123 protein-coding genes, 5 pseudogenes and 2 riboswitches (1 of these 130 running past the window's edge) are annotated in these 115,343 nt (G+C 35.4%); of the genes and pseudogenes, 117 read left to right on the top strand and 11 right to left on the bottom strand.

Annotation, left to right across the window (positions count from 1 at the left end; all coding sequences use genetic code 11):
- From comGB to gcvPB, 10 genes are all read left to right on the top strand, one after another.
- On the top strand, positions 1-635 hold the 3' portion of the coding sequence (comGB, locus tag ACVWXS_RS10205) for a competence type IV pilus assembly protein ComGB (RefSeq protein WP_456958106.1). The gene continues 439 nt to the left of window position 1, outside the view; 635 of the gene's 1,074 nt are visible here — the last part of the coding sequence; its start codon lies beyond the left edge, outside the window; it ends in the stop codon at positions 633-635.
- A 10-nt stretch (positions 636-645) separates the two neighbouring features.
- Complete coding sequence (gene comGC, locus ACVWXS_RS10200; protein WP_068983518.1) at positions 646-984, top strand: competence type IV pilus major pilin ComGC; 339 nt, start codon at positions 646-648, stop codon at positions 982-984.
- Positions 984-1,424: a competence type IV pilus minor pilin ComGD gene (gene comGD / locus ACVWXS_RS10195; RefSeq protein WP_368636820.1), complete on the top strand. Its 441-nt coding sequence runs from the start codon at positions 984-986 to the stop codon at positions 1,422-1,424. Before comGC ends, comGD begins: the two co-directional genes overlap by 1 nt.
- Entirely contained in the window at positions 1,417-1,734 is a 318-nt protein-coding gene (locus ACVWXS_RS10190; RefSeq protein ID WP_374966038.1) for a hypothetical protein, read from the top strand. Before comGD ends, ACVWXS_RS10190 begins: the two co-directional genes overlap by 8 nt.
- Positions 1,727-2,152: a competence type IV pilus minor pilin ComGF gene (gene comGF / locus ACVWXS_RS10185; RefSeq protein ID WP_456958144.1), complete on the top strand. Its 426-nt coding sequence runs from the start codon at positions 1,727-1,729 to the stop codon at positions 2,150-2,152. The genes ACVWXS_RS10190 and comGF overlap by 8 nt, the downstream gene beginning before the upstream one ends.
- A complete protein-coding gene (locus ACVWXS_RS10180; protein WP_068983514.1) occupies positions 2,130-2,330 on the top strand; it encodes a hypothetical protein in 201 nt (66 codons plus the stop codon). The genes comGF and ACVWXS_RS10180 overlap by 23 nt, the downstream gene beginning before the upstream one ends.
- Before the next feature lie 19 nt (positions 2,331-2,349).
- Positions 2,350-2,865: a shikimate kinase gene (locus ACVWXS_RS10175; protein ID WP_456958103.1), complete on the top strand. Its 516-nt coding sequence runs from the start codon at positions 2,350-2,352 to the stop codon at positions 2,863-2,865.
- Positions 2,866-3,009: 144 nt separating this feature from the next.
- A riboswitch (glycine riboswitch) is annotated at positions 3,010-3,102 on the top strand.
- A gap of 260 nt (positions 3,103-3,362) precedes the next feature.
- Complete coding sequence (gcvT, locus tag ACVWXS_RS10170) at positions 3,363-4,466, top strand: glycine cleavage system aminomethyltransferase GcvT (protein WP_423471098.1); 1,104 nt, start codon at positions 3,363-3,365, stop codon at positions 4,464-4,466.
- 25 nt (positions 4,467-4,491) lie between these two features.
- Entirely contained in the window at positions 4,492-5,838 is a 1,347-nt protein-coding gene (gene gcvPA / locus ACVWXS_RS10165; RefSeq protein WP_456958100.1) for an aminomethyl-transferring glycine dehydrogenase subunit GcvPA, read from the top strand.
- Positions 5,831-7,294, top strand: coding sequence for an aminomethyl-transferring glycine dehydrogenase subunit GcvPB (gcvPB, locus tag ACVWXS_RS10160; RefSeq protein WP_402991124.1), 1,464 nt, complete (start codon positions 5,831-5,833; stop codon positions 7,292-7,294). The genes gcvPA and gcvPB overlap by 8 nt, the downstream gene beginning before the upstream one ends.
- Before the next feature lie 61 nt (positions 7,295-7,355).
- On the opposite strand, the gene ACVWXS_RS10155 is transcribed toward gcvPB, so the two are convergent.
- Complete coding sequence (locus tag ACVWXS_RS10155; RefSeq protein ID WP_456958098.1) at positions 7,356-8,108, bottom strand: hypothetical protein; 753 nt, start codon at positions 8,106-8,108, stop codon at positions 7,356-7,358.
- Between the two features lie 233 nt (positions 8,109-8,341).
- Between ACVWXS_RS10155 and ACVWXS_RS10150 the strand changes: the two genes are divergently transcribed.
- From ACVWXS_RS10150 to ACVWXS_RS09850, 61 genes are all read left to right on the top strand, one after another.
- Positions 8,342-9,265, top strand: coding sequence for a serine/threonine protein kinase (locus tag ACVWXS_RS10150; protein WP_456958096.1), 924 nt, complete (start codon positions 8,342-8,344; stop codon positions 9,263-9,265).
- Positions 9,266-9,709: 444 nt separating this feature from the next.
- Entirely contained in the window at positions 9,710-11,878 is a 2,169-nt protein-coding gene (locus ACVWXS_RS10145; RefSeq protein WP_427520073.1) for a transcriptional regulator, read from the top strand.
- 223 nt (positions 11,879-12,101) lie between these two features.
- A complete protein-coding gene (locus ACVWXS_RS10140; RefSeq protein WP_368636830.1) occupies positions 12,102-12,527 on the top strand; it encodes a membrane-associated protease 1 in 426 nt (141 codons plus the stop codon).
- A gap of 92 nt (positions 12,528-12,619) precedes the next feature.
- Positions 12,620-13,054, top strand: a complete 435-nt coding sequence (locus tag ACVWXS_RS10135) for a J domain-containing protein (RefSeq protein WP_368636831.1) — start codon at positions 12,620-12,622, stop codon at positions 13,052-13,054.
- Between the two features lie 36 nt (positions 13,055-13,090).
- A complete protein-coding gene (locus tag ACVWXS_RS10130) occupies positions 13,091-13,666 on the top strand; it encodes an FHA domain-containing protein (RefSeq protein WP_423489757.1) in 576 nt (191 codons plus the stop codon).
- A 40-nt stretch (positions 13,667-13,706) separates the two neighbouring features.
- Positions 13,707-14,231: an FHA domain-containing protein gene (locus tag ACVWXS_RS10125; protein ID WP_223556189.1), complete on the top strand. Its 525-nt coding sequence runs from the start codon at positions 13,707-13,709 to the stop codon at positions 14,229-14,231.
- Between the two features lie 6 nt (positions 14,232-14,237).
- A complete protein-coding gene (locus ACVWXS_RS10120) occupies positions 14,238-15,074 on the top strand; it encodes a PP2C family protein-serine/threonine phosphatase (RefSeq protein WP_423471112.1) in 837 nt (278 codons plus the stop codon).
- A 51-nt stretch (positions 15,075-15,125) separates the two neighbouring features.
- A complete protein-coding gene (locus ACVWXS_RS10115; protein ID WP_402991325.1) occupies positions 15,126-16,772 on the top strand; it encodes a serine/threonine protein phosphatase in 1,647 nt (548 codons plus the stop codon).
- A 1-nt stretch (position 16,773) separates the two neighbouring features.
- Positions 16,774-18,051 (top strand): normocyte-binding protein, encoded by a 1,278-nt coding sequence (locus ACVWXS_RS10110; protein WP_456958091.1) that lies wholly within the window; start codon positions 16,774-16,776, stop codon positions 18,049-18,051.
- On the top strand, positions 18,042-18,737 hold the full coding sequence (locus ACVWXS_RS10105; RefSeq protein ID WP_456958089.1) for an iron-dependent peroxidase: 696 nt from the start codon (positions 18,042-18,044) through the stop codon (positions 18,735-18,737). The genes ACVWXS_RS10110 and ACVWXS_RS10105 overlap by 10 nt, the downstream gene beginning before the upstream one ends.
- A gap of 24 nt (positions 18,738-18,761) precedes the next feature.
- Entirely contained in the window at positions 18,762-21,410 is a 2,649-nt protein-coding gene (locus ACVWXS_RS10100; protein ID WP_456958087.1) for a molecular chaperone, read from the top strand.
- A gap of 56 nt (positions 21,411-21,466) precedes the next feature.
- Positions 21,467-22,240 (top strand): DNA and RNA helicase, encoded by a 774-nt coding sequence (locus ACVWXS_RS10095; RefSeq protein WP_456958085.1) that lies wholly within the window; start codon positions 21,467-21,469, stop codon positions 22,238-22,240.
- A gap of 290 nt (positions 22,241-22,530) precedes the next feature.
- Complete coding sequence (locus ACVWXS_RS10090; RefSeq protein WP_456958083.1) at positions 22,531-23,172, top strand: hypothetical protein; 642 nt, start codon at positions 22,531-22,533, stop codon at positions 23,170-23,172.
- Complete coding sequence (locus ACVWXS_RS10085; protein ID WP_456958081.1) at positions 23,172-24,695, top strand: phage baseplate assembly protein V; 1,524 nt, start codon at positions 23,172-23,174, stop codon at positions 24,693-24,695. Before ACVWXS_RS10090 ends, ACVWXS_RS10085 begins: the two co-directional genes overlap by 1 nt.
- 15 nt (positions 24,696-24,710) lie before the next feature.
- Positions 24,711-25,808: a pentapeptide repeat-containing protein gene (locus tag ACVWXS_RS10080; RefSeq protein WP_456958079.1), complete on the top strand. Its 1,098-nt coding sequence runs from the start codon at positions 24,711-24,713 to the stop codon at positions 25,806-25,808.
- Positions 25,809-25,847: 39 nt separating this feature from the next.
- Complete coding sequence (locus ACVWXS_RS10075; protein WP_456958077.1) at positions 25,848-26,345, top strand: hypothetical protein; 498 nt, start codon at positions 25,848-25,850, stop codon at positions 26,343-26,345.
- Between the two features lie 77 nt (positions 26,346-26,422).
- The gene (locus ACVWXS_RS10070; RefSeq protein WP_134020098.1) at positions 26,423-26,821 is read left to right on the top strand and encodes a DUF4280 domain-containing protein; all 399 of its coding nucleotides are present in this window, start codon (positions 26,423-26,425) and stop codon (positions 26,819-26,821) included.
- A 30-nt stretch (positions 26,822-26,851) separates the two neighbouring features.
- Entirely contained in the window at positions 26,852-32,365 is a 5,514-nt protein-coding gene (locus ACVWXS_RS10065; protein WP_456958075.1) for an RHS repeat-associated core domain-containing protein, read from the top strand.
- Between the two features lie 20 nt (positions 32,366-32,385).
- Positions 32,386-32,922 (top strand): hypothetical protein, encoded by a 537-nt coding sequence (locus ACVWXS_RS10060; protein WP_456958073.1) that lies wholly within the window; start codon positions 32,386-32,388, stop codon positions 32,920-32,922.
- A 329-nt stretch (positions 32,923-33,251) separates the two neighbouring features.
- Positions 33,252-34,871 (top strand): RHS repeat domain-containing protein, encoded by a 1,620-nt coding sequence (locus ACVWXS_RS10055; protein ID WP_456958071.1) that lies wholly within the window; start codon positions 33,252-33,254, stop codon positions 34,869-34,871.
- A 23-nt stretch (positions 34,872-34,894) separates the two neighbouring features.
- Positions 34,895-35,509, top strand: coding sequence for an Imm43 family immunity protein (locus ACVWXS_RS10050; RefSeq protein WP_456958069.1), 615 nt, complete (start codon positions 34,895-34,897; stop codon positions 35,507-35,509).
- A 380-nt stretch (positions 35,510-35,889) separates the two neighbouring features.
- Positions 35,890-36,357: a hypothetical protein gene (locus tag ACVWXS_RS10045; RefSeq protein WP_456958067.1), complete on the top strand. Its 468-nt coding sequence runs from the start codon at positions 35,890-35,892 to the stop codon at positions 36,355-36,357.
- Positions 36,358-36,809: 452 nt separating this feature from the next.
- Positions 36,810-38,135: an RHS repeat domain-containing protein gene (locus tag ACVWXS_RS10040; protein WP_456958065.1), complete on the top strand. Its 1,326-nt coding sequence runs from the start codon at positions 36,810-36,812 to the stop codon at positions 38,133-38,135.
- Between the two features lie 85 nt (positions 38,136-38,220).
- Entirely contained in the window at positions 38,221-38,736 is a 516-nt protein-coding gene (locus ACVWXS_RS10035) for an Imm26 family immunity protein (RefSeq protein ID WP_456958063.1), read from the top strand.
- A 678-nt stretch (positions 38,737-39,414) separates the two neighbouring features.
- Complete coding sequence (locus ACVWXS_RS10030; protein WP_456958061.1) at positions 39,415-39,768, top strand: hypothetical protein; 354 nt, start codon at positions 39,415-39,417, stop codon at positions 39,766-39,768.
- 23 nt (positions 39,769-39,791) lie between these two features.
- Positions 39,792-40,652: an RHS repeat-associated core domain-containing protein gene (locus ACVWXS_RS10025; protein WP_456958059.1), complete on the top strand. Its 861-nt coding sequence runs from the start codon at positions 39,792-39,794 to the stop codon at positions 40,650-40,652.
- 26 nt (positions 40,653-40,678) lie between these two features.
- Positions 40,679-41,335 (top strand): hypothetical protein, encoded by a 657-nt coding sequence (locus ACVWXS_RS10020; RefSeq protein WP_456958057.1) that lies wholly within the window; start codon positions 40,679-40,681, stop codon positions 41,333-41,335.
- Between the two features lie 551 nt (positions 41,336-41,886).
- Entirely contained in the window at positions 41,887-42,492 is a 606-nt protein-coding gene (locus ACVWXS_RS10015) for a hypothetical protein (protein WP_456958055.1), read from the top strand.
- A gap of 515 nt (positions 42,493-43,007) precedes the next feature.
- Entirely contained in the window at positions 43,008-43,442 is a 435-nt protein-coding gene (locus ACVWXS_RS10010; RefSeq protein ID WP_456958053.1) for an RHS repeat domain-containing protein, read from the top strand.
- Positions 43,443-43,624: 182 nt separating this feature from the next.
- The gene (locus tag ACVWXS_RS10005) at positions 43,625-43,825 is read left to right on the top strand and encodes a hypothetical protein (protein ID WP_456958051.1); all 201 of its coding nucleotides are present in this window, start codon (positions 43,625-43,627) and stop codon (positions 43,823-43,825) included.
- A complete protein-coding gene (locus ACVWXS_RS10000; RefSeq protein ID WP_456958049.1) occupies positions 43,813-44,454 on the top strand; it encodes a hypothetical protein in 642 nt (213 codons plus the stop codon). Before ACVWXS_RS10005 ends, ACVWXS_RS10000 begins: the two co-directional genes overlap by 13 nt.
- Positions 44,455-44,693: 239 nt before the next feature.
- A complete protein-coding gene (locus ACVWXS_RS09995) occupies positions 44,694-44,906 on the top strand; it encodes a hypothetical protein (RefSeq protein ID WP_456958047.1) in 213 nt (70 codons plus the stop codon).
- Positions 44,907-44,993: 87 nt separating this feature from the next.
- Entirely contained in the window at positions 44,994-45,434 is a 441-nt protein-coding gene (locus ACVWXS_RS09990) for an immunity 22 family protein (RefSeq protein WP_456958045.1), read from the top strand.
- A gap of 281 nt (positions 45,435-45,715) precedes the next feature.
- Complete coding sequence (locus ACVWXS_RS09985) at positions 45,716-46,045, top strand: hypothetical protein (protein ID WP_456958043.1); 330 nt, start codon at positions 45,716-45,718, stop codon at positions 46,043-46,045.
- 409 nt (positions 46,046-46,454) lie between these two features.
- Entirely contained in the window at positions 46,455-46,664 is a 210-nt protein-coding gene (locus ACVWXS_RS09980; RefSeq protein ID WP_456958041.1) for a hypothetical protein, read from the top strand.
- Complete coding sequence (locus ACVWXS_RS09975) at positions 46,658-47,146, top strand: CPCC family cysteine-rich protein (protein ID WP_456958040.1); 489 nt, start codon at positions 46,658-46,660, stop codon at positions 47,144-47,146. The genes ACVWXS_RS09980 and ACVWXS_RS09975 overlap by 7 nt, the downstream gene beginning before the upstream one ends.
- A 115-nt stretch (positions 47,147-47,261) precedes the next feature.
- Positions 47,262-47,648, top strand: a complete 387-nt coding sequence (locus tag ACVWXS_RS09970) for a hypothetical protein (RefSeq protein ID WP_456958038.1) — start codon at positions 47,262-47,264, stop codon at positions 47,646-47,648.
- Positions 47,649-47,711: 63 nt separating this feature from the next.
- Complete coding sequence (locus ACVWXS_RS09965) at positions 47,712-48,200, top strand: NADAR family protein (protein WP_456958036.1); 489 nt, start codon at positions 47,712-47,714, stop codon at positions 48,198-48,200.
- 251 nt (positions 48,201-48,451) lie between these two features.
- Positions 48,452-48,628: a hypothetical protein gene (locus ACVWXS_RS09960; protein WP_456958034.1), complete on the top strand. Its 177-nt coding sequence runs from the start codon at positions 48,452-48,454 to the stop codon at positions 48,626-48,628.
- Positions 48,629-48,633: 5 nt separating this feature from the next.
- Positions 48,634-48,939 (top strand): hypothetical protein, encoded by a 306-nt coding sequence (locus ACVWXS_RS09955; protein ID WP_456958032.1) that lies wholly within the window; start codon positions 48,634-48,636, stop codon positions 48,937-48,939.
- 204 nt (positions 48,940-49,143) lie between these two features.
- A complete protein-coding gene (locus ACVWXS_RS09950) occupies positions 49,144-49,944 on the top strand; it encodes an SMI1/KNR4 family protein (RefSeq protein WP_456958030.1) in 801 nt (266 codons plus the stop codon).
- A 310-nt stretch (positions 49,945-50,254) separates the two neighbouring features.
- Positions 50,255-50,377: a hypothetical protein gene (locus ACVWXS_RS09945; protein ID WP_456958028.1), complete on the top strand. Its 123-nt coding sequence runs from the start codon at positions 50,255-50,257 to the stop codon at positions 50,375-50,377.
- A gap of 318 nt (positions 50,378-50,695) precedes the next feature.
- Positions 50,696-51,151: an SUKH-3 domain-containing protein gene (locus tag ACVWXS_RS09940; RefSeq protein WP_456958026.1), complete on the top strand. Its 456-nt coding sequence runs from the start codon at positions 50,696-50,698 to the stop codon at positions 51,149-51,151.
- A gap of 380 nt (positions 51,152-51,531) precedes the next feature.
- Positions 51,532-52,101, top strand: coding sequence for a pentapeptide repeat-containing protein (locus ACVWXS_RS09935; protein ID WP_456958024.1), 570 nt, complete (start codon positions 51,532-51,534; stop codon positions 52,099-52,101).
- A gap of 146 nt (positions 52,102-52,247) precedes the next feature.
- Positions 52,248-52,754: a hypothetical protein gene (locus ACVWXS_RS09930; RefSeq protein WP_456958022.1), complete on the top strand. Its 507-nt coding sequence runs from the start codon at positions 52,248-52,250 to the stop codon at positions 52,752-52,754.
- 52 nt (positions 52,755-52,806) lie between these two features.
- On the top strand, positions 52,807-53,064 hold the full coding sequence (locus tag ACVWXS_RS09925) for a hypothetical protein (RefSeq protein ID WP_456958020.1): 258 nt from the start codon (positions 52,807-52,809) through the stop codon (positions 53,062-53,064).
- Between the two features lie 129 nt (positions 53,065-53,193).
- A complete protein-coding gene (locus ACVWXS_RS09920) occupies positions 53,194-53,598 on the top strand; it encodes a hypothetical protein (RefSeq protein ID WP_456958018.1) in 405 nt (134 codons plus the stop codon).
- A 223-nt stretch (positions 53,599-53,821) separates the two neighbouring features.
- Entirely contained in the window at positions 53,822-53,947 is a 126-nt protein-coding gene (locus ACVWXS_RS09915) for a hypothetical protein (RefSeq protein ID WP_456958016.1), read from the top strand.
- Positions 53,916-54,497 carry a hypothetical protein gene (locus tag ACVWXS_RS09910; protein ID WP_456958014.1) on the top strand — a complete coding sequence of 194 codons (582 nt, stop codon included), beginning with the start codon at positions 53,916-53,918 and terminating at the stop codon, positions 54,495-54,497. Before ACVWXS_RS09915 ends, ACVWXS_RS09910 begins: the two co-directional genes overlap by 32 nt.
- Positions 54,498-54,647: 150 nt before the next feature.
- Entirely contained in the window at positions 54,648-54,779 is a 132-nt protein-coding gene (locus ACVWXS_RS09905; protein ID WP_456958012.1) for a hypothetical protein, read from the top strand.
- A 129-nt stretch (positions 54,780-54,908) separates the two neighbouring features.
- The gene (locus ACVWXS_RS09900) at positions 54,909-55,601 is read left to right on the top strand and encodes an Imm3 family immunity protein (RefSeq protein ID WP_456958010.1); all 693 of its coding nucleotides are present in this window, start codon (positions 54,909-54,911) and stop codon (positions 55,599-55,601) included.
- 466 nt (positions 55,602-56,067) lie between these two features.
- Entirely contained in the window at positions 56,068-56,334 is a 267-nt protein-coding gene (locus tag ACVWXS_RS09895; protein ID WP_456958008.1) for a hypothetical protein, read from the top strand.
- Positions 56,335-56,459: 125 nt separating this feature from the next.
- Positions 56,460-56,873: a hypothetical protein gene (locus ACVWXS_RS09890; protein ID WP_456958006.1), complete on the top strand. Its 414-nt coding sequence runs from the start codon at positions 56,460-56,462 to the stop codon at positions 56,871-56,873.
- A 383-nt stretch (positions 56,874-57,256) separates the two neighbouring features.
- On the top strand, positions 57,257-57,883 hold the full coding sequence (locus ACVWXS_RS09885) for a pentapeptide repeat-containing protein (protein WP_456958004.1): 627 nt from the start codon (positions 57,257-57,259) through the stop codon (positions 57,881-57,883).
- A gap of 44 nt (positions 57,884-57,927) precedes the next feature.
- Entirely contained in the window at positions 57,928-58,902 is a 975-nt protein-coding gene (locus tag ACVWXS_RS09880; protein ID WP_456958002.1) for a hypothetical protein, read from the top strand.
- A 21-nt stretch (positions 58,903-58,923) separates the two neighbouring features.
- A complete protein-coding gene (locus ACVWXS_RS09875; RefSeq protein ID WP_456958000.1) occupies positions 58,924-59,244 on the top strand; it encodes a hypothetical protein in 321 nt (106 codons plus the stop codon).
- A 49-nt stretch (positions 59,245-59,293) separates the two neighbouring features.
- Positions 59,294-59,458: an HNH endonuclease gene (locus tag ACVWXS_RS09870; protein ID WP_456958142.1), complete on the top strand. Its 165-nt coding sequence runs from the start codon at positions 59,294-59,296 to the stop codon at positions 59,456-59,458.
- Positions 59,427-59,867: an SMI1/KNR4 family protein gene (locus tag ACVWXS_RS09865; RefSeq protein ID WP_456957998.1), complete on the top strand. Its 441-nt coding sequence runs from the start codon at positions 59,427-59,429 to the stop codon at positions 59,865-59,867. The genes ACVWXS_RS09870 and ACVWXS_RS09865 overlap by 32 nt, the downstream gene beginning before the upstream one ends.
- A gap of 286 nt (positions 59,868-60,153) precedes the next feature.
- On the top strand, positions 60,154-61,128 hold the full coding sequence (locus ACVWXS_RS09860; RefSeq protein ID WP_456957996.1) for a hypothetical protein: 975 nt from the start codon (positions 60,154-60,156) through the stop codon (positions 61,126-61,128).
- A gap of 21 nt (positions 61,129-61,149) precedes the next feature.
- Positions 61,150-61,605, top strand: a complete 456-nt coding sequence (locus tag ACVWXS_RS09855; RefSeq protein ID WP_456957994.1) for a DUF6630 family protein — start codon at positions 61,150-61,152, stop codon at positions 61,603-61,605.
- 565 nt (positions 61,606-62,170) lie between these two features.
- On the top strand, positions 62,171-63,862 hold the full coding sequence (locus tag ACVWXS_RS09850) for a transglutaminase domain-containing protein (RefSeq protein WP_456957992.1): 1,692 nt from the start codon (positions 62,171-62,173) through the stop codon (positions 63,860-63,862).
- Between the two features lie 159 nt (positions 63,863-64,021).
- Here the strand turns inward: ACVWXS_RS09850 and ACVWXS_RS09845 are convergent, their stop codons facing one another.
- The gene (locus ACVWXS_RS09845; protein WP_456957990.1) at positions 64,022-65,290 is read right to left on the bottom strand and encodes a DUF418 domain-containing protein; all 1,269 of its coding nucleotides are present in this window, start codon (positions 65,288-65,290) and stop codon (positions 64,022-64,024) included.
- A 290-nt stretch (positions 65,291-65,580) separates the two neighbouring features.
- On the opposite strand from ACVWXS_RS09845, the gene ACVWXS_RS09840 reads away from it, so the two are divergent.
- From ACVWXS_RS09840 to ACVWXS_RS09785, 12 genes and pseudogenes are all read left to right on the top strand, one after another.
- On the top strand, positions 65,581-65,727 hold the full coding sequence (locus tag ACVWXS_RS09840; RefSeq protein ID WP_456957988.1) for a hypothetical protein: 147 nt from the start codon (positions 65,581-65,583) through the stop codon (positions 65,725-65,727).
- 5 nt (positions 65,728-65,732) lie between these two features.
- The gene (locus ACVWXS_RS09835; RefSeq protein WP_456957986.1) at positions 65,733-66,170 is read left to right on the top strand and encodes an SMI1/KNR4 family protein; all 438 of its coding nucleotides are present in this window, start codon (positions 65,733-65,735) and stop codon (positions 66,168-66,170) included.
- Between the two features lie 123 nt (positions 66,171-66,293).
- The gene (locus ACVWXS_RS09830) at positions 66,294-67,442 is read left to right on the top strand and encodes a suppressor of fused domain protein (RefSeq protein WP_456957984.1); all 1,149 of its coding nucleotides are present in this window, start codon (positions 66,294-66,296) and stop codon (positions 67,440-67,442) included.
- A 539-nt stretch (positions 67,443-67,981) separates the two neighbouring features.
- The gene (locus tag ACVWXS_RS09825) at positions 67,982-68,419 is read left to right on the top strand and encodes a hypothetical protein (RefSeq protein ID WP_456957982.1); all 438 of its coding nucleotides are present in this window, start codon (positions 67,982-67,984) and stop codon (positions 68,417-68,419) included.
- On the top strand, positions 68,406-68,717 hold the full coding sequence (locus tag ACVWXS_RS09820; RefSeq protein WP_456957980.1) for a hypothetical protein: 312 nt from the start codon (positions 68,406-68,408) through the stop codon (positions 68,715-68,717). Before ACVWXS_RS09825 ends, ACVWXS_RS09820 begins: the two co-directional genes overlap by 14 nt.
- A gap of 314 nt (positions 68,718-69,031) precedes the next feature.
- Positions 69,032-69,580: pseudogene (locus ACVWXS_RS09815) on the top strand (RNA 2'-phosphotransferase).
- Positions 69,581-69,635: 55 nt separating this feature from the next.
- On the top strand, positions 69,636-70,286 hold the full coding sequence (locus tag ACVWXS_RS09810) for an SMI1/KNR4 family protein (protein ID WP_456957978.1): 651 nt from the start codon (positions 69,636-69,638) through the stop codon (positions 70,284-70,286).
- Between the two features lie 329 nt (positions 70,287-70,615).
- Positions 70,616-70,777, top strand: a complete 162-nt coding sequence (comX, locus tag ACVWXS_RS09805) for a competence pheromone ComX (protein WP_456957976.1) — start codon at positions 70,616-70,618, stop codon at positions 70,775-70,777.
- The gene (locus ACVWXS_RS09800) at positions 70,765-73,098 is read left to right on the top strand and encodes a sensor histidine kinase (RefSeq protein ID WP_456957974.1); all 2,334 of its coding nucleotides are present in this window, start codon (positions 70,765-70,767) and stop codon (positions 73,096-73,098) included. Before comX ends, ACVWXS_RS09800 begins: the two co-directional genes overlap by 13 nt.
- 144 nt (positions 73,099-73,242) lie before the next feature.
- A complete protein-coding gene (locus ACVWXS_RS09795; protein WP_456957972.1) occupies positions 73,243-73,935 on the top strand; it encodes an endonuclease V in 693 nt (230 codons plus the stop codon).
- A 35-nt stretch (positions 73,936-73,970) separates the two neighbouring features.
- On the top strand, positions 73,971-74,510 hold the full coding sequence (locus ACVWXS_RS09790) for an SMI1/KNR4 family protein (protein WP_456957970.1): 540 nt from the start codon (positions 73,971-73,973) through the stop codon (positions 74,508-74,510).
- 18 nt (positions 74,511-74,528) lie between these two features.
- Positions 74,529-76,067 carry an SMI1/KNR4 family protein gene (locus ACVWXS_RS09785; protein ID WP_456957967.1) on the top strand — a complete coding sequence of 513 codons (1,539 nt, stop codon included), beginning with the start codon at positions 74,529-74,531 and terminating at the stop codon, positions 76,065-76,067.
- A gap of 58 nt (positions 76,068-76,125) precedes the next feature.
- Here the strand turns inward: ACVWXS_RS09785 and ACVWXS_RS09780 are convergent, their stop codons facing one another.
- From ACVWXS_RS09780 to ACVWXS_RS09770, 3 genes are read right to left on the bottom strand one after another with little or no spacing between them, the layout of a single operon-like run.
- Entirely contained in the window at positions 76,126-77,424 is a 1,299-nt protein-coding gene (locus ACVWXS_RS09780; protein WP_456957965.1) for an AAA family ATPase, read from the bottom strand.
- A complete protein-coding gene (locus ACVWXS_RS09775) occupies positions 77,417-78,310 on the bottom strand; it encodes a tetratricopeptide repeat protein (protein WP_456957963.1) in 894 nt (297 codons plus the stop codon). Before ACVWXS_RS09775 ends, ACVWXS_RS09780 begins: the two co-directional genes overlap by 8 nt.
- A 19-nt stretch (positions 78,311-78,329) precedes the next feature.
- Positions 78,330-78,779 carry a hypothetical protein gene (locus ACVWXS_RS09770; RefSeq protein WP_456957961.1) on the bottom strand — a complete coding sequence of 150 codons (450 nt, stop codon included), beginning with the start codon at positions 78,777-78,779 and terminating at the stop codon, positions 78,330-78,332.
- A 334-nt stretch (positions 78,780-79,113) separates the two neighbouring features.
- Here ACVWXS_RS09770 and ACVWXS_RS09765 point away from each other — a divergent pair, with 334 nt between their 5' ends.
- Both ACVWXS_RS09765 and ACVWXS_RS09760 read left to right on the top strand, forming a co-directional pair.
- On the top strand, positions 79,114-81,969 hold the full coding sequence (locus ACVWXS_RS09765; protein ID WP_456957959.1) for a hypothetical protein: 2,856 nt from the start codon (positions 79,114-79,116) through the stop codon (positions 81,967-81,969).
- 299 nt (positions 81,970-82,268) lie between these two features.
- Entirely contained in the window at positions 82,269-83,237 is a 969-nt protein-coding gene (locus tag ACVWXS_RS09760) for a glutaminase (RefSeq protein ID WP_456957957.1), read from the top strand.
- Positions 83,238-83,634: 397 nt separating this feature from the next.
- Here the strand turns inward: ACVWXS_RS09760 and ACVWXS_RS09755 are convergent, their stop codons facing one another.
- Entirely contained in the window at positions 83,635-84,975 is a 1,341-nt protein-coding gene (locus ACVWXS_RS09755) for an amino acid permease (RefSeq protein ID WP_402988694.1), read from the bottom strand.
- 161 nt (positions 84,976-85,136) lie between these two features.
- Positions 85,137-85,213: riboswitch (glycine riboswitch) on the bottom strand.
- A gap of 595 nt (positions 85,214-85,808) precedes the next feature.
- Positions 85,809-86,195, bottom strand: coding sequence for a rhodanese-like domain-containing protein (locus ACVWXS_RS09750; RefSeq protein WP_456957955.1), 387 nt, complete (start codon positions 86,193-86,195; stop codon positions 85,809-85,811).
- Positions 86,196-86,457: 262 nt separating this feature from the next.
- Here ACVWXS_RS09750 and ACVWXS_RS09745 point away from each other — a divergent pair, with 262 nt between their 5' ends.
- The 5 genes and pseudogenes from ACVWXS_RS09745 (at position 86,458) to ACVWXS_RS09725 (ending at position 92,629) form a co-directional block, all read left to right on the top strand.
- Entirely contained in the window at positions 86,458-87,288 is an 831-nt protein-coding gene (locus ACVWXS_RS09745) for a lipoate--protein ligase family protein (protein ID WP_374966131.1), read from the top strand.
- Between the two features lie 196 nt (positions 87,289-87,484).
- Positions 87,485-88,273, top strand: a pseudogene (locus ACVWXS_RS09740) (ribonucleotide reductase N-terminal alpha domain-containing protein); the annotation flags it as partial.
- A 208-nt stretch (positions 88,274-88,481) separates the two neighbouring features.
- Positions 88,482-89,333: an LAGLIDADG family homing endonuclease gene (locus tag ACVWXS_RS09735; RefSeq protein ID WP_427520025.1), complete on the top strand. Its 852-nt coding sequence runs from the start codon at positions 88,482-88,484 to the stop codon at positions 89,331-89,333.
- A gap of 77 nt (positions 89,334-89,410) precedes the next feature.
- Positions 89,411-91,192 (top strand): annotated as a pseudogene (locus ACVWXS_RS09730) (vitamin B12-dependent ribonucleotide reductase); the annotation flags it as partial.
- A gap of 501 nt (positions 91,193-91,693) precedes the next feature.
- Complete coding sequence (locus ACVWXS_RS09725) at positions 91,694-92,629, top strand: alpha/beta hydrolase fold domain-containing protein (RefSeq protein WP_456957952.1); 936 nt, start codon at positions 91,694-91,696, stop codon at positions 92,627-92,629.
- A 246-nt stretch (positions 92,630-92,875) separates the two neighbouring features.
- Here the strand turns inward: ACVWXS_RS09725 and ACVWXS_RS09720 are convergent, their stop codons facing one another.
- Complete coding sequence (locus tag ACVWXS_RS09720) at positions 92,876-93,055, bottom strand: hypothetical protein (RefSeq protein WP_456957950.1); 180 nt, start codon at positions 93,053-93,055, stop codon at positions 92,876-92,878.
- Between the two features lie 325 nt (positions 93,056-93,380).
- Here ACVWXS_RS09720 and ACVWXS_RS09715 point away from each other — a divergent pair, with 325 nt between their 5' ends.
- The 4 genes from ACVWXS_RS09715 to ACVWXS_RS09700 are packed head-to-tail and all read left to right on the top strand — an operon-like array spanning position 93,381 to position 95,742.
- Complete coding sequence (locus ACVWXS_RS09715; protein WP_456957948.1) at positions 93,381-93,821, top strand: LytTR family DNA-binding domain-containing protein; 441 nt, start codon at positions 93,381-93,383, stop codon at positions 93,819-93,821.
- Between the two features lie 10 nt (positions 93,822-93,831).
- Positions 93,832-94,299 (top strand): DUF3021 domain-containing protein, encoded by a 468-nt coding sequence (locus tag ACVWXS_RS09710; protein ID WP_456957946.1) that lies wholly within the window; start codon positions 93,832-93,834, stop codon positions 94,297-94,299.
- A complete protein-coding gene (locus ACVWXS_RS09705; protein ID WP_456957944.1) occupies positions 94,289-95,014 on the top strand; it encodes an ABC transporter ATP-binding protein in 726 nt (241 codons plus the stop codon). The genes ACVWXS_RS09710 and ACVWXS_RS09705 overlap by 11 nt, the downstream gene beginning before the upstream one ends.
- Positions 95,011-95,742: an ABC transporter permease gene (locus tag ACVWXS_RS09700; protein ID WP_456957942.1), complete on the top strand. Its 732-nt coding sequence runs from the start codon at positions 95,011-95,013 to the stop codon at positions 95,740-95,742. The genes ACVWXS_RS09705 and ACVWXS_RS09700 overlap by 4 nt, the downstream gene beginning before the upstream one ends.
- Positions 95,743-95,862: 120 nt before the next feature.
- On the opposite strand, the gene ACVWXS_RS09695 is transcribed toward ACVWXS_RS09700, so the two are convergent.
- The gene (locus tag ACVWXS_RS09695) at positions 95,863-96,795 is read right to left on the bottom strand and encodes a DUF1385 domain-containing protein (protein ID WP_456957940.1); all 933 of its coding nucleotides are present in this window, start codon (positions 96,793-96,795) and stop codon (positions 95,863-95,865) included.
- 169 nt (positions 96,796-96,964) lie between these two features.
- Between ACVWXS_RS09695 and ACVWXS_RS09690 the strand changes: the two genes are divergently transcribed.
- The 15 genes from ACVWXS_RS09690 (at position 96,965) to ACVWXS_RS09620 (ending at position 108,436) form a co-directional block, all read left to right on the top strand.
- Positions 96,965-97,384 (top strand): hypothetical protein, encoded by a 420-nt coding sequence (locus ACVWXS_RS09690; RefSeq protein ID WP_368636795.1) that lies wholly within the window; start codon positions 96,965-96,967, stop codon positions 97,382-97,384.
- 66 nt (positions 97,385-97,450) lie between these two features.
- On the top strand, positions 97,451-97,885 hold the full coding sequence (gene aroQ, locus ACVWXS_RS09685; RefSeq protein WP_368636646.1) for a type II 3-dehydroquinate dehydratase: 435 nt from the start codon (positions 97,451-97,453) through the stop codon (positions 97,883-97,885).
- A 2-nt stretch (positions 97,886-97,887) separates the two neighbouring features.
- Positions 97,888-98,949: a M24 family metallopeptidase gene (locus ACVWXS_RS09680; RefSeq protein WP_456957938.1), complete on the top strand. Its 1,062-nt coding sequence runs from the start codon at positions 97,888-97,890 to the stop codon at positions 98,947-98,949.
- Positions 98,950-98,966: 17 nt separating this feature from the next.
- Positions 98,967-99,524 (top strand): elongation factor P, encoded by a 558-nt coding sequence (gene efp / locus ACVWXS_RS09675; protein ID WP_068984780.1) that lies wholly within the window; start codon positions 98,967-98,969, stop codon positions 99,522-99,524.
- Positions 99,525-99,734: 210 nt separating this feature from the next.
- On the top strand, positions 99,735-100,742 hold the full coding sequence (locus tag ACVWXS_RS09670; RefSeq protein ID WP_456957936.1) for an NAD(P)H-dependent flavin oxidoreductase: 1,008 nt from the start codon (positions 99,735-99,737) through the stop codon (positions 100,740-100,742).
- A 334-nt stretch (positions 100,743-101,076) separates the two neighbouring features.
- Positions 101,077-101,286 carry a hypothetical protein gene (locus tag ACVWXS_RS09665; RefSeq protein WP_008179863.1) on the top strand — a complete coding sequence of 70 codons (210 nt, stop codon included), beginning with the start codon at positions 101,077-101,079 and terminating at the stop codon, positions 101,284-101,286.
- Positions 101,287-101,291: 5 nt separating this feature from the next.
- Positions 101,292-101,669, top strand: a complete 378-nt coding sequence (locus ACVWXS_RS09660) for a hypothetical protein (protein ID WP_368636649.1) — start codon at positions 101,292-101,294, stop codon at positions 101,667-101,669.
- Positions 101,670-101,681: 12 nt separating this feature from the next.
- Positions 101,682-102,593, top strand: coding sequence for a stage III sporulation protein AE (locus tag ACVWXS_RS09655; protein WP_456957934.1), 912 nt, complete (start codon positions 101,682-101,684; stop codon positions 102,591-102,593).
- 1 nt (position 102,594) lies between these two features.
- The gene (locus tag ACVWXS_RS09650; protein WP_368636651.1) at positions 102,595-102,738 is read left to right on the top strand and encodes a hypothetical protein; all 144 of its coding nucleotides are present in this window, start codon (positions 102,595-102,597) and stop codon (positions 102,736-102,738) included.
- Between the two features lie 122 nt (positions 102,739-102,860).
- Positions 102,861-103,220, top strand: coding sequence for a hypothetical protein (locus tag ACVWXS_RS09645; RefSeq protein ID WP_456957931.1), 360 nt, complete (start codon positions 102,861-102,863; stop codon positions 103,218-103,220).
- Positions 103,221-103,781, top strand: coding sequence for a SpoIIIAH-like family protein (locus tag ACVWXS_RS09640; protein ID WP_456957929.1), 561 nt, complete (start codon positions 103,221-103,223; stop codon positions 103,779-103,781).
- 199 nt (positions 103,782-103,980) lie between these two features.
- On the top strand, positions 103,981-104,487 hold the full coding sequence (gene accB, locus ACVWXS_RS09635; RefSeq protein WP_402988725.1) for an acetyl-CoA carboxylase biotin carboxyl carrier protein: 507 nt from the start codon (positions 103,981-103,983) through the stop codon (positions 104,485-104,487).
- A gap of 12 nt (positions 104,488-104,499) precedes the next feature.
- On the top strand, positions 104,500-105,858 hold the full coding sequence (accC, locus tag ACVWXS_RS09630) for an acetyl-CoA carboxylase biotin carboxylase subunit (protein ID WP_374966141.1): 1,359 nt from the start codon (positions 104,500-104,502) through the stop codon (positions 105,856-105,858).
- Between the two features lie 168 nt (positions 105,859-106,026).
- A complete protein-coding gene (locus ACVWXS_RS09625; RefSeq protein ID WP_456957927.1) occupies positions 106,027-107,070 on the top strand; it encodes a tyrosine-type recombinase/integrase in 1,044 nt (347 codons plus the stop codon).
- A 718-nt stretch (positions 107,071-107,788) separates the two neighbouring features.
- Positions 107,789-108,436: a hypothetical protein gene (locus tag ACVWXS_RS09620; protein WP_456957925.1), complete on the top strand. Its 648-nt coding sequence runs from the start codon at positions 107,789-107,791 to the stop codon at positions 108,434-108,436.
- Positions 108,437-108,461: 25 nt separating this feature from the next.
- Here ACVWXS_RS09620 and ACVWXS_RS09615 read toward each other — a convergent pair whose 3' ends face one another.
- The gene (locus ACVWXS_RS09615; protein ID WP_456957923.1) at positions 108,462-108,683 is read right to left on the bottom strand and encodes a helix-turn-helix domain-containing protein; all 222 of its coding nucleotides are present in this window, start codon (positions 108,681-108,683) and stop codon (positions 108,462-108,464) included.
- 150 nt (positions 108,684-108,833) lie between these two features.
- On the opposite strand from ACVWXS_RS09615, the gene ACVWXS_RS09610 reads away from it, so the two are divergent.
- Together ACVWXS_RS09610 and ACVWXS_RS09605 are read left to right on the top strand one after the other, a co-directional pair.
- On the top strand, positions 108,834-109,307 hold the full coding sequence (locus ACVWXS_RS09610) for a hypothetical protein (protein WP_456957921.1): 474 nt from the start codon (positions 108,834-108,836) through the stop codon (positions 109,305-109,307).
- Positions 109,304-109,513 carry a hypothetical protein gene (locus ACVWXS_RS09605; RefSeq protein WP_456957919.1) on the top strand — a complete coding sequence of 70 codons (210 nt, stop codon included), beginning with the start codon at positions 109,304-109,306 and terminating at the stop codon, positions 109,511-109,513. Before ACVWXS_RS09610 ends, ACVWXS_RS09605 begins: the two co-directional genes overlap by 4 nt.
- Positions 109,514-109,651: 138 nt before the next feature.
- Here the strand turns inward: ACVWXS_RS09605 and ACVWXS_RS09600 are convergent, their stop codons facing one another.
- The gene (locus ACVWXS_RS09600) at positions 109,652-110,128 is read right to left on the bottom strand and encodes a hypothetical protein (RefSeq protein WP_456957917.1); all 477 of its coding nucleotides are present in this window, start codon (positions 110,126-110,128) and stop codon (positions 109,652-109,654) included.
- A gap of 321 nt (positions 110,129-110,449) precedes the next feature.
- Between ACVWXS_RS09600 and ACVWXS_RS09595 the strand changes: the two genes are divergently transcribed.
- From ACVWXS_RS09595 to ACVWXS_RS09570, 6 genes and pseudogenes are all read left to right on the top strand, one after another.
- Complete coding sequence (locus ACVWXS_RS09595) at positions 110,450-110,578, top strand: hypothetical protein (RefSeq protein ID WP_456957915.1); 129 nt, start codon at positions 110,450-110,452, stop codon at positions 110,576-110,578.
- A gap of 299 nt (positions 110,579-110,877) precedes the next feature.
- A complete protein-coding gene (locus tag ACVWXS_RS09590; RefSeq protein ID WP_456957913.1) occupies positions 110,878-111,453 on the top strand; it encodes a recombinase family protein in 576 nt (191 codons plus the stop codon).
- Positions 111,454-111,874: 421 nt separating this feature from the next.
- A complete protein-coding gene (locus tag ACVWXS_RS09585; protein WP_456957911.1) occupies positions 111,875-112,189 on the top strand; it encodes a hypothetical protein in 315 nt (104 codons plus the stop codon).
- Positions 112,190-112,341: 152 nt separating this feature from the next.
- A pseudogene (locus ACVWXS_RS09580) lies at positions 112,342-112,449 on the top strand (hypothetical protein); the annotation flags it as partial.
- 385 nt (positions 112,450-112,834) lie between these two features.
- Positions 112,835-113,392, top strand: coding sequence for a hypothetical protein (locus ACVWXS_RS09575; RefSeq protein WP_456957909.1), 558 nt, complete (start codon positions 112,835-112,837; stop codon positions 113,390-113,392).
- 1,235 nt (positions 113,393-114,627) lie between these two features.
- Positions 114,628-114,735 (top strand): annotated as a pseudogene (locus ACVWXS_RS09570) (hypothetical protein); the annotation flags it as partial.
- Positions 114,736-115,343: the final 608 nt, after the last annotated feature.

Genomic DNA, 115,343 nt, shown 5'->3' with positions numbered 1-115,343 from the left:
TTCCTAATATAGAAAAAATGGTGGCAAGTCGAACTACCGGCACAGGGGAGACAAGCGTTGCTTTGTCAAAAATACTGTTACATTTTCCTGATGCTCTAATTGTCGTAGTGTTAGCAGTAATTTGTAGCATTTTGATATTTCAGCTTTATCTCAAACGACAACCAATTGCTCACCGGCTAATTATGATTCTAAAAACCCCATTTATTCGGATTTGGGTACGAATATCTTTGACGAGACAATTTGCTGCGTATTTAGGAAGTCTGCTACAAAGTGGATTTTCTTTACAGGCAAGTCTACAAATTTTAGAGGAGCAGCGACTTCAACCATTTCTCCAATATCTGGCTCGATGTATAAAGGAGCGTGTTGTTTTTGGTGATACGTTAACACAAGCTGTAAATTTGATGACAGTTTGGCAGAAGGATTTCTCGACATTTGTTGAGCATGGAGAAAAGAGTGGCTATTTAGGGAAAGAGCTTGTATTGTATAGCGAATTATTGACAGAAAAGCAGGAGCAGCTATTGCATAAAATCCTTGCGTTTGTGCAGCCGAGCTTTTTTATCATTATTGCAATGTGCATAGTTGCCGCGTATGTCAGTTTATTATTACCAATATATCACATGATTGAATTAGTATAGGAGGATAATAATGAAACGTATAAAGCAGCAAGCCGGATTTACTTTGATCGAAATGCTAATAGTCTTGTTGATTATATCAATATTAATATTAATCACAATTCCAAACGTTACGAAACATTTTGCTACGATCGATGAGAAGGGCTGTAAGGCGTATATTAGCATGGTGCAGGGGCAGGTAGAGGCGTATCGAGTAGATTTTATGGTTTATCCAACAATTGAAGATTTAGTAGCAAAAGGCTATTTAAAGAAAAATGAAACGACCTGTCCTAATAAGGAAGAGATTATGATCACTAATGAAGGGGAAGTACGATTAGCAAAGACCTCTGCTGAAACAGGTTCTGGTGGATAATGGTTGTTATAAAAAGTGAGCGCGGCTTTACGTTTGTTGAAATGCTAATGGTATTGTTTATCGTTATGTGTTTGTCAGTAATTGTCGTAAAGTATTCGTTAAAAGTAGCGGAAAATCGGGAGCTTGAACAGTTTTTTTCACAAATTCAATTAGATATTCAATATATACAAACCTATAGTATGCATCAAAGAGAATATATTTCGATGAAGTTTGAGAGTTCATCAAAAAGATATATCATAAAAAAAGATTTTTATACCGAATTATATGCACGCCCTTTTCCGAAAGGGGTTGAATTCATTCCTGATTCGAGTTCGGTTCACACGATAATATTCAACTACTATGGGAACGTCATGACTCCAGGGTCTATTTATTTTAATACACCCCAGGGCATTAAAAAGGTTGTGATTACGTTAGGGCGAGGGAGATCAAGAGTTGAATGAATCTGGTTATTCATTTGTAGAAACGATTCTATCAGTGGTCATTGTCATGTTTTTATGCACGACATTAATACCGATTAGCTACACTATGAAAACAACTCTTTACAATAAGAAGCTAGAGGTTATAGCAGCTGAAACGGCCTATGAGGGCTTAAAGCACTATCGCTATTTACGGCAAGCGGAAGGCTCTAATACAATCGAAAATGTAGAATATAATTGGGCTTTTGATGGGCAGGGGATATGTGTAAGCTTTCAAAATGCACGAGAATTACGTAAAAAATGCATCCAGCTGACAGGTGAAGTCGATGAATGAGCGGGGCTATACATTATTAGAAGCGTTGTTCCAATTAGTTGTTTTTGTGCTTATTGCTCATCTTGTTGTTTTCATAATGCTTTGGTTCGCAGAAATGAAAACAACGGTACTTTCTGATGAACAATCGAAGTGGGAGCTATTTGCTTATGATTTGAATATGTATTTAGAGGATATTTCATCATTTACGATTCGAAAAGATCGAAAGAGAATAACTTTTCAAACGGCAGATACCATTCATAATATTGATTGTTATAGCAATCTAATTCGTGATCAAGTAAAGGGTGGTCATGTGCCAATGTTAATTGGTATAAATAAATGCCAGTTCAAATATGAAAAAAATATGTTAACGGTATCTGTTGAATTTCCAAGCGGTATCCAAAAGGAGCGGACCTTCTATGTACCAATTATTGAAAAATGACAGAGGGGCTATTTTTTTAATCGCAATTGCATTATTATTTTTTGTAACTACTTTTGTTCTTACGTATTATACGTCTTATGAAATTCAGTTTCGAACATATGAAGGGCTAGAAAAGATGAATGTTCGAGCTACGATAAATTTATTGGGACAAATTTTGTCAGACAGTGTAGAATCGTAGTTATAAGAAGGTGATTCGAATGCGAAAAATATATTTAGTTGGCTTTATGGGCTGCGGGAAAAGTGCGTTAGGAAGACGTTTAAGCTATTTTCTAAAGATGCCATATTATGATATGGATCGTGAAATAGTTAGACAGCAGGGTATGACAATCCCACAAATATTTGAAGAATACGGAGAAGCACGGTTTCGAGAAATAGAAACAGAATTTTTGGAAAATTTTAGAGATGAAGCTTGTATTATTTCAACAGGTGGTGGGGTTGCAGTCAATGCTGAAAATCGAAAAATAATGAGACGCAGCGGACTCGTGTTTTTTTTAGATGCGACATTCGAAGATATTTACAAACGAATACAGCATGATCCAAATAGACCAATCGTACAGAGTTCAACAAAAGAGGAGCTAGAGAATCTGTATCATTACAGAAGAAAGTTCTATCGTGAGGCAGGACATATACAGGTGTTAACAGAGAGTAGGACAATCCGTCAAATTCTTGAGTATTTAGTATTCCAAGTTAAAAGGTTGAAAGGCGAACGATAATATTTTAAATTAAATTTAATGTTCGTGTTTTATTATAATTTAAAAAATGTTTGCCTTTTCAATGCAATTAATGTTAGGATATAGACAAATAAGTAACTAAAAGTTCATTGAATACTAAATAGTACCAAGATTAATCTTGGGCGGATGATTGTGCGGGGAGAGAACGTTGTAGACGTCACCGAAGGAGCAAGTAGCAAAGGTTATGAATCTCTCAGGTAAAAGGACTCGTACAAGACGCAACTCTGGAGAGAGCTGTATTACAACAGCCACCGAAGGAGAAAGCCGGCTGATTGGCATTGTAACAATGCGAGCCAGTCTGGTGTAACTTTCAGGTGCAAGGACAGAGAATCCCGAAAAGGGGTTCGTCTGTCTTTTTTTATGTCAAAATGTTTTGTTTAAGCGTTCAAAATGAATTGGCAGAACATTCATTGTACTAATACAAAAACAGACGAACTACTACCAGTAAAAATGTAACTAACAATAAGGGGGCAAAAAGAATGACGAACGAATTACAACGTACACCTCTATTTGACGCATACGCAAAGTATGGTGGTAAAACAATTGACTTCGGTGGATGGGAATTACCAGTACAATTTTCTTCTATTAAGGAAGAGCATGATGCAGTACGTAATCGTGCAGGTTTATTTGATGTATCACATATGGGTGAAATTTTAGTAACTGGTCCTGATTCTCTAAATTTTTTACAAAATCTTTTGACAAATGATATTTCGAAGATTGCTGTAGGCCAAGCGCAATACAATGCAATGTGCTATGAAGATGGTGGTGTTGTCGATGACTTATTAACATATAAATTAGCCGATCAGCATTATTTATTATGCGTCAATGCTGCAAATATCGAAAAAGATTATGATTGGATGATGGAAAATCAACATCAATTTGATGTCACAATCGACAATCAATCTTCTGCTTATGCACAAATTGCCCTTCAAGGTCCATTAGCAGAAGAGGTACTTCAATCATTAACAGCTACTGATGTAAGTGCCATTAAATACTTCCGTTTCCAAGCAGATGTTGAAGTTGCTGGTCATAAAGCATTAGTCTCTCGTAGTGGTTACACAGGAGAAGATGGTTTTGAATTATACGGCTCTCCAGAAGATATTAAAGCGTTATGGGATAAAATCTTAGAAGCTGGAAAAGACAAAGGCGTTGTGCCAGCAGGTTTAGGATGCCGTGATACACTTCGTTTTGAAGCGGGTCTTCCATTATATGGGCAAGAGCTATCAGCGACAATTTCACCTCTTGAGGCGGGTATTGGCTTTGCTGTGAAATTAAATAAAGAAGACTTTCTTGGTCATGATGCATTAGTGACACAAAAAGAGAATGGACTGTCACGTAAAATTGTGGGCATTGAAATGATCGATAAAGGAATTCCTCGACATGGCTATAAAGTATTTAAGGACGGTAAGGAAATCGGTGAAGTGACAACAGGTACTCAACTTCCTTCTTCTAAACGTAATGTTGGTAACGCATTAATTGACAGCCAATTCGCAACTATCGGAACTGAATTAGAAATCGAAATTCGTGGTAAGCACTTAAAGGTAGTGACAGTAGAAACACCGTTTTACAAGCGTTCAAAATAATATTTGAAAAGAGGGAGCTACATTTATGAAACATCGTTATTTACCTATGACGGAGCAAGATAAACAAGAAATGTTAGACGTAATTGGTGTATCTTCAGTTGATGAGTTATTTGAGGATATTCCAGAAAAAGTACGTTTTAAAGGCCTATATGATATTAAAGATGCAAAATCAGAGTCAGCTTTATTAAAAGAATTATCGGCACTTGCTGCGAAAAATAAGGATACAAATGCTAACGTATCGTTTTTAGGTGCAGGCGTATACAATCACTATAAGCCAATTATCGTGGACCATGTTATTTCTCGTTCAGAGTTCTACACAGCGTATACTCCGTATCAACCAGAAATTTCGCAAGGGGAATTACAAGCAATTTTTGAATTCCAAACGATGATTGCTGAGCTTACAGGTATGGATCTAGCAAACTCTTCTATGTATGATGGGGGAACAGCACTAGCTGAGGCAGGCATGCTTGCAGCTGGACATACACGCCGTAAGAAAATTTTAGTATCTGAAACGGTTCACCCTGAGTATCGAGATGTCGTTGCTACATATGCATACGGCCAAACTATTGAAATTGTTACAGTTCCTCATAAAGATGGTGTGACAGATGTAGAAGCTTTAAAAGAACTAATCGATGATAATACAGCAGCTGTGATTACACAATATCCAAACTTCTTCGGTCAAATAGAGGACCTGCAAGTAATTGGCGATATTACACATGAGGCAAAAAGTTTATTTGTCGTATCTTCAAACCCGCTTGCACTAGGTATTTTAACACCTCCTGGTAAGCTAGGTGCTGATATTTGTGTAGGAGATGCACAGGTCTTTGGTATTGCTGAAGCATTCGGTGGTCCACACTGTGGTTACTTTGCCGTAACAACTAAGCTTATGCGTAAAGTTCCAGGCCGTCTTATTGGTGAAACAGTGGACGGAGAAGGTCGTCGTGGTTATGTATTAACATTACAAGCACGTGAACAGCATATCCGTCGTGATAAAGCAACTTCTAATATTTGTTCTAACCAAGCGCTTCTTGCACTTGCAGCATCTGTAGCAATGACTGCTCTAGGTAAACAAGGTGTTCGTGAAATGGCTACCCAAAATATTGCGAAAACACGCTATGCTAAAAATGCTTTTGAAGCGGCAGGCTTTACAGTTGCATTCCAAGGTGCACACTTTAACGAAATCGTTGTGAAAACAAATAAATGTGTGAAAGAAATCAATAAAGGCTTAATTGAAAAAGGTATCATCGGTGGATATCCTTTAGGTCAAACATATGACTCTCTTAAAAATCACGTTCTAATCGCAGTAACAGAATTACGCACGAAGGAAGAAATTGATGCACTTGTTGCAGAAATGGGGGCTCTTAATGCATAACGAAAATCAATCACTCATTTTTGAAATTTCCAAAGAAGGTCGCGTAGGCTATAGCTTAGAAGCACTTGATGTACCAGAGGTTGATCTAGCAGATTTACTTCCTGCGAACTTAGTACGTGCGGAAGCGGCAGAATTACCAGAGGTTTCTGAGCTTGATATTATGCGTCACTATACAGCACTTTCTCGTCGAAACCACGGTGTAGACTCTGGTTTCTACCCACTTGGCTCTTGTACGATGAAATATAATCCGAAAATTAACGAGGCTGTTGCACGACTTTCAGGCTTTGCTAATGTTCACCCATTACAGGATGAATCAACGACTCAAGGCGCAATGGAGCTTCTTTACGAACTACAAACGTCATTAGTTGAAATTACAGGTATGGATGAAGTGACATTACAACCTGCAGCAGGTGCGCATGGCGAATGGACTGCATTAATGATGATCCGTGCATTCCATGAAGCGAATGGTGAAGGTCACCGTAATAAAGTGATTGTTCCTGACTCTGCTCACGGTACAAACCCAGCATCGGCAACAGTTGCAGGCTTTGAAACTATCACTGTAAAATCAGATGAAAATGGTTTAGTAGATATTGAAGATTTACGTAAAGTAGTTGGTTCTGACACAGCGGCATTAATGCTGACAAATCCAAATACACTTGGTCTATTTGAAGAAAACATTATCGAAATGGCAGAGCTAATTCACTCTGTTGGCGGTAAAGTATACTATGATGGAGCAAACTTAAACGCAGTTATGAGTAAAGCTCGTCCTGGTGATATGGGCTTTGACTGCGTACACTTAAATCTACACAAAACATTTACTGGTCCTCACGGTGGCGGTGGCCCAGGTTCAGGTCCAGTTGGTGTAAAAGCGGATTTAATTCCATTCCTTCCAAAACCAGTTTTAGTAAGAACAGAAGAAGGAACATACCACTTCGATTACGAACGTCCACAATCAATCGGACGTGTTAAACCTTATTATGGTAACTTTGGTATCAACGTACGTGCATATACGTATATCCGTACAATGGGTCCAGATGGCTTAAAAGCTGTAACAGAATACGCAGTACTAAACGCGAACTATATGATGCGTCGCCTAGAGCCATTCTATGATCTACCATATAACCGTCATTGTAAGCATGAATTTGTATTATCAGGTCGTCGTCAAAAGAAACTTGGCGTTCGTACTTTAGATATTGCAAAACGTCTGTTGGACTTTGGCTACCATCCACCAACAACTTACTTCCCATTAAATGTGGAAGAGGCGTTAATGATTGAGCCAACAGAAACAGAATCTAAAGAAACGTTAGATGCATTCTGTGATGTGATGATTCAAATTGCAAAAGAAGCAGAAGAAAATCCATCAATCGTTCAAGAAGCACCACATACAACAGTCGTGTCTCGCCTAGACGAAACACGCGCTGCTCGTACACCAGTGCTACGCTATCAAAAAGCATAATTAATAGAATTAAGACGTCCGATAAGTATTTTAGTACTTATTGGACGTCTTTTTTTTATTTTTAAAAGGGAGAGAGGCTGATAGCAAAAGTAAGGCGACGGAAAGAAGGCAGAGCGACGGAAAGAAAGAGCAGAGTGACGGAAAGAAAAGGCGGAGAGACGGAAAGAAAGGGCAAAGCGACGGAAAGAAAGCAGAGCGACGGAAAGAAAGAGCAGAGCGACGGAAAGAAAGAGCAAAGCGACGGAAAGAAAGGGCAGAGTGACGGATAGAAAGCAGAGCGACGGAAAGAAAGAGCAGAGTGACGGAAAGAAAAGGCGGAGAGACGGAAAGAAAGGGCAAAGCGACGGATAGAAAGCAAAGCGACGGAAAGAAAGAGCAGAGCGACGGAAAGAAAAGGCGGAGTGACGGAAAGTAAGAGCAGAGCGACGGAAAGAAAAGGCGGAGTGACGGAAAGAAAGGGCAAAGCGACGGAAAGAAAAGGCGGAGCGACGGAAAGAAAGAGCAGAGCGACGGAAAGAAAGAGCAGAGCGACGGAAAGAAAGAGCAGAGCGACGGAAAGAAGGCAGAGCGACGGAAAGAAAGAGCAGAGCGACGGAAAGAAAATGCGGAGTGACGGAAAGAAAGAGCAAAGCGACGGATAGAAAGCAAAGCGACGGAAAGAAAGGGCAGAGTGACGGATAGAAAGCAGAGCGACGGAAAGAAAGAGCAGAGCGACGGAAAGAAAGAGCAAAGCGACGGAAAGAAAAGGCAGAGCGACGGAAAGAAAGAGCAGAGTGACGGAAAGAAAGAGCAGAGCGACGAATAGAACGTTCATAAATAAAGAGTAGGAGTCACCGGATTACTTCAGGAGGTTTCGCATTGTGTCAATCCCAGTATCTAATGTAGAACCGAACTGTTAAAAGATCACTATTTAATATAAAAGTATATATTGATATAATTACATTAATTTGTATTTTAATTAAAATAATTACATATATTTTTACTTATTTTGTCACGAATTGTACATGATTTACGACGAAATATCATGAAAGGGATGGTAGATTGAAGATGCAAACGATCCAAGTTGAGTTGAGTTTACCGACAAACAGTGTTTTAAATGATACATATAAAATTCAAAAAGTTATGGCTACTAGTAAATTATCCATCGTCTATATTGCCGAAAATAACAATGGTGGGGACAAGGTAATTATTAAAGAGTTTTTTCCACACGATATCGCTTTACGGGATTTAGATAATAAGACTGTAGTTAACCGTTTACCTTCAACGAAGCAGAAATTTAAAGAATTAAAAGAGATTTTTCAGAATGAAGCGCTCATTATGCAGCAAATCGATCATCGCAATATCGTCAAATATATCGAATATTTTGAGGAGAATGAATCGATTTATATAGTAATGGATTATTATGAAGGGATGTTATTAGATCAGTATTTAAATAAGTTTCAAATTCATGAAAGAGATCATTTATATGCGGATATATTTCTCCCTTTAATGAAAGCTTTGTGCTATTTACATAAAAAAGGCATACTCCATCGTGACATTAAACCAAGTAATATTATGATAGATTCAGAGGGTAATCCATATTTACTAGATTTTGGTTCAGCGATTTTTTATAAAACTGCTGAAAATTATCAAATTTTTACAAGTTCGGGCTATTCTCCTCTTGAACAATATTCCTATAAATCAGAGCAGGGTGTTTATACAGATATCTATAGTTTAGCTGCAACATTTTATTTTTCACTAACAAATGTAATTCCAATGGATATATCCCAGCGACTAATCGAGGATAGGATTGAGAATGTCAGATATTATAATAAAAAAGTGAGTATTCTGTTGTCACAAACCATTATGTGGGGGTTATCTGTGCATGCGAAAAGAAGATGCCCTTCACTTAAATATATGGAGTTGATAATTTCTTTGGAACATAATATCAACAGGATAAGGACCTATTTAAAGGTAAATAATTCTAAATGACCAATTATTTCACAAATTTGATGCTATATTATCATTTTACAAAAATAAATAAGTACTTACCGAACAGCTTATGGACTAGAATTAACAACGCCATAAGCTGTTTTTATAATAAAAAATAAAGATTTAAGAATATTTTTTGTATAAAATATCATAAAATTAACTTCATCTAATTTTTACTAAACATGAAACAATATTCTTGTTTTACAGAATATTCTATTGCAAATATTGACAGTAAAATTAGATATTGTATATAGTTACTTTGTGATACATATTATCATCGGTGATGTGGTGTTAAATAGTAGTGAATCATGTATGTTTATTAATCTGCTGAATAATAACTGAAGATTCACTTTTTAAATTTAATTAACCAACTCACTAATGATTATGCTTACTCGAAATTCGTTATAAAAGGAGGGATGGCTGTATAATCATACGGCCGACTGAATGGAGATTATTAGTCAAACAAACAGAACCATGCTCTTTGAGGAAATTAATCCGGAAAAAATGGATTTAATCACGCTTGTTGGAGATGTCAAAGGGATTGACAGTCTTAGTGATGAAAAGATTAAAGAAATCAATCAATATCTACTTGTCAAAAGCTTCGACGAATTTTTAGATAAGTTTTCTCCAACGGTTTACTCATTCTACAATGCTGCTAACCAAAAGGTAATGTATACACTTAAAAAACCTGAGGGAATTCAAGACGACTGTATTTCTGAAATAGCCATTGATCAAAATAATGATTTTTTAAAGATGCTATTCACCCTCATTGATACGAAAAGAAGTCAGGGCATTGCGAATGTAGATTTTAAATTTGAAAATCTGCTCGATATGATATCTCCTAAAAAGGTTATGGACGACATTCGACAAGTCCGAAAAGAAATCCATTACCTATATGGTGAATATGACAAATTAGATGACGGCGATCCAAAAAAATTGGATACAGGGGACAAGCTAAACCTGATGTTTGAAGTAGCAAGTAGAAATTACAACAATGTCATGGCGATGCTTCCATTAGCGATCGAAGATATTAAAACAAGATTATTGTTGGGCGTTAATCAGGATGAAGATGAGTCCGAAAAATTACAAATTGGCACACTTTCTATTGGTGACAATGGTGAATTAAAAATCATCGAGGCACCACAAAATAATAGCTCTGAACTGATGGTTATTGAAGAAAATAGTAACTATGGTTTAAGCACAGTTTTTGAAGAGGACTACGAGGCGATTACAGAATCACCATCCTCTTATGTCAAAGATTTAGTCGTAAGAACGTTCTCTCCATTGCCAGCTGTGAAGGCTGAATTTGATGTAGAAACTGAGGTACAAAACTACAATACCTACTTAGAATTCTATAAGAATGCTAAGGATGAATTTGTAAAAACAGTGAAGCCATTAGTGGAAAAACTATTAGGCGTAAAAATGTACTTTGATCAGTATGCGACTAAAAACAAAGGTATGCAGCCATCGTTACTTGTAACAAACACGAAGTTAGATATGCTCGTTAAAAGTAATAACGTACCACGATTACGTACGTATTTAAACACTGTTAACTCCAAAAATGACTTTACAGATACAGTTTGGTACGGGATTGTCCCTGCCCTAGAACTAGAGGCATCTGGAAAAATGAAAGTTAGCAGATCTAGATTTAAAGGGAACGATAAAGTTGCTAAGCAAGAAGGAAATACAATGGAATCGTTATCTATTCTTCTAGATACAGTGAAAGATTATAAGATTCAAATCTTCTTCAACTTCATGGCAGAAGAAGAAACAACATTCAATGGCATTGCAACAGCAGGTATTGATCGACTGATCGATAAATGCTCAGTGCTTGTTCGAAAAGACTATAGTGAGTTCGCAATACCATGTCTACCGAACTTCACCATTATTCCAAAAGATAAATCAGGTGTAATCATTGATACAAGAATGCAAACAACAGAAAATGGTGCGCGACTGTCTAAAGAAAAAGAGGATATCTTAAAGCTTTGGATAGAGGGCGTCTATGTTGGTGCAAGTTATGTAGCTGCAGGTATCGTCTCAGCTTATCAATGTCCAGAATATTTGAAAGAATCATTCAGAAGTGTTCAGAGAAATTACCCTGGTGTGCGATTCGATATTGAAGCCGGAGATAACTCACTTAGAGCCGTTACAACAATGGCAAAAGAAATCTCAGGGTTTACTAATAATATTAAAGATGCTATTAACAGCAGAAGCTTTGGCTTTGTATTCTCTTCAGAAAATGCTCAGCTTCAAGATAAGGATATTAAACGTATTACCGTGTATAAAGCAAGAAGCTTAGCGATGGAAGAAGATGGGTTTGATTCAATCTACAAAACACAAGTTAGTACGTATATTGAGAGAATTCTACGATTCCAATCAGGTGACTTTAAGCACGAAAATATCGTTCGATTCTTTAGTAATAATCCAAGTAGTCAAAAAAGCAAGTGGCTTAATGATAAAGGCTTTGTAAACTCCATTATTCATGATGGAGACGATATCGGCTTCTTTATCGATGAAAAAACAAGCCTATGCCAAATTGACCTAGTGTTCAACGGTAATGTGAAGAACCTAGAAGTTATGATTACAAAGGCATCAAGCGCTGTTAAGGCCTAACAAGTTTAAACATACAATGATCAACTTTTTAAGTAGGATGTTTAAGATTTATTCATAAATCTTTTAACATAAATATGAATCTACCATAAATTGCAAGATGAAATGAATACATATTTCTCAATGCTTTATGCATTTGCATTAGGCTTGAGAAATTGAAAACATTATAAATTTCATCTACAGCAGTTTAACGAGTCGATTCTACAAATTTTAGGAGGTAATAAGAATGGGTTTTGTATTAAAAGTAGAAGGATCAGAAGCAATTGAACTAGGGTTAGATAGCATTATATCTGTTGAGTATGATACAGATACTCCAAATGACTCTAACGCACGTTCTACAGATGTAGGAGCAACATTAAAAATTAGAGGTAAAATCCTTACTGCAACTGATGGTGACAATTCTGATGATACGATGAAATTAGGATTATGGTCATTAGTACCAGCTGAAAAGGCTGACTGCTACCGTAAAGTAACATTAGAAGTTATTTCTGCTGATCAAGTAGTAAGAAAAATTCATTTCCCAAATGCCTTTGTTGTTGACTACACAGAAAAATTTGGTGACACAGAAGGTATCGGTGAATTCTACTTATACGTTAAGCAAAAGAAAGACAAAACAGACTTGGCGAAAATCGAAGGCGGCTACGCTGTCTAAGATTGCTGCTTGATAGACATTCCACATTATCTAAGGGGCTTTTATAGCTCCTTAGATAATTTTGAATAATCCTAATACTGGGGATGAAAAACATGAAAACACATTATGAAACTTTAGGTGTTAGTAGAGACGCCACATACGATCAAATAAAACTCGCTTATCGAAAGCTATCAAAAAAACATCATCCAGATGTGAGCGGTGGAAACAAAGAATCTGAAAAGATTTTTTTAGAAGTGACAGAGGCATACAAAGTACTGAAGGATCAGGCTTCAAGAGAGGCATACGACGCGCGACTAGATGGAGTGGGTCAAAGTTGGAGTAGAGGACAGACAAATGAAAAACAATCTTCACGCCAACAGTCTACTGAAAAAAAGCCAGATTTTAATATGGACAATATTGAAAAGAACTTTGAGCATTTTTTTGGCTTTAATCCTAAAACAAAGGAAACGTCATCAACCCTTAACAAGAATACAAAGAAGAATCCGATAGATACAACGGATTTATTTGAACGATTTTTTAACAAGTAATATAAAGCCATAGCAAGTATGAAGGAGTGTGATATCATGTATGACCAAAATTCAATGGATGTATACAGTGAAAACACAAATAAACAAATGATTATAAAAATTATCGATATCATTATTGTTACAATTGCCTTCTTTTTTATTCTATATGTATTTGTCATGAATCAGGATGCTCTGTTGAAAACGATTATTGGAACAGTAATGGTCATACTCGCTATTATTTTTGGCTCTATTAAATATGAAAAAAGAGTAACAAAAAACGATGTGACCATAGCGGACATTCAAAAGCTAGTTCTCCTTAATGATCGGGGAGTGGAAATCGAGGAATGGGCGATAGATGACCAATCTTCATTATTAATTGGAAAAAGTTCAACTGACAATAAGGCAGACATCGACTTAAGTGGTACAGAATATGAATCACTCATCAATTATGAGCATGCCGTATTAAATTGTGTATCTGGAGTATGGTACATAGAGGACATTGATTCTGTCAATGGTGTTGGTATTAAAAAAGCTCATAAGCGCGTTAAAAATAGGTTAAAGCACGAGAGTCCTTACCCAATAGGTAATGGAGATACGATATACATAGCAAATACACGAATTTTAGTGAAATAGAGAAAAATAAAATTCGTAACATAGACGGGGGATAGCGAAAATGAGTTTGATTAGATGTACAAATGGTCACATGTTTAGTTCAAGAAGACATAGAAATGTTTGTCCGTATTGCAATGTAATGGTGGAACAGGAGCAAAGATCAAGCGGTCAGCAAACAACAGTAGATGTTGATGATAAGACAATGCCATATCTCGGAGAAATGGATGGAATCGATCCGGTAACGGGATGGTTAGTTTGTATAGAAGGACCTCAGATGGGGCGAGACTATCGAATTTTATCGGAAAAGAACTTTATAGGTAGAGCTGAAGATATGCATATTCGTATTGTTGGAGATAATTCAATTTCTAAGCGTAACCATGCTGTCATCGTTTATGATCCTAAAAAAAGGAATTTCTATTTACTTCCTGGAGATGCATCGGGATTAGCCTATCTTAACAATGAAGCAATTTATACACCAACAGAGTTAGCGGCATATGATGTAATCCAATTAGGTGGAAGTATGTTTCTTTTCATTCCTTTATGTGGCGTTCACTTTGAATGGGAAAACAACCAGAGCGAGGAATGATGATAAATGGGACTGGAACTACTGCCGTACATAATTGCGCTAGTATTTATTATTGTACTCATTACATTGCTAATGATTAGAAGCATGCTAACGCAAAAAAATGAAACAAGCAGGATTGAAATTGGGAATGGTCAAACAATTGGTAGACGTGATGAGCAGGATGACTATTTCTCTACATCTGAAACGAATTATGGAACAATTGCAGTTCTAGCAGATGGCATCAGTGGATTAGCAAACGGTAGGATGGCAAGTACGGTTGCTGTCACGACATTTATACAAGAATTCAAAAAGCTAAGTGGCCTAAGTAATCTGGAGAAATTTTTTAAGGAAACGGCTTTAGCGAGTAACCATATGATTCTCGAAAATTTAAATGGCTCTAATGGTGGTACTACATTAGTGGCGGTCGTTATTGATGACAATGGATTCCTTCATTGGGGAGCCGTTGGAGATAGTGTCATAACAATTTTTCGAAACGGAGAATTTATCGCGATTAATCAAAAGCATATTTTTGAATCCGTGTTAACAGAGCGTTATATAGCTGGTGAAATATCGCAGCTTGAAGTGCAGGAAAACCCTTTAAAAAAGAGACTTATAAATTATTTAGGATATGAAGGTTTTAAAAATCTAGATATAGGAAAAAGCCCGATTCAGCTTCATAGAGGGGACAAGGTATGTCTATTTAGTGATGGCGTCTACGATACCATAACAGAGGTTGAAATGGAAAAAATTCTCTCTCAGCATGCGCCAACCTATGATATTGCGCAAAATATCATTAAAGCAGTTGAACAAAAACGCTTGAAAAATCAAGATAATGCAACAATCATTATCCTAGAAAAAACATAATCATCTTTTTATCGGTCAGAGCTCTTACTACTAATATTGAGGAGGGGAATCATGAGAAAGGAAAATAGCAACTTTAAAACTAGCTTTTTATCCGAAGCGGGCTCGTTTTTGCAAAATAAAGATTACTTTGCCTATACGGAGCTGGACGATGTAGCCTGCTGGGTAGCTGTGAAGGGGTTAGATTCAGATCAGGAAATAAGTAGTGCAGAGCTTGCTGTGAAGGCGATTTTAGAGAAATTTATGGAAAAGCCATCCATGTCCAGAAGAAGCATAAAAAAATATATAAGATATGCGCAGAACATCCTTCAGAATCAGAGCCTACGAGTAAGATTAAAAGCTAGTATCGTTATAGTCGTATCAGATTACTCAAAAATGATTGTTGCAGTAGCAGGAAACTCGAGACTGTATCATTTCCGGAATGGTACTTTATCGTTTAAAAGCACCGATCAAAGCTTGGCACAGGAGCTAGTGAGTAATAGGGAACGTTCGCTAGATATTAGTCAGCATGAAGAAAGGACCAATCTGCTAAATTATCTTGGCAAACCAAATGATTTTCAGCCTTTTGTCTCTAAGAAAATGAAGTTAATGGATGGCGATGTATTAGTGCTTTGTACAGCCGGCTTTTGGGAAGATGTCGGTGAAATTGAGATGGCAGACGCGCTGGAAGATGTAAAAGAGCCAGAGCAATATACTGATTTATTGGAAGAGGTACTTTTAAGCAGGCAAAGAAAGGTTGTTAATAATTACACAATCGCTGCTATATTTGTTAACAAGGTTTACCAGGAAACAAACAAGAAAAAAATGAAATACATCAAAATGATTGCAGCTGCATTAATCGTCACTTTAATCGTAGGTGGAGGCGCAATTTATTATCAAGCAAAGCAAGGGAAAAAGATGGCTGAATTAACCGTAGAAATGAAAGACCATGAAAAGAGCGGAAACCTTTATTTTCAAGATGGAAATTATGAAAAGGCGCTTCTTGAATATAGCCAGGGTAGAAATGCAGCAAAGAAATTGCACGATCCAATACATAGGAATTTGCTAGCTAAAAAGTTAAGAATTACTGAGTTGATCATTAACGGGGATAAATCAGCAGAAGCAGGAAAATTTGATGATGCGCTTAAGCAATATGAAAAGGCTAAAAAGGAAGGCAAGCTCATTGATGATTTTGGAAAAGAAGCAACTGAACAAAAGATCGCTAATATGGATACCATTGTACAAATTGCTGAAGCAGTAAAAGATGGAGATTTTCGATTTGAGGCTGAGGATTACAATGGAGCTCTTGAAAGCTATCAAAAGGCAAGAAAAAAAGCGCTTCCGATTGCCTATGCTGGCGAACCTCAAATAAAGACGAAAATAGAAGAGACCGAGGCTAAAATAGCCGAATTGAAAAAGACCCAGAAGGAATTAAAGGCTGAAGGCTTAGAAAAAAGCGGGGATCAAAGCTATGCACGCCAAGAGTACGGAAAAGCAATTGAATATTATACACTTGCACAGGAAATTTATCAGGAGACAGAGCTACTATCAAAGGTTTTAGGTTTAGAGCGAAAGGTTATGAACGCCAATGATAAATTAAATCCTGTTCCTCAAGGACCAGCTGCTGGTAAAGCAGTACCTGAGGAAGAAATTCCACCTATGGATGAAGGGACAGCTGCCAATCAGCCATCTGATTCTGAGTTGATGAAAGAGGGAAAATAAATTGATTAAAGAGCTCATGTTTGAACGGTTACGTAAAATAGAGGATCTAGAACAACGTCAGCTTCTAAAGGATATTGTCAGTGGCGTTTTTGTAAATTTAATCGACTATCAGGATGAAATGAACAAAAGACTTGAGGAGCGCATATTCAACGAAATAGATGATGTAGAGGACAGGTTTGACATTTATGTGACGCTTAGTTCTAAGGAAGATATTGATCCCATTCATGAATGCTTATTCCCGATGCGGCCAGCTGATTTAGAAAGTAAACCTATCAAAATAAAAAAACTGCTTGAATCGTATAAAAAAAATGAACCGTCCGTACTGTTCACATTATTTTTAGAGTGTGATTCCATGCAAATTCGACAGTTACTTGCTGAGCAGCGACGCTTCAGTGGAAAGTTAGTAACGACAGAAGGACAAGTAGAGATTAAGGTCAGTCTTACAAGAAACACCAACTATTTGCAGGAAATCGACAGGCTATATCCAATCTTCCAAATAAATGGATTACCATGGAGGACAATCAATCATCCATTCGCTCATAAATTTTTTGATGTGAATTTGGTGGATTGTCCTTCTTTAAACGAGGATGCTGAAATCACTGAAATAATCATTGATTTAGAGGAGTATGAGCCGAAAAAACGACTGAATATGGTGCCGCTTTGGAACATTGAACGGCATACGCTGAAAAATATTGGATTTCCCGTCCCGGCTGTTGATAAGGTGAATTTTGAGCATGTCCTTTCCATACGAAAAATCGGAAACCAGCATGGCTATCTTGTCGAAGCTGATGAGCAAAATGTTCGCTACGTTAAACGTTCAGACAATGAATTGACAGTTGTTTCGCCGCAAGATAAATCAGGGGTTTGGGAGCTCATAAAAATTGTGAAAATGGAAGATGAGAAGGTCGGGAAATTAAATTACGAGCTTGTATCGAATCGACGACTAGAGCATTTTATGCACAAATTTGCTAATACGTATGCGGCTAGTGTTAAAACAAAGGGCGAAATTACTCGTATGATTAATTCCTTCGAGGTAGCCACTAGACTTGAGCTTGTTGAAGTTGACATCTTGGACTCGTTTTCAGGAACAAGCTTTAGTCACTCTGTGAACCCTTTCTTAACGGAAATGATAGGAGAAAGTGATCATAAAAAAACAATGCTACTAAAGTTTAAGGCGAAAGAGGAAAGAAACTTTATTTCAAATGATATTTTAAGCTTCCTCGTATCGGAAGTGCAACGACATTTTTTTGAATATAAATGTGAAGGTGTTTGGCTATGAACTATATTTGGGATTTGCTTATTAAAGCTGAAGATGAAGGTCTTTCTAAAAAGGATATTTATTTTAACCTTGCCAAAACCTATTCGCCCTATATGGAACTTAGTCCACAACTATTAAACGCGCAGTATGTTGAACAGCATGTTGAAGTAAATCCTTATTATCGCTATTTTGAGATTTTTAACAATCTTTTCCATCCTGACAATACTACAAATATAGAGTTTAGGGACTATCTTTTTGACATCGCCTTGCATTTCTTAGCTGAAATCGATCGTATGCAAGGCATGAATAAAAGAGAGTTCTTTATTCGCTTTATTCTTAAAGAAATCGAAGCAAATGTCTTTGGCCATTTGGTACGTGACAATATTCATGCTTTTACGAAAAAGGAGCAAGAAATAGTTGTCCTGAATATGCTAAGGCTTTATCAGACAGGGGAAGAAATCTACTTATTAAAGGATACGCTGAAAAGGCTCTTTAAGCATTGCATAATTTATGTGAAATCGGAGGAGCGGGATGAGCTGCTTTTATACATACCTCAGAAGCAGACAGAACAAAATCAGCGAAAGGTACAGCTTGTACAAGAAATTTTTCTGCCAATTGGCTTTCATATAGAGGTTTATTGGCAATATCACTTCGGTATTATGGATGCAGAGGAAACAATGAAGCTAGATCGAATAGTTCTTTACTGAACAGGGCAGAGGAGGGATTTTTGAATGACGACTAAATATTCATATAAGCTATATGCCAATAAGCGTTATACAGAAAAGAAATATATGACCTATACACGGGTAGAATTAATGGAAATGACAACCTTCCAGCTTAGAAATATTTGTTATAAGGAAAAACTTGTGACAGGGCTTATTAATACACTGACAAGAGACGAGTTAATCGACAAGATTTTAAGATATCGTGGTGCTGAAGAAAATCCTCTTATTAAAGAAAGCAAGGATGGGGGCTTTGATAGAGTTGAAGCAGCCATGCAAAAATATTTAAAAACACCTATGTCTGACAATGGTGATATTAAAATTCCTGCCAAAATGAGCTTATATAGTGGGATGAAGATGGATAAACCCGATCAGTATTTCGTAGAAACAGGCGGTTTTCTTGTTGAATCCAATGTACTGCTAGTAAATGAGCAATTGGAGCTGTGCGGTATTTTGAATGTCCTAAAAGACGACCAAGTCCCAAATCAGTACTTCTTTGCTGCTGATGAAGCGATTGGGATCCGGAAAACAAAAAATAAAAACTATTGCTTTATTTTTTTAAGAAAGCAAGATTCTGAGTATATCTATAAGACTTACTATCAGGAGACCCCACTTCCGCCTACAAATCTTCACTACTATAAGGTGCCAATACCAGATTTAGAGATTAAACAGCTAGAAACAACCAATGCCATTCTTGCTATTGATTTTGGAACAACAAATACAACAGCTGGTGTCTATTTAGAGAGTGATTATGTCGCTTCCCCTTGCAGTCATGATTTATTAAATGAAAGAATTCAGCTAAATAGCATCAATTTTGTCCAATTTCCAGACCCGCTCCATCAAAATGAATGGATCGAAGTAGTGCCGACCGTCATGACAGTAGCAGATTGCTCGGATTCAGAACAAGTAAGCTATCACTTCGGCTATGAAGCGTTAAAAATGATGAAAAAAAATAGCTATACATCATTGGCGACGAAATTCCAAGGCATTAAACGTTGGGTTAGTAATTATGCCAAATTGGAAGAGGTTATGGATGCCAACGGAAATACGGCGCTGGTGCCACGAAGCCAAATTTTAAGAGAGTTTTTGCTTTATATTATTCGAATGGCGGAGCATCAATTTAAATGTCGCTTCAAGCATTTGCATATTTCCAGTCCCGTTAAGCTGAAAACGCAATTTTTAGATATGTTTCATGCGATTTTACCTGAATACCAAATCGAAACGAAGCATGCCCTCGATGAAGGCATGGCGGTTCTTTATAATACGATCGCCAATCAAATAGAGAATAATAGCTTTCTGGATGGCAAGCTATATAAAGCACTCGTGATCGATTGTGGAGGTGGAACTACAGACCTTTCCTCCTGTAAGTTTCGAATAGAGGATGGGCGTATTTCATACAAAATTGATATTCATACAACCTATGAAAATGGCGATACGAATTTTGGTGGCAACAATATTACATATCGTATTTTTCAATTTATGAAAATTGTCTTTGCGAATTACTATAGTCGAGGGAAAAATGCTTATGATATCGACGCATTAATTGATATTCCTGGTAAGGATATTTATCGATATGTAGACGATTACGGCACAGAAGCAGTGTACGAGCAATTCGAAAAAGCCTTTTTAGATGCCGAGTACATCATCCCTACGCGCTTTAAGGAGTATGAAAATCGAACGCGTGATGAATACCTACGTGTCCGCAATAATTATTATTTCTTATGGGAAATGGCAGAGGAAATGAAGAAGGAATTTTTCCGAAAAACGGGCATTTTAAGAAGTCGTTTTTATTCGGATAGTGATATGCAGCAGGATAGTGATTTAAATGTCACAGCTGTAGACCGCTGGTGCCTTTCCATGCTAGAGAACAATCAATTTAAGGAAGTTTATGATTATCCAAATGTCTTCTTCAACATTAAGGAAATCAATCATCTTATTAAGGCTGATATTTATGATATTGTGCGAGAGTTTTTAGAGGAGTTTTATGAGAGTGGAATTCTAGGAGAATATTCCATTATCAAACTAACTGGACAATCTTGTAAAATCGATGCGTTCCGCGAGGCATTAAAGGAATTTGTACCAGGACGCAGCATTGAATTTAGACAAAAGGCTGAAAATGTCGGCAAAGTACCTGAACTAAAGCTTGCCTGCCTAAGAGGAGCTCTTCGTTATTTAAATGCGAAAAAGATTGGCATGATCGAAACGGAAGTGACGAATCATGCACCAGTAGTACCTTATACGGTTAGCGCCTTTACACATAATCGTCAGGAAAAATTACTCATCAGTAGTTTAGAGAGGCTGAATCAAATTCACGGTACAATTTCTCGTCCGTGGGGTGTAACAGAGGTTGAATTCTTCCTAACTGGTAGTGATGATAACTTATCGTATAAATACACTTACTTTAATCGTCAAGAGGATTTTGTGCCTGTCCTTTATGAGAATATCGCGGCGTATTATCAAGATAAAATTCCACAAGACGAGACAGATTCCATCGTTAACGGAGAAGTAAAGTTCTTTGTCTTCGCAGGAGAAGATCATTGGGGCTTCCATGTCGTACCGGTAACAAGAAAAGACGAACAGCTGTTTATTGGAAGGAAGGAATTCTTTGCTTTTGAAACAGATTTGTCTGAGCTAGACTTCTTTGATGGATTAAAGTAAAGCCTCCAGCGGATGTCAGTGAAAAAAGAGAAAAGAGAAAAGAGGTGGGTGACAGCTTGTTTGCCAATCAATATCCACATTTTCAAAAGGGCCGAATTTTAAAGCGAGAAATGCTGGAAAATTTGCGAGATTACCCAAGAGAATTTTTAGATTTATATTTCCAAGATTATTCAAATGGCATTATTACTGGTGCCAATATTATCGTAGCAGATACAAGCCTCATTATAGCGAAAGGCATTATCAAGCATAACGGAAAGCTCTATATGTTACATAGTAGCTATGAGCTTCCTTATGAGGCAACAGGAAGCGAAACGATTCTAAAAGTACGGTTTGCTGAAGAAGTGAATGAATTAGATTTTAGAAACCATACAACAGAAATAGTCCTAGATGATTCATTAGAACTTGCAAATAATGAGCTAGAGTTGGCGCGCTTTAAATTAAAATCGGGTGCAAAACTGCGCTCGGAGTATATTGATTTTTCCGATATTGCGACTGAATACAATACGGTTAATTATCTTCACAGTCAGTATGCAGGTTTTCAAAAAAGCACATACCATCCAATCATTTTGCGCTATTTTGCACGAGAGTTGTTAAAAAATCGCTCAGCGAATCCGTATGATATAGCTTTTGCTTTAGAGTGCATAAATCAGGAGCGGGTTCAACGAGATGCGATTGATTTTTATATTTGCAATCGGCTAGAGCTAGACTACCAAACATTTTCGAATAGTCAAATTCATAAATACTTGAACCGTATTTTATTGGAATCAAAGCGCGGTGGTCGTATGACAGGGCATAGCCAAGGGCGACCAAAGCGTATGATTGTTGACTAGCTGATGGCCTGCAGATGAAGAATGTTCATGAACGGACTACGTGAATTAGCTCAGCAGGAAGCGGATTAATAAGAAGGATATACACCGTATGAGGAGCCTTCCAAGGACTTTGTCAATATAGATGAGCAGAATATGTCGGTCATTGATTCAGCTTGTCATGGAAGGAAAGATTCCGTTCCGAATGCCGAAGCTATTTTCGAACATGACAGCTGAGTTAACCTTTAATAGGAAAGTGAAAAAATACAAGGTCATGAGATAGAAAGACTAATCGAAACAAAGGAGCGAAAAAAATGAATTTCATGGATGAAGAAGTTATTGAGATGACGAAACATGCAAGGCAGAAGAAACGAATGGAGAACATCGAAAACCAATTATTACATACTGATATTGTGAAAGCGATTAAAGAAGGTCAACTCATGATTGAAGATGAAACGATTGAGTTTAAAGAAATGAGTTTTTATGAGGATCAAATCCGGATGTGCATGCCTGCGACATTTGACGTGATGGCGCCTGAATTAATGGATATTAAATATCCGTCCAGTCGTAGACCCGATTATATTTACACAAGCGAAAGTACGTCCATCAATGTCACGCTAAAAATCATGGAACAACAAGTAAAAGAAGAGGAATTAGAAGACTTCACAGAGGCTATGAGGAACATCCTTCAAAAAACGCAGCCGACTACAAAAATGCTGGATACCGGCATGAATGAAGTTAACGGTTTACAAATTGGTTACTTTGATTTCATTTCGCCAGCACTAGATAACAAGATTTATAATTTAATGTTTTTGTTTATTGTAGGCGAGAATGTGACGATGGGCTCGGTCAATTGTTTGAAAAAAGAGATGGATATTTGGAAGCACATTGCTTACGGCATGATGGAATCTATCTCGGTTGAAAACAAATTATTAGATGGGGAAGGTGTTGTTTAATGAAAAAGGAAACTGCCTTAACGTATAAAGATATAATCGTGATGCCCTATAATATTCGCGTCAATCAAATCGAAATTACGCAACAAATGAATGAGCATGCTACATTGCATTTAACGGGCGTGATTCCAGATGAACTCGAAGATTCCTATGTATATATGACAGATGCAGAAACGGCTATTGAAGTATTGCAAATCGGCAGTGGTGGACAAACTATTCCTATTTTTAACGGGCTTGCGTTAGATGTACAAGTGAAATCGGTTTTGGGCACCTATTATTTGGAGGTTAAAGCAGTTTCGCATACGTATGTGTTAGATGTGAAGAAGAAAAACCAAACTTATCAAAATGCGAGTATGCCCTATAGTGAATTAATAGATGCATGTATTGCCGATCAAAAAGGTGCAGATTTCATGGATTATGCAACTAAAGGCGCAAGCATTGGTCGTTTCACGATGCAGTATATAGAGACAGATTGGGAGTTTCTTAAACGAATGGCATCACGATTCCATACAGGCCTAGTGCCAGATACGGTTCATCCGGCCGCAAAGTTTTACTTCGGTGTACCGTTTCAAGCTGGAGGCACGCAGAAAATGGAGGCCATTAATTATCGAGTTAAAAAGGCGATTGGCAATTTCCTTGTGTCCAGTAAAAATCATCTCGACGGTATTACTGATAGTGATTACATGTACTATGAAGTAGAATCGTTCCAACCATTCAAAATAGGCAATGAAGTGACGTTCCAATCAAAGAAATTGTATGTCTATAAAATCTACTCAACTTTAAAAGATGGCTTGTTCAAGCATATCTATACGTTAACACCTCAGAACGGCTTCAGTGTCCACACTACTTATAATCAAGCTATTATTGGCGCCTCCATTCAAGGAAAAGTAATTGATGTTGCGGGGGACAAAATTCGTATTCATGTCGATTTCGACGAGGGTCAAGAAAAAGATACAGCGTATTGGTTTCCGTATTCAACGATCTATGCATCAGAAGATAATACAGGCTGGTACTTCATGCCGGAGCTATCTGATAACGTCAGAATCTATTTCCCAGGCAATCGTGAGGATGAAGGGATTGCGATTAGTTCCGTATCAAAAGCACCACCACAATCTGGTTCGATGTTAGCAGCGACGAATCCGCCTAGTCCAAGCGGTGGTGGAAGTGCTAGTGGCGGCGGTGGCGGATCACGACCTGCACCACCAGAGGATAGCCGCCAAGACCCAGCGCGGATGGCTGATCCAGATGTCAAAACACTTAGAACGAAGCACGGTAAACAAATTCTACTTGCACCGGATCGAATTGTCATATCTGGTGGAGGATTAATGATTTCGCTTATGGATGATAATGGGATCTCCATCATAAGTGATAAAAATATTACCTTACAAGCAACAGATAAAGTCGCCATCAATGCGAAGCAAATTATGATTAATGCGACCGAGAAAATAGAGATGACTTGTAAAGACAGTTCAATCAAGATGGAAGACAAAATGGAGATCAAAGGAACAGAAGTACGAGCAAATTAGTGAGGATGTGAACGCATGAAACGAGAAGAAGCATTACAGCATTTTATGGATGAATGCGTGTCAGTTCATATCAGCCGATTACAAGAGAAGGTTGATCGACAGTTTCGTCAAGAGAAGGAAATCTTACTAAAACCAATCATTCACTCGCTTGAACAGCTGTTTGCAAATATTAGAGATCAGCAAGAGCAAGAAAGGTTAGCGCCAGTTGCCTTTATTCATTTTTCATTGCTGCGAACATCATTACTAGATAACAAGTGTACGTATTTGCTTGAAGCGTATGGAGAAAAATGGTACTTCGACTGGAGAGAATGCACGGCACAGTATGAAGCGGATTGGATTAGTGAGGCGATTATAGATTTACACAAAACGCTTGAAAAAGAAAGAAAGCCATATCTCTCCATCCAAGCAGCTGACGTTCGAGGAATTATTCAACAGACAGTGATTCTGTTTCACCAGTATATCATTCAATTGGTACGCTATCTCTTCCGTTATCAAAAAGACAGCGTACCTGAAATAGACTTTCAACGAGCTGCGTGTTTACGATTTCGTGTCGGTGAATATAAAGGATTTAGTGAAGATGTTGCGATCATCGACGAACGAGAACGGGTGGAAGAAAATCTTGTCTCATGGTTAGAGAAAAACGAGATGGACAAATCGTATACGTTTGAAAACTTCTCGAGCCTACCATTACAACAAAAACACTTCAACGAAATGGACTTTTCCTATGCAAACTTCAATGGCAGTGACTTAGAAGGGGCTTCATTAAAACAAAGTGTTTGTGTCGGGACTAGTTTTGTAGATTGTAGCTTAGCGAATGTTGATTTTTCATATGCAGCCATTCAAGATGCTGATTTTCGAAATGCCAATTTAGCAGGCGCTAATTTTACGCATGCACAAGGAAAAACGCTAATGCTTCCCGATGACGAAGTTGCCTGTTACCTAGGCACTGATTTCAGTCATGCAAATTTGGAAAATGCAAAATTTGAGTTTGCGCAGATTGCAGGCGCTAATTTTACAGGTGCCAATTTAAAAGGAGCTACCTTCTTTAAACGCGATCAAGAGAAGTGTCTATTTAGCCCACACCAGATAAAAGACATTCATTGGATTCATTAACGTTGAAATTAATAGAAATGATAGTTACAGGAGGAAAAGATGGAGTATTTTATTCTTCGACAAGATCAAAGCATTACAAATCCAATCATTCCTTTCAAGACAGACCTCGATGATAACTTTATCTGTTCATCTGTGTTCGGGGAAGTAATAGAAAAAGAGAATGCGATATACCTGGATTATTTAGAGAAGCCTCGTAGAATCGTGTCAGATGATTTAAAAGGGTTATTGGTGAAATATGAGGATAACTTAGAATTTACCGCCATTGTCTTTACGGATGTGAAGAAAGGAACACAGCGTGTGCATTGGCTTATGGACATAGTAGCGAAGAACTGTATTTCCGATGAGACAGCTTATTATCCAGACGGGCAAATAAAAGAGCTCGTAATTGACCCGAAGAAGGTGGAACTAGATTGTATTTTTCAAGTCGACGGCAAAAAGGAATCGTTCACCATCGTCAATCTAGATGTGGCCGAAAGTATGCTGCGACGACCATATCTCGGGATTCAGTTGCAGCGAGTAAAACTACAAGGACGATAGATCATTCTAATAAATCATTCCAAAACACTGTCGTAATTTGAAACAGTGTTCAATCGATACGAAAGGAAGGATATTTAATGGCTCAAGTTGTAGAAAGTTTGGAAACAGAAGGTTCGGAACAGGAGCAATTTAGTTATGTCGTACATGGCGCCATCATTTCCTGTGAGCATGGTAGCCACCTCAATTATTTAAATTTGCCGCAAGATCATGGCGTTTATATTAAAGAGAAAGCAGTCATGAATGTAGGGGATCGAAACCCTGATAACATCCCAACCTTTGGTGTTTGTTTACAGTTGCAAAAGCCATGTACACCAACATGTTCCATTGATTGGATGGAAGGAATGGAAACTGTCAACATCGAGGGGAAGCAAGCATTATTAAGCCGCTGCCATACCCAATGCTCAGCAGGTGGAGGCAAAATCGAAATTATTCACGACGGTCAAGAGGAAGTAGAAATACCGAAACAAGGTTTTTAAAAGACGAGGTTGATTGAAAGGAGGTAAGTAATGAAATCGCTAGAAGAAAAGGAAGTACACATGGTTAGTACGTATGAGGATCTTGTGCTCGAATGGCCTTATCCACTTATTCATTTAGATAAACTAACTATCAAACATAAGGCCAATGATCATGCAAGATTGTACTTTACGGGAATGATTGCTGAAGAGCAAGCGCAAAAGTATATCCAGCGGGTCAATCATACAGATGAAGTGGTTGTGAAATTCGGACGAGACAGTGCCATATTGTTCTCAGGAAGAATTGAAAATGCAGAGTTGCAGGCATCCCAAGGGGTACACTATGTCTCCGTTGAGGCTGTATCATTTACAGCAAATATGGATATTGCGAAGCGCTCACGTTCTTTTCAAGATGCCAATATGACTTATGTGGAGTTAATAAATAACATCGTGAAAGCCTATCCTAACGGGGATTACATTGACCAAGCTTCTAATGGTCAAGCCATTGGTAGTATCGCGATTCAATACTTAGAAACAGATTGGGAATTTATTAAAAGAATGGCCTCCCGTTTGCACGCCGTTGTTTTTCCAGATTTAAAAGGAAAGGGTGCTAGGTTCTGGCTTGGTACACCTCAAAGTAGAAAAAGCATAACGATCGACCATCTGCCTTCTATAGTACGAATGGATGTCGATGCGTACCGGTTGATTACTGAAAACGATGGCACGGATGTGAGTGAAGCCGATTATACATTTTGTGAGTTTGAAAGCACGGAACCCCATGAGCTGGGCACGTTGGTGCAATTCAAGGGAAGCTCCTATATCGTAACGGCTAGGGAAACCCATCTTGATGAAGGTGTGTTGAAGTTTCAATATACTGCCCAACCAGAGAAAAGTATTCGTCAGCGGTTAGTACGCAATTTAGACCTCATTGGTGCAGCGTTTACAGGAAAGATCATTGATGTCACGCAAAACACCGTTAAAATTCATTTAGATATCGATAAAAACCAGGATCAAGCAAAAGCACATTGGTTTGCTTATTCAGCAGATGCCAATGGTGTGATGTATTTAATGCCTCAAATAGGTGCACGTGCACAATTGCATTTTCCAAGTGCAGTCGAAGAAGAAGCCATCGTTATCAGCTCGGTGCGTGTGAATCCAGCCACACCAGAGGGCGGGCAAAAGCAGGCGAAGAAAATGGCGGATACTACTGTTAAATCATTGGCGACCAATGTTGGGAAAGATGTGACATTAGGCGTTGGTGATATTTCCTTTAGTGCAGTAGATGGTGTCTTGGACTTAAAGATGGATGATGGAGATGGCGTAACATTTCAAAGTAACAGTACCATCATGCTAGCGGCGGATGAAACACTCGAAATTAGTGGAATGAAAGAGCTAGCCGTAGAGGCAGAAGAATGGATTGCGATATCCGCGAAGGAACAAAGTCATGTGATTATGGCCGCTGATACACAATTAATTAGTACGCTCATTGATCAAGAAGGTATAGAGAAGCAAAGTCAGCCACCGAAATTAAATGAAGAAGCAATCGAAGCTACGACGAAAGTTGACTTAATCTTCCCGCAAAAGGCAGAAGAGAGGAAAGAGAAGAAAGGCTTCTTTAGTAAATTAGTAGATGGCGTAAGTGCAGCATTGGATGTTGCTGGATTTATTCCTGTCATCGGTACATTTGCAGATATAGCGAATGCAGGAATCAGCTTGGCAAGAGGGAATTACATGGATGCAGCCATGAACTTAGTAGGTGCGATCCCAGTAGTTGGTGATGCCGCCAAGGGAGCCTACAAGGTCAAAAAAGGGGCAAAACTCTTAGATAAAGCTGCTGATGCCGCAAAAGGTGCTGATAAGACAATAGATGCTTCAAAAGCTGTAGCAAAAGGGATGAAGGCAGCTTATCCGAAAGTATCTAAAACCTTAGATGCAGTAAAGGGACTAGCGGAACTAGCTAACAAAGCAACTAAGGCCGTGAAGACGGCCGCAGATAAAGTCATTTCATCGATGGATGAATTGCTCGCTGCATCGAAGGCAGTAGAAGGTATGAAAGCTATGGCCAAAGCTGGGCTAACAAAATTTAATCATGGGGTATTAAAGAAATTTAATTGTACACAAGGGCTAAGTAAAAAATTCTGTAAAAGAGGTTTTGAACCCGTTGATTTAATTACAGGACGTATGATTTATGAAGGTGTCGACTTTGAACTACCTGGACCTATCCCCCTTTCATGGGAACGCGCTTGGTACAGTGATAGTAGTCGCATTGGCTTGACAGGTCATGGTATGCACTTTACATACGATCTAGCCTTAGAGATTTTTGAAGAAGATGACCTGATTGGAATAGTTGTGACGGATGGTCGCGCAGTAGGGTTTCCAATTTTACCAATAAACTTGCCGTATTTTAACAAACGGGAAAGAATGACTTTAACAAATACAGGTGAGGAGTATCATTTGTTTGAACATGATATACGATTGATTTATGTATTTGAACAAACAACAGAGACGAAATACCGATTAAAAGAAGTAAGAAATGAGCAAGCCCATCATATTCAATTTGCCTATAACTTTAAAGGGTTCCTATCTCAAGTAACCGACAGTATTGGTAGAGTGCTCGAGGTTACGACGAATGAGGCAGGCAGAATGACAGAAGTCGCCCTACGTCACCAGATGAGTCGTGAAGTTTTGGTACGTTATGTTTACAATAATGGACAGGATTTAATCGAAATTCAAGATGCGTTAGGGCAAAGTACGCATATAAAATATAACAATCACTTAATGATGCAAAAAATAGACCGCAATAAAAATAGCTTCTTCTGGCGCTATGACGGCCCAACTACAGGTGCACGAGTAATCAAAACATGGGGAGATGGCAATGTCCTTGCAGGAGAGATTTCCTATCATGAGGGCTATAACGAAATTACGAATAGCTTAGGTCATAAGAGTTATTATTATTTTAACGAAGATAATCTCTGTACGAAAATAGTTCACCCAGATGGTAGTGAAGTCAGCTATGAATATAATGAGGACTTTGAATTACTCCAAACAGTAGATGAAGATGATCGTGTAACGGTATCTAGCTATGATGAATGGGCAAATCCAGTGACGATTACTCTTGCAGATGGTAGTACCTTATCTTCACAGTACGATGAGAAGGATAGGCTGATTCAGGCAGTTAACGCAGAGGGCGGAAGTCGTCAGTGGATTTATAATGAAGATAGTACATTGCAGGCAAATGTTTTAGAAGATGGTACTAAAACGGAATTCTCCTATAACGAGCATCATTTAATCGAAACGGTAACGAATGCGCAAGGCCATATGGTAAGCTTAGCTTATGATGCTGATCTGAACCTGAGTCAAGTAACCTTGCCAGACGGGACGAGTTCGACCTGGACATATGACCGTCGTGGTAACTGCACAACAACGACAAATCCGCTAGGGGCAACAGAGAAATTCCGTTACGATAACTTGAATCGTCTTGTAAGAGCAAATCTTTCAGATGGTAACGACGTTCAATTAAAGTACAATGCCTATGATGAGGTAGTTTTCGCGAAAGATAACCATACGCAAGTAGCCTTTGATTACACCATTCTTGGCAGCTTAATATCTCGAGAACAAGGTGGAAAGAAAGTTAAATTCACTTATGATACAGAAGAGCAGTTAAATGCTGTTATCAATGAAAAAGGCGAAGCGTATCAGTTTGAACGTGATGCGAAAGGGAATATCATCAAGGAAATTGGCTTTGATGAGATAGAAAGAACGTATGAGCGAAGTCTGGCAGGATTGGTTCAAAGAATTCAACGTCCAGGTGATCGTTGGACAACATACCAGCATGATGATCTAGGAAATGTCATTCGAGCTGATTATTATGATGACACTTGGGAAACGTTTGGCTATGATAAAAATGGCTTGTTATCGGAGACTGAAAATGAGCATGTGACCGTAAAGCTAGAGCGAGACCCATCTGGCCAAATAATCAAGGAATGGCAGAATGACCATTGGATTGCGAGTAGCTATGATGAATTAGGCAACCGTTCACAGATTACGAGTAGCTTAGGTGCAAAAATCGATATCGCTCGTAATGAAATGGGCAATGTGTCACAAATTACAGCCTCTCGCTCAGAGCAAGAACAGTGGACAGCTGCGATGCAGTACAATGAACTTGGTCAAGAGATTGAGCGAATCTTACCGGGAGATGTCATCAGCAAATGGCAGTATGATGTAACAGGTAGACCAACACACCACCGAATAAATAGTCAAAACCGCGATACACGAAGACGCACGTATAATTGGGATGTCAATCATCGCTTACGAAGCATGGTAAATGAGTTAACGGGTGTAAAAGTTACCTATGGTTACGATGAATTCAGTAACCTTGTCTGGTCCAATCAAGGCGGTCAATTTGACTTCTTACACCGCAGTGTCGATGATGTTGGGAATTTGTATGAAACAAAAGAAAAGACAGATCGTGTCTATGGCGCTGGAAGCAGATTACTTGAAACGAAAGAGGCAACATTCTCTTATGATGAGGAAGAAAATCTGGTTCTAAAAGTCGAAAAGAATGGTGATACGTGGCAGTACGGGTACTATGGCAATGGCATGATGTCTAAGGTCATCAAACCAGACAAGGCAGAAGTTACTTTCAAGTATGACTCGCTAGGTAGACGAATAGAGAAGTGTTCTGAAGATAAGACAACAAGTTTCGTTTGGGATGGGAATACTATCCTACATGAGTATTTCTCGCATAATAATTCAGAAATATTTGAAAATGCAGATGAGTATTCATCACAGAACGACTCAGAAATACCAGATAATCTAGTCACATGGGTGTTTAATGATGGGTTCGTACCTTCAGCTAAAATTACAAATGAAGGCAACTATAGTATTATTAGTGATTATCTAGGAACGCCTGTTGAAGCCTTTGATGAAGAAGGTAATAAGGTTTGGTCAGCTGAGCTTGATATCTACGGTAGAGTGAATGAATTTACAGGTGAGAAAAACTTTATTCCATTCCGTTATCAAGGACAGTATGAAGATGTTGAGACAGGATTATATTACAACAGATTCCGATACTACTCTCCAAGTGAGGGAATGTATACACAGCCAGACCCGATTGGTTTATCTGGTGGCATTAAACTTTATAGTTATGTACATGATCCAAATATTTGGATTGATCCATTTGGATTAGCTAAACGAGGACCTAAGACAGATGGTAAAGGACCACATAATGAAATGATAAAGGCTTGGGGCGATGAAGTCGAGGCAAATGGTGGTACAGTTCTAAATGGTGGAGGAAGAAGACAGGAAACGCTTATTGAAACGCCAGGAGGTAATAAACAAGGTAGACGACCAGATATAATTTATAGAGATGCTGATGGTAATAAAAAGTGGGGTAATGTCGGGAAAACAAAAAAAGATGGATCACCTATTAAAAGAGAACAGCAAGCACTTGACGATTTAAACAATGTACGAAGAAAAAATAATGTAGCTGACCCCGTGGAGTTTAGATCCTATAATCACCCAGAACATAATAATAAACCCTCTAGTACACTTTGTAAGAAAAAATAATTTATAGGAGATTATATAAAATGGAATTAGATATAATAGCTAGACGAAGTTTTATAGTTCATCTTATTAACGATTTTTTGTCAAAAAATGATTTGATCTTTTTTGAAGATATTAATTATCATAAGGAAGGTCTAAAATTTGGTGAATTGTTAAGTGAAAATGATTATTTAAATAAGGATATGGCTATTGAAATTGGTACAAAAGAAAATTTTGATAAAAAGATTAGATCTTTAAATACTAGACCATATATTGAAGATAAGGATGATTTTATTTATATTCTTAATTCTCACGATAAGGATGATTTAAAAGTCAGTGAAACAAGTTTTATCTGGCAACCAAGTAAAAGTGAGTCGGTAAAACAAATAGGGAAATTATTAAAAAAACATATTTCTAGTCATTGTAATATTGGCATGGAAGTAGTAGATGCTCAAGATGTTGGATATAACAAACGTCTTCAAAAATTTTATTGGCCCGAAGAGGTATTAAGCTATAGTGAAAAACTATTTTACCCGATAGCTGTACAAGTTGTTCCGATAATCAAAGATTCTCAAAAATAAAGATGGTTTAAACTATGCGGTGAAAAGGTTTAGCTTGTGAAAGTAACAGGGTCTTACAATAATAAATTCTATATTGGTTACTTGATGGTAAAGTGATATAAAAAAACATATGTAATGAGGAGCATATACCTTTTCTTACATATGTTTTTTCATTTATTACTTACTCTTAAAAACCAAAATGATAATGTTACCACAAATTCAATAAAAGACTATTTTTAATGACGTATAAACTAATAAATATCAGATTCCTATGATTCAGGTTAACTCATTCTTGGGAAACGTTTGGCTATGACAAAAATGGTTCGCTAATTGAGACTGAAAATGAGCATGTGGCCGTAAAGCTAGAGCGAGACCCATCTGGACAAGTGATCAAGGAATGGCAGAATGACCATTGGATTGCGAGTAGTTATGATGAATTAGGCAATCGTTCACAGATTACAAGTAGCTTAGGTGCAAAAATCGATGTTGCTCATAATGAAATGGGCAATGTGTCGCAAATCACGGCTTCTCGCTCAGAGCAAGCCCATTGGACAGCAACGGTGCAGTACAATGAACTGGGGCAAGAGATTGAAAGAATCTTACCAGGAGATGTCATTAGTAAATGGCAGTATGATACGACGGGTAGACCAACACACCACCGTATAAGTAGTCAAAATCGTGACACACGAAGACACGTATATAATTGGGACGTCAATCATCGCTTACGAAGCATGGTAAACGAGTTAACCGGTGTAAAAGTTACCTATGGTTACGATGAATTCAGTAATCTCGTCTGGTCCAATCAAGGCGGTCAATTTGATTTCTTACACCGCAGTGTTGATGATGTCGGGAATTTGTATGAAACAAAAGAAAAGACAGATCGTGTCTATGGTGCCGGAAGTAGGTTGCTTGAAACGAGAGAGGCAACATTTTCTTATGATGATGAAGGGAATCTGATTCAGAAACTTGAGAAGAACGGTGATACTTGGAAGTATGAGTACTATGGCAATGGGATGATGTCGAAGGTCATCAAACCAGATAATACAGAAGTTACTTTCAAGTATGACTCACTAGGCAGACGAATAGAGAAGAGTTCTGACGAGAAGACAATGAGATTCGTATGGGATGGGAATACAATCCTACATGAGTATTTTTCAGAGAATGATTCAACTGGATTAGAAAATGATAATCTAGTCACATGGGTATTTAATGATGGGTTCATCCCTTCAGCTAAAATTACGAGTGAAGGTAATTTTAGCATTATTAGTGATTATCTCGGAACTCCTGTCGAAGCCTTTGATGATGAAGGGAAAAAGGTTTGGTCAGCTGATCTTGATATCTATGGACGAGTGATGGAGTTAACTGGAGTACAGGATTTCATTCCATTTAGGTATCAGGGGCAGTATGAGGACATGGAGATCGGATTATATTACAACAGATTCCGATACTACGACCCAGAACAAGGGAATTATACTCAAATTGATCCGATTGGACTTGCTGGTGGAAATCCAACTTTATATGCATATGTAAATGATCCAAATAGATGGAATGATATATTTGGATTAAGCAAAGGTTCTACAGCACTAGATAAATCATTAGGAGGAGTAAAAAGAGATGGAAAGGAAGCTCATCATCTTATACCGGAACTAACATGGGATTATTATGCTGATTTTCTAAGTAGCATTGGGATTCCTAGAGAAATGAGAGATCATTTTACAAATGGATTATTAATGTCGGATAGCCCTGCAAATGCAAAAAATCATGGGCAAAAACTTTACCATAGATCAAGACATCGTAACTATACAAAAATGGTGGAGGAAAAGTTATATAAAATAGAACAAATGTTTAAAAATGATGATATAGATGCAAAACAAGCAAAACAATTTACTGAATCTCTACAAAGAAGTCTAAGAAAGAAAATTATTTCTGGAAAAATAAAAACTAAATCACCATGTGGTAGATTATCTTAAATGAAGGGAATGGGGTTCTTAAAATGGAAAATACTTTTGCAATTTTTGAAAAAGAGGACAAATTTTGTCCGACTTTACTAGAGGGTATGTTGCATACAGAATTCTTTGAAAAAAATCCATTTGAAGCAAGAGATTCTGATGCAGGGGAATGGAGAACCACAAAAAATATTATGACAGATTTACCTGAAGAATTATGGTTTGTTTCAAAAGATAGAAATTATAATTTTGATTTGCGATGGAAGCGTGATGGATTTTTTGTATCGCTAGAATTTCTAAACCTGTTACGGAAATTTGGAATTAATAGTTTTCAATATACTAAATTGCATATGGTAAACAGGAATAATGAAAGTATATCTTCAAGGGAATATTATTATGTGCGATTTTATAATAGGTTAGAAGATGTAATAGATATGGAAAAGTCAAATATTGAATTTTATAAGCAAGATGGACGTATAAAAAAAATATGGGATTTACAACTGAAAAAATCAAATATTCTCCCAGATGTTTTTCTAATAAATAATACAAAGCTTTTAAATATAATAATTTGTTCAGAAGAATTTAAAAATGAAGCTGAAAAACTTAAATTGAATGGTATTACCTTTGTTCCTTCAAATGAGGCTAATGTTTATAAACCTTAATATTGTAGCGATTATTATCCAGAAACAGAGATTTAAAAAATAAGAAACTATAAGTAATATTGTTTTTCTAGTTAATACCAGGGATGGTTGTATTCATCTTAGTTAGTTGGGTGTTTAAGATATGAAATAAAACATTAAAAGAGTAGCATGAATCTTAGAAATCGGATTTTATTGCTACTCCTTTTTTGTGAAGGAAATTTATTTAATAAATGTTTTTCAAAAATAAACATTACATGGTATCCTTTACAATCTATTAATTCGGATGCAACTTAGTGGAAACCGGGAATCAATAATGTTGCTATGTTAAAAAGACTTGATTAATTACAAATAAAGTTAAAAGGGAAAATAAAATCTGGAAAAGTCCTAAGGGGGAAAGAATTATGCAAGAAAATTGGTTAGTTCATGAGGATAATCTTAAGGTTCGTACATTAAAAAATGAAGAAATCGATGAAATAAAACGCTTATCTATTTTGAGTCAGGGAATTTTAGAAATAGTAGATACTGAGGATTATTTAATGTCACTCGACAAAATTAAACTAGCGTTGTCTCATTATAGAGATAATAAATTAATAGACGAAGAAGTTGAAGAAATAGCATTTGAAATTGGTTCATTATATGGATCCATTGTAGAAAAAAAATACGGTTGGAAGTGGAGGCATATAGAGAAAAATGATAATAGGGGCTATTGTGTAGTCTCTGAGGATGAAAAGTATTGTTGTCCTGTGCATAACTATATCTATACCATTTTGACTGATACAGAGAAAAGTAACAATGTTAAGTTATTGTTTAATATGTTGGAAGTTATTCATAAGGAGAAGGTGAGTGGCTTATATAATTTTATTAGTTAAGAACTTATTATTATACTATTAGTATTTATTTTAACTTTCAAAACATATGTAAAGGAGAATTCAAAAGATCTCCTTTACATATGTTTTTTGTTAGGAATGGATTTGTTTTTTGTGTAATTATTATCCCTTTTCGTCTAGATCATGACTTTTTTGACACGAGAACCCAAAACAGCAAGTAGTTTTAATCTTAAATGGTCTATAGCTAACTAACTATTCGACATGAGACATTGAAATGATATGATGTCGCTCGTAATGAAATGGTAAATGTGTTGCAAATCATAGCTTCTCGCTCAAATCAAAATAATTGGACAGCACCAATGTAGTACTATTAACTCGGCCAAGAGATTGAGAGAATCTTACCAGGAGATGTCATCAGCAAATGGCAGTATGATGTCACAGGTAGACCGACACACCATCGAATAAATAGTCAAAACCGTGACACACGAAGACACGTGTATAATTGGGACGTCAATCATCGATTACGAAGCATGGTAAACGAGTTAACGGGAATACGAGTTTCCTATGGTTACGATGAATTCAGTAACCTCGTCTGGTCCAATCAAGGCGGTCAATTTGACTTCTTACACCGCAGTGTCGATGATGTTGGGAATTTGTATGAAACGAAAGAAAAGACAGATCGTGTCTATGGTGCCGGAAGTAGATTGCTTGAAACGAGAGATGCAAAATTTTCTTATGATGAAGAAGGAAATTTGGTTCAAAAAGTCGAAAAGAATGGTGATACGTGGAAGTATGAGTACTATGGCAATGGGATGATGTCAAAGGTCATCAAACCAGATAATACAGAAGTTACTTTCAAGTATGACTCGCTAGGTAGACGAATAGAGAAGTGTTCTGACGAAAAGACAATGAAATTCGTATGGGATGGGAATACAAGCCTACATGAGTATTTCTTGCATGATAATTCAGATATATTTGAAAATATAGATGAGTATTCATCACAGAATAAATCTGAAATACCAGACAATCTAGTTACATGGGTATTTAACGATGGGTTCGTACCTTCTGCTAAAATCACGAATGAAGGTAATTACAGTATTGTTAGTGACTATCTAGGAACGCCTGTTGAAGCCTATGATGAAGAAGGTAATAGGGTTTGGTCAGCTGACCTTGATATCTATGGACGAGTGAATGAGTTTACTGGTGAGCGGGACTTCATTCCGTTTAGGTATCAGGGACAGTATGAAGACATGGAAATCGGATTATATTACAACAGATTCCGTTACTACTCTCCGAGTGAGGGAATGTATATTCAGTCAGATCCGATTGGATTGAATGGTGGCATACGTCTTTATAGTTATGTCAGAGATACTAATGTCTATATTGATATTCTTGGTCTAAAAGGTACTTTTAGTGTGTATCATTTGTATGATGTCGTGGGAGGGAAAAGAGCTGATAATCCATATTATGTAGGTATTACAGAAGACATAGATCAAAGAAGACAGGATCATATAGACACTGGAAGATTAACTAAAGATGGAAAGACAGCTTTGGTAGAATATAAAAATGGATTAACTGAACCACAGGCAAGAGGAATTGAGCAGGCTCATATTCAGCACTACGATACTCAGACAGGTATAAGGAAAGGAACTGTAATGCCTGATGGCTCTATTCATGATGGTGCACTCAGTCAAAGTAATAGGGGGAATAAAAATAATTCCTTTTTAGAAAACAATACAAGAGACAGGAATAGACAAGCGGAAATGGTCAGATCACGTAATAAAGAACTTGCTAAACTAAAGGGAGGTTGTCTAGGTTAGTAAATTAGAAGAGATGAATTGTATGAAATTTGTGTTTATTAATATAAAAAGGCTACAAAATCATGCTTAAAAGGGAGTATAAACGATGAAAACACCTAAAAATAAGTTTCAAGTGGGAGATATTTTTAGTATAAAATTAGAAGATGGTGAGTATGCATTTGGACGCTGTATTTCTCAAATAAGTTTAGGGCATATAGTAGAAATTTTCGATTATTTTTCAGAAGAAAATATTTTCGATACAACTATTACTGATGAAAGGCTTTTCGAGCCAGTTCCTATAGATAGCTGGGGATTATTCGGTAAAAGAAAGAAAGAAGGTATTTGGAAGGTAATTGGTCATGAGGATTCTTTTATACCTGAAAATGTTGATTATTTGCGCTATTGGGGTATGGCTGCTGAAAAGGTTACAGATACGAAACTATTGGGTGTTTTTGATGATGATTGCGGAACTATAGAATATTCTATAGTTAATGGTGATGAACATAGAATTCAATCCAAAGGATTACATTTTAAAATTAAAGGTAGAGAGAATGAAGTTTTTTTACTTAGAAGTCCGTGGGGAGATATACAGGTTAAGGAAGAAATCGAAAAATATAGGTAAAACAATGATGTCGAATTAGTTGATTAACAGTGAGTGGAAAAATATAATGTCAGTAAATTGGTAAACTGATGTTGAATAATTTTCTTTAAACTAGATAATGGTTAGTTTTTAAAATACTCATGTTTCAACTTTTTTGGAATAGAGGTTTGCTATTTCATTTAAATATATAGTGAAAATGAATCCTCTATCAGGAATTTATTTCTATATTGAGAATGGAATATTTTATTTCTTAATATTAAAATTCTTTAAGGTGAATTATTGATTCAAGGGGTCTGCACACCAGTTTACATTAATTTTCATTTCTAAAGAGGTATCACGAGATATACTTTGTCATAGGGTTCTAAAAGAATGTTAAGCACTTAGTTAAATCGAGGATGGATTTTTTGTAATGAGTTATTACAACCTTCAAATGATTTAAAGTATAAAAAACGGCAATAAACCCTAAAGGGTTTTATTGCTGTTTTTTAATACTTTATTGGTATAGAAACTGTGTACACTAGAACCAGGAATTTTATTATGTAACAAGTAATGATTTTTTCAGTTACTTGATTCAAATAAAGCAAAGAATTGAGCGGAAGTATGTTCGAATGTGAAAAATGGTTTGTTAAATCGAGATCGAAAATGAGCATGTGACGAAGCCTATGATGTAATTGGGACGTCAATCATCGCTTACGAAGCATGGTCAACGAGTTAACAGGTGTAAAAGTTACCTATGGTTACGATGAATTCAGTAACCTCGTCTGGTCTAATCAAGGCGGTCAATTCGACTTCTTACACCGCAGTGTTGATGATGTCAGGAATTTGTATGAAACGAAAGAAAAGACAGATCGTGTCTATGGTGCTGGAAGTAGATTGCTTGAAACGAGAGAGGCAACATTCTCTTATGATGATGAAGGTAATCTGATTCAGAAGGTTGAGAAGAATGGTGATACGTGGAAGTACGAGTATAACGGCAATGGCATGATGTCGAAGGTCATCAAACCAGACTACACAGAAGTTACTTTCAAGTATGACTCGTTAGTAGACGGATAGAGAAGTGTTCTGACGAGAAAATTATGAGATTCGTATGGGATGGGAATACAATCCTACATGAGTATTTCACGCAGAATGATTCAGATAAATTAGAAAATCTAGTTGAGAGTTCTCCACAGAATAAATCTGAAATACCAGACAATATAGTTACATGGGTGTTTAATGATGGCTTAGTACCTTCAGCTAAATTTACGAATAAAGGTAATTTCAGCATTATTAGTGATTATCTTGGAACACCTGTAGAAGTGTATAATGAAGAAGGTAATACGGTTTGGTCAGCTGAACTTGATATTTACGGCAGGGTAAAAGAATTTACAGGTGAAAAAGATTTTATTCCATTTAGGTATCAAGGTCAGTATGAAGATGTTGAAACAGGATTGTATTATAACCGATTCCGCTACTATGACCCAGAACAAGGGCAATACACACAACAAGACCCGATTGGACTTGAGGGTGGAAATCCGACGTTGTATGGGTATGTATTTGACCCGAATATCACAGTAGATATTTTTGGGTTATCATTAATTAGATATAAACCTCACGATAGTCTGACTGCTGTGTCTGGAGTAAGAGAAACTGCTATAAATCGAGCTTGGAAACTAGAAAAAGATTTAATTAATCTTACTGGAAGTGGAACAAGAAACTGGACACAAGCAGAAATAGATCTAATTAAAAACACGCCTAACAGTAAATTAGCTACTGTAATGAGTACAAAAGCAGGATATACTGGACACCATATTAACAGCGTTGAAAATGGAGCGCTTGGCCGTAAATGGAAAGGTGACCCTAGGAATATAGATTTTTTACAAAATCACAACCATCCTAATGGAAATGAGCATGTAAATTCAAAACGGGGGCATCGAGGAGCAGTATATCAAATGTAAATCATAAACGAGAGGATTGAGTTTTTGTGAAACAACTAGAGAATTCAGTATTGAAATTTATACAGGCAATGAATCAATATCCAAAAGAGGAGTCCCCGTTAGAAAAAAATGAAAAAAATGGTGAAGTACTTTATAGGTCAGAATTAGTAAAACTACAGGTAGATGAAAAAATTTATCTTTCTCCTGAGTTAAATTTCTTTTATGAACACTGTGAAATAATTCGTTATATTCGTCCTGATGGATATCAATTAGATTGTACATTTATAGATTTAGGGAGTAACCTCCTTTCTCTTTATTCACCAGATAAATTGGGTCGTAGGCAAGAAGGATTTCGATGGATTGGAACCGAAAAAAAAGAGAATCCAAATTGGGATTCAAATTGGCTTGTAGTTGCAGATAAGGATGATGATCCAATTGTAGTTGTAACAAACCAAGAAAATTCACCTGTTATGGCAAGTTATGAAACTAGCGCATTATTTCCAATTGCAGATTCTTTTTCAGCTTTTCTAGATTCTCTTTCGGTGACATTAGAAATAATACATGAAAAATTTAAGGGAGAGATAATGGATGAAGAAACTTTCGAAGTCTACGATGATTTTATTGTGACCTTAAAATCTTCTTTGAGTAAAACTTTGAAAAAAGAAGAATATGCTGAAAATTTTATTGATTACTTATATGGTTAATAAATTTAAAATTGTTCAACTTACATGGTAATAGAGTTTTGAAACATATGTAGAGAATGATATGCTTCCCTTTAGATAGACAGGTTAAAAAACAAAATTCTGACTAAAGGGGAGTGTTTTTTTTGTTAGAAAAAAACTACTTTTATCTCGTGTACATATTCCGTTAATGGAAGAATGAGGATGCTTCTTACGACTAAAAGATAGAAGGATATATTTATTCTGGGCATTTTGATAACCTTATTTTATTTCATATGTTTATTGCTGATAATCATGCGGATAATTTGAATTGATAATCAATTAGGAGAAATTGAAAAAATGGATTATGGAAGCTTATGACGAACAAGGAAAACATATTCGGTCAGCTGGCTGAGCAAATACTTCTCATCAACAAGATGGATTACATGGGAAAAAATACAAAGAGGAAATTTTTAATAGATTGGATGGAAAGAATAAAAAAGATTTAAAAAGGAACTGAACAAGATAAAGAAAGAACTGTACAAAGGAAGGACATGGGAAACAAGAACAACTAAAAAATTAGGGAAGTGTACAAGATGATAGAAAAAGATTACGAGATGATTGTAAAAATTTTTGAGGAATATAGTTCCTCATATAATGTGTTGCATCATCAAGTTGAAGACATTGGAAATGGAACCGTTATTTGGAGCAATTCTTATCTGGAATTATACCCATATCAATATGAATTAGATCAATTACCAAAACCGAAAATTTATAAAAAGGAACCGAAATCTAAGGAAGGAATTGTAGTGAATAAGTTGAAAAACAATGAACTGTATTTTTCTTATGACGCTGAAAATAAGGGGTGGGGGAGTTCTTTCATAATAAATGAAACTGAAAAGAAAATCTGTCTTAGATTTCGTAGTAATAGGGCTGGTGAAATGGTTTTAAGCCAAGTACATTGTATAATATATGAAGGACCTGTGATAGAAAAAATATTATTCTACAAAAGGGACGATGATAGGAACAAAGAAACGTTTATGGTTGACAGATATTCTTATAATGACAATTTGACTGCTCATACTATTATTAGAGATGGTTTCTTTGAAGAAAAAATAAGAATTTTATCCACAAGGACATTTAGATTTGAGTATGAAAATGGAGATGTACGTATTTACTCGAAACAATTGAAAAAAATCTAAAAGTTGTTGAAGATCTATTGTATACCTCTAGAAAGTCAAAAAAAAATTAAACAGCGACATCAGAGACAAGTAATGCGAAACTAAAATAGGGAAATTAAGATTAGAGTATCAGGAATTGTAATTAGAGGATGCAGTACGATGTGACAGGAAAACTGTTCGTCATCAAGCGAAAAGTAACTATACACTATTAAATGTAGAAAATGTTTATTTAACATATTGTATTTTATAGTCGAAAGTAAATATAAGGGGTTTAATTTCGAAAGAGGAAGCAAAAGATATACTACATCTAATTGTTTTAAATGATGTTGGCATGAAACAATTACTCAAATTAATAAAACATGTATGGGCTTGAAAAGGAATGGGTTTAGATGTGGAGAATATTGAACATCCACTTATTAAAGACTTGTTTCCAGTAATAGAGGTTGATACAGATCCTGTATTTTTAAAGGTTATAAGAGGAGCATAAATTCTTTGGGAATTATGCTCCTCTTTTTTTACTAATATTATTTGCCTTTTTGGTAATATTTTCTTGTAAAGCGATTACGAAGCATGGTAAACGAGTTAACAGGTGCACATGGGTATTTAACGATAGGTTCGTACCTTCAGCTAAAATTACGAATGAAGGTATTTACAGCATTATTAGTGATTATCTAGGAACGCCTGTTGAAGCCTATGGTGAACAAGGTAATAGGGTTTGGTCAGCTGAGCTTGATATCTACGGTAGAGTGAATGAATTTACAGGTGAGAAAGACTTTATTCCATTCCGTTATCAAGGGCAGTATGAAGAGGTAGAAATAGGATTTTATTATAATAGATTCCGATACTACGACCCGGAACAAGGGAATTATACCCAAATAGATCCGATTGGACTTGCTGGTGGGAATCCAACACTGTATGGATATGTAAGAAATACAAATAATTCATTTGATCCATTTGGCTTGTGGTCATAGTATCAGTTAAAAGATGATCTGGGAAATATAGTTTATCATGGTATTACCGATAGGCCAATACAAGTGAGACTTATAGAACATGCTAATGGTTATGGAAGTACTACAAAAAAATATTTAGTCAAGTAAGTTATTTAGATGCTCTTCCAGACAGAATTGCAACAAGAAATCTTGAAGGGTCAGCATTGTATCATGCATTCCAAGCGGATGCTAATTTATATAATGCTCCAAGACCTGTTTCAGAAGGATTTTATCATCAATATAATGGTCCTGAAAAAATAGCTAAAGGTAGGACTTTTTTAACTCAGGCAGAAATAGAAAGTCAAATGAAGAAAGCGAAAACGGTAAATGTTGATAGTGGAGGTAAAATAAAATGTCCAACATAAAAAAATTAGAAGCAGTGACAAAAGCACTTGAAGATTTGTGCAATTCGACTCCAGAAAATCCATTATCATTAATTAAGACTATTGAAAAAGCAACTAGATTAGAGACTGGATCACCAATTTCGGAATTTTTATCTAATCCAGATTTTATACAAAAATTAATTAATGTTGGGTATCGATATGAATCAGATGAAAAGGTTGTAGAACAGGTACTATGGTCATTAGGTCAAATTTCTGATAGAGTTTTTTGGTCTATGCGCCAGCTTTATGATGAATTTGAAGCGGATACTCAAAATATTTATAATTTCTTTCTACAATTTGTAAATCATAAAAATAATAAAATTAGACTTGCAGTAGCGGCAGGACTTTTTAAATTACCTCAATTCGAGGAATATTCAAATAAATGGAACTATATTATCTCAATGGCAAGCATTCCTCCCAAAATAAAGTCTATGAGATTATTTAGGTGGGTTGTAAAAGGCAATATAAAAAATATACCGAATGAATTTAAATATCCTATTTGCAAAATATTAAAAGAGTATCTTTATGAGACAAATTTAGATATTGATACTCAAAAACTCTATAAAGAAATAATTATTCAGTTAGATGATAATTTTTTAGAGGATGTCTAAATTTGCAAAAAATCTTTACCTTTTCAAAGAATTTTTTAAAAAGGCAATAAATCCTTGATTCAGGGTTTGTTGCCCTTTTTAATACTTTATTACTGAACTTCTAATATAGAAAGCGTGTATACACAACAAGAACCAGGAATCAAACCAAAAAACAGTACAAAGAAGTATTAAGATCATATGTTCATGAAAGGGTTTTGGCTTTAAAAAGTAGGCTTTTAATTGAAACTGAAAATGAGCATGTGACCGTAAAGCTGGAGCGAGACCCATCTGGACAAGTGATCAAGGAGTGGCAAAATGACCATTGGATTGCGAGTAGCTATGATGAATTAGGCAATCGTTCACAAATTACGAGTAGCTTAGGTGCAAAAATCGATGGAGATGGTAATATTATATCAGGTAAACATCACAGTAGTAGTGCAAGTAAGAGATTCCATGACATGTTAATTAAATAGTTAAAGAGTACTATAAAGAAGGAAGAAGCACTTGGAATAATCAATAATAATCATGATAATTAAACGAAGATGAGGTGTAAATAATAAATGAATTATGGAGAACAAAACACATCTAAAGTGCATATTTGGGTAGGAAATAATTTTGAGAAGGATTATGAGGAGTATTTTGAATTAGACTATAGAGAAGATGTAGAAATAGGAGATTTAGATTATAAAATCTGTGTTTTTTGTAAAGATATAGGGAAAGTATTTTACGATGAGGACTGGATTGGATATACCCAGCACTCACAAGAGATAGACTTAGATATTCTGATAAACCAAGATGAATTATCAGTTACGGAAGAAACTATAACAAAAATTAGAGAGAGTTGTATAAAGAAGGGCGTTGAAAAAGCGAATGCAGTGTTTTGGTATTATGATGGTGATATCATGATAAAAGATAAAGAAAAGCTTTATAATAAGCTAACTTATATCGGAATGTTTGATGCTATTTGGTATTTAAGTAATAATAAACCAAAAATAATCTAATATAATTGGATTATACGATAAGTGGGAAATAGTATGACGGATTTCTACATTAACCACCTTTCGGTAGAATAGCTAATATAGATATTCTACGAAAGGTGGTTTTATTTTGGATATCATACCAGTTAAACTTGGAGACACTAGTTCAAATCGCGGGGATTGAACACAAAATAAACAGCATCAGCGGTATAACAACTCATCACAACACCGTAATCCGATTATTTGTAAGATTAGAATGAATAGTGAACAAGATAGACCATGCTTAAGTCGGATATAGAGGTTCTTTGGCTACTGGTAGGAAAGGTCCTCATAAAGGAAATCTTCCGTTTGATCCAACGGACTTAGACATTGACGCTTTTATTGTAAGTGATGAATTTTCTTCAAAGTTCCGTTCTTCCGGAAAATGGAGATCTGGAGCTAAAATAAGAGAAATTAGACAAATGCAACAAGAAATTGTTAAAGCACTCAAAGGCTCATTGGATGGTTTAAGGAAGGAAGATATTTCAAAAATAAGAATCGGTTTTGAGCCTGCATCCGATGATGATAGTTGCTTACTGGTGATTGATCAGGAAGCAATTGATTTAGAAAGTGCTATTGAACAAATTTTGAGATAACACTTAAAACCTATAGAGGCACATTTAAAGTGTACCCTTTGTAAAAGACATTAAAAAATGGGCAACTTATTTAAACTGTATCTTATAAGATAGACATTTTGAAACAGAAGTATCTCAAAACGAATCGCAATCCTTATAAAATATTCAATTGAGTGTTGACATTCCAGTAAATTATTTTTAAAACCTTGAGGAGCCATGCTTTTCAAGATTTTTTCTTGAACCGAAGAAATAAAATATACTAATATACTCTATAAATTATAAATAATGAAAGAAAAAGAAGTAGTTTAATAAAGTTATAAATGGATGACTTTTTTAGCTATTAAGATTACAACATAGGGTATAGATAATGCTTATGATTTAAGTAAAGCAAATATATCTAAATGGAATAAAGGAAGTTACGATTCAGCTGGTGACTCTGCAAGCTAAAGTTGGAAACCAACTTATAAAAGTTAATCCAGCTACTAATCGAGTATTTGCGGGACATGCTAAAGATGGAAAGATTCTTTCGTTTTATAAAGCACTTCCTGAATTCGTTGTAGAGGATCCTTTTACAGATGCAGTTAATTACGCGCTTGAAAAAACAAAACTATCAAAGTCAGAGGTTAAGTACAAATGTTAATATTTAGTAGGGAACTTGCGTTAACAAGTTACGCGATATACAAAATCTCTTCTTTATCCAAAAACGAAATCGATAATATCCTTTGTTCCGATTATTTGGATGAGGAAGGTGAAACAAAAGAATATGATAGTGTTTACTCTCCAAATGTTCAAAACTTTTTAGTTGGCCATTTTACTACTACTATTCTTGTTGGAATATCAAATAACTTTTTAAAAAAATTTCTTGAAGATTGTTTTAAAGACGATGTAAATATAATTGGAGATGAGGAAGTTTTATATAAATGTCCATGCTGTGGGTATCTTACTCTTTCAACTCGAGGCGAATATGAAGTGTGCCTCGTCTGTATGTGGGAGGATGATGGCGGATCGGAAAATGATATCGAGCGTATTAGTTCTGTAAATCATTCTTCAATTAAAGACTATAGAGATAAGCACCGAATGCTTCTTGAGCCAGAAAATATCCCATATAAAAAAGGTGACTAAATCAATTGTAATTGTATTATAGAGAACGCTCGACTTTCGATCCTCAAAAGCGAGAACTACATTTGTAGTTTGTGGTTATTTTTGCTTTTTAGTCTAAAGGGAGGTTTCGATAAAGGTGAAGACAAAATACCTAGATATTGTATTACTAGAAGATTTACCTTTTGTAGATTTAGTAAAAAAAATAGAAAAAGTTTTTAACGTTTCATTACCCTATGAAAATAAAAAAGGACGATATATAGCAGAAGGCCAAAAAGGCAGATATAAAATAGAACTTATTGATAGATTTGATGATCTTAGTGAACTTTTGTGTGATGAGCATCATGTACTTTCTCTTAGTATACATTTTGAAGAAGAGTTTAATTACATTGTGATAGAAAATGAAATAAAGAAGCTATTAAAAAATTATGATATTAAATGGAAATTCGGAATTTGGAAAGATCCAAGTGAACCAATAGATAAGAATAGAAGGGAATATTACCTTAAAAATAGGCTTTTACTTTAATATTTATTCAATTTAGGTGATTAAAAAAGATTTTCAATTAAGTTCAAAAAAGGAGCATTAATTATGAAAGAAGCTAAAGTCTTTGTATTTTTCTGGGGAAAGCAAGATGTATTTTCTAACTTTTATTACTCACCATTTAAGCATCAAGGACAACTTTTTAAATGGAGTGAACAAGCTGTAATGTATCGTAAAGCTAAATTGTTTGGTGCTGATAAAATTGCACTACAAATTATAAGAGCGCAAACACCAGACGAATGTAAGAAGCTAGGACGCAGCAGACAAATTCCATTTGATAATAAAGTTTGGGAAGAAAATCGAGAAAAAGTATATTATGAAGTACTAGTTGATAAATTCTCAAATCCAAAATTAAAATCAATACTTATAAATACAGGAAGTAAAACGTTAGTAGAAGCTAGCCCATTCGATAAAATATGGGGAATAGGTATCGACTGTAATCATCCAGATGCTACAAATCCTTCTAAATGGCGAGGATTAAATTTGCTAGGTAAAGTTCTTGAAAAAGTTAGAAAGACTATAATTGAAACGGAATAAACTTTATGTATAAAGAAGTCTACAAAGATGATTGACCTTGATTGGCTTTATGCCTTTCAAGTTTTTTTCTTAACTCAAAGAAGTTTGTGGTTAAAAAGTAATCTGATATTTGATTTAAAAATTCCTAAGGCTGGACCATCAAGGAGTACTATGTAAATAGTGGTCTAGGAAGAAAAGTGTGAGAATTAGGCGAGATGACATTTTACATGCAAGAGGTAGTTTTGTATGGAATAGTGACTAAATAAACGATAATGACAAAGCTCGTGGCGGATATTTCAACACATGAAAAAGCTGTAGCTAACCGAATAGGAGATGTAAAAGCTAATTTTTCAGCATCATCAAAAGAAGTGCTAGTTGTAGGGCATGTACCTTCTAATAAATTATCGTATGTTAATGAAAAGGTAGATATCTGTAAAAAGAGAGGGTGAGTATTTTGAGAACAGATAGAGCTCTAGAAACAGTATATAAATCTATACTAGGTGAAGATTCACTCATTATAAAACTAAGAAATAGACAAGGGTTGGATGATGAGCAATTTTCTCAACTAAAAGATGCGATGAATATTTTGATAGACTCATACAAAGATAATGAGGAAATACCAAAACGTTTAGCTTTATGTTTTGTTGACATTAGTGTGCGTTTTTCTTTTAATGAAAATTGGTATAACGAAAAAGAAAGAGATAGGCTAGAAGATGCTGCAAATGAACTATCTTATCTTGCCGAGCAATTGTTTGCATAGAAATTGAAAAAAAACTGAAATTCACCTTAAACTCTACAATTTAGGGTGAATTTCGGAACCGATGCCAACAGAAAATCTATATACAATAGAGGGTAGTAATACTTCAGGTACTTGTGTATCCATATGCAGAAAATTCAAACCAAATGAATCCATGTTTAACATATAGTAATCAAAAAAATATAGAGGAGTACATGAAACATACAAATGCCAATAAAAAGCAATCAAATTCCAGCCATAGGAGATTGTACAGAACTTTTTGAACGATTATCAAAATATATATCCAGATTTGATGAGAAATGGGTAGATGAAATAGAACCCGCAAAAAAAGAGGACATAGATACGCTAAAAAATCTAACACAAATTAATAAATATAATTATCATTTTCCTAAAGAATATGAGATTTATTTAAATTATATGGGGCAGAATGATAAGGGTCTACTAAAAACTCAACTTCCAGGGTATGCTTCAATTTCTGAGATAATTGAATCTTATGAAGGGATACATGAGGAACAACCAGACACTTTAAGTGATAAATATATTCATTTTTTTCAAACTGAATTATTTTATGGTCAACTATCATTTGATTTTACCCAAACTGATAATCCTCAGATTGTTATGACTAATGAGGATAGCCAGTTTGTACGTTATTTTGCAGATAACTTCGAAAAATTCTTATTTCAATGTGCGTTTAGTAAATACGAAAGATTAAATTATGATAAGTGTATAACCTTTGCTGGATCACCTAACATGCTTAAAGAAGTAATAAAGAGACACAATGAATCGGATGTTTTTGGCATAATTGAAAAATTTTCGAAAACATATGATTTTCAAAGAGCATGGTTTAGTGATCTGACCCATCACATAGGTTTTAAAGACGGCATTAGCTTTTACATTGAAAGTGGAGTTAATTCTTTGTGTGGGTTTGTAGCAGGTGATTTAGATAAACAAATCGACAATATTGGCGAAACTTTACTAGCTGAATTAAATGTTAATAAAAAGAATTAAAGTTTTGAACGAGCGTATATGCAAATTTTTGTCCTAATGTTGGCGTGTCAACGCTGATTTTAGAAATAATTTCATGAATTACTACTATGCTTGGAGTAGACAACCGTTCTGTATAATAGTAAGCAGTAAATGCAGAATAATGCGTTACTACAACATATTGAAACATCAACTGATTCAACATCGTTATTAGGATGATCTTCTCATTTAAACTACAACGCCACAATGCGAGCTAACCGCCATGTTGTGGTTTCTCTTTTTACCTACCATTTTATTAATCCGGATGGAAGTGTGTCCTATCAGGGGGGGAGGAGTGCATAAGGGTTTTGAAGAAAGTTATGATGAAGTATACACTCAAGGTGATTTTATTAAATTAAGTGATACTTTTTCAGAGTATCTAATAAAAAAATACAATGGTGAACTTCCACGCTATTAAGGATCTATTTGTTGTTTGTAAAATAGTTTGTGAGATTATCAAAAACTTGTCTTAAATCAAACATCAAAGCCTATTCGTACTTATAAGGAGGGCTAAGCTTTTTTGATTTGTAGAGAGAAGAAATCTTATTTTTATTTATTAGTATATATTTTATGAAATTCTTCTTAATGAAAATTATTCGGAAAATACATATATTATAGTTCCGATGTTGATGAAAAGACTTAAATTGTACAAATAGAATCATGGAATTTAGTCGTGAGTTCCTTAAAAATATCATGGGCTATGCACTCTTTGAAGATTTCATTGGAGGAAAGTTAAATGGGAAAATTATCAGAGAAAACAAAAAGCATAATAGAAGCAGCTGGATGGTACAGTGGTCGGAGTGTAGATATAGATTCAACAGTTGAATATTTAGAAAAGAAAGGTTACGAAGTCTTTGATTGTGCCAAAGATGTTCTAAAGGAATTTGGTGGACTAACATATGTTTACCTAGCTGATGATACTGAGGGAAGCTTTATTATAACACCATATGAAGCTTTAGGTGATGCAGCAAGATTACATTTTAAAAGATATGAGGTAATATTAGGCAAAAAATTAGTTGTAATTGGTACTGCATATGGCGATAATACGATTATGTTTATGGATGAAGTCGGAAAAGTATATGGTTTTCACGATGATTATTACATTTGGAAATTAGGAGATAACATATATGATGCAGTGAATAACTTATGTGAATGTAAAGAATTAAAGCTTATTCATGAAACAACAGATTAGACCACTAGTTTCAATTTTTAGTTATTCCATTTTTCCAATAGTACATTTTATTTAAAAAACAAAATTACTTCTCAAAGAAAAATGTGCCTTTTTGAATGCACGAAATTGAACAAGTAAGATAATTGAAAATCATGTAAAGGTAGTGGTTACACAGTACAGAATTGGTTTTTCATTTTATAAAAGCAAAAAATCTGCCTTGCAATATAAGCCTATTTTCAAACAACACATATAGACACGCCTAAGAAGCCTGATACAAAGCTCAATTATATGATAAAAATACTGGAGGAAGCACAAGAGAAGAGTTATCTGGTATCCATAAAAAGGACGATTAAAATAATGAATGAAAAAAGAATAATACATTTATTTGAATTGCATCAATTATGGCTGAGTCAATAGGGGATAAGGGAGAAAAGTTAGTACTTGACGAAACAAAATTAGAAAGTCTGAACTTGTCCAATTTCTTCTTTAAGGAGGCTAGATTAATAGGATGTTCATTTGACAGCATGAATTTGGAAAAAGGAAATTTTATTTTAACTTGGCTTTATTCTTCAACTTTTAAGAATGCTTGTTTACAGGGAGCAAAATTCTATAAAGGATATGTTTCATATGCGGACTTTACTTATTCTGGTCTTAGAAATTCAAAATTTACAGATTGCGAGAGTACTAAGACGATTTTTTTTGGTTCAGATCTATCAGATTCACAATTAAATACATGTTATTTTGATTATGTGGATTTTAGAAATTCAAATTTAAAAAATGCAAATATTGAAAATATTGAAAATATTGAAGGTTCTTTTTTTGAGAATGTTTTAGTGAAAGGTGCAAATTTCAAAGGTGTTTTGGGCCTTGAAAATGCTGAAATTTTAAGTATAAATATAGGAACAACAGAGGAACCAATAAACTTAAGAGAAGATAAAGCTAAAAGATGGATCATAGAAAATTGTATGTAAGTAAGATAAATTATACTACGAACATATTAACTAAAACAGATTAGAATGGAAGACGTACATTCCGTTACTTTGAAGCTTTTGGGTGTCAAGTTTTTAAAAGTTGTCTGGCTCTATTTGCATAGTTTTTTATAAGTGAGGTATAGATTATGGGGGATTTACTAAATATTGCTTTAGAACGCTTATCAACAATTCAATTCGAGAATATCGATGATAAAATAAAAGAATCTCACCATGTATTAATTAGAGAGTATCTTAGAAGAGTTAATGTATTTTTGGATCATTTGGAAATTGATGTAGGTAAGTATCCTATAATCAGTATTTCTAAGGCTCTTGGAAAGTCTTTTAATAGTAACATTTTTAAGATTTGTCCAGAACTTAATAATATTAATAACCTTTATATAAAAGCAATTTGTTATTGTTATTTAGATATTTCCCAACAAGCAGATGAGGGAGTAGATGAAGCGATTGATTATATAGACTTATATGAACCAATGATTAAATTTTTTGAAAGAGGTGGTGCTTTTTGGATACGGCAAGGTGAATTGATTGTAGGGAAGTCAGCTTATCCTCTTAGATATTGGAGGAATTTGGATGTTCAGATGAATGATATAAGTGATGATTCGCTATCTGAAATAGATAATAGAGGTAACTAGTCAATAATTAACCTTAGGAGATAATCACATTGAAGATGGGATGACTTATACGATGGTTGTCACTACATCAAACAATTACTATTGGTATAAGGATAAAGAAGGTTTAGATTATATTCCTGCAAGTCCGCCTGATATCATCGTAAGAACATTGACCAAAGAGAATATTTGGAAAGCGATTGAAACGTTTACTGAAGAAAATACATATTGGTTAAAATTGTATTATCTAGCAGGGGGAAGAGAAGGGATATTTGAACAAAATAATATGGATAAGATGATTGAACGAATAAAAAAAGATGTTGAAGAAATTTAGGATATATAGACTAGTAGTAGTTTTAATTAAACCATTCTTTAGCAGATTTAGTTTTAGTGAAAGTAATACTTGTTTGTTATATATTCAAAAGGGCTACAGTAACTCTATAGAGTTAAGGAGGTGTGTGCTATGAATGATAATATTGATTATGAAAGTATCAAAGATTCAGTTGTATATAGTTTTGAGGAATATGTAGAAGATCATGGATTTACAGCACCTCACTCTGCAGCAAAAGTATTTGAAGAAGATTGGAGAGAGCTAAACTATAATGTTTTTACAAAGACGGCGTACTATATTTGTGTTGCAATTGAGTGTATTAAACTAAAAGAAATACCAGATTTTATATATGGAAAATTAGATTTTTATATCAATAGTATAGAATTTAAAGGTGATGCTAATAAAAAAGATATAGAACGATTATTGCAGGATATAAATAATTGTAGGCAGTTAATGGAAAGTAATGATTACAAGGTTATAGAATCAAACTTTAGCGCAAAAGCACGAATTGAATATCTACTTAGTTTGAAGCCATAATTCATACGATTTTAGTGAACTATATTGAGATATCTGCATACATAATAAAAATCGATTATTATACATAGTCATAAGAACAGTTCTAAAAAATCTGAGCTGCTTCTTTCTTTGAGAATGACAAAAATAAAGAATTTTAAATATAGATTTAGAGATATAAATCTATATTTAAAATTACATCGGTAGACGTAGGATGTAGTCATGACAGTTATGAGGGGGTTACAAGATGAGTGCTTCAATTTTTTATACAGCAAAACGCAAACAAAAACTGACGAATGCTGAACAAGAGATCATTAATAAATTGATTGCAGAGTATTCCGTTGATCAAGAAAGAACTGGTGATTATTATTAATTACTTTTGGCAAATTTCTAAGTATGAAGATGAAGAACTCCCATTATATCAACAAAGTGGAACCCCTACCTGGACATCTGTTTCTGATATAGGAAAACGATATAATAGGGAAATGTTTACAGTAAGTAATTATATGACTGTGGAGGAGTTGTTTATAAAGGCTATCCAGGTTTTTATGATCAGTTCAACTTCTACTAAATTAATTGTTAAACAACTTGAAAAACCGTTAAACTTGGAAGTGATTGAAGATAATATCGTAAAAACCGGATTTTCCTTAGAAGATTCCAAAGAAATGCTTAATTTTTTTCAAAAGGTTAGACAAGGGATGAGTATAAGTCTTAATGAAGTAGAACTTGTGACTCGCTTGGCTTTAAGGAAGTATGTTTGGGTGCAATTAGAATCAGAAACAATGTTTGTGAGATTTGATTATGATTATTATGTTGATATTGGGAGTACAGAACGATGTGATGATGCTGTAAAACAAGTGTGTGATATGAACCTGTCAGTTAATCTATGGGGCAAACCTTATCCTTTTAGCAGTCCTACTTAAATCTTGATCGGCTATATGCCCTTCAAGGTCTTTTTTAATTTTTAGAATGAGTTGAATAGAGTTACGCTGTGCAGGTCAAAAGCTTTCCATCAATTTATTTTTGCAATATGGCAAAGTCTACACTCCTATTGCAACAAGTTGTCTTTACCTATGAATAAAAGATTGAACATTCCGTCACTGTCAGGAACAGTAAGTAAGAGTATGGTATTAGAGGTCAAGAAGGATCAAGTACGCCTGCACCTATCCATTGATGAAGCGCAAAAAAAGGAAGAGGCCATATGATTCTACTTGTTACGCCTTATACAGCAGAAGGACACAGCGGCTTTTAAAGCCCATCTGAGGAAGGTGATAGCGAGTTGGGACTAAGAATGACCACCCTATTTATCCTAAAAGTGAATAAGGAGGTTTTAAATGGTTTTTAGTTATGAAGAATATGAAGAGTATATTCATGAAGATTATAATGAGTTAATAGAAGAAAAAATGAGTAGAGGTGAGGCAATAGCAAGAACATTTAATGAGTATGACATGTTAGCTAAAAAAAGTGAAACAGATAAAGCGCTATTTTGCACAATAATTTCAGAAATATCACTTTCTCATGAGAAAATTCCATATACTTTTAAGAATTATATGGAACAGTCACTAACTGAATTGGATTTTAAAGTAATTAAGCAAGAAAATAGTTTAACTTTAGAACAATATATTGATTTGATTAATCGAAAAGACTACGTTTTACAAGAGCTGAAAAAAAAGCCGTTAGATTATTATCCAAGAGTTTGTTGGTATTACGAAGAATTAATAGAAAAAGTTCAAAAATTTATTAATAGTTTTTTGATAGAAAATGAAAGTACAGATACAATTGTCACCGGTGTGTTGCAACGATTTGAACGAGATTGTAGGAATACTAACAGTGAGAAGTTCAGTGTCTATACAACAATTGCTGAAAATTTGTACATCCAAGGATTAACAGGAGTGGATGGTATTGAAGATGTTAAACATGTATTGCAATCGTTCAGTATTGATGATGTATTTGATGAGCAATTAACTGAAGATGAACAAGAAAAGTTAGCTGATCGAATTAATAGTGTTTTAACTAAATTAAAATGAAATTGTGGGTGTTTAATCGCTAAAAGACAATAAGTTAAAAACTATTTTCTAATAAGACATAATTTCTTAATATTTTGAGCCCATAAACTATTCAAAACATGGTTAAAAGGGCTTTTTTATTTTATTTACTAGAATCATGATTATTATGAAAGGACATAGCGGCTTTTACAGCCCACCAGAGGAACTGTTAAAGAAATTAGAGATATGACTAAGTAAGAAAGGAGTTTATATATTGTTCTGTATAAATTATAAGGTAATTTTTGATGATATTAGTGAATTAAAAGGAGCAGATGGGTATTTTCAAATCCAAGTTGATGATGAGATATATGGTCTCTATCTTCAGGATGATTTGGACTCTTTTTCTGTCTCTGTATATTGGTGGTTTGTATATTTCTTACGATCAATACAATTAATAAGAAATGAAAAACTAGTTATATTAGCGACATAGAAACACCTCGAGTTTGGATTGAATAAAAAATTTGATGATGACAAAATAACTATCAGTGAAGTACATGCTGATAAATTAGACGGTACACAGGCAATTGAATGTCACATGCATTCCAATATAACATACCCAAATTCGAGTAATAAACTTGTATTATTGAGAGATTTTGAAAGCGAAGTGTTGAAAAAGGCTAAAAAATATTTAGATGATTTAAAACAATTAAATGATAATAGACATCCTTATATATTGAAATTTGAGTCTTTAATTGACTACACTGAAAGTCAATAATAATAATTATCCATGGTAATAGTCGGAATAGGATAGATACATAGAGCAAAGGCATGTGACAATAAAAAATAGGTCAGATTGTAAAGCAATGCCCATCCACAATAATTAGACGGAGAAATAAAATAATGGAGAAAAAATATCAGGAATATGTTACCAAAAGTGCTATTGAAGGACTTGTAAAGAAAATCAAATTACCTGCCCCAGATGAGTTTTCACAAGATTGGGAGTATGAGGTATCGGATTCCTCAAAAGTAGGCGAGTTTTTATATGCATATAAAAATATAGAATTAAATAAAGAGGAAAAATTTGCTTTAATGATGATTATTATCTCATCTTACAATGATGCTATATTAGAAGGGAAAGTTGAGAAGAGTTGGGCTAGTTTCATTAGGTATCATCTTCTTGAAGATATTAATATTCATAAGAATAGTATTTATTATTGGGCTTTGTTGGATGAGGATGATTTAGAAAATTGTTTTGCTATAACTGCTTTAGTAAGGGAGATCCTAAATGTAGCCAATTTAGATAATCAAGATTAAATTTCTGAATTATAGCTACCATAACAAGATTGTATAATGTAAAAAAAAGCAAAAAAACTTGATAAACTTTCAAATGTTTATTTCAACTTAATTAAAAAGAAGGAATAAGCTTTTTTTGTAATTATAATCTAATACATGAATAGTTATGAGGAACTATATTAGTCGAAATGATAAAAAAACAAATAAGAATACCTATACATATTTGTAAAATATTCAAATTAATTGTAAGTTGATAATATAAAATTAATCAATAATCTGGAAGTGGTCTTAATGAGATTATAAATAAAAGAAAATTTCATTATTGGATATCCCTAAAAGGAGGCAAACATAATTAAGGTTCTTAAGAACAAGGAAATAATTCAGCTTTTAGAATTACATAAAATTTGGATTTATACTCTTGGTCAAGAGGGGAAACAGTTAGTACTGATGAAGTAGGCTTAACAGAAATTGAGTTAATAAACTATCCGTTACATCAAGCCTATATTACTGATTGTATTTTTAATGGTATGGACTTGATAAATATAGACATGCATTCCTCAACTATTTGCTCTTCAAATTTTGTATTCGCAAATCTAGAAAATGCTGATTTCTATAAGGCTGATGTTTCTTATGTAAATTTTACAAATGCAAATCTTCAAAACGCACGATTTGCTAGGAGTGCCTGTATTGAAACTATATTTAATAATGCAAATTTAAGTAATGCATTATTAGTAGGGGCACTTTTTAATAAGGTAGATTTCCGCAATGCTAACCTTCAAAATGTAGATGTTAGCGAATCGACATTTGAAAAAGTGTTGTTGAAAGAAGCAAAATTAGAAGGTATACGAGGACTAGATGATGCTTTTATTGAAAGCATCAATGTCGGTTCACCTGAACAACCAATACTTTTTGTAGGTAAGAAGATAAACGATGATTACAAACAAATGCCAAAAATAGATTATGAATTTAACTTTATTAGGGTAGAAACAGATATAAAAATTACTAGACTGGATTTTTGGGAGACGAATTAAGAATAAAGGATTGTAAAAAATGGAATAATTAAAGGAGAGTATTAATGCTAAACCCCAAAAAATTAAAGATGTCTTTTAAAAGATATTGCAATAATTTTGTTAATGGAATTAAATTTGAAGATGTGGTAGAGAAATATGAAGTCAGTAAAAGTAAAATTAATAATATAGTTAATTTTAATGATATAGAAAAAGATCATATTTTATTAATAAATTTAAACAAGATTTCATTATATTATTTATCGAAATGGAAAAATGAAGTGTTGATTGATGGTGGAATTAGTTCTGATGGGTTAAAAACTATGCAAATAGTGGTGTTTTATCAGTGTATGGCACATGAGCTTTATCAAATTAAATATCCTAAAATGTTTTTGAGTTACTCTTTTGATGAAGCTATAAAAGCCTTAATTCATTTCACGATGTTTGGGTGGGAGAGAGAAGAGAAAATATTATTTGATTTTATTCTAGAGCATTTTGGTAAGCATTTAATGGATGCGAATAATTGGAACAAACATACATGGTTCTTATTAGAACTATACTTACAATATAGAAATAAGACAATTGTTGGGACAAACCAAAATTTATTTATTGCTGTTAGAGAACATTTTCAAGAAGCGGATTTAGAATTTGGCTTAATACCGGAAGATTTAGATATTTATACTGAAGTGTTAGAACATTGGGCTACACCTCAACTAGATGAAATTAATACTTTAATAGATAAAATGTCGGTGTTTCATTCAATTTTAGCTTCTGAGTTAGGAGAATCTATTGAGTTCGGCGATTATAGATATGGATTTTATCCCTACGAAATTTTGTTCCTAATACATGTAAGGAAAAAGCATGGATTGCCTGTTCCTGAACACTTTGACGATTTTTTAATGAACACACCGGAAGCGAAAATGATAATAGATGATCCTGAACCATATCCTGAATGGGACCCTTTATTGGGCCAAGTAGATAATTTTTATCGAAAAAACTATCCGAAGTATATTCCAAACAAACATGGGGAACTATTCCAATAGTTAGGTAGGAGGAAAATGAAAATGTCTGATGAGAATATCGTATCGCTTATTTTTGAAGATAGTGACGATTTAGATGTCATTTTAAATAATTCAGAAACGCAGAGTATACATACAAGTGTATTAGAACATGGATTGTTTACAAAAAGATTTCTTTATCTTGATTTTAAAGGTGAAGAAAATTATGAGATTGTAAACTATATTTTAGATTATGAATTTAACCTTAATATTGAGTTAGCTTCACAAGAAGAGCTTGAGAAGTTAGGAGAATTTGAATATGAGTTTTTACCTAAAAAGGTGAAAGAAGTCAACAAAGTCATTTCTTCGAAAGAATATGGATTATAGGTGAGGAACCAAATGGTTAAACATAGAGCACCATTAAGATCCTGGAAAACTGCAACTTGTTGATTATGAAGTACACAGTGTATCAAAACATACAGGCGGTAGGGCTTATTGGGCTGGTGGCTCTGTTGGGCGAAAAGGTAAGATGAATAGAAGAATTAAAAACAAATTATGGAGATGTTTTAATGGGAAAAATAATATGGCAACATGTACATGAACCAGTAGACGAAAACACCATCAAGAAAATTGAAGATTCTTTTGGAATTAAGTTTCCTCATGACTATAAAGATTGTATAGTGAAATTTAATGGTGGTCGTCCAAAACCTAATATATTTAACTTTGTTGATGATGGAGAGGGAACATTAGGATATTTACTAAGTTTTACAAGAGATCCTAAAATAGAAACAGTTTATGGTCTTATCTCTGAGTATTTACCAGAGTACGTATTTCCATTTGCAACTGACTCTGCTGGAAATATGCTGTGTTTTGACTACCGGAAGGATAAACATTCGCCTTTAATAGTTTTTTACGATCATGAAGAAGAGGATGAAGATGCTATTGAATCTGTATGTGAATCTTTTACAGATTTACTAGAATCGCTTCATTATGATGAAGACAAATATTAGAGAAAAGAACGACTAAAATCAGGTGTGATGATTAATCATTTTTATACATTCGAAGAGGCTGATTTCCGCTACGGGCTACTCGCTTTCCAGCGGACGAGCGTCGAGCCGCTCCTCCGCTGATGTTGCCGCTGCCGCTACGTTAGCACTACGCTTTCGCACAGAAAATATTCGCTACGTGCATGGTCTTTTCTGTCTCACTTTCCCGCGGGAGTCGAGTAGCCCATAGCTGTGACGAATTAAAGATAAAAGATTGGAATAAATAACTTGATTAATTAAGGAGAGAATAATGCTAAACCCCAAAAAATTAGAGTTAGCGTATAGAAGGTACAACAAAAACTTTGTTGATGGGATAATATTTGAGGATGTAGAAGAAGATTACAAAGATAGTCAAAATGAAATTACTACTATTGTTGATCTAAATTCTTTAGAAAAGGATCATATTTTATTAATAGACCTAGATTCAATAGCATCGTATTACCTTTCGAAATGGAAAAAGGATGTATTAGTTAATGGTGAAAATAATACAGAAGATTTTAAAAAAATAATGATTATTGTTTTCCATCAATGTATGGTACAAGACCTATATAAAATCCGTTATCCGAAAATGATTGTTGAATACTCTTTTAGAGACGTTATAGCAACCTTAATTCATTTCACGATGTTTGGGTGGGAGAAAGAAGAAAAAATATTATTTGATTTTATTGTAGAGCATTTTGGCTGTCGTCTAATGGATGCAAATAATTGGAACAAACATACATGGTTTTTATTAGAACTATACTTGCAATTTAGAAATAAGACAATTGTTGGAACAAACCAAAATTTATTTATTGCTGTTAGAGAACATTTTCAAGAAGCGGGTTTAGAATTTGGCTTAATACCGGAAGATTTAGATATTTATACTGAAGTGTTAGAACATTGGGCTACACCTCAACTAGATGAAATTAAAACTTTAATTGATAAAATGTCTGTATTTCATTCGATTTTAGCCTCAGAGTTAGGAGAATCTATTGAGTTTGGTGATTATAGATATGGATTTTATCCCTACGAAATTTTGTTCCTAATACATGTAAGGAAAAAAATTGGTTTACCAGTTCCCAACCATTTTGATGATTTGCTAATGAATACGCCAGAAGCAAAAATGACAATAGGGGATCCTGAACCATATCCTGAATGGGACCCTTTATTGCGACTAATCGATAATTTTTATAGAAAAAATTATCCAGATTATATTCCAAACAAACATGGGGAACTATTTCAATAGTTAGGTAGGAGGAAAATGAAAATGTCTGATGAGAATATCGTATTGCTTATTTTTGAAGATAGTGACGATTTAGATGTCATTTTAAATAATTCAGAAACGCAGAGTATACATACAAGTGTATTAGAACATGGATTGTTTACAAAAAGATTTCTTTATCTTGATTTTAAAGGTGAAGAAAATTATGAGATTGTAAACTATATTTTAGATTATGAATTTAACCTTAGTATTGAGTTAGCTTCACAAGAAGAGCTTGAGAAGTTAGGAGAATTTGAATATGAGTTTTTACCTGAAAAGGTGAAGGAAGTCAACAAAGTCATTTCTTCCAAAGGATATGGATTATTCTCTTACCCGACTACTGGTGACTTTTACGCTCTATTCATTGCTAAATTAGAGAATAAAAAGGAATTATTACAAGTCGAGTTACTTGAAGACGAATACATCCCTCATAAAGAAAGGTTTATCCAGTATTTTTACTAAAAGTATAATAAGAATGTTTCCTGATTCAAATTTTTGTACTGTTGAGTTTGTACGAGATGATGGATAACTTTTAATTAGAAAGGTTGATTATGGTTTAACTCATTCCATAATCAGCCTTTTATTATTAAGCGGGAGTAGGTGCTGAGTACGCAAAAGTCAATGACAATATCACCTTTGCAGGCAAAAGTATCTCGATGAGCACCAAGAAATACATGCGTTTGACATGTCGTTGAAGCAGTTTCTTCCACCAATATACAAGGACAGGTTAGAGATAGTTCTATGGTATGTGAGCACGTAATAGGATTATTACTCTGTTTCAATATGTATTTAATTTTGGATGTAAAACGGGTTTGAATCATTATTCCTGATTTAATTTTACAAGTTTTGTATTTTTTATTACTTATCTACCTTTTTTGTATTTTTCGTTAGTAATTGATTGAAATTATTGTAAACTAAGTTCTATAGGACGACATAATCCTAATCGCTGAAATGTATTAGGGTTATTAACTTAGTTCTAAGCAAGACCGTATTTTTGTAAAAAACACTTACTTTGGAGGATGACTTTATGAGTAGGAAAAGAACAATATTTACGGCTTTTCTTTGTTTTTTTAGTATGATCCTTGTCCTTTCAGCTTGCAGTGTTAAAGAGTCAGAGACAACAGCTCTTAAAAAGGAAGACGATAAATTTGAAAAATTGGCAGAGGAAAAGAATAAAGAATTTGATCTTGAATCGATTGAACTGACAACTTATAGCGAAGAAGTTGGTTTAAAGCTAAAAGAGCCTGTATATCAGAAATTTGCTGTAAATAAGGAAGTAAAAGTTGAAGGTGAAATTGAAAAGTATTCTCTATTAAAATCTGATTATGTATGGATAAAGGTCTATTCTAATGAAGGAGGACCTGCTGGTAATCAACATGAATATTATGCGCCTATTCAGGACGGTAAATTTAAGCAGGCGATTCATTTTTTTAATGGAGAGGGTGAGTATCGAGTAACGGTTCAACTGCCTAGTACTGATGTTGAAAATTATTATTATGATACAGCTATTTTTGAAGTTTATAATGTGAATCCTGACATTCAGCGTGATATCTCCTATACGCCATTTGGTCAGGACGCAAAACTGACGCTAAATTTAGATTCGAATTACGTGGAAACAGAGGAGCTATTTCAGCTTAAAGGAGAATCCGGCAATTTAAATGACGAGGATACGATTTTAATTAGACTCGTTAAGGATTCGGAATCATGGCAACATCCCATTCCTATCAAGGAAGGAAAGTTTGCCTATGATGTCCCTTTATTTTACGGGGAAGGGTTGCATAAGTTGGAGGTTCTAGTTCCGGATAAAGAACGAGAAAATTTTTTTCAAATAGCTACAACAATTTTAATTGAAAACAAGTCTAAGCATGTTATGAAGCCGATTGAGTATTCTAATATCTATTTAGAACGAGGCGTAACATTAGAATATCCTTTATTTGGAGGAGAAGAGTCAGACGGGACTTTTCGAATTAAAGGCTCCATTGACCCTAAAGCTGAATTTGCTTCAGAAACTACACATATTTACATCACGTCCAAAAAAGGCGAGGATGAAGCTTTAGACGTTATTCCTGTTAAGGATTTCAAATTTGATGACTCATTTTATTTGAGATTTGGATCAGGAACATATGAGGTGACCGTTAGCGTGCCCGAAATCAAAAAAGAAAACAGTGATTACTTTAAATATTTTGGCTTTGCACAGTTTGAAGTAGAATCAAATGCACTTAAGGATGAGCGTGACCTTCTCCCTTCACGAGGGGTACAATCAGATGCACCTCAAATTCAAGAGCTGGCAAAAGATTTAACAAAAGGGAAAAGTAGCGAACGGGAAAAAGCAAAAGCTATTTATGATTATGTTGCAAAAAATATAGGTTATGATGTTAAAAAATATGAAAATGATGAATTTAAATGGGATGACAGTGCTTTAAAAACACTCGAGCTTAAAACAGGAGTTTGTCAGGATTATGCCTATTTAACGATTGCACTCCTTAGAGCAAGTAATATTGAAGCAAGATTTGTAGAAGGTCGAGCAGGTGGCATTTGGCCAGGACGACATGCATGGGTTGAAGCTAATATTGATGGCAGCTGGCTGACGATGGATTCTACTTGGGGTGCAGGTTATTTAGAAGATGGAAAATTTGTGCCGAAATTTAATGAGGCTTATTTTGATCCAAATATGGAAGAATTCAAAAAAACACATACACGTACAGGTGTAGCTTATTAGTTCGTTTTATCGAGAAAAATCCTAAATTTATCGACTAATATTTCGAATTTATCGAAACTTTTTTGCGATTTATCGAGAAATTTACAGTAGAAAGATAAACCTTGATAGGCAAAATTATTCCCGTCAAGGTTTTTTGACTCAGTGAATCACTTAATCGATTTAGAAAGATTTTGCCTTTTGTAAGTCATTTTTAGTTTCCCTAAAGTCTTGTTGTTTAATGCCTAAATAAGTGATTGATCTCCAAACATATTCTAATGGCCCGAAGGAGAATTTGGATAACCACAGCTTACTAAAAATCATTTGTAGCACAAAAATGACAATGGCAATGATGATGGCTGTCGTTAAGTGAAGTTTTCCGTATACGCCAAACGCAAATGGCCCAAATAAAAATGTACAAATGATTGATTGGCCAATATAGTTTGTGAATGCCATTCTTCCAGGGAACGCTAACCACTGTAAAACTTTCTTCCCATTAACCGTTTGATAGATGAAGATCAAGCTAATAGCATAAAAGATTGTAAGGAGTGGCGAGCTCATATGTTGAATTAATTGAGCAGCTGATGCATTTTCTAAAAAGAAAGGTAGTATCCAGCTCAATGTGCCACCAGTAATAAATGTCAGTAACCAAGTAATGAAAAATCCTTTTCGATAGTCTTCAAAACGCTGAATCCATTTTTTCTTCGCAACGGCTGCCCCGAATAGGAACATTAGTAAGAACGGAAGATTTGAGAATAAATAAAAAATAGGGTTACCTAAAAAAAGGATATATAATCCATTACGCATTGTATAAAAAGTTCTTTCCATAAGGTTGGCATCCATTAATTCTTGAATGTTTCCATTTTGATGGGCATCTATTGTAACTTGCATGAGCTGACGACTTTCCTCTGACATAGTCATGGTCATAGTTGGATTGGAAGACAGAGCTCCTAGCGTAAAAACTCCAAAAAGTAAGCTATATAAAATAATGCTAATGATTAACATGGCATTAGGTTTTAACTTATGCATGAGAAGAAGTAATAACCCTAAAATTGCGTAGTCTGTTAAAATATCCCCAAACCAGATGAAATAGGCATGAATACAACCGAAAATAAATAACGCAATAAGTCGTCGAGAATAAATTCCCCAGAAGTTTAATTGCTTTGCGGCTGCTCTTTCCTGCATGATGACCATTCCAAAACCGAACAGCATGGAAAAGAGCATAATAAATTTTCCATCGACAAACATAGTAAGAAGAGATTTGACTGTGTAATCAGCTTGATTCCAAAAAGAAGTCCATTCATTTTTAAAACTTGGATCTTCCTGCATGTAGACAGGATAAAGAAACCAAACAATATTGGCTAGTATGATTCCAAATAATGCGAAACCCCTTAATACATCGATTGTTTCTATCCGCTCCTTGGCCGATATAGGTGAAAGCTTTTGTTTCATGTACATCATCCTTTTAATTGTTATTTTGTTCCTTCAACAAATAGGTTATTGCTGAAAACTTTTACTAATGAAACTTTAAATGATAATTATCAAGATTTTATAAGGAAAACTAGGATATCGTAATTTTTATAAAATATTTCAAGGGGGAAATTTACCGTCGAATTGGATGATCCAAATATAGTTAGATTGGAAATTTATTTACAACGAACTATTGTTGATACTATAGTAAAAAGTACATAAAACATATAGACATGGGTATTTAATTTATCACGAAGTAAAGGGGAGTTTGTATGCTGGAAAAACTTACAGATATTTTTAAGAATAATTCCGTTCAAGATATTTACTTAGTTGGTTTTGTCGATATTGAAGATGGAGCTGCGGGGTTCTATCCTGATATGCGTTTACCATCCAGACCTCTTAATCTTAAAAAAGGATGATTTAAATGAGCATTTTTGATGAAATCAGTACGATGTTTTCGATAGAGTCTAAAGAGTCACCTGCAACAAAGAGGCAGATTAAAGAACTTATGGATTTCTCTACAATAGAAGTTCCTGCTGACTATATTGAGTTTATAAAGGTTGCAACAGAAGTTGAGATTAATGTGAAGAATGAAATGTACATACGTATTTGGGGGCCAGCAGACAGTATTGAAATGAATGAAGCATATTATATCCAAAAATATATTCCTAACTCACTAGCAATTGGGGATGATGAAGGGGGAAATGCTCTGATTTATTTGGAAGGTAAAAGAGGCTTTGGGCTTTATATGATTGGTTTTGGAAATTTGGATATAGTTGATGCAGTGTTAATCGCGCCTTCTCTTACGGATTTATTAGTAAATAATTTCGGTTTAGATCAAGTAATGAGTGGATATGAATAATTATTTGGAAAGCTATACGTAGGGCAAACAAAAGATTAGCATTATATTTGTAAGGTGTAACATTGGGAATCTTTTAAGCTACAAAATATAGATTCTTATAAAAAAGAAGGGTATGAAACTAGGATGCAAAATGAAACCACTGGTATTTTAGATTTTATAACAGAACAGTTTGGTCCCATTAATAATACAATCAGTGAAATCGTACCTGGCAGTAGGGTGGCGATCGATATTCAAGTTATACTGCCGTCGCAAGAACATGATTTTATCACTCTTGTAACTACAGGAATGAGTGATTGTGCAATGGATGATTCAGAAGAATGTAAGGGAAGTAAGTACGCTGAATTAGTCTTAAAGTTGCCTGCAAATTGGCCAATAAGTAGAAATGAAATGACGAAGCAAGATTATTATTGGCCATTGCAGTGGTTGAGAATGGTCGCTCACATTCCACATCAATATGATGAATGGTTAGAGGAAGGAGTCATGCTGCCAAATGGGGAACCTCCAACTCCATTCGCTTCCAATACAGCATTATCGTGTATTTTAATCAGTACATCTAAAGGAATGAGAAGTTTTATAGATTCGGAAAATAGAAGTATTAATTTTTATACGTTAATACCTATTTATACAGAAGAAAGAATGTTAGCTTTACAATACGGACATGAATATATAATAGAAAGATTTGAAGAGTCTGGTATTACAGACGTACTTGATATACAAAGAGAGAGAATAAAGAAAAAGGGAAAATTCAAGGATATAGGAAAATTTAAAGAAATTTCATTTAGAGGTAGAGTTGCATATGGCATAAGTTGTTTTGAAAACGCAATAATAGCATTAAACTATGATCTTAATAGCTGGAAAATCGTTGTAAATTACCTCTGGGAATTCACAAATTCCAATAATTTAGATGATTGTAATTCAGCAACAGCTGAATTAATCCCAGAAAGTCTATTGGAATCTAAAGAATATGATGAAGACGACTTTGAACGTTTAACTGAAAATGAATTTTATTATTTGTATAATTTATATCAAAAAAATGATGAATCTATTAATACATTATTATCAGACATTCATGAGCTTGGACAAAGTCATGCATATAGTAGTATAAGTGGGTACGGTGAAGATAGTTTAAATTCTTTAGAGATACTTATTTATACTATGATTAAAAACAATTATCCATTACCGGACATTAAGCTTTTTGAAAAATCTTCTATTAGAGAGGATAAAGGCTGGGGTAATAAGTTTGATGGAACAAAATTATCAAAAATCCTTTAGAAAAATCCAATACATACTAGCGACTATAAATATCAGAAAATCATAGGGAGAACTCATGGAGTGTTTTAAAGATTTCACTTATTATTTGAGAAATCATTTAGAAAACGTAATAAATATTGGATGAATAAACAAACGACAAAACTATATGAACGGAGACGTATCAAAAGTTTTTTTGAACGATTACTTCAATACCGTTCAATTAGTTATGGATACTGACATTACTCAAAATTTTAAAAGGTAAAAATTCTTATGAGGTGAATAAATGGAGATAAATCAAGATATTCTGTAAGACCGAAATATAAAAAAAGCGCACCTCTTCGGTACACACGATGAATGACCATCTATCCTAATTTTTTTCGGATAGATGGCTAGTTTGCACATTTGGCTTGGATTTTTTTCGACCAAGGCATGTAATTATTTAAAATCTCTGGTTGCTGGTGAATCGGTAAATTTGGCAATTCTGTCATTAACATCACTAGGTATTGATAGAAATCGATGCCATTCTTCCGTGAAATTATTTTTAATAGAAGGGAATTAATATGAAAAATCTTAAGAAGGTCGAACTTTCTCAGCTGAGTGATATTAAAGTTGAATATTATACTGGGGTTTCAGAAGAAATCGAAATATTAGTAATAAAGTATTCTGGTAAATACGGGTTCGGATCTGCTGGAAATACTGATGCTATTTATATGAATGCTATGGGAAAGGCAGCAATAGAAGCATGGGATCCTGGTGCCATTATTATTGATCTACAAGATTTAATTTACGAGTGGGGAGATATGCTAGAATATGCTTTTAATATTAGTACAGATGACACATTACCATTAGCTGTTATTGTCGGATTGGGCTGTGATGAAGCAGTTAGAACATTATTATTAGGAATTGATAGTAAAGAATCAATCGATAAAATTGGATGGATATTTAAAGATCTCGAGGCGGCTTGGAACTATATTCGTAAATGGAATGGAAGTGAGTAGAGTGATTGATAACAATTCACCAATTGTTCCTTGGGAAGGACTTGGAGGGATTAAGCTTTATAGTCATATAAGCCAGTTCTACGATTTAATTGCTAATATGGATGAGAAGTCAAGGTTGTTTACAAAGTTTTTTATAAGATATGAAATTAAAGATTCTGTAGACTTGTGGTTCAATTTGATGAATGGGAAGCTCTTTAAGATAACGGCATTGAAAGATTACAAAGGGTTATTATTTAACAAGATACATATTGGGATGCATATTGATGAGGTGCTTCAAATAGAGCAGAGTTTTGAATAGGATGATTTTGAAGAAGTTTACGTTAGCTCAAAGGGTATATATATCGAAACTGATCCAGTCGAGCATACAGTATTGTGGATATCGGTATTTGTTAAAGAAATAGATAATGATGATTTTGAGAGAGGGTATTGGTAACGAGTGCTTATGGAGAATTTGTCGATAAAAACGAGAGATATACTACTCTTCTGGAAAAGCATATAATAGGCACACAAGAACATCCAATAATTCTAGTAGGCGAAGAGGCAAGACATTGGTTACAAAAGAATAGTTCCAGTATTGAAACGTCTTAAAATGACAAGGGAGAGGTAAAAATTATGGCTTATGAAGAATTAAGCAAGGAAGTTTCGTATGCACTTCGACACGCGCCATGGGAATATGAATTAGAAATAGATGATGAGGGCTGGGTATCTCTAGAACAATGAAGAGATGCTTTTTTAGCCACTCCGAAGTGGAGCAAGTTAGAGGTTAATGATTTTATTGACATGGTCAATATGGCAGAGAAGAAGCGTCATGAGATATATGGAAATAAAATTAGAGCGTTATATGGGCATTCAAATAGTATCCATAAGATAGCAAAAGAAGAAAGCATACCACCAAATGTATTGTATCATGGTACGGCTAAGAGATTTCTGGAGAAAATCAAGATGGAGGGACTACTTCCACAAGCGCGACAGTATGTACATTTATCAGTCGATATGGAGACAGCTATGCTCGTTGGAAAAAGAAGAGATCATGCACCTCGAATATTGAAGATTAAAGCAAAAGAAGCCTATGACCAGGGTGTTAAATTTTACTATGGAAACGATAATGTTTGGCTAGTGGATTCGATTGATGCTAAGTATATTGAAAATATTAATCAATAAATTAATTTTTGGGATGATAATATGTTCGTTTGGTACATACACAGGATGGTGAAAAATGTTTGAATTAAAAAATATTACAGACTTAACTAAATATGAACCTGCAAGCGAAAAAGAAATACTTGCCATTGAAGACATGATGAATCTTAAGCTACCCGCTGAATATAGAACTTTCCTCAAATACACTAATGGTCTCTCTACTGCAGGTGGTGTGTTGATTTACGGGACAGAAGAAATAATAGAGAGAAACGAAACTTGGGAAGTGAATGAATATGCAAAGGGCTATGTTGCAATCGGTGATGACGGAGGCGGTACTGTCTTTTTAATGGAACTCGATATAGCAGGTACGGTTTTCGCAGTGGGTTGCGGAGATATGAATCCACAAAATGCATCTATCATTGCCGTAGATTTTAAAAGTTGGATTGATAGTGGTTGTTTTAGTAAGTCAGAGGAAGAAGAGTTAGGTGACCCTATTGTTACTTGTAATATTGTGTTAACAGCTTCACCAAATGGGGGATTAAAAGATTTAGTTGAAATAAAAAATGTTCTGCACATAAAGATCGCTGCTTTTGATTTACTAAAGTGTTCTAAAAATCTTCCTTGTGAACTTGTTAAGGACTATTCTTACGATCAGGCTATAAAGCTTATTGAATCATTGGGGGCAATTGGACAAACACTAAAAGTAGTTCCTTTAAGTAAAAAAGAGTAAAAAATTATATATTACTTAGGCTTATTCCAACCAAAAGGGTGAGAAGGAATAAGCTTTTTATTTTGTAATGATGGCGTAAATGGTGATTTGTGATAATAATCTGACAATTCAAAATCAAAAAATGTCTATTAAGCAAAAATACTACATTATCTATTATTTTTTAGTATTTTATAGAAAAAATTGTTGAATGTATAAAATAAGGTTGTATAATGAAGTTGTAGCAATGTATTTGGTTATTTATTCCTTGGTAAATAATTGGTAAAGTAACTTTGGGAAAAATGTGGCTACAACAAACGCAAGAAAATAACTAATGAAATGAGGAGATTTTAATGATGAACATGATTCAATTTTTAGAGCAAAATCCGTCGTTGGTAACATTGTTAAAAGAAAAAAAAGCTTCTCTAGTTGGTGTTTCAAAGCTTGAACAGAAGGCAATTATTGAATCGTTCGATGAAGAGTTACGCATGAAAAGTCGAATTTGGCAAAGTTAAAAAATTTTAATTATTTCTGGCTTGCTATAAGTGTCTACCTTTTTTTAGGGTTATATTTGCTCTATGTCACTTATAGCGCGCCTTTTTTAAGTATTGAAATAGATGATGAAAATGGACAATGGTTGATTATCGATCCTTATTATAAAGAGTGGGCAAATAAACAAGACATAGAAGTTGGAGATATTGTTTTAGAAGTAGATCATATTCAAATTACTGATTTACCTAGAATTATGTACGACTCAGTTATACTATCTGCTAAGGTTTTAACGATTCTAAAAGCTGATGGAAGAACGATTGACATACAAATAAATCATTTAGATATTCCGCAACAATTTTATTATTTGTTAATAGTCCCTGCTTGTTTTTATTTCCTAACTCTAATTATCTCGATTTATTTATATTACAAACAAAAAAAAGATGTGCTATTGAACTTGCTTAATATGTTTATACTCACTGTTTCATTGGCATATGTTAGCATCGGAGCATCTAGCAAATTAAATAACATCGGAATAATTGTTAATAGTGGTAGCTTGCTATTATGTTTGGTGTTTTTAATACACTTTTTAAGAAATTATTTTAGTTTTTTAGAAATAGAGTGGGCTTTATTTAAAAAAATTCAAGTGTTTTATACAATACCATTGATTGCGGTCATTCTTAGTATTTTTAGTATTATTTATCCATTTGCAAGACCAATAATCTCTAATACAATTTTATGGTTATTTTTTGTATTGCTTATTTTAATTATTGGCACATTAATAATTTGTTATTTCAAATACAAAACACCGCAATTAAAAGTATTATTATCAAGTATCATTATTCCTTTTCTACCATTTCTATTTCTGTATGCGTTGCCTTTTATATTCTTCCATAAAGAAATAGTTTCAGCGGATGTATGCTCCTTATTCTTAATGCTTATACCTTATAGTTTTATATTTACACAGCTCACTGAACGTATATTTGATATGGAATATTTTATTACGCGTTTGCGCCATTATATTAATTTTTCATTTGCTTTTACGATTTGGCTATTAATGGGCCTTTATTCGTTTACTGATTTATCTATTTCAAAAATGACGGAAATATTCTTTTTTGCCTTCTTATCATTAATAGCACTTTTCTACATTAAAGAGAAAGTAGATTATCGAAAGCGAAAAATTCTTTTTTCAACAAAAGGAGATTATATCCATCGATTGTATAAGACAGTTGAAAGTATCGGAAGGGTCGTGAAAATTGAGGACTTACTTGAGAAATTTGTTCAGGAAGTTGCTTTACATCTTGAGATGAATAATGTTTACGTATTCACCTATGATTTGCAAACACATCAAGTTATTTCAACTGGCAAATCAAAAGAATATACACAAAATCAAATAGACGAAGACTTACTTGAGAAACTCCGATTGGGAGATATCAAGAAAACGGATCATTTTTATATTGCCTTTATCCACCAAGATGTTAATTATAAAAGAATACTAGTTGTAGAACATCATAAATCCATTTATCTAAAGGATGAGGAATTATTATGGCTTGAATTACTACTTCTATATTTAAATAATTTCATCGAAAACACTAAAATGGTGGAGGAGCTTCTCGAACAGTTAAAGCATATGAAGGAAGCTGATAAAAGTCAGCTGCCTTGGCTAAATAAGTTACTTTGGTTACGATTTGAAGAAGAAAAATATCAGTTAGCTCAAGAACTTCATGATACGATTTTACAAGAGCAACTCCATATTGCTAGAGAAATGGATGTATGTATACATGCAAAGAAAAAGGCGGATATTCAATCGAACCTTACTAAGATTCATAATCATATGATTGCATCGGTGAATGATTTAAGAGGCTACTGTGAAAATTTGAAGCCACCTTTACTAGATACATTGGGATTAAATGCTGCGCTTGAAAAGCTTATTCAAAAAATACATAGGCGTGCGGATTTTGTTTTAATTTACACAATCGATCGTCTTTACTTAGAGGATGAGCGTTTAAACTTGATGATTTATCGGCTATTCCAAGAGTTATTGAACAATGCCTTGAAGCATTCTTACGCTAATACTGTTGAAATTCACCTATTAGAAACAGAAAATGGTTTTGAAATTAATTATTCTGATGATGGTGTAGGATGTAAAAAGGATGATATCATTCTAGCTGATTCAATGGGGATCAGGGGTATGCAGGAGCGGGTACAGGCCTTTAATGGTCAGTTTTCTATTAACACCAATGTAGGAGAAGGCATGTCCATTCGAATTAAAGTAGATGAAGGAAATCATACCCATTACTTTGGCCAAGACACCTATAATAGAAGGCCAATTCATAGTAGAGGCTAATAGATAAATAATTTCACACCTCCTAACCTTTCGTATTGTGCAGATTTCACAATACTAATATGGATTAGGAGGTTTTGCTATGGTTTTTTTATGACAAATACCAATATTTGTGTATAGTTATATAGAAGGGAGATGATCATCTTCATGGAAATAGAAAAAATGATCCTAAACTATACATCCCAACAAAATGAATTAAGAAAGCGTATATCTCTACAAAACAATTTATCTGAAGATCAAATTAAACTTGTTGCAGGAGTGGATATTGCCTATTGGGGTGAAAATAATAAAGAATATGGAGTTTGTTGCATTCAAGTTTTTGATTTTTGTTCAAAAAAATTAGTGGAACAAGTTGATTACATGGATGAAATTACAACTCCTTATATTTCCGGGTTTTTAGCTTTTCGTGAATTACCTCTTATTTTAGAAGCCGTTAAAAAGTTAAAAACGAATCCAAACCTTTATATGTTTGATGGAAATGGGTATTTACATAAGCGCAATATGGGCGTTGCGACACATGCTTCATTCTACTTAGAAAAACCGACAATTGGTGTAGCGAAAACGTATTATAAAATTGAAAATACGGATTTTATCATGCCGGAAAATAAATCAGGAGCGTTTACTGATATTGTCATTGAAGGGGAAGTATATGGTCGTGCTCTGAGGAGTAGAAAGGATGTTAAACCAATTTTTGTTTCATGTGGAAACGACATTGATTTAGATACAGCAACTAAAATCACGATGCATTTTATTGAAAAGGATAGCCGATTACCAATCCCTACAAGATATGCGGACTTGGCAACCCATCAGGCAAGGAAATTGCATCAAGATGATGTGTGAAAAAATGTCAGTTTATTGTAGAGTGGAGGTTACAAATGAATACGCAAGCTAAAGATTTGTGGAATCGTATAATTGAAAAGAACTCAAAGCTGGGAGCAAATGGTGAAGAAGTATTGAATCTTCAACCAGGTGCTACAGCTGAAGAATTCCAACTAATCGAAAAAACCTTAAGTATTACGCTGCCTGAGGAGATGAAAAGTTTTTATAGCATTTATAATGGGCAAGTTTGGACTTTAGGGGTAGAGCCTTTTGTTAGGAATTTAACACTTTCTCCTATTTCGGAAATAATTGAAAATTGGAAGTTTCTACAGGAAGAATTTGATCCAGATGATTTGCTCCCAGATATAGAGTATGGTGTCGAGGTTAAACCAATGCTTTGGAATCAAAAATGGATTCCGATTGCTGAAAATGGCGGAGGTGACTATCTTTGTCTTGATACAGACCCAACAGAAGAAGGAGTAGTAGGTCAGGCATTATATTTTTGGCATGATTGGGGAGATCGAACAACTGATGCAAAGGGTCTCTTTGAATTTATAGAACGCTGCTTAAATGAAGAAAATGATTGTGATAATTGAAAAAGGAGATAAACGATGATGATTAAGTTGGCAATGAATAAATTAAAGGTTCAATTAGACCAAGTATTTTCACCATTTTTAAATCCACCAGCTTCTGAAGAAGAGATACAGAATGTTGAAAATGAGATGGCAATTCAATTTCCTGATGAATTAAGGGCGTTTTATTTATTGCATAATGGAGAGAAGGAAGGCGGGCCAGGTTTATTTTTTGGATTGCCGTTTTTATCATTAAATGATGTATTGCAGGAATGGCAAATATGGGCGCACTTAGAAGAGGAATATGCATTGGAAGGTGCTTCTTATTCAGTCCCAACTGGATATATAAAAGAGAGGTCTATTAATCGTAATTGGATACCTATTAGTAAAGATTTTGGAGGCAATAACATCGGCATTGATGTCGACCCAGATCATAATGGACGAATAGGGCAAGTCATTAATTTTGGGCGTGATGAGGAAATAAAGTATGTGATAGCAAATCAATTATCGGATTTCCTACTATTTATTTCTGAAACGATTTTAAAGGGGAAATATCAAATTGAACAGGATGAAGATTGTATCTACTGGAATTATGAAAATAGCACCCATTTTTTAGATGTACTAAACGCCATTGAATTGCCAGTTCTAAAACCTGTATCACCGCAAATTTCCAAAGAGGATACAACGAAATGGATGCAAGATTTGGACTCCCAATGGAAAGACATAGTACAAGAAGAGTTTTCGAACCTAGAGAATTTAATGAAAAAAAAGAAACTATATTTAATTGGGATAAAACTCACGAATATTAAACCGTTACGACTTTGTACAGAAGTAAAAGAATTAATCTTAACAAACAATCTATTAACTGATATAACACCTTTACATAACATGCTATCTTTAAAAAAGCTCTATTTAATTAAGAACCCGCTAAGCGATTTAACACCATTAGCGAACCTCGAGTATTTGCAAGAATTAAATATTAATCATACAAAAGTTTTCGATATAACACCGCTAGTAAGTATTCCACGATTAAAAAAATTAGAAATGGAACAAACGGACGTTAAAGATTTTTCAATGCTTCAACAATGTCAAGCGCTTGAATCCTTATCCATTTCAATCGTGAGTAAAGAACAGTTAAAACAAATATCTCAAATTAGTACCTTGAAACAATTATCTATTCACCAGTTGAAAAATATTGAAGAAGAGGATTTATTCCAGTTAAGTCACCTAAAGAACTTACAAGTGATGAAATTTGATAATTGTTATTTGAAAAATGTAGATTGTTTTACATCCAGTCATTCACTACGAGAAATCATTTTACACGATACCGTATTAGAGGGTGGGGGAGCAATTGGTCAACTAAAAAATTTAAGAAGTATAGAATTAAATGGGGCGACGATTGGCAATCTTGAGGTGATTGCAGATTCTTCGTCACTTAAAGTATTTACAGGATCATTCGAGCAGTTTCGAATCTTAAAAGACCTTTTTCATCGAACGATTGACTTTTCCACAATTATTGGTGAGATGACAGATGAGGAAGATCAAGTATGGCATCAGTATTTAGATACCCATAAAATCTAAATTAACATACATGTAAAAGAGGCATCCCAAATTTGAGATGCCTCTTTGATTTTATTTATTATATGCGCTTAGCGTGGGCCCGCAGATATTTTTCAACATCATTATATAATCCTGATTGGTTTGCGTATTTTACGTAGTTTTTGGCGGTACGCAGCCACTCTAATGTAGAGGGATGTACCTCTTCTAAAACGTGCAATAAATCATTCGTCGTAATTGGACGCTCATGACCAGTTGTTAAAATTTCTGCAAGGACATTTTCAGTAGCTAATTCAATCACATTTTCGATGTCTGCACCTGAGAAAAATTCAGTTTGAGCGGCAAGTGTTGCTACATCGATTTCTTCAGCATATCTTCCCGCTAGCTTCAAATTAAAAATTTGTTCTCTCGCTTTTTTATCTGGAGGAGCGACAAAAATGAGGCGATCGAATCGACCAGGTCGCTTTAAGGCATTATCAACATCCCATGGGGTATTCGTAGCTGCCATGACAAGCACTTCATCTGTATTTGTATCGATTCCTTCCATCTCGGTAAGGAATGTATTAATTAAGCTTCTAGAATACTCTGAAGAATGTGAACGACTATAACCAAGTGTGTCTACTTCATCAAAGAACATAATACTTGGCTTTTGCATGCGTGCTTTATCAAAAAAGCCTGATAAATTTTCTTCACTTACTCCAATGTATTGGCTTAGAATATCTGTAATATGAACAGGGTAGAAATTAGCCTTGCATTCACCAGCAGTTGCTTTAGCAATAAAGGTTTTCCCACATCCAGGTGGACCATAGAGAAGAACGCCACCGCCTACTTTTTTTCGAAACTTAGCAAACAAACCTTTGTTGTAAAACGGGCTAATTATACGAAGATTAATCGTCTTTTTTAAGTCGTCAAGGCCAGCAACATCCGCAAAAGTAATTTGCTCCTTACCTTTTTTTACGGTTTTTTTAGAGACTTCACCATCAATAACTTTTAATTTAGGTCCAAGATTTATTTGTCCGTTGTCTTGATCCGACTCGGTTTCGTCACTTTCGACTTCTCCTTCAAGCAATTCTTCTGCAGAAGCGGCAATGGCTTCTTCAGTCTCAATCATCTCATCATTATCATGACCTTCATGCTCAACAACTGGTGAATGGAAATCTATTGAAGTTGTTTGTTGAATTTGAACACTCGCTTCTGTTAATTCATTTATGATTTCCATACGCAATGTATCTTCTGTACAGAGAGAAATGCCTGTAGAATATGCTTGTACGGCTTCTAGCCAACGCCCATTATCTGCAAGTTCTTTTCCAAGCCAATAGTGTGCTTGGGGGTCGGCTGGGCTTTGTTCTACCATTTGTTGTAACCATTTTACTTTATCCATATCGATGGCCCCTTATTTTTCTTAGTCCTTTTACTAATGGAACTGAAATCCATGTGTATAGTGCAAGCACTACATAGCATTGTAAAAATACCATTGCAATATTGTCGACTCCTATTGCAAGTAATAAGAAAGTCATCCCAATACCAACTAACCAAATAATAGCGGGACCTCCTAAACGCTCGATAAAACGGTTAGGTGCTAACAGCGGGTGGGCTGTAATTTCCATTTCTTCTAATATAGAGAGCAATGTTTGATCTTCAGGGTTTAAAAGAAAGGCTTGTCTGTAATATTCTTTCGCTTCTTTTTCATTATTTCGGAATGAGGCATTTATGCCAAGGTTCAATAATTTAGCCATTTCACTATCTGCTGAATTCATATATTGTTCTAATGCAAGGATTTGTTGCTCTTTATTTCCATGCACGCCTTCTAAAATAAAGTTCATACGTAACACATATGAATTTTCTGGATCTAATTCTAATGCTTTATTTATTAATAACTTTGCTTTTTTACGATGGCCTGTCTTTTTCATTAAAACAGCATAGGCAGCATGTGTTTCGGCATCATTTGGATTTAAGCGAAGTGCTTCAAGAAAAGCTTCCTCTGCTTCTCGCCATCGCTCGGTTTGCATGTAAAGATGGCCGAGAAAATAAAATATGATATCCTCATCATAGCCTAATCTTATTGCTTCGTGAAACTGTTCTTCTGCCTCGTCAAATTCGTTTATTGCATAATTACTGTATCCTAACATATACCAAAGTCTGCTGTTTTCAAAATGGTCAGGTAGTTCCTCATTAATAAGTTCGATTACTTGGGGATATTTCCCTATATCGAAATAATGCTCTATGACTTCAAAGGATGGTTCTTCATATTCTTCGTATTCACTCATATTCTATTTATCTCCTTTCCTAAAGTGCTAGTATGAACAAAGTAGTAACAGCCTCAATTAAGCCCGAAATCATACATGCGATAAACCCTGGCCCCCATAATGATTCTGCTTCACCATCAACTGCTAAATGCTCTTTATAGGGTTCGTTTAGAAATGTAAAGAAGATGAAAAAACAAGCAGCCCCAAATAATCGTCCAACAAATTTGATATATTTCTCTTCAATTGGTAGTATTTGTTGTCCGATTGCATAAACGACTGCCAGTTTCGCAATAATGAGTACAATACTAATGATCGTTAGTAGCTGTATGTATTTTTTCTCAATTTTTAGCCATTTTGCGTTTTGGATACCTAATGCTACAATGGCAAAAATACCACCAAACATAGCAACAAAAAATAAATTACTAACTTCGTAACTTCTAGTCCTGTCTACATCATGGCTTGTTAAACTAGGTTTATAAAGATTTTCCATATTATCACCGACCTCCTAATAACAGATGTATTATACATATATTTCTTAATACTGGAAACAGTTTGTTGAGTGGAGTTAAGAAGACGTTATTTCTTCCTGTGTTTCCTGTTGAAATAAAAAGTACTTAGACCTATTTTTTATTTCATATAGTTAAATAGATTATATATTTTAATGAACATAACCGCAAATGTGATAGTGGAGATATCAAATAAGTACTATTTATATTTAAAAAGATAAGTATTATCTACCTTTTTGGATAGATTGCTAAATTATAGGGAAATTTTTAGATTCAGACCGATATAAAATTTAGAAGGTATAAAGGAGGACAAACGTCTTGAATAAAAAGTTTTTATTATCAGTTGCAGCAATACCTGTAGTCATTGTTGCACCAACAGTAGTAGGGGCAGAAGAAACATCAACTATTAAAATAAACGCAGATGCGAAGGTCAATGACATAATCACAGCGGATGTGAAAAATTTACCGTCTAATACATATGTAAACAGTTATCAATGGTACTATATTGAAGCGGATGGTTCTGAAAAACTGATTCCTGGTGCTACAGGCATATCCTTTAAAGTTCCTGCTGAAGCAGAAAAGAAAACGATTATCGTAAAAGCGATCACTTCAAGTGATACTTATAAAAGTAATACATGTACGATAAAGCCATTGCAATTAAGCATTGAAGAACCAGTTTTTGAAGGTTACTCATCAACTAACTTTGTGACACCAGGTGATACTGTTAAAGTGGTAGGCGCAAATGTAATCGATGCAAATGGTACGAAATTAGAAAGTAACCAAATTACATACAGCTATCAATGGTTTTATAAAGTAGGAGAAGTCTTTTCCATTATTAATGGGGCAACAGGAGCAACATATACGATTCCTACGGATGCCTTAAATAAGGAACCGAAAGATATTGTAGTGAAAGTAACTGCGAAAGTAGGTGCACATACACTTGAATCGAATCCCTCAAAAGTACTTACAGTATCGAAACAGCCGACAGAGACATTAACGAAGAATATTGAAGGTTTACTGAAGGATGGCAACAAATATAATTTGACAACAACCTTTGAAGAATTTCAAGCACTTGCGAAAGACTTAGATAAGAAATATCAAGCTCTATCATCTACTGCTAAAGCGAATGTTACTAATTATGAAGTATTGAAAAGAGCACTTGCAGACATTGCAGCTGTCGAAGCATTAAAAGAAAAATTGAATAAAATGGGCAATGTTGATAAAAAGGATTTACCTCAGTTTTTGAAAAATCTTGAAGCGGACTATAATAAACTAGACTATTTACAGCGCAGTTTAGATGTTAATGATGAAATATACAATGCGATAAAATTGGCATTGCATAATCCATCCAATATTGACGAGCTTACGGAAGTACGTGAGATTAATAAACAAATTACTGCATTATTATCCTACGAAAATTCTTATGTCAAGTATGTTCCTTCTAGCTTAGAGTCTTTACAAGCTGAAGTGAACAAAATTGAAACTCGAATGTCGAAGCTGTCAAAAGATTACAAAGCAATTGTACAAAACCAAACAATTTTACAAGAAGCGAAGCAAGATATAAAGAAAATTGAGCAGTTCTTAAAATCATTTGATAAATTGTTGCCAAATGATACACCGAGCAAGCAAGTGACTACTGCGAAATCGATCCGCTCTACTTACGAAAAGTTTACTTACAAGCAAATGCTATTAGTTCCAAATACGTATAAAGAAAAATTGCAGAACGCGGAAAATGCAGAACAAATTCAAATTATGAAATTAAACGCATTAATTCAATCGTATGTTGGGGACAAGCAGTATCCAATTAATCCAACAAAAGAGACATGGAAAGAGAACGTAGATAATGTCAATAAAATAATCAGTGATTATAAAAACTTAACGAAGACTTCAGCGGCCCAAATTAAAGACTATGATCGTATTTTAACATTGCAAAAAGATCTTAAAACGGCTGAAAAAGTTATTAAGGATATGGATGCCTATCTAAAACTTAAGAAAACATCGGGAGTCTCAGAGAGTAAGTTAAAATCAAGCTATAGCAGTACACTAAAAGCCTATAATAAGCTAACAAGTTTACAGCAATCACTTGTGTATAATGCAAAAGAATTTTTAAATAATTCACCAGATGTGACTGTTGGTAACGGTGGTAAGGAACCACAAGATAAAGCAGCAGCCCTTGCTTTAAAAACAAAAATCGATTCTTTGGCAAACATCACCAACTATTCTCTGCAACAATTAGAAACGGAAGTAGCGAGTGCTACAGCGGAATATAAAAAATTATCATCCGATGCCCGTAAATATGTGACGAATTACGACCTAGTAACAGCAGCAAGTAAAGATATTTCAGGCGCCAAATCGTTCCTTAAAAAAGTACAGGATGCTAAAGAGGAAACGGATGTTACGAAGCAGGTTAAGAAAATTCAATCAGTGCAAACAGCTTATGCAAAGTTGCCTGCAAACCAACAGCATTTAGCTAAAGATGAGTATGAAAAATTACTTAAACTATTAGATGGTAATGTTCCAGACGTATCAAAATTAGAGAATGAAATCGCTGCAATGATAAACAATGATATGTACACAGTATCTATAGAAAAAATTAAAGAGCTATCCACTCAATATAATAAGCTAAGCTCTAGTGATAAAAAACGTGTTACCAATGCTTCTATCTTAACTACCGCTGTCTCTGATGTGAAAAAAGTAGAATCATTCATGAAGCAGTATGACAAATCATTCGAAAAAAATCCAGCAACTGTTATTAAAGCATTTTCAAAATTGACGTCAAAACAGACGAGTTTAATAAATGAAAGTGTTCGGAAAAAAATTGTTGAAGCAGAAGCAAAACAACAAGCTGCAAACGAATCTGCTTTAGATTTGGTGGAAATGATCAATGGGCTTGAGAAAAATGGAGAATATATTGCCAATTTAGATACTGAAGTTACGAAAATTCGTACATCGTATGACAAGCTTAGTTCTACTGAGAAAAAAATAGTGAAAAATTACTCGAAGCTAACGCAGGCAGAAAGTGATTTGAAAAAAGTTACGGAAGTATATGAGTTATATAAAACTTACGAAGCGGCAACAGAAGAAAATAAGCCAGCTGCATATAAGACATGGCAAACTGCTTATGGCAAGCTTTCGAAAAAGCTTGAACTTCTTTATAAACAAATGCAGCCATAATATTTTAATTAGTACTAGCCCCGAATAACGAATTTATTCGGGGTTTTTCTGTAGCGAAAAAATCTCTTGATAAATTTATTTTTTTCATTTGTGTAGAATATCAAATCTTCGCTATACTATTTACAGTTAATCGTTAATTCCAGAAGGTACGAAGCCTCCAAAGTTTTAAAAAATTATATCGGATAGAGTCTTCATAGTGTAAACTAGGGAGGCTCTGTTTTTGCCTAGCATTAAATTTTTTTTAGTGAAGTGTACGGAAGAGTAACGAAGATGTATTTTTTTGGAAGGAGAACACGAAATTGCCGGCAAATCATATCAACAATCATCATGACCTTGTATCAGAATGGGTCAAACAGTTTCGTCCTTATGCGAAAGAGGGACAATGCGCAAGCTATATTCCTGCTTTATCAGAAAAAGATCCAAATCAATTAGCTATTTCGATTATCGGACCAGATCGTAACGAAATCAAAGCAGGAGAGACAGCTGAACTGTTTACCCTGCAAAGTGTTTCAAAAGTTGTGACATTTATTTTAGCGTGTATGGAACGGGGATTACCCTATGTTTTAGAGCGAGTAGATGTTGAACCTACAGGTGATACCTTCAATTCAATCATTCGTCTTGAAAGCCATCAACCTGGAAAACCTTTTAACCCAATGATTAATGCAGGAGCGATTACAGTATCCTCTATGCTTGACGGAAATTCACCACAAGAGAAGGTTACAAAAATCCTACATTTTTTAGAACAAATCGTTGGCAAAAAAATAAGGGTAAATGAAGACGTTTTTCAATCTGAGTGGCAAACAGCTAATCGTAATCGATCATTAGCATACTATTTAATGGATTCTGGCTTTTTAGATTGCCCTGTAGAGGAGGCATTGGAGGTTTATTTGAAACAATGTGCTATTGAAGTCAATGTTTCGGATTTAGCGATGATTGGTTTAGTAATCGCCAATGATGGCTATCATCCTCTATTAAAAACGCAACTCTTTCCAAAGCAAGTGGCTAAATTAGCGAAGGCATTAATGGTTACATGCGGTATGTATAATGCTTCTGGTAAATTTGCTGCATTTATCGGGTTACCCGCTAAAAGTGGTGTCTCTGGTGCAATTTTGGTGGCTGTACCAAGTCATGCAGGCTTAGATTCACCTTTTTCTGCTGGCTGCGGTATTGGCATTTACGGACCAGCAATTGATACCATTGGGAATAGTGTAGCAGGGGTGAATTTACTAAAGCATATCGCTACTGAGTGGAATATGACGATTTTTTAAACAATGAAAGAAAGATGACTTCTGTGCTGAGGTCATCTTTTTTTGTTCATAAGTATATATGGTAAGTAATTTCGTTTACGGGAATCCTTTTCAATGTAGTATCTTTAGTTGTTAATTCTCTTAACCCGTTCTCTCTCTCCTTGTTAAAGCAAATCCATTCTACTATTATATTGTCTGGATTTTTCTCGTAGACAATATTATTAAAATCAGAACAATAGCGTAATAGAAATAACGATTTTATTTTTAATAAAAACCCTCCTTTTTTAACTTCCTTTTATTCACTCTATCGTTAATTTGATAGGGATTACTTTGAGAAAAATAGAAAAATCCTGAATAGATTCACTTTCTTTGAAGTGTCACTATTCAGGACAGTTATTTTTAATGCCTCTTAACGTAGTTATTTTTTTCTTTTCACTTTGTAAATAATCATAAGTATGATAAACCAAATTGGTGTTAACAGTAATGCCGTACGAGTTTCCTCTGAAATGAACATAATAACTAATAGAAATGCGAAGAAGGCAAGTACTAAATAGTTCACGAACGGAGTAAATGGTGCCTTGAAAATTGATGCCTCATGAAGTGCACGATTTTTCCGTTTATAAATGATATGAGAAATTAAAATGATACTCCACACCCAAATAAAGCAAATAGCACTGATCGTTGTAACAACACTAAAGGCGCTTTCAGGCATCAGTTTACTTAGTAATGCTCCTGCAGATACAACAATTGCGGAAACAACGAGTGCGTTACTTGGTACACTGTTTTTATTAAGCTTGGCGAACGATGGTGAAGCTTGCTTATTGTTCCCAAGATTATAAAGCATGCGGCTTGTAGAGAATAAACCACTATTACCTGCTGAAGCAGCGGATGTTAGAACAACAAAATTAATAATCCCTGCAGCAATAGGGATACCAGCTAGTGTAAATACTTGTACAAATGGACTACTTGCGGCAGACATTTCATACCAAGGATTAATGCATAAAATAACAAATAATGCGCCTACATAGAATAATAAAATACGAAATGGAATTTTGTTAATGGCAGACGGAATATTTTTTCTTGGATCGTTCGTTTCAGCAGCAGAAACACCTACTAATTCGACACCTACAAAAGCGAAAACAACCATTTGGAAGGCCATTAGGAAGCCGTATAGGCCATTCGGGAACATCCCGCCATGTGCCCAAAGATTTTCAACTGCAACTGTGCCAGAGCTTGTTTGAAAGCCTGTAAATAACATGATGAGTCCAATAACGATCAGCGCAACAATTGTGATGACCTTTATAAGGGCAAACCAAAATTCTAACTCACCAAATAGTTTTACAGTTAATAAGTTTAAAAATAATAACAGTACTAAACAGCCAATCGCTGGTACCCATTGAGGTATATCAAACCAATATTGTGCATAAACACCGACAGCAATAATATCTGCCATAGCAGTCATGACCCAGCAGAACCAGTAAGTCCAACCAGTGACGTAGCCTGCCCAAGGACCTATGTATTCTGATGCAAAATCAGTAAATGATGTATAGCCTGCGTTCGATAATAATAATTCACCTAATGCACGCATAACAAAAAATAGGGCAGTTCCGACGATTAAATAGGCTAAGATGATGGAAGGCCCTGCTAAAGCAATGGCTTTACCTGAACCTAAAAATAAACCAGTACCTATTGTTCCGCCAATAGCAATGAGCTGCACATGGCGATTTTTTAAATCACGTTTTAATTGATGTTGTTCCACGTTAATCCCCCTCAAAGATGCATAAAAATTTTGACTGGAAAATAAAAAGAGACTAGTATTGACACTAGTCTCGTAAACGTCAGAATAACAAATACCAATTGAGAATGCTGGATATGAAAAAATAAACATTCATGTGGTATAGCTTTCATGATGAAAGTAGATATTACTCCTCTGTCCTTTTGCCTGAGATAGTGAACCCTTCGGCGACGCAAAATGCGTTCTCTCCAGAACTGCTCCTGCTATAGTGTGATCCATAGCATTCATAGCTTGTATTGTCTTGATGACATTATTTTAAGATACTATACATCCTATCAGTGCTTACATAATTATTCAAGGGTAAATTTCAGTCTATTTTCAGAAAAAAAGAAGATTATGGTTCGTCTAGGGAAATATTTTACGAAAAATAGTATTTTTAGGCATATGTTAATATGTGGATGATGTTGAATGTTTGGTATAAAGTGAAGCTGCCATGATAACGTAAGGTTGATTTTCATTCCGGCTGGACGCTTTCCTCAGTTTGTCCGATTGACTATCCACAACAAAGAATCCCCAATGAAAACGAGCAGAATATTAGCTCGCGTTGCTTTTCCTTAATTCGTCCAATGCATGATTGGGTCTTAGTAAATATGAAGTAACTTGTTAGACGTTAAACAATAAATATAATATAGTAGAAACTCAGAATTTTTTGCGAAAAAAGAAACCATCTCATAGTCATTTGAGATGGTTCTTTCGGTGTGAAACAAAGCGATATAGGTAAATATATATAAATTTACTTAGTTTCAAAGAGTGAATTTATTTATATAAGTCGCTAATGTCTTATCTATTTTGTTTCATTACTGTTTTTTGGACTTTATTTTACCTGTCCAAGTACGGAAGCCGCCTTGAAGTTGGTAAATTTGGTTGTAGCCACGTTTTTTAAGAAACAGTGCAGCTCGAGAGCTACGGCCTGTATTTTGGCAGTATAAATATACTGGTAAATCTGGGCGGATTTCTTTGTAACGTTGACGTAGTGTAGTTGAAGGAACATTACGTGCACCAAGAATGTGACCAGCTTCAAATTCTTTTTGCTCACGTACGTCGATTAGCTGTGCTTTACGATAGCCTTCAATAAATTGTTCTTGTGTTAGGTTTGTTACGGCTTTTTTTAGTCGCATAGAATTAATGCCGATATATGCAATTACGACTACTAACATTATACCGATTGTGATAAGTATGTCCAAAATTTTCTTACCCCTTTCTATCTTCTTTATTATTATAAAAGATGCGCTAGCGATAGTCCAATGAGTTTGATAAAATTAATTACATTGTGGCTAGAATTAATCTATTGAATGTTATTAGTGAAAGGCCACAGAATCATTCCACCCCATTCTTGGATTAGGGTCTGGGGATTACTTCAATAAAGAATAGAACTAAACGCAGAGTGTCAAAATTTTGAGAAGCACTATTTTGGGCTCATCATTAATACTTGTAGGAGATGAATATATGACAACTTGGTATTTTCTAAATTCGGGGAAATGTAGTCCTTCTTTTAATATGGCATTAGATGAAGCATTACTTGATTGGCACAGTGAAGGTTTAATTCCGCCGGTTATTCGTTTTTATGAGTGGGAGCCAGCAACTCTTTCGATTGGCTATTTTCAGCAGGCGAAAAGAGATATCAATTTAGAAGCGGTGCGAGAACAAGGACTAGGCTTTGTTCGTCGTCCAACAGGCGGTAGAGCCGTTTTACATGAGCATGAGTTGACATATAGCGTCATTGTTTCAGAAAGCTATCCAGATATGCCTGAGTCAGTGACAGAGGCATATCGAGTGTTAAGTGAAGGTATATTGAAAGGTTTTCATAATTTAGGTATGGATGCTTATTTTAGTGTGCCTAATACAGAGGAACAAAGAGCAGACTTAAAGAAACCTAAAAGTGCAGTTTGCTTCGACGCACCAAGCTGGTATGAGCTTGTCGTAGAAGGTAAAAAAGTAGCAGGTAGTGCACAAACTCGTCAAAAAGGTGTTATTTTACAGCACGGAGCTATTTTACTTGATTTAGATCAAGAAAAATTATTGTCTGTCTTCAATTTTTCAAGTGAAGAGGCGAGAGCACGTATGCGTAGAAAGATGCCAGAGAAAGCGGTTGCTATCAATAACCTTGTGAAAGAACCAGTGACGATTGAACAATGTGTGACAGCTTTTAGAGATGGTTTTGCAAAATCGTTGCAAATTGATTTAAAACCATTTACACTTTCTGAGGAGCAATTAGAATATGTGCATGCACTTGAAGAAAAAAAATATGCATGTGATGATTGGAACTTCAAAAAATAAAAAATGGTCTAAGAAAAATATTTTTTTATCGTTCAAACCTTGTGAGGACGAGCATTTCGGATGCTATTCGAAATTGCAAGAGTTGAATTAAAAAACTATATATAGTATCTTTTTTAAATAAACATACACAATATGTAGTGTTTAACGACACATGATATTGTGTATTTATTATGTAATAAATAAGGGAGGCAAAACGATGGTACTCACAAATCATCAACCCGAAGTAAACAAATTTGAACAGTTAAACAAAGATATCGAACTATTTTCACAGGTACATCCTGTAACACCTGATATGCACATTACGCATAAAGGTGTATCAAGACTTGTAATGATCGATCGCTACTCGTTTAAAGATACGGAGAAGAAAACATTGAAAGCCGGTGATTTCGTCGTCTTGACAGTAAAGGCAGATCCAAAATTCCCTGCACGTGGTTTAGGGACAATCCAAAAGCTTGATATGTCTACAAAAACAGCAGATATTTTGATTGAGGAAGATTATCGTAGTGCTTTAGATGATCCAAAAGAGCAAGAAACGGGTGTGATTACGCGTTCGATTGACGTGCTAGAAAAGCCTCTTGAAATTTTTTATGAACAAATCGCAAAACGAAATGCAACAGGACTTGCTTCTGTTGAAAAAACACAAGAGAAACGCCAAGAATGGTTTGAGAAGTTTTATGAGCAGTTAGTATCATTAAAATTCATTCCAGCTGGACGAGTTATATACGGAGCGGGTTCTGAAACAGATGTAACTTTCTTCAACTGTTACGTAATGCCATTTGTAGCAGATTCACGTGAAGGAATCAGTGATCACCGTAAGCAAGTAATGGAAATTATGAGCCGTGGTGGTGGTGTAGGGACAAATGGTTCAACATTGCGTCCACGCAACACGTTAGCACGTGGTGTAAATGGTAAATCATCTGGATCGGTTTCATGGTTAGATGATATTGCGAAGCTGACTCATCTTGTCGAACAAGGTGGCTCCCGTTAACCGAAAACGGCGGGATTAAAATCTCGTGAATTGCTGGAACACCCTTAGAGCTTTTCTTGCTACAACGTAAACTGTGAAGTTAGGCGTGAATGCTTGAAAAAAGAAAAGATTGGGCAATCAGCAGCGAAGCATCTATGGAAACGTAGTTGAACGTTCAACGACTATTGAACCTTCCTAAACTTTGGACCACATCGGAGGTGGGAGCATGGAAGAAGTAAATCGTATTGTACGGAGACGTCCTTACGAGGCGCGAGACAAAGAACGATTGATTAAAAGAATTATTGAGTTGCATGAAAATGGTATGAGCCAAGTTGATATTGCAAAAACACTTAACATAGGAAGAGGAACAATCCTTAGATGGAATAAAGAGCTAGAGCTTTTTAAAGCGAGAGAGCCTGGTCAAGCGGGAAAGCTGAAAAATAAGAAGTATCATTATGATGAAAACTACTTTAAAAATATCGATTCAGCAAATAAGGCTTATTTAGTAGGTTATATTACAGGTGATGGTACTCTATATGACCGTGGTAAATCGAAACGTCTTATTCTATCACTTGCTGAGCAGGACCAACAATTGCTTGAAGATATTGCAAAAGAATTGTCTATGCAAGAAGCGATTAAACTCCGTCAACGATGTGCACCAAATGAACAAAACCAATACTCTCTAATAATTAATTCAACAGAAATGTGCAATGATTTAATGAGGTTGGGGATTAAACCTCGAAAAACAGGCTTTGAAAGTTGGATTGATTTTAAAAATGAGGATTTGCAATGGACTTATTTAAGAGGTTTTTTTGATGCAGATGGCCATTTTTCCAAGCGTGGGAGAATAGGTTTTACGGGTAATCGCGAAATGCTTTTATCATTACTTCAATTTTTGCATAATCAACAACTAGCTTTAACGGTCCATAAAGTTTACCCAAAACAAGGATGCGTTGACTTATACATTACTCGAAAAGATGATGTGTTAAAGATTGTTCGTAAGTTATACGAACATGGTTCCATACGACTCGATAGAAAATATGAAAAAATCAAATCCTTCTTTGATGATATAGTCTGATCTTATGTGAAAGCATAAGAATGTGGCAGAAATGACCACATCGGAAAAAGTATTTCAAAATACTTTTTTGTAACAAAAAGCGTGGGGCACAAATGATTATGCTGGCAGATTGGCATCCTGATATCGTGGAATTTATTATATCAAAAATGCAAAATCCACGTATTCTACGATACCTAATCGAAAATACAACAGATGAATCAATTATTCGTCTAGCAAAAGAAAAATTAAACTTTAAACCTCTTTCATTCCAAGAGGAAGCTATGTATCAAGGTATTGTAAACTATAAAGGTATCGAAGGCTTAGGCGGTTTTGATACGGCTATTATTCGTGAAGCGGAAAACAAGCTTCGTGATGGTGGTACTTATACTGTTCACAATCAAGAGTTTTTAACGGGTGCAAATATTTCTGTAACATTAACTAAAGAATTTATGCAAGCTGTAGAAAATGACGCTGACTTTGAGCTTCGTTTCCCAGCTGTTGAAGAATATACAAAAGAAGAGATGGCTATTTACAACAGTGAATGGCATAAAGTTGGAGATGTGCGTGAATGGGAGAAAATGGGCTATAAAGTACGCACTTACCGCACGATTAAAGCGAAGGAATTATGGAATTTAATCAACGTTTGTGCTACGTACTCTGCAGAGCCAGGTATTTTCTTCATCGACAACGCCAATGAAATGACAAACGCAAAAGCTTATGGTCAAAGCGTTGTAGCGACAAATCCATGTGGGGAACAACCACTCGCACCATATTCTGTGTGTAACTTAGCAGCTGTGAACTTAGCGCAGTTTGCAAATAAAGAAGATCAAACAATTGATTTCGAAGCACTACGTGAAACAGTTCGTGTTGGTGTTCGTATGCAGGATAATGTAATTGATGCAACACCATACTTCTTAGAAGAAAACCGTGTACAAGCTCTTGGAGAGCGTCGTGTTGGCTTAGGCGTAATGGGCTTAGCGGACTTACTAATTTATTGTGAGAAAGAATATGGCTCAGAAGCTGGTAATGAGCTAGTTGATGAAATCTTTAAGACGATTGCTGAAACTGCGTATGAGACGTCAACAGAACTTGCGAAAGAACGCGGTAGCTTCCCATTCCTTGTAGGAGCAACTGAGGAAGAGACAGCACGTTTACGTAAAGCATTTACTGAAACAGGCTTTATGCAAAAAATGCCTGCACACATTAAAGAGCAAATTTTAGCAACAGGTATTCGCAACTCGCATTTACTAACAGTAGCTCCAACTGGTTCTACTGGTACGATGGTAGGTGTAGCAACGGGTCTTGAGCCATACTTCTCGTTCACATATTACCGCTCAGGTCGTCTAGGTAAATTCATCGAAGTAAAAGCAGAGATCGTACAAGAATATTTAGAACGTCATCCTGAAGTAAATGAAAATGACCTTCCTGAATGGTTTGTTACAGCGATGGAGTTAAAACCAGAGGCACACGCGGATGTACAATGTATCATCCAAAAATGGATCGATTCATCGATTTCAAAAACTGTAAATGCACCAAAAGGTTATACAGTACAACAAGTTGAAAAAGTGTACGAGCGTTTATATAAAGGTGGCGCTAAAGGTGGTACGGTCTATGTAGATGGTAGCCGTGATTCACAAGTACTTACATTGAAAGCAGAAGAAAATGATATGGATCAATTATCATTTGAAGAAGAATTTGTAGAAGAGCCAACAAAACGTCCTGTTGTGTTAGTAGATACGATTCAAGCTTTAGAATCGACAACAGTAATTGGTTCAGATGTAGGGAATACTTGCCCAGTATGCCGTAAAGGAACTGTTGAAGAAATCGGCGGCTGTAATACATGTACAAACTGTGCTGCACAATTAAAATGTGGCCTATAAAATAATGAAAAAGTGTCTATCTCGCCAAAAGTGCGGATAGGCATTTTTTATTTCATTCGGTAAATGTCATGGATTTTGAAGGAGTATACTTCAAAATGTGGAATTAAAGTGAAATTCGATCATTTATAAAAAAGTCTGATATAGAGAGCTATATAGAAGAGTCTTTCTTTGTTCAACAATCAGGCCATATTGTTGAACAACACCGTGATATCAAGGTTAAAATAAGAGATTGTGAAGGTTTACACTTAAAGTAACAGGTTCGTTTCTATGTAGAAAATAACATTTTACCTCTTCTAAAACGAAGTTCTAACTGTATAGTTTATATATAGAAGATTATCTTGTAAAATTTAGTATTATAATAAAATTGAAAGAAAACGAAAGGCTTCGTTCAATTCAAGATCTTCTATCGAGCTTGTTAAGACTTCTGATACATGGCTATTATAAATCATTTCGTGTTATGAAAAAGGATGAACAATAAAAATGTTAAAAGGAGAGAATAAAATGAGTGTAGAAATTTTTAACGGAGAACGTTCTGAAGAAAGTGTTCAATTTGAAAAATGGTTAATTTCCCAAAGCAATAAAAAGAGTTTTTCTAGTATTGAAAATACCAAACAGTTCATTAAGCAGAGGGGAACTGAAAATATTCAGCCCTATGTTATTGGGGATGATGTTAATTTTTTAAGTGATATGAAGGAGCAGGCATTCGAGGGTATGCAGGTTTTCACTTTAAATGACCAAAAGTCTTTGAAACAAAAAGTTATTCTCTATTTACATGGTGGTGCTTGGACGAATCAACCTTTAAATTTACACTGGTTGTTCATGGATAAAATGGCACAATCTTTAAATGTGAAAATTATTGCGCCCATTTATCCTAAAGTACCTCATTTTAACTATCAAGATACCTATCCAAAAATCCTCAACTTATATAAAGAAATTCTTGGAAGTGTTGACAGTTCCAATCAATTAACAATCATGGGAGATTCGGCAGGCGGTAATATAACACTTGGTCTGGCCCTTCTTTTGAAGATGAACCATTTGCCTCAACCGAAAGATATTATTTTATTATCTGCATGTGTTGATATGGGTTTTGAAAACCCTCTTATACCTGAATATGAGGAAAAGGACCCGATGTTAGCTAGTGAAGGAATGGAAGTCATTATAAAGATATGGGCAGCTGATAAACATTTAAATGACCCATTGATTAGTCCTATTTACGGTGATTTTAAAGGACTTGGGAAAATTACTCATTTTATTGGAACACACGAATGTTTATATCCAGATGCAATAAAATTTGATGAAAAACTAACGGAACAAGGGATTGAAATCAATACCTTAGTTTATCCTAAAATGAATCATGTGTTTGTTGTGATGCCGATCCCTGAAGCCATAGATGCTCAACATAAAATTATTAATATAATTAGTAACCAGATAGATTAGCTAAACGAAAGGGTGCGTTACTTTAAGAAGCATGAGCTGATCAAAGGATTATTACAATATGTTTGTTCAATAAAAAGGCGATTTAAATAAGCAAGGTTCACAAAAAACATCAAATTTTTTATAACAATTGAGAATAGAAAAAGCGTGTTTGAATCAATCTTTTTTCAAAACATGCTTTTTCTTTTTGTTCATTTATCAATAGTATAAGTAGCTATTTGATCAAACTTTATTTCTGATTAATCATTTTTATCCATCTTGATTAATTTGAAGGCTTTGATTTCCGCTACGGGCTACTCGCTTTGTTGCTGCCGCTTCGCTTTCGCACAGATAAAACATTTGTTGCTGCCGCTTCGCTTTCGCACAGATAAAACATTTGTTGCTGCCGCTTCGCTTTGCTCTGCGACGAAAGCGAAGCGACAGGAGCACTCGAGTAGCCCTACGCTACAATCAGTTAAAAATGAGAATATCTTAGCAAAATAGCAACAAAAAAATCCTATTATCGCTCAATAATAAACCTATTTTTCCTAAATCAACACACTTGTTTCAAAGCAACACTATCTCGTGATAGGCACTTTTTTCTCTTCATGCAACAAATGTTTTCTGTAGCGAAAGCAAAGCGGCAGCTACAATTATGCAAGGAGAAATTGATTTTTAAACCACTTATCCCAGGTAAACGACCAGTCGTCCGAAATCCATTTACATAATTAGTTAAAAATTTTATAGTGAAAATGAATGAAAGGACTGTGATGAAATGAAGGTAGAAGTGTCGATTGATCCGACATGCAAAGAGCCAAAAGTTATTATTCACACCGATAAGATGACTGATGAAATAGAGCATCTCATGCAGAATATCGCTTCCGATGAAGTCAATACATTATCGGTCTTCTCAGATAGAGGTGTCGAGTTTATTAGCTGTGGGGACATTGTGCGCATTTATACGGAGCAAAAGAAGGTTTTCGTGCAAACAATGGTTGGTATTTACATTGCGCGCCTTCGCTTGTATGAGCTTGAAGAAAAGTTGAATACACAGATGTTTGTACGTATTTCAAATGCTGAAATTGTTAATCGCAACATGATTAAACATATGGATATTAGCAGAACAGGAACAATCGGTGTTGAGCTAACAGGTGGAATTAAAACATACGCGTCAAGGCGTTATGTAACAAAAATTAAGAAGCAATTGGGGATATGAGGTGAAAGATGTGCGAAAAGACATACTAATTCGGATTTTAGGTGGGTTTATTATAGGTGCGGTACTTGGACAAATCGTACAATTCTTTGTATCGCTTGGGATATCACAAGAAAGCTACGTTTGGGTAGTTCCTGAATTTCAAGCTTTATTTGAAAGTAAAACAATGGCAATTATGACTCAAGTTGTGTTGACGGGTTTGATTGGGATCACATTTGCTCTAGCTGCATTATTCTTTGAAATTGCGAGATGGGGTATGTTGAAGCAATATATTGTGCACTTTTTTGTAACGGCCCTTATTTGGATACCAATTGTCGTAGTTTTATGGATGCCGAAAACGATGGCCAATATTTTCTCCTTATTCGCAAGTTTCTTAGGAACTTATGTTGTGACATGGCTATTGCAATATAAGCTTTCGAAGCGCGATATTGAAAAGATTAATGCCATGCTAATCGAGAGAGGTGACTTTCATGACAATTGAAATAAAGGGCTTAACGAAGCATTATAAGGAAATTGTGGTAGTGGATCAGTTATCTTTATGTATAGAAAAGGGAGAATTTTTTGCACTTCTTGGTCAAAATGCAGCTGGCAAGACGACAACGATTAAAATGCTTTGCGGACTATTACCACCAACAGATGGAGATGCCATGTTGGATGGGGAAAGTATTGTTCACCATCAGGTCGCTGCTAAAAAGAAAATAAATATTTCTCCACAGGAAACGGCTGTTGCACCTAATTTAACTGTATTAGAAAATTTGCTATTTATGGGCCAGATTTATGGTTGCTCAAAAATAGAGGCAAAAAAACGAGCAAATGCACAGATGAATTTGTTTGGCTTAACTCCTCGCCAGTCTAGTAAAGCTAAAACGTTATCGGGTGGGTATATGCGTCGATTAAGTGTTGCAATGGCTATGATGTCTCATCCGAAAATACTCTTTCTAGATGAACCGACATTAGGGATGGATGTACGTGCACGTCGTGATTTATGGAAAATACTGAGCCAGTTAAAAGGTGAGGTAACGATTGTTTTAACCACTCACTATTTAGAAGAGGTAGAGATGCTGGCAGATCGTGTAGGGATTATGCATCGAGGGAAAATGCGTGCTCTTGGTACAATTCAGCAATTAATGCATGAAACAAAAAAACATTCTTTAGAAGAAGTATTTTTAGAGCTTACAGAGGAGGATTCACTTTGAAGGCAAGTGTATTTGCGACAAGAAATCATAAGGAAATAGTGCGTGATCCAATAACATTAATTTTTGGCATGGGCTTACCGGTTCTAATTATGGGTCTATTTTCAGTGATGCAAAAAAATATGCCGTTTGGATTATTTGAAATTAGTAATCTAGCACCCGGCGTGATTGTTTTTAGTTTTTCGTTTCTTACTCTTTTTTCTGGCATGTTACTAGGCAAGGATAAAAGCTCATCCTTTTTAATGCGGATTTTTGCTTCTCCTATGTCAGCAGGTGATTATATTTTAGGCTATGTATTGCCTTTGCTGCCCATTGCATTATTACAAATTATTTTCTGTTTGCTCACCGCTCTATTTTTAGGTTTGTCATTCAATATATCTGTCCTTTTAATGGTAGGCGTACTTATTGTCATTTCTTTGCTGTATATTGGATTCGGTTTATTATTTGGAACAATTTTTACAGATAAGCAGGTAGGGGGCATCTTTGCGATATTTGTCAATTTATCAACATGGTTTAGCGGTACGTGGTTTGAGCCTGATATGATCGGTGGTACATTTCAATCTATTGCACAACTATTGCCGTTTGTCCATGCTGTTAATGCAGCACGTGCAGCACTAAGTGGAGCTTACTTAGATGTTTGCCTACCACTCTCTATTGTTATAGGTTATACGGTCTTTCTTTTTATTATTGCTACTCTCTTATTTAAACGAAAGATGCGAGGTCAGTACTAAAAACTTTAAATAGTTTAATAATGAGGGCAGGTCCAAACAAATGATTCATCAGTTGGACCTGCCCCTTTAACTTTTTTGGCCGATTCCGGACGCAATTATGCCGAAGCCTAGCTGATTTTTTTAGTCATGATTCAAAGTAGCTGCGATTTCTGGTTGTTGCTCAACTTGAAGTAACATATTGAAAGATGCGATGGCTACTTCCACTTGGTCATCATTCGGTTCACGTGTTGTCAGTAACTGTAGCCATAAACCTGGATAGCCGAGGAAGCGTAATACTGGGATATTACGACACGCATTTGTAGCTTGCAGTACTTCAAATGATACACCAAGAACAACTGGGATTAATAAAATACGGTCCAAAAGACGTAACCATAGTGGATCCGTTGGCACAAAGAAATATAAAAACATACCGACAAAGACAGTGAACAGCATAAAACTACTTCCGCATCGATAATGTAAGCGTGATTGTGCTTGTACATTCTGCACTGTGACTTCCATACCTGCTTCATAGCAATTTATAACTTTATGTTCTGCACCATGATATTGGAATACTCGTTTAATAATAGGTGTTAAAGATATAAAATATAAATAGGTTAGTAATAAAAGTAGCTTAATACCACTCTCAAGTAAAATTTGACCGGTCTTACTCTCTATCCAACTAGAGAAAAAATCCGCAATAAATACTGGAATTAATGTAAAGGCAAATTTACCAAATAAAAAGGAAAGAATACCGACAACTGCAACTCCTAACATCATTTGAAGTTTCGAACCTTCTTCTTTATGTTCCTCTTCTTCGCCAGGTGTAATGTCGTAACGATCCCCTGAAAATTGCATATGGCGTGAGCCTAAACCAGCAGATTCAATTAGTGCAACAACGCCTCGAATCAATGGAATTTTTTTTAGCTTTTGTAAGATAGGATTTTGAACCTTTTTATAATGATAATAATCAATGGAATCATCGTTACGGCGAATGGCAGTAATCGTATGTTCCTTTCCTCCGAACATTACACCCTCTAATTGTGCTTGTCCCCCGTAAACAGGTGAATTGCTCAAGGCTAACACCACTCTCTTTATTTATTTCAACTGTACCATTGTACTAAATTTAGTGAAAAACCTCTAGAGTTACGCATAGTAAAATTTCTATATGGCTACACTAATCGTACAAGTTAGGAAATGATTAACGGTAGAAAATTAACTAAGGGTAGGAGGGGTTTGCTTGAAAGTGGCTAGTATAACATCGCTCGTCAGTGCACTTTTTTTAGCATTTTGTTTAAAGGGACTTCAATATTTTCATCTTATTAAATGGAATCCAATAGGTTTTTATAAAAAGTGGGAGCTGTTTGAAGGTAGCTCAAAACTTTTTCAATGGAGTTTTTTCATTCTAGTTTTATTTATCATTGGATTTTTATTATTTATTACATTGAGATATGTTTATATAATTCCAGCTATTTTATCTTCTTTTTTGCTCGGACTTTTTTTGACAATCACATTAGAATGGATTGCTCTTGATTTGCCTTTACAACTTTCATCCTTTAAGAAATTATCGATTCCTTTCATGGTCGTTGTTATTTGTCTTTTACGGTTCTTGCTTGAAACAGCGAATTTTCATCAAAGAGAGCATACAGCACAAAAAGGAAATTAGTTGCTGTATGCGCCTTGCCCTGTATGATAAAATAAATGGCAAGTACATAGAAAGAGGCGAATATGCGTGAAGTTATTATGTTTGAATGGACCTAATTTAAATCGACTAGGTAAACGAGAGCCACATATTTATGGTTATGAGACATTAGAAGATGTGAAAAAAAATGTTCAGAATCTTGCGGCGTCTTTAGGTGCCACTGTCGAGTTTCGTCAATCTAATCATGAAGGAGTACTTGTTGATTGGATGCATGAAGCAGAAGACGAAAAATATGATGGTATTATCTTTAATCCCGGTGCATATACCCATACAAGCATAGCGTTACATGACGCGATTGCAGGGATTTCTGTGCCGGTTATAGAAGTACATATTTCAAATATCCACAAACGTGAGGCTTTTCGTCATCATTCCTATCTTGCTCCGGCATGCCTTGGTCAAATCTGTGGACTAGGTACGAAAGGCTATGAACTGGCACTACGCACATTTATCGAGAGGGAGAATTGATTATGTTGAAATTGCAAAAGCTACGTAAGGCACTTCAAGAACAAAATATCGATGGCATTTTAATTACGAACGGGTACAATCGTCATTATATGACTGGTTTTACAGGGACAGCGGGCGTAGCGATTGTGTCTCAAAATGATGCTGTGTTTATCACGGATTTTCGTTATACAGAGCAAGCTGCTGCACAAGTACAGGACTTCCGAATTGTACAGCATGAGGCAACAATCCTTGAAGAAATTGGAACGCAAGTAAATAACATGGGTATCAAATTATTGGGCTTTGAGAAAGATACTGTTAGCTATGGCACATATGAGCTATATAAAAATATAATTCAAGCTGATTTAGTACCGATTTCTGGGCTAATTGAAAAAATTCGCTTGATTAAGACGCAACAAGAGATTAATATTATTAAGGTTGCGTGTGAAATTGCTGATCACGCATTTACACATATTTTAGACTACATCAAGCCAGGTAAAACAGAGCTTGAAGTTTCGAATGAATTAGAATTCTTCATGCGTAAACAAGGAGCAACCCAGTCCTCATTTGATATAATTGTTGCGTCTGGTCTTCGCTCAGCGCTACCACATGGCGTTGCAACGAATAAAGTGATTGAAAAAGGCGACTTTGTCACATTAGACTTTGGAGCGCTGTACAATGGCTATATCTCAGATATTACACGTACTGTGGCAGTTGGCGAACCATCTGAAAAATTAGTGGATATGTACAACGCAGTACTTGCTTCCCAGCTTCTAGCACTTGAAAAAGTAGGTCCTGGATTAACAGGGGTTCAAGCAGATGCGATTGCACGTGACTACTTAAAAGAAAAAGGCTATGGCGAGGCATTTGGTCATTCGTTAGGACACGGGATTGGTCTTGAAGTACATGAAGGCCCTGGCTTATCGATGCGTTCAAATACGGTACTAGAGCCAGGTATGGCCGTAACGATTGAACCAGGAGTTTATTTACCAGGTATCGGTGGTGTACGTATCGAGGACGATATTTTAATCACAGAGACAGGTAATGAACTACTAACGCATTCGTCAAAAGAACTCATTATTTTATAATCTATGGAGGAACACAAATGATTTCAGTAAACGATTTCCGTACAGGTCTAACAATTATTGTTGATGGCCAATTATACCGCGTGTTAGATTTCCAACACGTTAAACCAGGTAAAGGTGCAGCGTTCGTACGTTCTAAATTACGTAACCTACGTAACGGTTCAGTAAATGAAAAAACTTTCCGTGCAGGTGAGAAAGTTGAAAAAGCACAAATTGATAACCGTAAAATGCAATACCTTTATGCACAAGGTGACGAGCATGTTTTCATGGATCTAGAATCATATGAGCAAACTGAACTTGCTTCAGCTGCAATTGAATATGAATTAAAATTCTTAAAAGAAAACATGGAAGTGCATATTCAATCGTACCAAAGTGAAATGCTAGGTATTGAATTACCAAACACTGTTGAGCTAGAAGTAGCAGAAACTGAGCCTGGTATTAAAGGTGATACAGCTTCTGGTGGTACAAAACCTGCAACTCTTGAAACAGGTCTTATTGTACAAGTACCATTCTTCGTTAACCAAGGTGACAAATTAATCATCAATACAGAAGAAGCTTCTTACGTTTCTCGTGCGTAATGAATAACAACATGCAGCCTACTCTTTTCTAACAAAAGGGTAGGTTTTTTTATACATATAATGATAGAAGAGCCAAAGCGACGGATAGACGAGTCGAAGTGAAGGATAGAATTACCGAAGCAATAGAAAGTCACGAAGAGAAGATTTTTTTATTTGCATGATGGTCATATGTGGAAGAAACGTTTACAATAAAAGTAAGGAGTGAATGCTATGCTACAAACAATTTTTGAAATACCAACCCCAATGATTCAAGCACCAATGGCTGGTGTAACATCGCCAAAATTTGTTGCTGCCTGCGCAGAGGCAGGTATTTTAGGTTCGATTGGAGCGGGTTATTTAGATGGGGAACAAACGAAAAGCTTTATTCAGGAAGTTAAACAGCTAACGAAAAAACCGTTTGCAGTAAACTTATTTGTTCAGGAAGAGCCACGTATTGATATTGATGTTCTTCAGAAGGCTCGAATGGCTTTACAACCGTTTTACGACGAGCTTGGCCTTTCGCCTGTGCAAAGTGTGATGTCCAAGGAAGTATTTGAAGGACAAGTACAAGCCGTTCTTGATGAAAATGTAGCTATTTGTTCCTTTACATTTGGCATTCCTTCAGCAGATGTCATTCATCGCTTAAAGGACAATGACGTTTATGTTATTGGTACAGCTACTACATTAGAGGAAGCGAAGCGTGTAGAACAAGCGGGAATGCATGCTGTTGTCCTTCAGGGTGGTGAGGCTGGTGGTCATCGTGGTTCCTTCACTGAACCTATGCAATTCATCCATTTGCACGATTTACTGCAGCAGGTAATAGGACAAATTTCCATTCCGATTATCGCAGCAGGAGGTATTGTCACAAAAGAAGCTGTCGAACAAGCATTAGCAATAGGTGCACAGGCAGTTCAAATTGGGACAGCTTTATTAGTGGCAGATGAGTGTGAAATTTCCCCGCTTTATAAAAATGCCGTGCTTCAATCACAAGCACAGCAGACGACCGTTACTCGTGCTTTTTCGGGTAAACCAGCAAGAGGCTTAGCGAATGCTTTTACGGAACGTATGAAGGATGCTGTTGTGGCACCATATCCATTGCAAAATGATTTAACTACAACTATTCGTAAAGAAAGTGCAAAACAAGGAAATGCTGCATATTTATCAATGTGGATGGGTGAAAATAGTTATTTAGTGAAACAAACTGGCTCCGTGAAAAGCATCGTGGAAAAATTACTTTAACAGGCGTGATTAAGGAAAAATAGGTTTATTATTGAGTGATAAAAGGATGTATTGTTGCTATTTTGCTAGTACATTCCCATTTTTAACTGATTGTAGCGTAGGGCTACTCGAGTGCTCCTGTCGCTTCGCTTTCGTCGCAGGCAAAGCTTCCCGCGGGAAAGCGAGTAGCCTGTAGCGGAAATCAGAGCCTTCAAATTTTGTTAGCGTGGATAAAAATGGTTAATCAATACACCTGTTACTTTAATTCATAAATCTCTTAGATCTCTATACATATGTATGGAGGTCTTTTTTTTTTGCTTGCAACATATATTGCTGTACACGAGGGGGCGTATGAATGGAATTACAAGACGTATTAAGGGTCGCTGGAGTGGGACTAGTAGTTGCGCTTCTTCATGTTTTCTTTGATCAAACAGGAAAAAAAGAATTTTCATTTTTCCTTTTTTTCATTGCCTACTTATATATGACAGCGGAATTACTGCGATTTTTGCGTCTATTTTTCACTGAAATCCTTACATTCTTCCAATGGCTGACCTCTTCCGGGTAGTGTAAATGGAAATTGTCATCTTAGCTGTTGTCATGCTGCTTTTATTATTGCTTATAAAAGAAGTCATACAGCCACTCCATGCGCTAATTAGTGTGATGTTTTCGTTTTTGCTGTTCAGTATGTTGTTCTCGGCACTCCTCTTGCCATTCATCAAGCAATTGCTTGAGACGTTAGCTTTCCTGCCTTATGCAAAAGCCGTTGTGGTGAGTGCCAGCCTTTTTTATATTGGGCAGTGGGTGTCTATGTTACTTATAGAACAAAACTATAAAGTACTCGGGAACATTGTCAATGATGGGGTCAAGATTGTCATTTTGGGCTATTGGTTTAAGGAATTTTTGGCTGTCTTACAGGAGGTGTCGGCCATTTTACAACGGCTAAACTAAGGGGCGAAGACATTGCTAGAGCAAATATTTTCGTTTTTAATTGATCCATTCTTTCTATTGCTAAAGATGACACTTATTTTATGTGGCTACGTCATCATTATTTTGATTGTCAATATGATATTACCAGAATTTGAAAAAGGGACAAGATTACTTTTTTTTCTTATTGTACTTGCAACAATAGGACCTGTCGTTGTGGATTCATTTAATTTGATTGACAAAATAGCACAGGGACTGGCCCATATATTCACTGCATTTTACCCCATTCTTACTTCAAGTTTTCTTTTATCAAGCAGTATTACAGCCATTGCCTCTTGGCAGCCCTTTTTACTATTCTTCGTACAAGTCTTAACGATTATTAGTAGTAAGTGGCTTATTCCGGGAGTGCTTTTTGCCATTGTTTTTGATGTTTGCAGTGTTATTGTCAAAGAAATTTCGTTTACGAGAATTGCAGAATTGATTCGTTTTACGATTATGAGTGTCGTCTCTGCATCTGTTATTTGTTACATCATCTTAATGTCAGCAAGTGGTGTTGTGGCCTTTAGTGTCAACGCAGCTGTTGCAGAGCCTGTGAAGAAATTAATAGAGGAAAATATTCCGGTTGTTGGTTCCTTTATAGTGGATAGTTTTTCGATGTTTCAGCATATGACGCAATTTACTTCTTCTGTTAGTAGTATTACTGCGTTTATAGCGGTAATTACAGTGGCGTTCATTCCAACAGTTCAGCTTGTTGTCAGTGCGTATTCATTGAAACTGTTAGCTGCCATTTTAGAACCAGTTGCTTTCGATGATATTTGTAAACTACTAGATCATGTTAGTAAATCTCTATTTACATTATGTGCTGTATCATTTCTAATTGCTTTTTCATTTATGTTTACTTGTTTTTTCCTCATCGTTTTTGTACAAGTTATGGCCGGGGGGAGATAAATTGATTCTTTTAGTGGCAATGCTCTTTATCTGTCAGATATTTGTATTTCTAACAGATGATAAAGAAATAATTTCACTCACAAAGCTTGTCATTACGTTACTATTTTTGCAATTGCTATTAAAGATTCCATTTATCAATTCATAGGAGGAAACAAGCGTACATACACTTGAAAAAGAGAAGATGAAAGGAGGCAATGTACAAGTGATGTGGAAAAGACACGAAAAAAAACAACGTCATTTTTGATCTTAGTGCTTATTGCTGCCTCCATGGGAATTTTTATCATTTTACCAATGTATCAAACGAATTCAATGAATGAGCAAGAAACACCGGTGACCAATGAAGTGAAACTTGAGCAGACACTTAAGGCTATGCAAGGTGTTGGGGAGGTCAAAGTATATTTTTATTACGGAGAGATGACAGAAGAAAAGGATGAGAACAAACTATTCAGTCAATATTTTCGAGGAACTGAACAAAGCACGAAAGAGGTAACAGGGATGTTAATTGTTTCAGAAGGAGCATCAGATATCTTTGTAAAAAATGAAATTCGTGCTGTCGTTAGTCAAGTAATGCAATTGCCGATTCATCGAATTATTATCGTTCCAATGGAAAATAAGGAGGAAAAGTAAATGCGCGTACGTAGAAGAACAGTTTGGTTTATGACATTATTAAGTCTAGTAGCGGTTATTTCAGTGTATTATTTGGTTGATCCAGCAAAACAATTTAATGGACTAACTATTTTCACAGATGATACATTACAGCAAACTGCAGTAACGGGTGTGACAGATCAAGAAGCTACAAAAGAGGGTGAGACGAAGGAGGTATCTTCTCCAAGTCACTTATTTGAAGAAATGCGCATGCAAGTTAGTGATGAAAGAAGCCAGCTTCGTGAACAATTAACGCAGAAAATCGGTTCACAAGAAGCCTCAGCTGAAGAAAAAAATAAGGCCTATAATGACATGGATAGTCTTATTAAACAAGAATCCGCAGAAGCAATGCTAGAAATGCTTATTAAATCTTTAGGTTACTCAGATGCCTTTGTGAAAGCTGATGGTGATAAGGTATCCGTAACGGTTATGGCGGAGGAACTGTCAAAATCTCAAGCAAATGAAATTATTTATTTGGTAAGAACAGAGATGGAAGGCGCAAATGACGTCCAAGTAAAATTCAGTGCAAATAATAACTATTAAAAGATAAAGAAAAAGATGAAGATTCTGTTTATTTAATAACGTTGTTATATATCAGCGTAATGAAAAGGCTTTCGTTTAGTAAAGGAAAGCCTTTTATTTTGTGCATATTTACTTAATTTTCATTAAACTATTTCAAATTGTTTCAAATAAATATAAAATAGTGCTTGTAGTAGATTTTATTTCATAAGGAGAGTTAGAAATGTTCAAAATTCAAGAAATTCGTGAAATCATTAAATTGGTAGATTCTTCTTCAATTGACGAGTTCGTTTATGAAGTAGATGGCGCAAAAGTTAAGTTAAAAAAGAATGGTGTTGTTGTTACTGAAACTGTAGCACCTAAAAAAGAAGTAGCAGCACCTGTTGTACAACAATCTGCACCAGCAGCACCTGTTGCACCAGTGGCAGCGCCAGCAAAAGCTGAAGAAGCACCAGCTACAGCTGCAGCGCCAGCAAATAACGACCCATCGTTACATAAAATTGTGTCGCCGATGGTTGGTACTTTTTATCAGTCTCCAAGCCCAGATTTACCAGCTTACGTTAAAGTGGGGGACAAAGTTGGTAATGAAACAATTGTATGTATCGTGGAAGCTATGAAACTATTCAACGAAATTGAAGCAGAAGTTCAAGGGGAAATCGTTGAAGTACTTGTTAAAGACGGTGAATTAGTAGAATACGGTCAACCATTATTCCTTGTAAAAGCTGAGTAAGGAGTGCAAACCATGAAAAAAGTATTAATTGCAAACCGCGGCGAAATCGCTGTGCGTATCATTCGCGCTTGTAAAGAGTTAGGTATTCAATCTGTTGCCGTATTCTCAGAAGCAGACGCAGACGCATTACATGTGAAATTAGCAGACGAAGCATACTGCATCGGGCCAAAGCTATCAAAAGATTCATATCTTAGCTTCCCGGCTTTACTTAGCGTAGCAGAAAAAACTGGTGCAGACGGTATCCACCCAGGTTACGGTTTCGTATCTGAAAACGCTGACTTCGCTGAGGCTTGTGAAAACGCAGGCATTAAGTTCATTGGACCTTCATCTGATTCTATTAAAATTATGGGTATTAAAGACGTTGCACGTACAACAATGGAAGCAGCAGGTGTTCCGCTTGTTCCGGGTACTGGTATTGTTCCAGATATCGAAACAGGTAAAGAATGGGCTGCAAAAATTGGTTATCCAGTGATCATCAAAGCAACTGCTGGTGGTGGCGGTAAAGGTATCCGTGTAGCTCGTACAGAAGAAGACCTTGTAAAAGGCATTGAAATTACGCAAAAAGAGGCTGCTGCAGCATTCGGTAACCCGGGCGTATATTTAGAAAAATTCATCGAGTACTTCCGTCACTGTGAGATCCAAGTATTAGCGGATGGCCATGGTAACGTTGTACATTTAGGTGAACGTGACTGTACAGTTCAACGCCGTATGCAGAAATTAGTAGAGGAAGCTCCATCTCCAGCGCTATCTTCTGAGCGCCGTGCTGAAATGGGTGCAGCTGCTGTTAAAGCTGCAGAAGCTTGTAACTATGAAGGTGCTGGAACAATCGAGTTTATTTATGACTATCGAGAAGATAAATTCTACTTCATGGAAATGAATACTCGTATCCAAGTAGAACACCCAGTAACTGAAATGATTTCTGGTGTAGATCTTGTACAACAACAATTAAAAATTGCATCTGGTGAAAAACTTCCTTTCACTCAAGATGATATTAAATTAAACGGATGGGCTATTGAATGCCGTATTAACGCAGAAAATGCTTATAAGAACTTCATGCCATCAGCGGGTACTGTAGATACTTACGTAACTCCAGGTGGCTATGGTGTACGTATTGACTCTGCTGTTTACGCAGGCTATACAATCCCTCCATACTATGATTCAATGGTTGCTAAACTAATTGTTCATGCCAATACACGTGAAGAAGCGATTGCGAAAATGAATCGTGCGCTTAGCGAATTTGAAGTATCTGGTCCTGGTATCAATACAACAATTCCATTCCACCAAGCATTGATGAACAATGACGTTTTCAAATCTGCGCAATTCAATACGAAGTTCCTAGAAGAGAATGATGTTTTGGGGACAAGCAAGTAAGACGTATCAACGTTTTAACTGTATCGGCTAATAGTCGGGAAGCTTGCGAAATAGTTGTGCGATATTTGTCAGCGGAATAGTTGGCGGAATAGAATTAGGAATAAAACAAAACGGAATATCCGATTTTTAGACCCTTTAACGAAACTAATTCGTTAGGGGGTCTTTTTTATGCGTAAAAATAGTCAGCGTACCGGTATTTTCGATTTAGAAAATATGAATCCGATCGAACTAAAAACGATTAATCCTAAAAACGAAAATAATGAGCCGCTAATTACCGCGCCAACAATAATGATTGATGTTAATTCAGTTCGTTTAAAAGGTAATCGTATTAGTGCGTATTCGGCGCTAATCATCGTTAAAGAACAAATGCGCTTATCGGGCATACGCAAACAAACGATTAAAGAATACGACTACATTTTTAGACGGTTATTAACAAATATGAATGTCGAATATTTAGACGAAATAAAAGCGGAAACATTATTCGGATTTATTTCATCATTAGGCGATGTAAAAGACATTACAAAGCAAAGTAAATTACGTGTGATAAAAGCGATATTAAATCGCATGTTCGATAACGGTTGGATTGAAAAGCGTTTTTGGAAAGATATAAAAATTAAAGTCGATGGGAAAATCAAACCGCCTGCTAATGAAAATAATTTAGGAATACTTCTTTCGTTATTAAATATGAGTAACTTTATTCATTTCCGCGATGCAGTAGCAATTTTAACAATTTACAAATGTGGCTTGCGTATGAGTACGTTAATTCAATTAGAAGAAAAACATATTGACTTTGATAATCGAATGTTAACTATCGAGGGAGACATTATGAAAGGGAGAGAAGTTTTAAAACTACCATTCGATGATGAATTAGAAATGTATTTGAAAAGGTTAATTAAACAAAACGATATTATCCGAAATCACTATAAGAAACGAAATAAATATATTTTTATCAGTAAGTTTGGAGACTCGTTAGACGTTGAATCTAAGCCTTGCGCAATTACAAAGCGTTTGTCTTATTATTCTAGTAAATATCAACTAAAAGATATTAATCCACACGCGATTAGACGGCTGTATGCGACGAATTTATTACGTAAAGGTGCGAATGTAGCACTAATTAGTAAAGCACTCTCTCATAAATCTTTAGCTACTACAACGGCTTATTTAGGATTAACAACCGACGAAGTAGCGAATGAGCTAAAAGAATTTTTATAAAACAGAAAAAAGCCGCTAGTGTACGCAGCACTAACGACTCATAGAACGAATACACTAATGCCTGCCAGCGATAGTGTTCACTCACAACTGAATATGAGCGATGATATGCCTTCATTTTACTCGAAAAAAACGTAAAATGCAAAGGCTCGCTTTCCTATTGTCTTTTTTAGGAACGTTCACTGACGAGAAGCCGTTTAAGCGTCATTAAAAAACACGTCAGGTTACGCCGAGCCAACGCAGTAAATTCGGCTAGGGCACATTAAGCGAGTTCCTTGTTTCTCGTAGTGTCTGAATGTGGTTGACGCACATTATCGGTCAGGAGTGGAAGGTCTGAGTGGCTACGGTCACGCAGGGTACACGATACATTGTAATTGTTGCTGAGTTCCTCATAACAGTAGGATAAGCATTTACGATACATGCAAGAGGTGTGTTAACGGATTACAAGACGTTTCGGGGGCAGAAGTAGAAACTACGTGTATTGATTCGAAAGGATCACGATTAAACAAGGGCATACAATACGGATACCTTAATTGAGGATTCATGGAATCGGCTGTCTATGTTAGTTGATTCTTTTTTGAGTCTCTAACGTAGGCAACCGAAATCAGCGCCAAGCCGTTTTCCTTATCTCGGCTTCATGATGTAGGGACTATGAAACAAATCAAGAATAAATTATGTAAATCTATCAAATTATATGAGAAAATATAGTTGGGTGATGAATGTGAAAAGTAAGAAAATAATATATCTAATAGTAATGCTTGTCTTAGTATTTTTTTTAATAGTTATGCCATTTATTCTTAATTTAATAATGAATTTAGATCTAGGGATTAATATTAATCAGGATAATATCTGGATAGGTTTTCATTCAAGTTATTTAGGCGGGATTTTCGGTGGGATAATAAGTGGTGCATTGACATTAGGTGGTGTATATCTAACAATTAAAAATCAAGAAAAAGCAAAAATGAAAGATGAATTTCCGAAGATGAGTTTAAACCTAGACCATATTTATGAGTTAATGCCAAATCTACTTTATTTGGAATCTCTTCTTTATAACAAAGAATATGAAAAATTTTTTAAAATACTGGAGAATTTCGAGAGTAAAAGAAGAGATATTTTAACTCTTGCCGCAGATGTAAATGCGAATTTTTATGAAATAATAAGAAGTTATTTGGGTATTGTGGAGAAAACTGGTTTCATACATAATGATATTGAGTATGAAGTAGACGAACTCTTGCAAGAAATACCTAATTATAATGTTTTTGAGACATATAGAGGGATGATTTATTCTAATTTAGAAAACATGAAACGTTATGAGAAAATGTTTGAACGCGAATATGAGAAATTATTAGAAAAGTATAAAGTTTTATAAAGAATATTTGATAAAGCGCAGCCAATTAGTCGGCTTGCGCTTTTTCTTCGTCTACTATTTCAATGAGATCACTAATATCACAATTCAAAGCTTTACAAATCTTCTCTAATGTATCGAACTTAATTCCGTCAGTTTCCTCGTTATACAAACGTGAAAGTCCATTTCTATGTAATCCAGTTGCTTCCGCCAACTCAGAAATCTTCATTCTTTTCTCACCTAATAAACGAGATAAATGTACTTTAATCATATGTAGTCACAATCCTTTTTAATTTCATTTTACACTGTAGTGTATATAACTTCAATTTAATGTTGACAATGCACACTATAGTGTATATTATAGTAACTACAAAGCACATTGCGGTGTGCAAAATTGACACTACGGAAGGCGGAATGTGAAATGTTTACGACGTTAGACGAAGGCAAATGGTTAACAGACAACGAAGTTTGGTCAGTGGAGTATCAAATTGTGACGTTTGAAAAAGAAGGCGTATTCTCAACGTCTTATCAAGTGTTTGTGAAGCGACGTAACTATAGGTGGGATTATACAGTCCCTACGAAACCAGTTCCGTTATACGTACAGGAAATGATCGACGACACTATTCGCAAGTGCAAGCGTTTAATAGCAGAGTATACGAAAAAAGTAGCCGATCAAGCTACGGAAATTGTTATCGCAGATAGCAGTGACTACTTAGATAACTACGAGGCAGTATCAACGGAGAAAGGTGCTTGGCGTACTATTGTAATGCGTTTTTCAAATACGGCACTTAAAACAATTCCGATATTCGATCATATGCATGTAGTTTGTTCAGACTTCTATCGCGCCTTAATAGTTGATGGTCAGGAGTTAGTGATCGGAGGTATTCCAGCATGAAACATAAAGCGTCAGCGCAGTCGCTTGAGCGTGAATATAAGAAGGCGTACATTAAGTTACTAACGCAAGCAGCAGCCGATACAGCAAAGCAAGTAGACGCATATTTTTTCGGTGAAGAAGGCGAGGACGGTGAACTTAGAGTGTGGTATTACGGTACGACTGCGTTTTCTATCGCAATAGCTTTGTTTATATATGTAATGGTGTAATGAACGACATTCCGGTTGAATAATTCCGGTTGAATACTCACCCACGCCAACGGGTTGAGTCGCTGATCCTGCGCCAACAAGCAATAGTATAGGTCTTTGCGCCAACATTGACCAAAATAAAACTAGGTACACCAACACCTAGTTTTTCTTATTATTTTTCAGCTGATTCTTTGCTTGATCCATTATGGTTGCAATTAACTCTTCCTTCGTTAGTTTAAAATAATTATCACCATATTGAAAATCATTTACCATGTCACTTATGATGAACCATTCTTCAAGGTCTTCTGGGTAATCAATATCTCGAATCACTGTATTTATATCATAGACTATATCAAAAACGCTATTCTTATCTTGTAGTATTTTTTCAGATAAATGCAGAATATAGTATCTAGCACACTCTTCGTATGATGGTTCTTGCAACTCCATATCACTTAATGCTCTTCTAAAGTAATCTTCTACCTCAAAAATGTTAAGTGGTTCTCTTAGAGAAGATAAGATATTTAAAGAAAACGATGAACAATTATTTTCCAACATGGTGAAAGCCCAATTAATATAATCGACAGACTTAATATCCTGATTTTGATATATTTTATAAAATAATAGTAGAGTGTTCATAGTACATCACCTCTAACGTTTTTTATTTATTATACCAAACAGCAACAATTAATAATGCTAAGCTGCATTGTTAGTTAAATAGTAAGCAACTGTTTCTAACTGTCTTGACTAAACAAAGATACAACATAGCATTTTTCCTTTAAATGAGTAAAGGGAAACATAGCGCCTTCATTTCGCCTATATAAACGTGGCTAATAACGGTTTTAAATCGCAAGTAGACTTATTTATCATGCGAAGGCTAGAACGGCTAAAACAACTAAGGAGCATAGAGCGCGTATCATGAGCGCCGTAATCCGTGAATCCGAGTTAGGTAATGCGTCGATGACTAAGTTATACATGCAGCATCAGGGTATGCTTATCGACCGAGTGGAATATGAGGATAAGACGGAGAAAGTTGATGAAGCAGCGATCGCGGATAAGTTGGCGAGTTTCAGAGCGAAGTATAAATAGCGCTATATCAACGATTTAGCGCGTTAAAGTGTTATAAATGCGAGGTTGGCTACGTGCTGACTTCGCTCTTTTTTTATGCGTTGAGAGTGCGTTATGGTTCCGTTTGATTCCGAAATACGAGAAAACATCGGGCAGAAGGCGCTGGCGGACGCGCTACCTTGAAAACAAATCGTTATCTGACAATTTACATATGCGGTATCTTTATCAAAACTTAACAGTATTGACAACGTTTTGCCGATACGATAAGATAGCCTTATAAACGTTATCAAAACTTATTATCAAAAGTTAGGGGCGATATAATGGCTAAATACGGATATGCTCGAGTGTCAACGGTAGCACAAGATTTAGAGTCGCAAATTCAGTCGTTAGAATCAGAAGGCTGTACGAGTATCTATAAAGAGAAGTTCACGGGGACTAAGACGGATCGACCGATATTTAATGAAGTCATGGCGTTGTTAACGGAAGGTGATACGTTAGTAGTAACGAAACTAGACCGACTAGCACGTAACACTAAAGAGGGTATCGATGTTGTCGAGGCGTTATTCGAGCGCGGTGTGCGCGTACATGTACTTAACGTAGGACTTCTGGAGAATACGACTATGGGGCGCTTCTTCCTCACTACCTTACTAGCGGTGGCAGAGATGGAACGCAATTTAATCATTGAACGTACACAAGAAGGTAAAGCAATCGCAAAACAACGCGATGATTTCCGTGAAGGCAGACCAAAGAAATTCGACAAGAAACACTTAGACAATGCTATGCAGCTATTGGAATCGAATAGTTATAAAGAAGTCGAAGCAAAGACGGGAATTTCAGTCGCAACTTTAGCGAGAGAAAGAAGAAAACGAAAAGAAAATGAATTAATTAACGATTGAGCAAACGTCGCTTGATCGTTCTTTTTTTGCGTTAAAACTGCGTGACCCCAAAGCCCTCGATTCTGGCAGGCGCTTTCTGCTGCTCGATAATTACAGACATCATTTTTAAAACAAGCCGACTTTTTGCGCTGTCAGACGCATCGAGAATTGTTACATCGGATAGTTGGTCGTCTTGAATCGTCTGTATAACGATTGGATTATATATGTATATTTTATATTATTTAACATTGATGTTTCGGAATCATCTTGCGTCAATTTTGCGTTGATGATATATTTCCTTATCCTAACTATAACTAAAACTATCGTGGGAAAATATCCGTCAAGTTTCCTTTGTTTTGGCGCAGAATAATCGATAATTTAGAGGATATTTAGTTCGCATTATTTGCGTTAGAATGACGAATAGAAAGCGAGGTTATTAATAATGTGGGAAAAAGATTCGTTTACGTTGGGAGAAGCGGCAAAGGAGTTGAATCTAACAGATGCGCAAGTTCGTATTGTTCTTAGCAAGATGCAAGACCGTATAGATAACTTTAGTGAGAAGTTACGGAATGGAGAACGTCGGTTAAATAACACCGAAGTATCTGTAATTGAATTTGTACATGTGCGTACTAATAAAGAAAGAATACAGGATGATGCGTGTGATTTAGCGGTTTCTATTTTTTATCGAGATAATAAACCTAAAATAATAAAGGAATATCTAACGTCTGAAATTGAGCGATTGGAAAAAAACGAATAAGTTTTATTGCAGAGCGTGTTGATAGTAGTGTATATTATACGAAAAGGGTCTAAGAATCTTAGTACCGATTTTGTAAGTTCCTAAATCGTATAAAAACGTTGAAGCTTACGGGTATAGTTAATAGTTCCGCTATTTGTCCGTAATAAGAGCGAACAACAATTCCATTCCACCAAGCATTGATGAACAATGACGTTTTCAAATCTGCGCAATTCAATACGAAGTTCCTAGAAGAGAATGATGTATTGGGGACAAGCAAGTAATTGATTATGCAGATTTGGGGAATAGAATAGGGAATAGAACACCTATCAAAGTTCGCAATTTTATTACCTTCTAACTTTTATTAGTTAGGAGGTTTTTTTATGTCCAAAAATAAACAGAGATCAGGGATATTTGATTTGAATGACATTACAGGGAGCATACAACTTCCAACATTCAGTGGGGCGGTACTGATCCCGACATGACCGTTACTATCGCTTTTTAATTAAAGAGGGGAATGCCCCCTGGCTTAACCGTTGCGGGGCTTTTTTATTGTTAAAAAGGAGGATCAATCATGGACAACACAATATTTCATGACCGTAAGTGCACAAGCAAAAAAAAATAGTTTGAATAAGTTAATAGAAAACATAAGGAAGGGAGGTGTTCTTTTTGAATTCATGTAAAAAAAATTGTTCATGCAACTGTTGTAAGCCATGTGGTGTTGTTCCAGTATCAAGGGCACTAAAGGCAGTAGATGCATCTCAAGTATCCCCAGCACCCCCAGCACTTCCTAGTGGAATTATTGTTATGTGGAGTGGATCAATTAGTGATATCCCGAAGGGGTGGGTTTTATGTGATGGTACAAACGGTACACCAGACTTAAGAGACAGATTTGTAATGGGCGCTGTCTCCGATTTAGAAATTGGAGAGATGGGCGGAAGCAACAGTATTGTTTTAAGTGTATCTCAATTACCTCCACATTCACATGATGGATTAACAAATGATGATGGAATTCATAGCCATTCCTATAGTGCAGCTACATATACAACAGAAGGTATTGCCCTCCCTTCGGATGCTGTTCGAAGCTATGCATTCGACAATAATGTGTTAGAAACGACCAAAAATGGAGACCATCACCACAGCTTTAATACAAATAATACCGGGGATGGAGAACCAATAAATATAACTAACTCTTACTATAAACTTGCTTTTATTATGAATCTGTAGTTTTCATGTTTTCTGATGATAGTTCACCTGAAATCGTAGAGCTTCTCTCTATTATTATAGATTTTGTGTATCTTGGCAGAAATTCAAATTGATACGTTTTATCTATATCTACCCAACAGATTTTTGTAAAATTGGTTTTTAGTTATTTTATAAAGGGAGATGAACACTGCTCTACAATCAAATATGATGAATAAAGAAAGAAGCTGACATTATGTCAGCTTCTTTCTTTTCATTTAAATTATCAAACGAGAAATAAACATATTAGGTAACTAACATTGAAATGCTCATTGTTTTGTTAATTATTTCCTTGTTAATCATTCCGTTGATACTCACAGAATGCGTAAAACATTTGGATATACTTACTATCAAGCTACTAAAGATGTAGCTAAGTTAATGGAGATATTCACTCATTCATCACTTGTGACATAGAACATATCGTGCAACTTTCGACACAGTTCAACAGTACACATGATTTAGACTTAAATGGCGTTTGGAATCTAGTTCTATGCTGTCAGGATGGCAATAGAGGAGAAGCTAATGGGAAGTTTGCTAGACTACCTGAAGACCATCTTTTACAACGATTGTATAAACGTAATGAGTATCTAATCGAAAGTAACCATCCGCTAAAAGAAACAATACTTATGCGAACTAGGAAAAATTATCAACAAAGAGCAAACTATTTATGGTTTTGCGAAGTCCATAAGTAGAGCTAAGTGGCAACCTAAATTTGAATATGATGTTGGGTTTTAAGTCTAAAATTTCTTAAAGGATGATTGCATTAACGACAGGAGCAGGGTTTCCGATTTGAGGTAAGGGTCTTCCTATTAATATATGAGCTGTTGCACTCAAACGAAATGCAGTTGCTAACGAAATGACATGATTAATATCATTACGATGGAAAATATGTCCCCTAAAAAATAGAGGACTAAAAGGGACTAAAATTTGACTTATAAAAGTAAAATCGCAATACCGTTTTTGTATATTTTGTGTGAAAGTAATGAACCTTTAAAAGTATCCAAACCTTGATATATCAAGCGCTTTCTGTCCAAACAGTAAGTGACCACATCTTAACTTGAGAAGTAACAACTTCAGAAGAACGTCAAACGACATTCAATGATCTTTAGAAAGATGGTAATAAAATAGCGTTCTGAGATTGTTCTATTCTTAAATTCATAGATAAAGCTTGAGGGAGTAAGCATGGATAACGATTTTTATCGTTACTGGTCTTTTATGGAACAACAATTCCATTCCACCAAGCATTGATGAACAATGACGTTTTCAAATCTGCGCAATTCAATACGAAGTTCCTAGAAGAGAATGATGTTTTGGGGACAAGCAAGTAAGACGTATTCGTTAACAACGGAATAGAATGCGGAATAGAACGCTAACGTCTATTTCTTATACCTTCTGACTTTTATTAGTCAGGAGGTTTTTTGTGTGCGCCTGGCATGCGCATGAACTATAGGGTGTAAGTCCCGAACCCCGAAGACAGAAGTAGAGGTTAGCCAAGAGCAAGGGTGTCCGAGGCGACTCGGAATCTGAAGGAAGCTGGCGGCAAAACACCGGTCCGAGGAACACGAATCTCATAGAAGGCTAGGTATGATTGGATGAGTTTGCACAACAAAACAAAGTCCTTTCTGTCGAAGGTCATATCGAGTAAATGAGGCGGATAGATGGTGTGAAAGTGCATGCGCTTACCCGGGGAGATCTGATGGAAACGTGAAGTACCCTTCATAACCTACTTGGTGACAAGTAGCTGAATCATCAGAAGTCAGCAGAAGTCATAGTACGAATGGGTCTAGAACCAATCGGAAGGACTGAACAACTAAGAGAGAATAGCCCTTGGCATTCCATACTGAATGAATGAACACAGAAAACAGAGAAACCTCACGCTTAGAAAGTAATGGTGAAGTCCATGAGGGTATTTGCGGAGGGTGTAGTTCAGGTGGGC

The organism is Lysinibacillus sp. TE18511 (assembly GCF_054062295.1).
The sequence above is the reverse complement of the archived record's forward strand: the minus strand, read 5'-3'. Positions and strand labels throughout refer to the sequence as shown.

Excerpts from the sequence above, each read along its gene's own strand:
- comGC (WP_068983518.1), top strand. The coding sequence starts at position 646 with ATGAAACGTATAAAGCAGCAAGCCGGATTTACTTTGATCGAAATGCTA.
- comGD (WP_368636820.1), top strand. The coding sequence starts at position 984 with ATGGTTGTTATAAAAAGTGAGCGCGGCTTTACGTTTGTTGAAATGCTA.
- comGF (WP_456958144.1), top strand. The coding sequence starts at position 1,727 with ATGAATGAGCGGGGCTATACATTATTAGAAGCGTTGTTCCAATTAGTT.
- ACVWXS_RS10180 (WP_068983514.1), top strand. The coding sequence starts at position 2,130 with ATGTACCAATTATTGAAAAATGACAGAGGGGCTATTTTTTTAATCGCA.
- ACVWXS_RS10175 (WP_456958103.1), top strand. The coding sequence starts at position 2,350 with ATGCGAAAAATATATTTAGTTGGCTTTATGGGCTGCGGGAAAAGTGCG.
- gcvT (WP_423471098.1), top strand. The coding sequence starts at position 3,363 with ATGACGAACGAATTACAACGTACACCTCTATTTGACGCATACGCAAAG.
- gcvPA (WP_456958100.1), top strand. The coding sequence starts at position 4,492 with ATGAAACATCGTTATTTACCTATGACGGAGCAAGATAAACAAGAAATG.
- gcvPB (WP_402991124.1), top strand. The coding sequence starts at position 5,831 with ATGCATAACGAAAATCAATCACTCATTTTTGAAATTTCCAAAGAAGGT.
- ACVWXS_RS10155 (WP_456958098.1), bottom strand. The coding sequence starts at position 8,108 with ATGAACGTTCTATTCGTCGCTCTGCTCTTTCTTTCCGTCACTCTGCTC.
- ACVWXS_RS10150 (WP_456958096.1), top strand. The coding sequence starts at position 8,342 with ATGCAAACGATCCAAGTTGAGTTGAGTTTACCGACAAACAGTGTTTTA.
- ACVWXS_RS10145 (WP_427520073.1), top strand. The coding sequence starts at position 9,710 with ATGGAGATTATTAGTCAAACAAACAGAACCATGCTCTTTGAGGAAATT.
- ACVWXS_RS10140 (WP_368636830.1), top strand. The coding sequence starts at position 12,102 with ATGGGTTTTGTATTAAAAGTAGAAGGATCAGAAGCAATTGAACTAGGG.
- ACVWXS_RS10135 (WP_368636831.1), top strand. The coding sequence starts at position 12,620 with ATGAAAACACATTATGAAACTTTAGGTGTTAGTAGAGACGCCACATAC.
- ACVWXS_RS10130 (WP_423489757.1), top strand. The coding sequence starts at position 13,091 with ATGTATGACCAAAATTCAATGGATGTATACAGTGAAAACACAAATAAA.
- ACVWXS_RS10125 (WP_223556189.1), top strand. The coding sequence starts at position 13,707 with ATGAGTTTGATTAGATGTACAAATGGTCACATGTTTAGTTCAAGAAGA.
- ACVWXS_RS10120 (WP_423471112.1), top strand. The coding sequence starts at position 14,238 with ATGGGACTGGAACTACTGCCGTACATAATTGCGCTAGTATTTATTATT.
- ACVWXS_RS10115 (WP_402991325.1), top strand. The coding sequence starts at position 15,126 with ATGAGAAAGGAAAATAGCAACTTTAAAACTAGCTTTTTATCCGAAGCG.
- ACVWXS_RS10100 (WP_456958087.1), top strand. The coding sequence starts at position 18,762 with ATGACGACTAAATATTCATATAAGCTATATGCCAATAAGCGTTATACA.
- ACVWXS_RS10090 (WP_456958083.1), top strand. The coding sequence starts at position 22,531 with ATGAATTTCATGGATGAAGAAGTTATTGAGATGACGAAACATGCAAGG.
- ACVWXS_RS10085 (WP_456958081.1), top strand. The coding sequence starts at position 23,172 with ATGAAAAAGGAAACTGCCTTAACGTATAAAGATATAATCGTGATGCCC.
- ACVWXS_RS10080 (WP_456958079.1), top strand. The coding sequence starts at position 24,711 with ATGAAACGAGAAGAAGCATTACAGCATTTTATGGATGAATGCGTGTCA.
- ACVWXS_RS10075 (WP_456958077.1), top strand. The coding sequence starts at position 25,848 with ATGGAGTATTTTATTCTTCGACAAGATCAAAGCATTACAAATCCAATC.
- ACVWXS_RS10070 (WP_134020098.1), top strand. The coding sequence starts at position 26,423 with ATGGCTCAAGTTGTAGAAAGTTTGGAAACAGAAGGTTCGGAACAGGAG.
- ACVWXS_RS10065 (WP_456958075.1), top strand. The coding sequence starts at position 26,852 with ATGAAATCGCTAGAAGAAAAGGAAGTACACATGGTTAGTACGTATGAG.
- ACVWXS_RS10060 (WP_456958073.1), top strand. The coding sequence starts at position 32,386 with ATGGAATTAGATATAATAGCTAGACGAAGTTTTATAGTTCATCTTATT.
- ACVWXS_RS10050 (WP_456958069.1), top strand. The coding sequence starts at position 34,895 with ATGGAAAATACTTTTGCAATTTTTGAAAAAGAGGACAAATTTTGTCCG.
- ACVWXS_RS10045 (WP_456958067.1), top strand. The coding sequence starts at position 35,890 with ATGCAAGAAAATTGGTTAGTTCATGAGGATAATCTTAAGGTTCGTACA.
- ACVWXS_RS10035 (WP_456958063.1), top strand. The coding sequence starts at position 38,221 with ATGAAAACACCTAAAAATAAGTTTCAAGTGGGAGATATTTTTAGTATA.
- ACVWXS_RS10030 (WP_456958061.1), top strand. The coding sequence starts at position 39,415 with ATGGTCAACGAGTTAACAGGTGTAAAAGTTACCTATGGTTACGATGAA.
- ACVWXS_RS10025 (WP_456958059.1), top strand. The coding sequence starts at position 39,792 with ATGAGATTCGTATGGGATGGGAATACAATCCTACATGAGTATTTCACG.
- ACVWXS_RS10015 (WP_456958055.1), top strand. The coding sequence starts at position 41,887 with ATGATAGAAAAAGATTACGAGATGATTGTAAAAATTTTTGAGGAATAT.
- ACVWXS_RS10000 (WP_456958049.1), top strand. The coding sequence starts at position 43,813 with ATGTCCAACATAAAAAAATTAGAAGCAGTGACAAAAGCACTTGAAGAT.
- ACVWXS_RS09990 (WP_456958045.1), top strand. The coding sequence starts at position 44,994 with ATGAATTATGGAGAACAAAACACATCTAAAGTGCATATTTGGGTAGGA.
- ACVWXS_RS09975 (WP_456958040.1), top strand. The coding sequence starts at position 46,658 with ATGTTAATATTTAGTAGGGAACTTGCGTTAACAAGTTACGCGATATAC.
- ACVWXS_RS09965 (WP_456958036.1), top strand. The coding sequence starts at position 47,712 with ATGAAAGAAGCTAAAGTCTTTGTATTTTTCTGGGGAAAGCAAGATGTA.
- ACVWXS_RS09960 (WP_456958034.1), top strand. The coding sequence starts at position 48,452 with ATGACAAAGCTCGTGGCGGATATTTCAACACATGAAAAAGCTGTAGCT.
- ACVWXS_RS09950 (WP_456958030.1), top strand. The coding sequence starts at position 49,144 with ATGCCAATAAAAAGCAATCAAATTCCAGCCATAGGAGATTGTACAGAA.
- ACVWXS_RS09940 (WP_456958026.1), top strand. The coding sequence starts at position 50,696 with ATGGGAAAATTATCAGAGAAAACAAAAAGCATAATAGAAGCAGCTGGA.
- ACVWXS_RS09935 (WP_456958024.1), top strand. The coding sequence starts at position 51,532 with ATGGCTGAGTCAATAGGGGATAAGGGAGAAAAGTTAGTACTTGACGAA.
- ACVWXS_RS09930 (WP_456958022.1), top strand. The coding sequence starts at position 52,248 with ATGGGGGATTTACTAAATATTGCTTTAGAACGCTTATCAACAATTCAA.
- ACVWXS_RS09925 (WP_456958020.1), top strand. The coding sequence starts at position 52,807 with ATGGTTGTCACTACATCAAACAATTACTATTGGTATAAGGATAAAGAA.
- ACVWXS_RS09920 (WP_456958018.1), top strand. The coding sequence starts at position 53,194 with ATGAATGATAATATTGATTATGAAAGTATCAAAGATTCAGTTGTATAT.
- ACVWXS_RS09915 (WP_456958016.1), top strand. The coding sequence starts at position 53,822 with ATGAGTGCTTCAATTTTTTATACAGCAAAACGCAAACAAAAACTGACG.
- ACVWXS_RS09905 (WP_456958012.1), top strand. The coding sequence starts at position 54,648 with ATGAATAAAAGATTGAACATTCCGTCACTGTCAGGAACAGTAAGTAAG.
- ACVWXS_RS09900 (WP_456958010.1), top strand. The coding sequence starts at position 54,909 with ATGGTTTTTAGTTATGAAGAATATGAAGAGTATATTCATGAAGATTAT.
- ACVWXS_RS09890 (WP_456958006.1), top strand. The coding sequence starts at position 56,460 with ATGGAGAAAAAATATCAGGAATATGTTACCAAAAGTGCTATTGAAGGA.
- ACVWXS_RS09880 (WP_456958002.1), top strand. The coding sequence starts at position 57,928 with ATGCTAAACCCCAAAAAATTAAAGATGTCTTTTAAAAGATATTGCAAT.
- ACVWXS_RS09875 (WP_456958000.1), top strand. The coding sequence starts at position 58,924 with ATGTCTGATGAGAATATCGTATCGCTTATTTTTGAAGATAGTGACGAT.
- ACVWXS_RS09865 (WP_456957998.1), top strand. The coding sequence starts at position 59,427 with ATGGGAAAAATAATATGGCAACATGTACATGAACCAGTAGACGAAAAC.
- ACVWXS_RS09860 (WP_456957996.1), top strand. The coding sequence starts at position 60,154 with ATGCTAAACCCCAAAAAATTAGAGTTAGCGTATAGAAGGTACAACAAA.
- ACVWXS_RS09855 (WP_456957994.1), top strand. The coding sequence starts at position 61,150 with ATGTCTGATGAGAATATCGTATTGCTTATTTTTGAAGATAGTGACGAT.
- ACVWXS_RS09850 (WP_456957992.1), top strand. The coding sequence starts at position 62,171 with ATGAGTAGGAAAAGAACAATATTTACGGCTTTTCTTTGTTTTTTTAGT.
- ACVWXS_RS09845 (WP_456957990.1), bottom strand. The coding sequence starts at position 65,290 with ATGAAACAAAAGCTTTCACCTATATCGGCCAAGGAGCGGATAGAAACA.
- ACVWXS_RS09840 (WP_456957988.1), top strand. The coding sequence starts at position 65,581 with ATGCTGGAAAAACTTACAGATATTTTTAAGAATAATTCCGTTCAAGAT.
- ACVWXS_RS09835 (WP_456957986.1), top strand. The coding sequence starts at position 65,733 with ATGAGCATTTTTGATGAAATCAGTACGATGTTTTCGATAGAGTCTAAA.
- ACVWXS_RS09830 (WP_456957984.1), top strand. The coding sequence starts at position 66,294 with ATGCAAAATGAAACCACTGGTATTTTAGATTTTATAACAGAACAGTTT.
- ACVWXS_RS09825 (WP_456957982.1), top strand. The coding sequence starts at position 67,982 with ATGAAAAATCTTAAGAAGGTCGAACTTTCTCAGCTGAGTGATATTAAA.
- ACVWXS_RS09820 (WP_456957980.1), top strand. The coding sequence starts at position 68,406 with ATGGAAGTGAGTAGAGTGATTGATAACAATTCACCAATTGTTCCTTGG.
- ACVWXS_RS09810 (WP_456957978.1), top strand. The coding sequence starts at position 69,636 with ATGTTTGAATTAAAAAATATTACAGACTTAACTAAATATGAACCTGCA.
- comX (WP_456957976.1), top strand. The coding sequence starts at position 70,616 with ATGATGAACATGATTCAATTTTTAGAGCAAAATCCGTCGTTGGTAACA.
- ACVWXS_RS09795 (WP_456957972.1), top strand. The coding sequence starts at position 73,243 with ATGGAAATAGAAAAAATGATCCTAAACTATACATCCCAACAAAATGAA.
- ACVWXS_RS09790 (WP_456957970.1), top strand. The coding sequence starts at position 73,971 with ATGAATACGCAAGCTAAAGATTTGTGGAATCGTATAATTGAAAAGAAC.
- ACVWXS_RS09785 (WP_456957967.1), top strand. The coding sequence starts at position 74,529 with ATGATTAAGTTGGCAATGAATAAATTAAAGGTTCAATTAGACCAAGTA.
- ACVWXS_RS09780 (WP_456957965.1), bottom strand. The coding sequence starts at position 77,424 with ATGGATAAAGTAAAATGGTTACAACAAATGGTAGAACAAAGCCCAGCC.
- ACVWXS_RS09775 (WP_456957963.1), bottom strand. The coding sequence starts at position 78,310 with ATGAGTGAATACGAAGAATATGAAGAACCATCCTTTGAAGTCATAGAG.
- ACVWXS_RS09770 (WP_456957961.1), bottom strand. The coding sequence starts at position 78,779 with ATGGAAAATCTTTATAAACCTAGTTTAACAAGCCATGATGTAGACAGG.
- ACVWXS_RS09745 (WP_374966131.1), top strand. The coding sequence starts at position 86,458 with ATGACAACTTGGTATTTTCTAAATTCGGGGAAATGTAGTCCTTCTTTT.
- ACVWXS_RS09735 (WP_427520025.1), top strand. The coding sequence starts at position 88,482 with ATGGAAGAAGTAAATCGTATTGTACGGAGACGTCCTTACGAGGCGCGA.
- ACVWXS_RS09725 (WP_456957952.1), top strand. The coding sequence starts at position 91,694 with ATGAGTGTAGAAATTTTTAACGGAGAACGTTCTGAAGAAAGTGTTCAA.
- ACVWXS_RS09715 (WP_456957948.1), top strand. The coding sequence starts at position 93,381 with ATGAAGGTAGAAGTGTCGATTGATCCGACATGCAAAGAGCCAAAAGTT.
- ACVWXS_RS09705 (WP_456957944.1), top strand. The coding sequence starts at position 94,289 with ATGACAATTGAAATAAAGGGCTTAACGAAGCATTATAAGGAAATTGTG.
- ACVWXS_RS09680 (WP_456957938.1), top strand. The coding sequence starts at position 97,888 with ATGTTGAAATTGCAAAAGCTACGTAAGGCACTTCAAGAACAAAATATC.
- efp (WP_068984780.1), top strand. The coding sequence starts at position 98,967 with ATGATTTCAGTAAACGATTTCCGTACAGGTCTAACAATTATTGTTGAT.
- ACVWXS_RS09670 (WP_456957936.1), top strand. The coding sequence starts at position 99,735 with ATGCTACAAACAATTTTTGAAATACCAACCCCAATGATTCAAGCACCA.
- ACVWXS_RS09665 (WP_008179863.1), top strand. The coding sequence starts at position 101,077 with ATGGAATTACAAGACGTATTAAGGGTCGCTGGAGTGGGACTAGTAGTT.
- ACVWXS_RS09660 (WP_368636649.1), top strand. The coding sequence starts at position 101,292 with ATGGAAATTGTCATCTTAGCTGTTGTCATGCTGCTTTTATTATTGCTT.
- ACVWXS_RS09645 (WP_456957931.1), top strand. The coding sequence starts at position 102,861 with ATGGGAATTTTTATCATTTTACCAATGTATCAAACGAATTCAATGAAT.
- ACVWXS_RS09640 (WP_456957929.1), top strand. The coding sequence starts at position 103,221 with ATGCGCGTACGTAGAAGAACAGTTTGGTTTATGACATTATTAAGTCTA.
- accB (WP_402988725.1), top strand. The coding sequence starts at position 103,981 with ATGTTCAAAATTCAAGAAATTCGTGAAATCATTAAATTGGTAGATTCT.
- accC (WP_374966141.1), top strand. The coding sequence starts at position 104,500 with ATGAAAAAAGTATTAATTGCAAACCGCGGCGAAATCGCTGTGCGTATC.
- ACVWXS_RS09625 (WP_456957927.1), top strand. The coding sequence starts at position 106,027 with ATGCGTAAAAATAGTCAGCGTACCGGTATTTTCGATTTAGAAAATATG.
- ACVWXS_RS09615 (WP_456957923.1), bottom strand. The coding sequence starts at position 108,683 with ATGATTAAAGTACATTTATCTCGTTTATTAGGTGAGAAAAGAATGAAG.
- ACVWXS_RS09610 (WP_456957921.1), top strand. The coding sequence starts at position 108,834 with ATGTTTACGACGTTAGACGAAGGCAAATGGTTAACAGACAACGAAGTT.
- ACVWXS_RS09605 (WP_456957919.1), top strand. The coding sequence starts at position 109,304 with ATGAAACATAAAGCGTCAGCGCAGTCGCTTGAGCGTGAATATAAGAAG.
- ACVWXS_RS09600 (WP_456957917.1), bottom strand. The coding sequence starts at position 110,128 with ATGAACACTCTACTATTATTTTATAAAATATATCAAAATCAGGATATT.
- ACVWXS_RS09595 (WP_456957915.1), top strand. The coding sequence starts at position 110,450 with ATGACTAAGTTATACATGCAGCATCAGGGTATGCTTATCGACCGAGTG.
- ACVWXS_RS09590 (WP_456957913.1), top strand. The coding sequence starts at position 110,878 with ATGGCTAAATACGGATATGCTCGAGTGTCAACGGTAGCACAAGATTTA.
- ACVWXS_RS09585 (WP_456957911.1), top strand. The coding sequence starts at position 111,875 with ATGTGGGAAAAAGATTCGTTTACGTTGGGAGAAGCGGCAAAGGAGTTG.